This window comes from Mucilaginibacter gilvus, assembly GCF_004054195.1.
Classification (GTDB): domain Bacteria; phylum Bacteroidota; class Bacteroidia; order Sphingobacteriales; family Sphingobacteriaceae; genus Mucilaginibacter; species Mucilaginibacter gilvus.
The window spans coordinates 115,343-230,685 of record NZ_SBIW01000001.1; the positions used below are offsets into that span (position 1 = coordinate 115,343).

General features: G+C 44.7%; 103 protein-coding genes and 1 tRNA gene (2 of these 104 running past the window's edge). 46 read left to right on the forward strand and 58 right to left on the reverse strand.

What is annotated here, in order from left to right:
- Together pssA and purS are read left to right on the forward strand one after the other, a co-directional pair.
- On the forward strand, positions 1-249 hold the final stretch of the coding sequence (pssA, locus tag EPL05_RS00545) for a CDP-diacylglycerol--serine O-phosphatidyltransferase (protein ID WP_128531563.1). The gene continues 492 nt to the left of window position 1, outside the view; the window shows 249 of its 741 coding nt (coding positions 493-741); its start codon lies off the left edge, out of view; it ends in the stop codon at positions 247-249.
- A gap of 31 nt (positions 250-280) precedes the next feature.
- Complete coding sequence (gene purS, locus EPL05_RS00550) at positions 281-538, forward strand: phosphoribosylformylglycinamidine synthase subunit PurS (protein ID WP_128531564.1); 258 nt, start codon at positions 281-283, stop codon at positions 536-538.
- Positions 539-682: 144 nt separating this feature from the next.
- Here the strand turns inward: purS and EPL05_RS00555 are convergent, their stop codons facing one another.
- Both EPL05_RS00555 and folK read right to left on the reverse strand, forming a co-directional pair.
- Positions 683-1,060: an Hpt domain-containing protein gene (locus EPL05_RS00555; RefSeq protein WP_128531565.1), complete on the reverse strand. Its 378-nt coding sequence runs from the start codon at positions 1,058-1,060 to the stop codon at positions 683-685.
- Positions 1,061-1,076: 16 nt separating this feature from the next.
- Entirely contained in the window at positions 1,077-1,562 is a 486-nt protein-coding gene (gene folK / locus EPL05_RS00560; RefSeq protein WP_128531566.1) for a 2-amino-4-hydroxy-6-hydroxymethyldihydropteridine diphosphokinase, read from the reverse strand.
- A gap of 90 nt (positions 1,563-1,652) precedes the next feature.
- On the opposite strand from folK, the gene sppA reads away from it, so the two are divergent.
- From sppA to EPL05_RS00590, 6 genes are all read left to right on the forward strand, one after another.
- Positions 1,653-3,449, forward strand: a complete 1,797-nt coding sequence (sppA, locus tag EPL05_RS00565) for a signal peptide peptidase SppA (RefSeq protein ID WP_128531567.1) — start codon at positions 1,653-1,655, stop codon at positions 3,447-3,449.
- A 637-nt stretch (positions 3,450-4,086) separates the two neighbouring features.
- Entirely contained in the window at positions 4,087-5,763 is a 1,677-nt protein-coding gene (locus EPL05_RS00570) for a DNA polymerase/3'-5' exonuclease PolX (protein WP_128531568.1), read from the forward strand.
- Positions 5,764-6,001: 238 nt separating this feature from the next.
- The gene (gene rfaE2, locus EPL05_RS00575) at positions 6,002-6,589 is read left to right on the forward strand and encodes a D-glycero-beta-D-manno-heptose 1-phosphate adenylyltransferase (RefSeq protein ID WP_243837179.1); all 588 of its coding nucleotides are present in this window, start codon (positions 6,002-6,004) and stop codon (positions 6,587-6,589) included.
- Positions 6,590-6,605: 16 nt separating this feature from the next.
- Complete coding sequence (locus EPL05_RS00580; RefSeq protein ID WP_128531569.1) at positions 6,606-7,571, forward strand: glycosyltransferase family 9 protein; 966 nt, start codon at positions 6,606-6,608, stop codon at positions 7,569-7,571.
- A 66-nt stretch (positions 7,572-7,637) separates the two neighbouring features.
- On the forward strand, positions 7,638-8,267 hold the full coding sequence (locus tag EPL05_RS00585; protein WP_128531570.1) for a porin family protein: 630 nt from the start codon (positions 7,638-7,640) through the stop codon (positions 8,265-8,267).
- A gap of 69 nt (positions 8,268-8,336) precedes the next feature.
- Complete coding sequence (locus tag EPL05_RS00590) at positions 8,337-8,813, forward strand: SixA phosphatase family protein (protein ID WP_128531571.1); 477 nt, start codon at positions 8,337-8,339, stop codon at positions 8,811-8,813.
- On the opposite strand, the gene dprA is transcribed toward EPL05_RS00590, so the two are convergent.
- Entirely contained in the window at positions 8,810-9,910 is a 1,101-nt protein-coding gene (gene dprA, locus EPL05_RS00595) for a DNA-processing protein DprA (protein WP_128531572.1), read from the reverse strand. The two genes, EPL05_RS00590 and dprA, sit on opposite strands and share 4 nt — an antisense overlap.
- A 231-nt stretch (positions 9,911-10,141) precedes the next feature.
- Between dprA and EPL05_RS00600 the strand changes: the two genes are divergently transcribed.
- The gene (locus EPL05_RS00600) at positions 10,142-10,519 is read left to right on the forward strand and encodes a BlaI/MecI/CopY family transcriptional regulator (protein WP_128531573.1); all 378 of its coding nucleotides are present in this window, start codon (positions 10,142-10,144) and stop codon (positions 10,517-10,519) included.
- Positions 10,516-12,810 carry a M56 family metallopeptidase gene (locus tag EPL05_RS00605; protein WP_128531574.1) on the forward strand — a complete coding sequence of 765 codons (2,295 nt, stop codon included), beginning with the start codon at positions 10,516-10,518 and terminating at the stop codon, positions 12,808-12,810. The genes EPL05_RS00600 and EPL05_RS00605 overlap by 4 nt, the downstream gene beginning before the upstream one ends.
- A gap of 4 nt (positions 12,811-12,814) precedes the next feature.
- Here the strand turns inward: EPL05_RS00605 and rsmG are convergent, their stop codons facing one another.
- The 3 genes from rsmG to EPL05_RS00620 are packed head-to-tail and all read right to left on the reverse strand — an operon-like array spanning position 12,815 to position 15,148.
- The gene (gene rsmG, locus EPL05_RS00610; RefSeq protein WP_128531575.1) at positions 12,815-13,441 is read right to left on the reverse strand and encodes a 16S rRNA (guanine(527)-N(7))-methyltransferase RsmG; all 627 of its coding nucleotides are present in this window, start codon (positions 13,439-13,441) and stop codon (positions 12,815-12,817) included.
- Complete coding sequence (locus tag EPL05_RS00615; protein WP_128531576.1) at positions 13,431-14,036, reverse strand: RNA polymerase sigma factor; 606 nt, start codon at positions 14,034-14,036, stop codon at positions 13,431-13,433. The genes rsmG and EPL05_RS00615 overlap by 11 nt, the downstream gene beginning before the upstream one ends.
- Positions 14,027-15,148 (reverse strand): glycosyltransferase, encoded by a 1,122-nt coding sequence (locus EPL05_RS00620; RefSeq protein WP_128531577.1) that lies wholly within the window; start codon positions 15,146-15,148, stop codon positions 14,027-14,029. The genes EPL05_RS00615 and EPL05_RS00620 overlap by 10 nt, the downstream gene beginning before the upstream one ends.
- A gap of 282 nt (positions 15,149-15,430) precedes the next feature.
- Between EPL05_RS00620 and tgt the strand changes: the two genes are divergently transcribed.
- The 4 genes from tgt to EPL05_RS00640 all read left to right on the forward strand — a co-directional run bounded on the left by tgt (position 15,431) and on the right by EPL05_RS00640 (position 19,748).
- Entirely contained in the window at positions 15,431-16,561 is a 1,131-nt protein-coding gene (gene tgt / locus EPL05_RS00625; RefSeq protein WP_128531578.1) for a tRNA guanosine(34) transglycosylase Tgt, read from the forward strand.
- Complete coding sequence (locus EPL05_RS00630; RefSeq protein WP_128531579.1) at positions 16,562-17,680, forward strand: LptF/LptG family permease; 1,119 nt, start codon at positions 16,562-16,564, stop codon at positions 17,678-17,680. It abuts the gene before it with no gap.
- Positions 17,680-18,582: a DMT family transporter gene (locus EPL05_RS00635; protein ID WP_128531580.1), complete on the forward strand. Its 903-nt coding sequence runs from the start codon at positions 17,680-17,682 to the stop codon at positions 18,580-18,582. The genes EPL05_RS00630 and EPL05_RS00635 overlap by 1 nt, the downstream gene beginning before the upstream one ends.
- Before the next feature lie 893 nt (positions 18,583-19,475).
- A complete protein-coding gene (locus tag EPL05_RS00640) occupies positions 19,476-19,748 on the forward strand; it encodes a hypothetical protein (RefSeq protein WP_128531581.1) in 273 nt (90 codons plus the stop codon).
- Between the two features lie 77 nt (positions 19,749-19,825).
- Here EPL05_RS00640 and ispE read toward each other — a convergent pair whose 3' ends face one another.
- On the reverse strand, positions 19,826-20,632 hold the full coding sequence (gene ispE / locus EPL05_RS00645; protein ID WP_128531582.1) for a 4-(cytidine 5'-diphospho)-2-C-methyl-D-erythritol kinase: 807 nt from the start codon (positions 20,630-20,632) through the stop codon (positions 19,826-19,828).
- A gap of 170 nt (positions 20,633-20,802) precedes the next feature.
- Between ispE and EPL05_RS00650 the strand changes: the two genes are divergently transcribed.
- The 7 genes from EPL05_RS00650 to EPL05_RS00680 all read left to right on the forward strand — a co-directional run bounded on the left by EPL05_RS00650 (position 20,803) and on the right by EPL05_RS00680 (position 28,058).
- The gene (locus EPL05_RS00650; RefSeq protein WP_128531583.1) at positions 20,803-21,624 is read left to right on the forward strand and encodes a thymidylate synthase; all 822 of its coding nucleotides are present in this window, start codon (positions 20,803-20,805) and stop codon (positions 21,622-21,624) included.
- A 25-nt stretch (positions 21,625-21,649) separates the two neighbouring features.
- Positions 21,650-21,850: a hypothetical protein gene (locus tag EPL05_RS00655; protein ID WP_128531584.1), complete on the forward strand. Its 201-nt coding sequence runs from the start codon at positions 21,650-21,652 to the stop codon at positions 21,848-21,850.
- Positions 21,847-22,227, forward strand: a complete 381-nt coding sequence (locus EPL05_RS00660) for a type II toxin-antitoxin system death-on-curing family toxin (protein WP_128531585.1) — start codon at positions 21,847-21,849, stop codon at positions 22,225-22,227. Before EPL05_RS00655 ends, EPL05_RS00660 begins: the two co-directional genes overlap by 4 nt.
- Entirely contained in the window at positions 22,224-22,706 is a 483-nt protein-coding gene (locus EPL05_RS00665; RefSeq protein WP_128531586.1) for a dihydrofolate reductase, read from the forward strand. The genes EPL05_RS00660 and EPL05_RS00665 overlap by 4 nt, the downstream gene beginning before the upstream one ends.
- Before the next feature lie 114 nt (positions 22,707-22,820).
- Positions 22,821-25,790 (forward strand): protein translocase subunit SecDF, encoded by a 2,970-nt coding sequence (secDF, locus tag EPL05_RS00670; RefSeq protein ID WP_128531587.1) that lies wholly within the window; start codon positions 22,821-22,823, stop codon positions 25,788-25,790.
- Between the two features lie 93 nt (positions 25,791-25,883).
- A complete protein-coding gene (locus tag EPL05_RS00675; protein ID WP_128531588.1) occupies positions 25,884-27,197 on the forward strand; it encodes an NAD(P)/FAD-dependent oxidoreductase in 1,314 nt (437 codons plus the stop codon).
- Positions 27,198-28,058: a hydroxymethylglutaryl-CoA lyase gene (locus tag EPL05_RS00680; protein ID WP_128531589.1), complete on the forward strand. Its 861-nt coding sequence runs from the start codon at positions 27,198-27,200 to the stop codon at positions 28,056-28,058. It abuts the gene before it with no gap.
- Positions 28,059-28,394: 336 nt separating this feature from the next.
- Here the strand turns inward: EPL05_RS00680 and EPL05_RS00685 are convergent, their stop codons facing one another.
- The 4 genes from EPL05_RS00685 to fbaA form a co-directional block, all read right to left on the reverse strand.
- Complete coding sequence (locus tag EPL05_RS00685; protein ID WP_128531590.1) at positions 28,395-28,607, reverse strand: type II toxin-antitoxin system HicB family antitoxin; 213 nt, start codon at positions 28,605-28,607, stop codon at positions 28,395-28,397.
- The gene (locus EPL05_RS00690) at positions 28,597-29,085 is read right to left on the reverse strand and encodes a GNAT family N-acetyltransferase (RefSeq protein ID WP_128531591.1); all 489 of its coding nucleotides are present in this window, start codon (positions 29,083-29,085) and stop codon (positions 28,597-28,599) included. Before EPL05_RS00690 ends, EPL05_RS00685 begins: the two co-directional genes overlap by 11 nt.
- A complete protein-coding gene (locus tag EPL05_RS00695) occupies positions 29,045-29,548 on the reverse strand; it encodes a low affinity iron permease family protein (RefSeq protein WP_128531592.1) in 504 nt (167 codons plus the stop codon). Before EPL05_RS00695 ends, EPL05_RS00690 begins: the two co-directional genes overlap by 41 nt.
- Before the next feature lie 85 nt (positions 29,549-29,633).
- Complete coding sequence (gene fbaA / locus EPL05_RS00700; RefSeq protein ID WP_128531593.1) at positions 29,634-30,713, reverse strand: class II fructose-bisphosphate aldolase; 1,080 nt, start codon at positions 30,711-30,713, stop codon at positions 29,634-29,636.
- 232 nt (positions 30,714-30,945) lie between these two features.
- Between fbaA and accD the strand changes: the two genes are divergently transcribed.
- Positions 30,946-31,806, forward strand: a complete 861-nt coding sequence (accD, locus tag EPL05_RS00705; protein WP_128532053.1) for an acetyl-CoA carboxylase, carboxyltransferase subunit beta — start codon at positions 30,946-30,948, stop codon at positions 31,804-31,806.
- Positions 31,807-31,927: 121 nt separating this feature from the next.
- Here accD and EPL05_RS00710 read toward each other — a convergent pair whose 3' ends face one another.
- The 3 genes from EPL05_RS00710 to glmM all read right to left on the reverse strand — a co-directional run bounded on the left by EPL05_RS00710 (position 31,928) and on the right by glmM (position 35,006).
- A complete protein-coding gene (locus EPL05_RS00710; RefSeq protein ID WP_128531594.1) occupies positions 31,928-32,215 on the reverse strand; it encodes a hypothetical protein in 288 nt (95 codons plus the stop codon).
- A 170-nt stretch (positions 32,216-32,385) separates the two neighbouring features.
- Positions 32,386-33,522: a cysteine desulfurase family protein gene (locus EPL05_RS00715; RefSeq protein ID WP_128531595.1), complete on the reverse strand. Its 1,137-nt coding sequence runs from the start codon at positions 33,520-33,522 to the stop codon at positions 32,386-32,388.
- 98 nt (positions 33,523-33,620) lie between these two features.
- Positions 33,621-35,006, reverse strand: coding sequence for a phosphoglucosamine mutase (glmM, locus tag EPL05_RS00720; protein ID WP_128531596.1), 1,386 nt, complete (start codon positions 35,004-35,006; stop codon positions 33,621-33,623).
- Positions 35,007-35,134: 128 nt separating this feature from the next.
- Here glmM and EPL05_RS00725 point away from each other — a divergent pair, with 128 nt between their 5' ends.
- The gene (locus tag EPL05_RS00725; RefSeq protein ID WP_128531597.1) at positions 35,135-35,704 is read left to right on the forward strand and encodes a phosphatase PAP2 family protein; all 570 of its coding nucleotides are present in this window, start codon (positions 35,135-35,137) and stop codon (positions 35,702-35,704) included.
- 404 nt (positions 35,705-36,108) lie between these two features.
- On the opposite strand, the gene EPL05_RS00730 is transcribed toward EPL05_RS00725, so the two are convergent.
- From EPL05_RS00730 to EPL05_RS00765, 9 genes are all read right to left on the reverse strand, one after another.
- Positions 36,109-36,561 (reverse strand): MarR family winged helix-turn-helix transcriptional regulator, encoded by a 453-nt coding sequence (locus EPL05_RS00730; protein WP_128531598.1) that lies wholly within the window; start codon positions 36,559-36,561, stop codon positions 36,109-36,111.
- A 36-nt stretch (positions 36,562-36,597) separates the two neighbouring features.
- On the reverse strand, positions 36,598-36,759 hold the full coding sequence (locus tag EPL05_RS23840) for a DUF5522 domain-containing protein (RefSeq protein ID WP_166727598.1): 162 nt from the start codon (positions 36,757-36,759) through the stop codon (positions 36,598-36,600).
- Complete coding sequence (locus EPL05_RS00735) at positions 36,759-37,697, reverse strand: MBL fold metallo-hydrolase (protein ID WP_128531599.1); 939 nt, start codon at positions 37,695-37,697, stop codon at positions 36,759-36,761. Before EPL05_RS00735 ends, EPL05_RS23840 begins: the two co-directional genes overlap by 1 nt.
- Positions 37,694-38,302 (reverse strand): dephospho-CoA kinase, encoded by a 609-nt coding sequence (gene coaE / locus EPL05_RS00740; RefSeq protein ID WP_128531600.1) that lies wholly within the window; start codon positions 38,300-38,302, stop codon positions 37,694-37,696. The genes EPL05_RS00735 and coaE overlap by 4 nt, the downstream gene beginning before the upstream one ends.
- Entirely contained in the window at positions 38,302-39,246 is a 945-nt protein-coding gene (locus tag EPL05_RS00745; protein ID WP_128531601.1) for a CdaR family protein, read from the reverse strand. Before EPL05_RS00745 ends, coaE begins: the two co-directional genes overlap by 1 nt.
- Positions 39,247-39,383: 137 nt before the next feature.
- On the reverse strand, positions 39,384-39,713 hold the full coding sequence (yajC, locus tag EPL05_RS00750) for a preprotein translocase subunit YajC (protein WP_128531602.1): 330 nt from the start codon (positions 39,711-39,713) through the stop codon (positions 39,384-39,386).
- Between the two features lie 19 nt (positions 39,714-39,732).
- Positions 39,733-40,155, reverse strand: a complete 423-nt coding sequence (locus EPL05_RS00755) for a DUF1573 domain-containing protein (protein ID WP_128531603.1) — start codon at positions 40,153-40,155, stop codon at positions 39,733-39,735.
- A gap of 6 nt (positions 40,156-40,161) precedes the next feature.
- Entirely contained in the window at positions 40,162-41,109 is a 948-nt protein-coding gene (locus EPL05_RS00760) for a transcription antitermination protein NusB (RefSeq protein WP_128531604.1), read from the reverse strand.
- A 48-nt stretch (positions 41,110-41,157) separates the two neighbouring features.
- A complete protein-coding gene (locus tag EPL05_RS00765) occupies positions 41,158-42,243 on the reverse strand; it encodes a Glu/Leu/Phe/Val family dehydrogenase (RefSeq protein ID WP_128531605.1) in 1,086 nt (361 codons plus the stop codon).
- Positions 42,244-42,469: 226 nt separating this feature from the next.
- On the opposite strand from EPL05_RS00765, the gene EPL05_RS00770 reads away from it, so the two are divergent.
- Positions 42,470-44,269, forward strand: coding sequence for an ABC transporter ATP-binding protein (locus tag EPL05_RS00770; RefSeq protein WP_128531606.1), 1,800 nt, complete (start codon positions 42,470-42,472; stop codon positions 44,267-44,269).
- On the opposite strand, the gene EPL05_RS00775 is transcribed toward EPL05_RS00770, so the two are convergent.
- Positions 44,266-44,469 carry a cold-shock protein gene (locus EPL05_RS00775; RefSeq protein ID WP_128531607.1) on the reverse strand — a complete coding sequence of 68 codons (204 nt, stop codon included), beginning with the start codon at positions 44,467-44,469 and terminating at the stop codon, positions 44,266-44,268. The two genes, EPL05_RS00770 and EPL05_RS00775, sit on opposite strands and share 4 nt — an antisense overlap.
- Before the next feature lie 208 nt (positions 44,470-44,677).
- Here EPL05_RS00775 and EPL05_RS00780 point away from each other — a divergent pair, with 208 nt between their 5' ends.
- The gene (locus tag EPL05_RS00780; RefSeq protein ID WP_128531608.1) at positions 44,678-44,998 is read left to right on the forward strand and encodes a DUF3276 family protein; all 321 of its coding nucleotides are present in this window, start codon (positions 44,678-44,680) and stop codon (positions 44,996-44,998) included.
- Between the two features lie 87 nt (positions 44,999-45,085).
- Here EPL05_RS00780 and mgtE read toward each other — a convergent pair whose 3' ends face one another.
- Positions 45,086-46,456, reverse strand: a complete 1,371-nt coding sequence (gene mgtE, locus EPL05_RS00785) for a magnesium transporter (protein WP_128531609.1) — start codon at positions 46,454-46,456, stop codon at positions 45,086-45,088.
- Between the two features lie 199 nt (positions 46,457-46,655).
- On the opposite strand from mgtE, the gene ychF reads away from it, so the two are divergent.
- From ychF to EPL05_RS00805, 5 genes are all read left to right on the forward strand, one after another.
- Complete coding sequence (gene ychF / locus EPL05_RS00790; protein ID WP_128531610.1) at positions 46,656-47,759, forward strand: redox-regulated ATPase YchF; 1,104 nt, start codon at positions 46,656-46,658, stop codon at positions 47,757-47,759.
- Between the two features lie 208 nt (positions 47,760-47,967).
- Positions 47,968-49,986, forward strand: coding sequence for a M13 family metallopeptidase (locus EPL05_RS00795; RefSeq protein ID WP_128531611.1), 2,019 nt, complete (start codon positions 47,968-47,970; stop codon positions 49,984-49,986).
- 123 nt (positions 49,987-50,109) lie between these two features.
- Entirely contained in the window at positions 50,110-50,277 is a 168-nt protein-coding gene (locus EPL05_RS23845) for a hypothetical protein (RefSeq protein ID WP_166727599.1), read from the forward strand.
- Between the two features lie 151 nt (positions 50,278-50,428).
- Positions 50,429-50,500 (forward strand) — tRNA-Arg (locus EPL05_RS00800).
- A gap of 116 nt (positions 50,501-50,616) precedes the next feature.
- Positions 50,617-50,967: a hypothetical protein gene (locus EPL05_RS00805; RefSeq protein ID WP_128531612.1), complete on the forward strand. Its 351-nt coding sequence runs from the start codon at positions 50,617-50,619 to the stop codon at positions 50,965-50,967.
- 11 nt (positions 50,968-50,978) lie between these two features.
- On the opposite strand, the gene EPL05_RS00810 is transcribed toward EPL05_RS00805, so the two are convergent.
- Both EPL05_RS00810 and EPL05_RS00815 read right to left on the reverse strand, forming a co-directional pair.
- The gene (locus EPL05_RS00810; protein WP_128531613.1) at positions 50,979-51,230 is read right to left on the reverse strand and encodes a hypothetical protein; all 252 of its coding nucleotides are present in this window, start codon (positions 51,228-51,230) and stop codon (positions 50,979-50,981) included.
- Between the two features lie 28 nt (positions 51,231-51,258).
- On the reverse strand, positions 51,259-51,708 hold the full coding sequence (locus EPL05_RS00815) for a KTSC domain-containing protein (RefSeq protein ID WP_128531614.1): 450 nt from the start codon (positions 51,706-51,708) through the stop codon (positions 51,259-51,261).
- A 214-nt stretch (positions 51,709-51,922) separates the two neighbouring features.
- Here EPL05_RS00815 and EPL05_RS00820 point away from each other — a divergent pair, with 214 nt between their 5' ends.
- Positions 51,923-52,453, forward strand: a complete 531-nt coding sequence (locus tag EPL05_RS00820; RefSeq protein ID WP_128531615.1) for an OmpA family protein — start codon at positions 51,923-51,925, stop codon at positions 52,451-52,453.
- A gap of 64 nt (positions 52,454-52,517) precedes the next feature.
- On the opposite strand, the gene EPL05_RS00825 is transcribed toward EPL05_RS00820, so the two are convergent.
- The gene (locus tag EPL05_RS00825) at positions 52,518-53,486 is read right to left on the reverse strand and encodes a sugar phosphate isomerase/epimerase family protein (protein ID WP_128531616.1); all 969 of its coding nucleotides are present in this window, start codon (positions 53,484-53,486) and stop codon (positions 52,518-52,520) included.
- Between the two features lie 351 nt (positions 53,487-53,837).
- Between EPL05_RS00825 and EPL05_RS00830 the strand changes: the two genes are divergently transcribed.
- Both EPL05_RS00830 and EPL05_RS00835 read left to right on the forward strand, forming a co-directional pair.
- Positions 53,838-54,197 (forward strand): hypothetical protein, encoded by a 360-nt coding sequence (locus tag EPL05_RS00830; RefSeq protein WP_128531617.1) that lies wholly within the window; start codon positions 53,838-53,840, stop codon positions 54,195-54,197.
- 95 nt (positions 54,198-54,292) lie between these two features.
- Entirely contained in the window at positions 54,293-56,317 is a 2,025-nt protein-coding gene (locus tag EPL05_RS00835; RefSeq protein ID WP_128531618.1) for a sensor histidine kinase, read from the forward strand.
- Between the two features lie 17 nt (positions 56,318-56,334).
- On the opposite strand, the gene EPL05_RS00840 is transcribed toward EPL05_RS00835, so the two are convergent.
- The 9 genes from EPL05_RS00840 to eat all read right to left on the reverse strand — a co-directional run bounded on the left by EPL05_RS00840 (position 56,335) and on the right by eat (position 63,762).
- Positions 56,335-57,540: a GAF domain-containing sensor histidine kinase gene (locus tag EPL05_RS00840; RefSeq protein ID WP_128531619.1), complete on the reverse strand. Its 1,206-nt coding sequence runs from the start codon at positions 57,538-57,540 to the stop codon at positions 56,335-56,337.
- A 202-nt stretch (positions 57,541-57,742) separates the two neighbouring features.
- The gene (locus EPL05_RS00845) at positions 57,743-58,186 is read right to left on the reverse strand and encodes a carboxymuconolactone decarboxylase family protein (RefSeq protein ID WP_128531620.1); all 444 of its coding nucleotides are present in this window, start codon (positions 58,184-58,186) and stop codon (positions 57,743-57,745) included.
- 244 nt (positions 58,187-58,430) lie between these two features.
- A complete protein-coding gene (locus tag EPL05_RS00850; RefSeq protein WP_128531621.1) occupies positions 58,431-59,009 on the reverse strand; it encodes a Crp/Fnr family transcriptional regulator in 579 nt (192 codons plus the stop codon).
- A 19-nt stretch (positions 59,010-59,028) separates the two neighbouring features.
- Positions 59,029-59,241, reverse strand: a complete 213-nt coding sequence (locus EPL05_RS00855; RefSeq protein WP_128531622.1) for a hypothetical protein — start codon at positions 59,239-59,241, stop codon at positions 59,029-59,031.
- Positions 59,242-59,251: 10 nt separating this feature from the next.
- Positions 59,252-59,422, reverse strand: coding sequence for a hypothetical protein (locus EPL05_RS23850; RefSeq protein ID WP_166727600.1), 171 nt, complete (start codon positions 59,420-59,422; stop codon positions 59,252-59,254).
- 185 nt (positions 59,423-59,607) lie between these two features.
- Positions 59,608-60,111, reverse strand: a complete 504-nt coding sequence (locus EPL05_RS00860; protein ID WP_128531623.1) for a hypothetical protein — start codon at positions 60,109-60,111, stop codon at positions 59,608-59,610.
- Between the two features lie 60 nt (positions 60,112-60,171).
- Positions 60,172-60,939, reverse strand: coding sequence for an ethanolamine ammonia-lyase subunit EutC (gene eutC, locus EPL05_RS00865; protein WP_128531624.1), 768 nt, complete (start codon positions 60,937-60,939; stop codon positions 60,172-60,174).
- Positions 60,927-62,312 (reverse strand): ethanolamine ammonia-lyase subunit EutB, encoded by a 1,386-nt coding sequence (locus tag EPL05_RS00870; RefSeq protein WP_128531625.1) that lies wholly within the window; start codon positions 62,310-62,312, stop codon positions 60,927-60,929. The genes eutC and EPL05_RS00870 overlap by 13 nt, the downstream gene beginning before the upstream one ends.
- 103 nt (positions 62,313-62,415) lie before the next feature.
- On the reverse strand, positions 62,416-63,762 hold the full coding sequence (eat, locus tag EPL05_RS00875) for an ethanolamine permease (RefSeq protein ID WP_243837180.1): 1,347 nt from the start codon (positions 63,760-63,762) through the stop codon (positions 62,416-62,418).
- A 175-nt stretch (positions 63,763-63,937) separates the two neighbouring features.
- Between eat and EPL05_RS00880 the strand changes: the two genes are divergently transcribed.
- Both EPL05_RS00880 and treA read left to right on the forward strand, forming a co-directional pair.
- A complete protein-coding gene (locus EPL05_RS00880; protein WP_128531627.1) occupies positions 63,938-64,606 on the forward strand; it encodes a phosphatase PAP2-related protein in 669 nt (222 codons plus the stop codon).
- Between the two features lie 69 nt (positions 64,607-64,675).
- Complete coding sequence (gene treA, locus EPL05_RS00885) at positions 64,676-66,250, forward strand: alpha,alpha-trehalase TreA (protein ID WP_128531628.1); 1,575 nt, start codon at positions 64,676-64,678, stop codon at positions 66,248-66,250.
- A gap of 353 nt (positions 66,251-66,603) precedes the next feature.
- On the opposite strand, the gene EPL05_RS00890 is transcribed toward treA, so the two are convergent.
- Positions 66,604-67,083 (reverse strand): Lrp/AsnC family transcriptional regulator, encoded by a 480-nt coding sequence (locus EPL05_RS00890; RefSeq protein WP_128531629.1) that lies wholly within the window; start codon positions 67,081-67,083, stop codon positions 66,604-66,606.
- 165 nt (positions 67,084-67,248) lie between these two features.
- Here EPL05_RS00890 and EPL05_RS00895 point away from each other — a divergent pair, with 165 nt between their 5' ends.
- The gene (locus EPL05_RS00895) at positions 67,249-67,734 is read left to right on the forward strand and encodes a DUF3291 domain-containing protein (protein ID WP_128531630.1); all 486 of its coding nucleotides are present in this window, start codon (positions 67,249-67,251) and stop codon (positions 67,732-67,734) included.
- Between the two features lie 45 nt (positions 67,735-67,779).
- Here the strand turns inward: EPL05_RS00895 and EPL05_RS00900 are convergent, their stop codons facing one another.
- On the reverse strand, positions 67,780-69,813 hold the full coding sequence (locus tag EPL05_RS00900) for a glycoside hydrolase family 65 protein (RefSeq protein WP_166727601.1): 2,034 nt from the start codon (positions 69,811-69,813) through the stop codon (positions 67,780-67,782).
- Between the two features lie 10 nt (positions 69,814-69,823).
- Positions 69,824-71,152: a vanadium-dependent haloperoxidase gene (locus EPL05_RS00905; protein WP_128531631.1), complete on the reverse strand. Its 1,329-nt coding sequence runs from the start codon at positions 71,150-71,152 to the stop codon at positions 69,824-69,826.
- A gap of 204 nt (positions 71,153-71,356) precedes the next feature.
- Between EPL05_RS00905 and EPL05_RS00910 the strand changes: the two genes are divergently transcribed.
- On the forward strand, positions 71,357-72,295 hold the full coding sequence (locus EPL05_RS00910; RefSeq protein ID WP_128531632.1) for a GyrI-like domain-containing protein: 939 nt from the start codon (positions 71,357-71,359) through the stop codon (positions 72,293-72,295).
- On the opposite strand, the gene EPL05_RS00915 is transcribed toward EPL05_RS00910, so the two are convergent.
- The 9 genes from EPL05_RS00915 to EPL05_RS00955 all read right to left on the reverse strand — a co-directional run bounded on the left by EPL05_RS00915 (position 72,296) and on the right by EPL05_RS00955 (position 90,402).
- Positions 72,296-75,667 carry an FG-GAP repeat domain-containing protein gene (locus tag EPL05_RS00915; RefSeq protein ID WP_128531633.1) on the reverse strand — a complete coding sequence of 1,124 codons (3,372 nt, stop codon included), beginning with the start codon at positions 75,665-75,667 and terminating at the stop codon, positions 72,296-72,298.
- Position 75,668: 1 nt separating this feature from the next.
- Entirely contained in the window at positions 75,669-75,851 is a 183-nt protein-coding gene (locus EPL05_RS24155) for a cupin domain-containing protein (RefSeq protein ID WP_208394645.1), read from the reverse strand.
- A gap of 198 nt (positions 75,852-76,049) precedes the next feature.
- Positions 76,050-79,232: a VCBS repeat-containing protein gene (locus tag EPL05_RS00925; RefSeq protein WP_166727602.1), complete on the reverse strand. Its 3,183-nt coding sequence runs from the start codon at positions 79,230-79,232 to the stop codon at positions 76,050-76,052.
- A 198-nt stretch (positions 79,233-79,430) separates the two neighbouring features.
- Positions 79,431-80,969 (reverse strand): RagB/SusD family nutrient uptake outer membrane protein, encoded by a 1,539-nt coding sequence (locus tag EPL05_RS00930; protein WP_128531635.1) that lies wholly within the window; start codon positions 80,967-80,969, stop codon positions 79,431-79,433.
- Positions 80,970-80,982: 13 nt separating this feature from the next.
- Positions 80,983-84,000 (reverse strand): SusC/RagA family TonB-linked outer membrane protein, encoded by a 3,018-nt coding sequence (locus tag EPL05_RS00935; RefSeq protein WP_128531636.1) that lies wholly within the window; start codon positions 83,998-84,000, stop codon positions 80,983-80,985.
- A 455-nt stretch (positions 84,001-84,455) separates the two neighbouring features.
- Complete coding sequence (locus EPL05_RS00940; RefSeq protein ID WP_128531637.1) at positions 84,456-86,069, reverse strand: DUF6377 domain-containing protein; 1,614 nt, start codon at positions 86,067-86,069, stop codon at positions 84,456-84,458.
- Between the two features lie 243 nt (positions 86,070-86,312).
- Entirely contained in the window at positions 86,313-88,775 is a 2,463-nt protein-coding gene (locus EPL05_RS00945) for a glycoside hydrolase family 31 protein (protein ID WP_128531638.1), read from the reverse strand.
- 254 nt (positions 88,776-89,029) lie between these two features.
- On the reverse strand, positions 89,030-89,557 hold the full coding sequence (locus tag EPL05_RS00950; RefSeq protein WP_128531639.1) for an adenine phosphoribosyltransferase: 528 nt from the start codon (positions 89,555-89,557) through the stop codon (positions 89,030-89,032).
- A complete protein-coding gene (locus tag EPL05_RS00955) occupies positions 89,554-90,402 on the reverse strand; it encodes a ComEA family DNA-binding protein (RefSeq protein WP_128531640.1) in 849 nt (282 codons plus the stop codon). The genes EPL05_RS00950 and EPL05_RS00955 overlap by 4 nt, the downstream gene beginning before the upstream one ends.
- 60 nt (positions 90,403-90,462) lie before the next feature.
- Between EPL05_RS00955 and EPL05_RS00960 the strand changes: the two genes are divergently transcribed.
- Entirely contained in the window at positions 90,463-92,217 is a 1,755-nt protein-coding gene (locus EPL05_RS00960; RefSeq protein ID WP_128531641.1) for a lysophospholipid acyltransferase family protein, read from the forward strand.
- Between the two features lie 148 nt (positions 92,218-92,365).
- Here EPL05_RS00960 and EPL05_RS00965 read toward each other — a convergent pair whose 3' ends face one another.
- The 8 genes from EPL05_RS00965 to rpsT all read right to left on the reverse strand — a co-directional run bounded on the left by EPL05_RS00965 (position 92,366) and on the right by rpsT (position 100,208).
- The gene (locus tag EPL05_RS00965) at positions 92,366-92,902 is read right to left on the reverse strand and encodes an Mpo1 family 2-hydroxy fatty acid dioxygenase (protein ID WP_128531642.1); all 537 of its coding nucleotides are present in this window, start codon (positions 92,900-92,902) and stop codon (positions 92,366-92,368) included.
- A gap of 50 nt (positions 92,903-92,952) precedes the next feature.
- Positions 92,953-94,518: a ribonuclease Y gene (gene rny, locus EPL05_RS00970; protein WP_128531643.1), complete on the reverse strand. Its 1,566-nt coding sequence runs from the start codon at positions 94,516-94,518 to the stop codon at positions 92,953-92,955.
- Between the two features lie 296 nt (positions 94,519-94,814).
- Complete coding sequence (locus EPL05_RS00975; protein ID WP_128531644.1) at positions 94,815-95,108, reverse strand: cell division protein ZapA; 294 nt, start codon at positions 95,106-95,108, stop codon at positions 94,815-94,817.
- Between the two features lie 21 nt (positions 95,109-95,129).
- A complete protein-coding gene (locus tag EPL05_RS00980) occupies positions 95,130-95,420 on the reverse strand; it encodes a hypothetical protein (protein WP_128531645.1) in 291 nt (96 codons plus the stop codon).
- 113 nt (positions 95,421-95,533) lie between these two features.
- Entirely contained in the window at positions 95,534-97,933 is a 2,400-nt protein-coding gene (gene pheT, locus EPL05_RS00985) for a phenylalanine--tRNA ligase subunit beta (protein ID WP_128531646.1), read from the reverse strand.
- A gap of 180 nt (positions 97,934-98,113) precedes the next feature.
- Entirely contained in the window at positions 98,114-98,341 is a 228-nt protein-coding gene (locus tag EPL05_RS00990) for a hypothetical protein (RefSeq protein ID WP_128531647.1), read from the reverse strand.
- A gap of 668 nt (positions 98,342-99,009) precedes the next feature.
- Positions 99,010-99,708 (reverse strand): RadC family protein, encoded by a 699-nt coding sequence (gene radC, locus EPL05_RS00995; protein WP_128531648.1) that lies wholly within the window; start codon positions 99,706-99,708, stop codon positions 99,010-99,012.
- Between the two features lie 245 nt (positions 99,709-99,953).
- A complete protein-coding gene (rpsT, locus tag EPL05_RS01000) occupies positions 99,954-100,208 on the reverse strand; it encodes a 30S ribosomal protein S20 (RefSeq protein WP_128531649.1) in 255 nt (84 codons plus the stop codon).
- A gap of 399 nt (positions 100,209-100,607) precedes the next feature.
- Between rpsT and EPL05_RS01005 the strand changes: the two genes are divergently transcribed.
- From EPL05_RS01005 to EPL05_RS01015, 3 genes are all read left to right on the forward strand, one after another.
- Positions 100,608-101,570: a zinc dependent phospholipase C family protein gene (locus tag EPL05_RS01005; protein ID WP_128531650.1), complete on the forward strand. Its 963-nt coding sequence runs from the start codon at positions 100,608-100,610 to the stop codon at positions 101,568-101,570.
- A gap of 9 nt (positions 101,571-101,579) precedes the next feature.
- The gene (locus EPL05_RS01010) at positions 101,580-102,020 is read left to right on the forward strand and encodes a hypothetical protein (RefSeq protein ID WP_128531651.1); all 441 of its coding nucleotides are present in this window, start codon (positions 101,580-101,582) and stop codon (positions 102,018-102,020) included.
- A 109-nt stretch (positions 102,021-102,129) separates the two neighbouring features.
- Positions 102,130-108,612, forward strand: a complete 6,483-nt coding sequence (locus tag EPL05_RS01015; protein ID WP_128531652.1) for an alpha-2-macroglobulin family protein — start codon at positions 102,130-102,132, stop codon at positions 108,610-108,612.
- A gap of 61 nt (positions 108,613-108,673) precedes the next feature.
- Here EPL05_RS01015 and EPL05_RS01020 read toward each other — a convergent pair whose 3' ends face one another.
- Positions 108,674-110,155 carry a glycine--tRNA ligase gene (locus EPL05_RS01020; RefSeq protein ID WP_128531653.1) on the reverse strand — a complete coding sequence of 494 codons (1,482 nt, stop codon included), beginning with the start codon at positions 110,153-110,155 and terminating at the stop codon, positions 108,674-108,676.
- Positions 110,156-110,657: 502 nt separating this feature from the next.
- On the opposite strand from EPL05_RS01020, the gene EPL05_RS01025 reads away from it, so the two are divergent.
- The 5 genes from EPL05_RS01025 to gldG all read left to right on the forward strand — a co-directional run.
- Complete coding sequence (locus tag EPL05_RS01025; RefSeq protein WP_128531654.1) at positions 110,658-111,365, forward strand: ATP-binding cassette domain-containing protein; 708 nt, start codon at positions 110,658-110,660, stop codon at positions 111,363-111,365.
- A gap of 168 nt (positions 111,366-111,533) precedes the next feature.
- A complete protein-coding gene (locus EPL05_RS01030; protein ID WP_128531655.1) occupies positions 111,534-112,025 on the forward strand; it encodes an outer membrane beta-barrel protein in 492 nt (163 codons plus the stop codon).
- Between the two features lie 170 nt (positions 112,026-112,195).
- The gene (locus EPL05_RS01035; protein WP_128531656.1) at positions 112,196-112,714 is read left to right on the forward strand and encodes an outer membrane beta-barrel protein; all 519 of its coding nucleotides are present in this window, start codon (positions 112,196-112,198) and stop codon (positions 112,712-112,714) included.
- A 146-nt stretch (positions 112,715-112,860) separates the two neighbouring features.
- On the forward strand, positions 112,861-113,364 hold the full coding sequence (locus tag EPL05_RS01040) for a hypothetical protein (protein ID WP_128531657.1): 504 nt from the start codon (positions 112,861-112,863) through the stop codon (positions 113,362-113,364).
- Positions 113,365-113,390: 26 nt separating this feature from the next.
- On the forward strand, positions 113,391-115,343 hold the 5' portion of the coding sequence (gene gldG / locus EPL05_RS01045; protein WP_128531658.1) for a gliding motility-associated ABC transporter substrate-binding protein GldG. The gene runs 450 nt beyond the window's last position; 1,953 of the gene's 2,403 nt are visible here — the first part of the coding sequence; its start codon is at positions 113,391-113,393; its stop codon lies beyond the right edge, outside the window.

The following is a 115,343-nucleotide window of genomic DNA, read 5'->3' on the forward strand; positions in this document are numbered from 1 at the left end:
AGCTTTATTATAGTGATGTGCATCCTGCTGGTGGCCGAAATACCGCTTATGTCGCTCAAATTCAAGAACCGCGATTTCAACAAAAACTTTTACCGTTATTTATTGCTGCTGTTTTCGGCAATACTCATACTATTTTTTAAATTTGCGGCAGTTCCGGTGGTCATTGTAATGTATATCACCTTATCGTTAATTCAACTAAAATTTGCCGACGATACCATCATGAGCGGTTCGCACAGAAAATCAGCTTAAGGTAGTATCCTCCTAACACACAATCACACAGATGAAAAAGTTCCTGGCCGAAATTGATGTAATGCCGAAAAAAGAAATTCTTGACCCGCAAGGCAAAGCCGTAACCGGCAGTATGAAGAATTTAGGTTTATCCGAAATTCAAAACGTACGCATAGGCAAGCACATTTCCCTCGAAATTGAAGCCGATAGCACCGAAACCGCCAACGCCAAAGTTGACGAGGCCTGCAAAAACCTCCTGGCTAACCTTATTATGGAAAGCTATAGCTTTAAGCTGGAAGAAGTAGCTTAGGTAAGTTTAAAGTCGAAAGTATAAAGTTAAAAGTCTGAAGAGGGCTAATTTTAAATACGTAATAAAAGAGGAAGGCAAACACATGTGTTTGCCTTCCTCTTTTATTACCGAACTTTCGACTTTATACTTTCGACTTTGAACTTCTTAAAGGTTCGCTTCTTTCTCTATCTTAATTTTATTCAGCTCTATCAGGTTTTTGTTCACCATGGTTTTTACCATGTTAAATGTAGCGATGATCTCGGGTGGGTTAGCGGCACCGGTCTTGCAGGCTATTTCTACCTCTTGTATGGTAGCCTGGCACCAGGGCATACCAAAAAAGCCCAAATTTGGTTTCAGTTTATGCGACGCCTGAGCGGCAACTACCCAATCCTGCGCATTAATGGCATCGGTAATGGCGGCCAGCAACTGCGGGGTTTGGTCTAAAAACATGGCTATCGAATCAACAATAAAGTCGTCGGCACCATCGGCTATTTCGTATAAAAAAGCAAGATCAAGGTCTTGGTCTGGTATGTTATCGGCCATCGTACAGGTTTATATTTCAAAAGTATACTTTTTTTACAATCAAGCTGTCTTTTAGCTCATTTTTGAGTGCTAAAATGTTTTTATTTAACCGGGGGTGCAAAAACTCCGGGGCTATCTCGGCTAAGGGTTCCAGCGTAAAGCGGCGGTTATGCAGTTCGGGATGCGGTACTATCAGGCCCGGCTCGTTGACAACCGCGTCGCCATAAAATAAAATATCGATATCGATAATGCGCGAGCCCCATTTTTCCTCGCGCTTACGTCCCATCAGTAACTCTATAGCCAGTATTTTTTCTAACACGTGCCGTGCGGTAAGATTGGTTTGCAGCGTAATAACCCGGTTAAGATAATCGGGCTGGTCGGTTTTACCCCACGATTGCGTTTCGTAAACGGCGGAGGCTTTGGTTACAGGCGCAACAAGCTGCTCGATATACATAATAGCCTCTTGCAAAAACAATTCCCGGTTGCCAAGGTTAGTCCCCAATAGTAAAAAAACAGTAACCATGTTGTAACAAATAGTATATATCGGGCTCTTAATAACATTAAACAGGCCCTATTTAGTAAGTTTGCATATATAAATGATTTATAACAGTTAATGAAACAATTCTTCAAATTTGTATTGGCCTCGTTTGTAGGTGTTATTCTCTCAGTCTTCGTTCTATTTGTTTTGTTTGCTATTTTAATAGGTGGAATAATAGCCTCTTCGAGCTCCAGCAAAACATCCGATGTTGATTCGAATTCTATTCTGCATATTAAGATAGATTACCCTGTAAACGAACGTACTCCACACAATCCGCTCGCCGAAATTCCCTTTCTGGGGCTCGATTCGAAAAAAGAGCCAGGGCTGAACGATATTTTGGCCAGCATTAAAAAAGGCAAGAACGACGAAAACATTAAAGGTATTTTTCTGGACGAAAGCTATATGATGCAGGGCCAGGCCACTACCGAAGAAATTCGTAACGCGCTTATCGACTTTAAAAAGTCGGGCAAGTTTGTGGTGGCATATTCGGAAATTTACACCCAAGGCTTTTACTACCTGGCTTCTGTTGCTGATAAAGTTTACATGAACCCAAAAGGCATCATCGAATTTAAAGGTTTCAGTTCGGAAGTTACCTTCCTGAAAGGTGCGATGGATAAACTGGGCATCGAAGCACAGATCATCAAGGTAGGTACTTACAAAAGCGCTGTAGAGCCCTTCTTTTTAACAAAAATGAGCGATGCCAACCGCGAGCAGGTTACCTCCTACTTAGGGTCGATGTATAACCATTTTTTGACCGGGATAAGCACCAGCCGCCATATTAATAAAGATTCGCTTTTCAATTACGCCAATAACGGTACCATACAGGAGCCGGAAGACGCGTTGAAATACAAACTGGTTGACGGATTGAAATACAAGGACGAGATCTTAAGCGACCTGAAAAAGCGAACCAGTATCTCTGAAAAAGACGACCTGCACAGCGTTGAACTTGGCGACTACGTAAAAAGCGAAGCGAAGGAAGACGATGATAAAAACGACGAGAAAAAAACCTCTTCAAAAAACCGCATAGCGGTGATATACGCGTCGGGCGAAATTAACGGCGGCGATGGCGATGATAATAGCATTGGTTCCGAAAAGATCTCCAAAGCTATCCGCAAGGCACGTACCGACGATAAAGTAAAAGCTATTGTACTGAGGGTAAACTCACCGGGCGGAAGTTCGCTGGCCTCTGATGTGATCTGGCGCGAGGTGATGCTTACCAAAAAGGTAAAACCTATCATTGTTTCCATGGGTGATGTGGCTGCTTCTGGTGGTTATTATATCGCCTGCGCGGCAGACTCTATTTATGCCGAGCCAAATACCATTACCGGCTCTATCGGCATCTTTGCCGTGCTGCCCAACATGCAGAAATTTTTTAATGATAAACTGGGGATTACTTTCGATGGTGTAAAAACCGGTAAGTACGCCGATCTGGGGGATGTAAGTCGCCCGTTAACGCCGGAGGAAAAAGCAATCCTGCAAAAAAGCGTGAACCGCGGTTACGATACTTTCACCAAAGCCGTTGCTGCGGGTCGTAAAAAATCACAGGCATATATCAATTCCATTGGCCAGGGCCGTGTGTGGACGGGCGAACAAGCTTTGAAAAATGGCTTGGTTGATAAACTTGGTAACATCAACGATGCGGTAGCATCTGCCGCCAAAAAAGCGAACCTGAAAGAATACCAATTGGTAAACTACCCTGAGCAAAAAAGCGTTTTCAGCAAATTAGGGCAAGGTTTTTCCGCACAGGTGAAAGCTCATTTTGTAAAGGCCGAACTTGGCGAAAACTACAAATACTACGAGCAAATAAAAGGCGTAACCCAAATGATGCGCACCCCGCAGGCACGTATGCCTTACGATGTGGTTATAAAATAATTTTGTGTCTAAATATTTTATGGAGAAGCTGCCTGGGAGGGCGGCTTTTTTTGTTTTATTAATTTTTAGCTACTTAATGCAAGTGGCTCATTTGCGCCAACGTATGTGTTCACTAAGTTTGTATATTTATATTCAATTATGATTAAAATATTCAGAATAGGCACTTATATTTTTCTTTTGCTTTTAATGACGTTATACATTTATTTAAACTATTTCGCTCCGATTAAGGACAGGTTAGACCCGTTTGTATTTGGCATTTGGAGTTATTGGCTTTTCCTTGCTTTTCTTGTAGCTGTCGTTTTATATATGCTGGTGATTAACATTAAATCGCGTACAGCAAAAATGCCCTTGGTGATTATTGCCTATTTATTTTATTTTTACACAACATATATAATGACAGGTAATATACTCTATCCAAAATTGCTCTTCTTTTAATCGACTAATCTTTCCTGCACGTTATCGTTACATAATCTCTGCGCTCTCTACCATATAAATCCAAAACATATTGCATCTCTGTGTTCCTTAATGCCACTTCAGGGTTTTTTGGAGCTAAAAACACTTCCTCCATCCCGTTGTTCAATTATAAATAAAGCCGCAAATTACCACTGCCTTTTGTATTTTTACCGCAAACCAATTTATGGAAAACAAGCCCATAGCCCGTACGCTTCGCCTGCTCTCGCAATTGATGGAATTGCACGAGGTTAACCCCTTCAAAATTAAATCCATAGCCAACGCTGCTTTTAAGGTGGATAAGCTGCCCTTCCCCATTGCCGGTAAAACTATTGCCGAACTGGAGAAGATAGACGGTATTGGCAAAAGCCTTGCCGCCAAAATAGCCGAACTGCTGGAAACCGGCACAATGGCCGAACTACAGGAAATGCTGGAGAAAACCCCGGAGGGCATTGTGGAAATGATGGGCATTAAAGGCATCGGCGCTAAAAAAGTGGCTACGATATGGCACGAACTGGGCATCGAAAACGTGGGCGAGCTATACTACGCCTGCAACGAAAACCGGTTAATAGAAGCCAAAGGCTTCGGTTTGAAAACGCAGGACGAGATCCGCAGGCTGATCGAATTCAGGATGGCGGGCAATGGCAAATTCCTATACGCGCAGGTAGAGGAAGAGGCAAAACTGCTGATGGACGAGATAAAGAGCATCTTCCCGGAAGCTTTAAAACATTTTGCGGGTGAATTTCGCCGCTTAAATGAAGTTATTACCGAACTGGTAATTGTGATAGGCAGCCTTAACCAGCATATCGCGTTCAATGCGCTGGCCAATTCGCAGATCCTTGGTAATGTTAGTTTGAATGGCGATCACATTAGCGGCGAACTAAAAAACGGACTACTGGTGGATATTGTTTGTGTGGATAAGGCTGAATATTATAAAGAACTGTTTATAAATACCGGCACCGATGAACACGTCCATGCTGTGATGAATTTGATGACCCAAGAGCTGGAAGAACCATCGAGCGAGGAATTTATATACAAGAAAGCAGGGCTCGCCTGGATGCAGCCGGAACTACGCGAGGGTGATACCTTTATAGAACGGGCCGGTAACAACACGTTGCCTACCCTCATCACCTATCACGACCTGAAAGGCACCCTGCACAATCACAGCAACTGGAGCGATGGCGTAAACACCATTGAAGAAATGGCCCTGTGCTGCCGCGATGAATTAAAGCTGGGGTATTTAGGCATGTGCGATCATAGCAAGAGCGCTTTCTACGCCAAGGGTTTAAGCATCGAACGGGTGTTGCAGCAACACGAGGAGATAGATCATCTGAATAAGAAACTTACAGACTTCCATATATTTAAAGGGATCGAATCGGACATTCTGAACGATGGTTCGCTGGATTACCCAGACGAGCTATTGCAGCGCTTCGATTTTATCGTGGCGTCGGTTCACTCCAATTTAAAAATGGCGGAAGATAAAGCTACCGCGAGGTTGATAAAAGCCATAGAAAACCCATACACCACCATATTGGGGCACCCTACCGGCAGGCTGTTACTGAGCCGCAAAGGGTATGATATCGACTATAAAAAAGTGATAGATGCCTGCGCCGCCAACAAGGTGATCATCGAAATAAATGCCAACCCGGTACGTTTAGACCTCGATTGGCGCTGGCACCAATATGCCCTGGATAAAGGTGTGATGCTATCCATAAACCCCGATGCGCACCGTAACAGCGGTTTCCTGGATATGGAATACGGCGTAAATGTTGCCCGCAAGGGTGGCCTAACCAAAGAAATGTGCCTGAATGCGCTATCTTTGGACGGGATAAAAAAGGTTTTTGAATTGAAGAAGCCGAAGTAGAGTTGCATCGCTTTATCAGTTGACTCACCCCGACTACACTACGTTGGTCAACCCTCTCTACCTGCGGTAAAGAGGGTGAAGAAAATAAAATCCCTCCGTCGGGAGGGATTGGAAAATGCCACCTACCCGCGTTAGGGATTGCAGCGGATACCGGCCTGTGAATAAGGCCAGTGCAGTATGAGCGGAAAGCCCGCCCGAAGGGAACGCCAAGAATCCCGTTGGTTAAAACCCAACGACAGTGAATATAAAACAACATTATTGCCGCCCCTTTAGGGCACGGATGGATAAACAAAATAGTGGCTTTAGCCCAAAAACAGTCATTATGCGCCACAACCTCGAACAAACCCTTATAGATAAAATAACCGATACCCCTACCCTTGCCACCCGTATACAAGCATGGAAAGCCGAGGGCAAAAAGATAGTGTTCACCAATGGCGTGTTCGATCTGCTGCATTTGGGGCATATTACCTATATGGCCAAGGCTGCAGAACTGGGCGATAAACTGGTGATAGGCCTAAACGCTGATGCATCGGTTAAAAGGCTTAAGGGCGATAGCCGCCCCTTGAACGATCAAAGCACCCGCGCCGCACTACTGGCCGCCTTATTTTTTGTAGACGGGATAGTACTTTTCGAAGAAGATACCCCTCGCGACCTTATCGTTACCCTAATGCCGGACATATTAGTAAAGGGTGCCGATTATACCATCGAAAACATTGCGGGTGCCAAAGAGGTGCTGGCCAACGGTGGCGAAGTAAAAACCATTAGCCTGGTGGAGGGTTACTCTTCAACCTCCATTATCAACAAAATACGCGGACAAATAGCTTGACCCACAATTTATAAAGATGAAAATACTGGTTATCCGCTTCAGTTCAATGGGTGATGTAATTTACACCACACCCGTTGTGCGCTGTTTAAAAAAGCAGGTTCCCAACGCCGAAGTACATTTCCTTACCAAACCAGCCTTTCAATACATCTACAATAACAACCCCTACCTTGATAAGCTGCTGTTGCTGAAACCAACACTGGCAGAAACCATTGCCGATATTAAGGCGGAAAAGTACGATTGCATTATAGACTTGCACAACAACCTGCGCACGGCTATTATTAAACTTCGCGCAGGCATTAAATCGTCTACCTATAAAAAATATACTGCACGCAAGTGGCTGAGTTTAAAGCTTAACCTAAAATTAGTGCCCAGTACGCATTTGGTAGACCGATATTTAAAAACCATTGAATTTTTAGGTGTTACCAACGATGGTAAAACGATAGATTATTATGTAGGGCAATACGAGTTAAACAAGCTTCTCCCCTCATCGCACCAAAACGGGTTTGTGGCTTTTATTATAGGCGCTACCCACTTTACTAAACGGCTGCCAAACTACAAGATCATTAATATTTGTAAAGACCTGAAACTGCCCGTAGTACTTTTAGGCGGAAAAGATGTTAAAGCAAATGGAGACGAAATTACTGCGGCTTTAGGCGAAAAGGCCTACAATGCTTGCGGTGTAACCTCGCTGGATGAGTCGGTTTTTTTGGTGTCTAAAGCGCAAAGTATTATAGGGTTTGATACTGGGCTCACCCATATTGCCGAGGCATTTAACAGGCCAATTGTATCCGTTTGGGGGGGCACCGTACCCTATCTGCTGGGCGTGCAACCTTATATGGTGAAGGATATTTTAGTAGCAGGTATAGATCTCAGCTGCCGCCCCTGCTCTAAATTCGGGCTGGAAAAATGTCCGCTGGGCCATTTTAAGTGTATGAATGATATGCCCGAAGAGCCAATAACTTCCTTTGTAAATAGCCGGTAATTTAAATATCTGCGGGGAATTTATTTTTTATTATTTACTTTTAGGCAAAATTTAACCCTTATTCACATGAAAAAATTATTACTCTCCATCCTATTTGTGGCTGTTGTATCAATGGGTGCATTTGCACAGATCCCTAAATTTGGTATCAAAGGCGGCGTCAACTTTGCAAACGTTACCGCTTCAAGCGGAAGTGTTTCTGCATCGCTTGGAACATTAACTACTTACTCAGTTGGTGTATTTGCCGACTTGAAAGCGGGCGCAATTTCTATACAGCCAGGTTTATTTTATACCGGAAAAGGTTTTAAAGCTACAAGTGATAATAGCGGTGATGGCTCTGCCGAATATAACTTACATTACCTGCAGGTGCCGGTAAATTTTGTATACCACGTACCAATTGTTGTGGGTAATATATATTTGGGTGCTGGTCCATTCGCGGCAATAGGTATATCTGGTAAAGCAAAAGGCGATGATGGAAATGGTACAACTATTTCGCAAGATGTAACCTTTGGAGACGGAGCAGATGAAATTAAAAAAATGGAATATGGCCTGCAAGGCATTGCTGGCTTACAACTTAAAGGCGGCTTTTTGGTGGGCTTAAGCTACGATCTTGGCTTATCAAACATTGGTAACAACCTGGATGGCGAAGGTTCGATAAAAAATAAAGTATTCGGCGTTTCTGTTGGTTTTACCTTTTAACAAAGAATTATTTAATACCCCAGAAAAGAGGAGCAATTTTTGCTCCTCTTTTTTTATACTTTTAAACCGATGAAGAAACTGCTGCTGATACGCCACGCCAAAGCCACCCACGAAAGCGGCTATACCGATTTTGAACGCCCCCTTACCGAAAAAGGCATAAAAGGCGCCGAAGCTATGGCACAGCACCTGCTGGAGCAGGGCATTATACCCCAATTATTTGTTACCAGCCCGGCATTGCGCACCCATGCTACGGCTAATATTTTTACCGATAACTTAAAGCTGGCTCCATCAACCATCATCAAAGCTATTTATGAAGCCGGCGAGCCCACCCTGCTGCGCATCATTAATGAACTCCCTGCCGACCAGGACTTTATCGCCCTTGTTGGGCATAACCCCGCGGTAGAGCAAATACTGTACACACTAAGCGGCGCCATAAAAGAGGTTCCACCCGGAACAGTTGCCCTGATTGAGTTTAACCTGGATGCCTGGGAAGAAATTTATGAAGATTCGGGCAAGCTCACTTATTACGACAACCCTAAAATTTAGTTGATGCTATAGGTTTTGCCCGGTAACGACCGGATGAAGCCCTGCAGCTCCATATCCAGCAGCGCCATGGCCAGTTGGCTAATGGGCATATTTGCTTTAATGCTCAGGTCATCTATAGCAAGTGGCGATCTGTTCTCGCGGATGATATCATAGATGGCACGTTCGCCCGTGGATAGGTCTATAGGTAATATCAGTTGTTCCGGCGTGTTTTTCAACTCGCTATTCTTTTCCCAGCCGAGGCTGTAAGCCAAGTCGGCCACGCAGGTAAGCAGCTGGGCTTTATGGTTGCGGATGAGGAAGTTACATCCTTCAGAATATTCATCACCCAACCTGCCGGGGAAGGCAAACACATCGCGGTTGTAGCTATTGGCAATTTCGGCGGTGATGAGCGCGCCGCCTTTTAGTCCGGCTTCTACCACCACTGTAGCATCGGCCATGCCGGCCACAATGCGGTTCCGCTGCGGAAAGTTCTCCCTATCTGGCCTGGTGCCAGAGGGATACTCGGACAGTAATCCGCCGTTTTCCAGCATCTTCTCAGCCGTACCGCGATTTTGCGAGGGGTACATCCTATCGTAGCCATGCCCCAAAACGCCAACGGTTGGCACACCCATACGCAAACATTCTTTGTGCGCAGCCACATCTATACCCAGGGCCAGTCCGCTGGCAATTAATATGTTATACTCCTGCAGTTCTTCTACCAATTGTTTACAAAGCTGCCTGCCATAATCGGTAGCGTTACGGGTACCTACTATGCTAATTACCCGCTGCATATTTAGGTTAGCATTCCCGCGTGAGAATAGTAGCAAAGGCGAATCGTGGCAGTTTTTTAAGCGCTTGGGGTATCGCGGATCGGTATAAAAAAGCACATCAATATTATTCCTTTCGATGAATTTCAACTCCAGCTCCGCGCGGCGCAGGGCCTCGTCAAAATCGGCAAGTTCCAGGGTTTTTGCACCTATGCCGCGCGCTTTGGTAAGCGCCGTTTTTGATAGCCGGAAGATCTGCTCGGCATCGCCAAACTTGCTTATCATTGATTTTGCCAGTACGGGGCCTATCTTTTTTACAAATGTTAAAGCTATTTGGTGATGTAACGACATAGTTTTTGCTGCACCTAAAATAGTAATATTCCTAATATTATTAGCAATTGTGCGTGATTTTTATTTTGATATGGTCCCCGTTCCCTACATCGTCATTTTTTCGTTCCCCACAAGACGATGTACCAGGCGCCTCGCTTCCCACCCTTCAAAATAAAATTTAAAAAACTACAAAAATAGTTTGCAAACTATAAAAATAGTTCTACTTTAGCCTAACTACAAAAATAGTTTACTATGAAAGTAAAAGAACTCACCAAAGCCGAAGAACAGATCATGCAGATACTTTGGCAATTAAAAGAAGCGATAGTAAAAGACATCATTGAGAAAATACCCGAGCCTAAGCCCGCTTACAACACTGTATCAACAGTAGTAAGGGTGCTGGAGGGGAAAGGTTTTATCGATCATAAAGCGTACGGCAACTCGCACGTGTACTTTCCGCTCATTAGCGAGGACGATTATAAAAAATTCACTTTTGATAAGTTGATGAAAAACTACTTCAGCGATTCGTACAAAAGCCTGGTATCTTTTATTGCTGATGAGAAGAACCTCGGCCTGAAAGAACTGGATGAGCTAACCGAACTATTAAACAACCTAAAAAACAAAAAACAATGAACTGGCTGCACTACCTTGTTGAAGCAAATATTTACCTGGGGGTATTTTATTTGTGCTATTGCTTGTTTTTAAATAACGAAACCCACTACTTGTTGGGCCGGGCATACCTCCTGTTTAGCTGCGTGATATCGTTTATTTTACCGGTTACTCAGTTTAGCGCGCTAAAACCGGTTGAGCAGCTCACCCTGCAACCCTTAGTGTATACGCAGCCGTTAAATTATGGTCCCTTGCCCGAGATAACCATTGATGAGCCGGTTGCGCAAATAACTATGGGGGATGTATTGTTTTATGCCTACATCGCCGGCGCTGTAGTTACCCTGGCGGTGCTGTTTTACCGCCTGTACCGCCTATCCTTACTCACCCGCAACAGCAAGGCGTTATATGGTAATAAATACAAGCTTATTCAGCTTAACGGAGATAATACGGCCTTTTCTTTCTTCAACTACCTGTTTATTGGTACCGAAGTGCCCCAGGCAGAAACCATTATAGCGCACGAACTGGTACACATACGCCAAAGGCACTCGGCAGATATTATTTTTGTGGAACTGCTTAAAGTGGTTAGCTGGTTTAGCCCGTTTATTTACCTAGTACAAAGGAGTTTGCGCAGTATACACGAGTACATTGCCGATGAGCAAACCGCCGCGCAGGAACGCGATGCCCTCACCTACTCTTCGTTTTTACTCAACAACGCATACGGCCTGCAGGGCTCGCCCATAGCACATTCTTTCTTCAATTATAACCTTCTAAAAAAGAGAATCATCATGTTAAACCAAAAACGATCAGGCAGGTTAGCAAGGCTAAAATACCTGACGGCGGTACCCCTTTGTATGGGGATGCTGTGCGCATCAACCCTCGTGTTCAGTAAGGATTATGCGTTTATCGATCTCGCGCCTGCTACACCCACGCAAGCCGAAATCAGCATAGACGAGCCCATAACTAAAACCATCAAATATTTTAAAATAATAGATAAGGTAAAGGATATCACCGCCTACTCCGACAACCTTTCTTTTACCGATAAGGGCATTAAAAGGGAATTTTTTGCCAAAAGTGTTACCACTGCCGATATCGATTATATCCAAAAATCCATGAAGCTTACAGTGGTGGTGATTGACGTAGACAGCCAAACAAAATTGCCGGTTGCTACAGCTAACAATGCTAAAAGCGATACCGCCTTTGCTATGCGCCCACCGGCAAAATTCGGCGATGGCTACACGCTCCAGGAAAACGGTTACTTGATAGACAAAAAAACACCTTACATCACTGTAACCATAACCGAAAAAAGTGGCACCGAAAAAACCTATAACAGTACGGATGCTACCGCGGCCGAGCGCACAATGCTAAAAGACAAATATGGTTTCGAGTTTAAAAAAGAGGAGATGATGAGTTTTATAAAAATGGCTTCACAATCAAACAAAGCGTTTAGTAACAACCCTAATTTGCCACCGCCCCCTCCGCCGGTTCCTGTAAAAACTCCTTACTTAAAACTTGCGCAATTTATTGGCCAGGCGATAGAATATCCTAAAGCAGCTATCAGCAAAAAAACAAAGGTGGCATTAGTTGCAACATTTACATTGGGCAGCGATGGCCGCATCAGTAATGTTTCGGTAACCGGGAGCGATGATGCCAGGTTTGTGAATGTGTTAAAGCAAGGCCTTCCAAAATTTTCTTACCCTATTAAAGATAAACCCGGCAACAAAAAAATAGGTGTTACATTTTTCATGCTCGGCGATAAATCGCCTGCTATTGCAGCATCTGTAAAAAACAGCCCGGAATTTGTTGGTGAATCTGGCGTAGTGGGTATGACCGCCGAGCAAAGAAAGGAATACTTGAGAGGGTTGCCACCTCCCCCTCCTCCACGTGCACCTAAAAAAATGGGCGCAGTGCCGCCAAAAGCAAAGCTGGCCCCACCCGTGGTAATGGCTGATGTGAACCCAAAAGCGGCTCCCCAAATTGAAATAGTTACACCACCGCCGCCACCTGCTATTGCCCCGGCGCCGTCCACTAAAGGCATTAGGGCAAAAAAGGCGAGGCCAGCTGTTACGCCCAAACCTGCTATTGCGCCGGTGATAAAAACAGATGCAAAAATCGTAGATATTATAATTGATTCGCCGATAGTTAAACTAAACACCCAGGTTAATTTAATTAAAAATGTAAGGGCGGTTACCAAACTAAACGTGCAGAGCACTGTAAAAAACAACATCAACTTGAAGCTAAAACCGATAATTGATAATGTAAAACCTATCAAGGCAGAGCTTAAACCAATTGAAATAGAGCCTATTAGTAAGCCCTGATAGCTTATCCCTTTACATAGATTACCTGCTTGGTATCAAAAAACTCCTCCTCAAAATAATCCTTGAGGTAGAATTGCTGAACGGCTAAACCCGATTCGGCAATTTCTTGTGTAAGGTCTCCCCCTTTTAAATAGAGGATTCCATTGGCCAGCTTATTGGTGGTAGCCTTATTAAACTTCCCCCTCACCCATGGGTAAAAATCCTTTAGCTGCGTAACCGCGCGCGATACCACAAAATCAAATTTCTCTTTTATTTCTTCGGCGCGTGCGTGCGTCCCTTTAACATTGGTTAAGCCAAGCGCAGCGGCAACCTCGTTAACCACCTTTATTTTTTTGCCGATGGAATCTACCAGGTGGAAGCTTGTTTCGGGGAAAAGGATAGCCAGGGGAATGCCGGGGAACCCACCGCCTGTGCCTACATCAAGCACGTTTTCGCCGGGCAGGAAAGGCATTACTTTAGCAATTCCGAGGGAATGGAGCACATGGCGCTCATAAAGCAGGTCGATATCCTTACGCGATATTACGTTGATCTGGTTGTTCCAAAAAGTGTAAAGCTCCTGCAGGCGGGCGAATTGTTCTTGCTGTGCCGGGGTAATATCCGGGAAATATTGCAGGATCAGATCAGATGTCATCCTTATTATGTCTGTTAATAATGTTGCCTAAAAGGAACCTCGCTCTAAATAACTGTGCCTTTACGGTGCCCAAAGGCAAGTCCAGCTGCTGGGCAATTTCCTCATAAGATAGCTCGTCGAAATAGCGCAGGGTTATTAAATTACGATAGCGAGTGGGCAGGCTTTCTATCAGTAATTTAAGCTCCTCGGTTTGTTGTTTCTTGATGGAGGTTTCCTCCGGGTTCAACACATCCGCTTTTATTTGCAGCGGTTTTTCGTCCCCGTCCTCGTCCAGCATACCGTGGATAGACTGTGTGTTGAGCTTTTTCTTGCGGATAAAATCGATACAGTTGTTGGTAGCCACGCGGAAAAGCCAGGTACTAAAAGCGTACTCGGGCTGGTATTTTTCCAGTTTTTCGAAGGCTTTGGCAAAGGTTTCTACGGTGAGGTCCATCGCGTCTTCTTTGTTGTTTACCATCTTCAGCACCATAAAGTATATAGAATCTTTATAGCGGTGCATCAGGTCGGCATAGGCCTTTTGGTTGCCTTCCCTGGCCTTCACCACAAGGTAAAAATCATTCTTGGCGTTCTCGGTAAAATTGGCGTTTACTTCCATCGGGTCGGTTTTATAAAAGTCCCTATCAATCCAAACACGTTTAAGTAAAGGTAGTATATCAAATCAAAAAAAGGCAGTGCCCAAAGCATATCGCCGGCATCCAGCTTCTTGTAAACCTTAAAATATATTGGTACCTGCAATATAAGCCTAAAAGCCACAATACCTATGGCAAGCAACGGTTCAAACTTAAACACAATGCACAATATAAATAAAACATAAAACATAAAGCCACTAACCGCATCAAAGCTCAGCATACGGCGATGCTTGTTCTTATACTCTTTGCCCACCCCCATGTGGCGCTTTTTTTGCCTGAACCAACTGCCCAGCGTTGTTTTTGCGGGCGTATAAGTAAAGGTATCGGGGTGTATCTCAATTACAGAATTTTCGGTGGTAGCGTTTTGGTTTACAAACAAATCGTCGTCGCCACTCATTAAATGCATGTGCGCGGCAAACCCTTTCGACCCAAAAAACAGCGTTTTGGTATAACCCAGGTTGCGCCCTATGCCCATATAAGGGTCGCCGTTTAGAGCAGCGGAAAGGTAATTGATAGCCGTTTTCACAGTCTCAAACCTCACGAACGAATTTAAGAAATTACTGCTGCGGTAATACGGCGAGTAACCTAAAACGATCTCTGCTCCCGGCGTGGTAAAGTTGTTGGCCATGCGGGTGATCCAATTTAAGGTAGCAGGCTTGCAATCGGCATCGGTAAACAACAGATGCTCGTTTTTGGCTGCTTTTATGCCGAGGGTAAGCGCGAATTTTTTGCCGGTTTTATAGCGGTCGTGCTCGGTAATGGTTACAATTTTAAGGTGCGGAAACTCACGCTGGATGTCCTGCAACACCTCATGGGAGTTGTCGTGCGAACAATCGTTCACCACCACTACTTCGTAATCGGGATAAGTTTGCTGTAATATATAAGGTAAGTTTTCGGTAAGGTTGCGGCTCTCGTTGCGCGCGCTGATGATCACCGAAATGGGAATATTAACCTGCGGCAGCTCTTCTAAAGGCCTATAACTGTATAGCCTGCTGTGGTTACCAACTAAATAGTACAGCTGAACGATGAAACAAAGCTGAAATAAAACAAATAACGCCTCTTGAATATAACCTTCCAAAACCCTAAATAAAATGAATGCAAATTTGATAAAAAAGGTTGACAAAGTGTTGGAAAAATTGGGAGAAGTTATAAAGGTTGAAAGGTTGTAGAGGTTAGAAAAGTTGGAATTATTGCAGAATGTGCTACGCCAAGCAAAAGTGGGTTTGCTAATGCTTATTATATAAGAACATATTCCTTTTTAACTCACAAAGTCTTCAACTTCTACAACTTCATTTTCCTTTCTAACCTCTTCAACATCTCACAACCTTTCTCAACCTAAATCATTAATTTTGCGGCATTAATGGAATTTACTTTAACAGCACAAGACCCCCTATCCAAAGCCCGCGCTGGCGAACTTGTTACCGACCATGGCGTAATACAAACGCCCATTTTTATGCCGGTTGGCACAGCGGGCACCGTAAAAGCAGTGCATCAGCGCGAACTTAAGGACGATATTCAAGCTCAAATTATATTAGGCAACACCTACCATTTATACCTGCGGCCGGGATTAGATACCATTGAAGGCGCCGGCGGGCTGCATAAATTTAACGGTTGGGATGGCCCTATTTTAACTGATAGTGGCGGTTACCAGGTGTATTCGCTTACCGATGTACGCAAGATAAAGGAGGAAGGTGTTACCTTCCGCTCGCATGTGGATGGCTCAAAACACCTGTTTACGCCCGAAAATGTGATGGATATTCAGCGCGTAATTGGTGCTGATATTATCATGGCTTTTGACGAATGCACCCCTTATCCATGTGATTATAACTACGCCAAACGCTCTATTGAAATGACCCATCGCTGGCTGAAACGCTGCTGTGACAGGTTTGATACAACGCAGCCAAAATACGGTTACAACCAAACTTTGTTCCCTATTGTGCAGGGCTCGGTGTATAAAGATCTGCGTGTGCGGTCGGCCGAAGTGATTGCTTCTTTCGAGCGCGAGGGCAACGCCATTGGCGGTTTATCTGTTGGCGAACCTGCTGAAGAGATGTACGCCATGACCGAAGTTGTATGTGATATTCTGCCGCAAAGCAAGCCCCGTTACCTGATGGGCGTAGGCACACCGGTGAATATTTTAGAGAACATAGCGCTGGGAATTGACATGTTCGACTGCGTAATGCCTACCCGTAACGCCCGCAACGGGATGCTTTTTACCAAGAATGGCATCATCAATATGCGTAACGAAAAGTGGAAAAACGACTTCTCGCCCATTGAAGCAGAAAGCGACCTTTTTGCCGATACGCAGTATACCAAGGCCTATTTAAGGCACCTTATTCACTCGGGCGAGATGCTGGGAGCACAGATAGCAACGCTGCATAACCTGCACTTTTACTTGTGGCTGGTGAAAGAAGCACGCAATAAAATCATCAGTGGGGAGTTTTACGACTGGAAGAAAATTATGGTGAACCGCCTGGGGCAACGTTTGTAAATGAGGAAGCTTTTAGACCCGTATTTAAAAACCATTGATTGGTATATTATTAAAAAGTACCTGGGTACCTTTATATTTACCCTCGGGCTCTTTATGGCTATATCTGTTGTGTTTGATATCTCCGAACACCTGGATAACTTTCTGAGCAAACACGCATCGCTAAACGATATCATCTTTAAATATTACGCTGGTTTTATCCCGTTTTATATGATGATGCTGTCGCCGCTTATCAACTTTTTGTCGGTAATTTTCTTCACCGCCAAGATGGCCAACCAAACAGAGATCGTTCCTATACTCACCAGTAAGGCGAGTTTTTACCGGTTTTTAAGGCCGTATATAGTATCGGCTTCCGTAATTTTTACCGTGTCTATACTGGCTAATATCTTCATTATCCCATTCACCAACAAATTAAAGGTAGACTTCGAAACCGCCAATTCCTTTATCAGCGGCGACGACCCAACCAAGAGCGAGGTACACATCCAACTGGATAAAAACACCTTTATTTTCCTGCAATCGTACGACCCACAGGTACATACCGGTTACCAATTTATGCTCGAAAAATTCGACGGAACGGAGCTAAAAATGAGGCTTACCGCGCCCAGCATTCAGTTTGATACGGTTAAAACAAGGTGGAAAATCATTAGCCCTTCTATCCGTTATGTGAACGGTTTAAAGGAGAAATTCATCTCTAACGGCCCCATGATTGATACCGTTTTAGACATGCGCCCAATAGATTTTGAGGTACACGATAACGTGAATAGCAACGTATACGGAGGTATGAGTTTAAAGGTTTTAAACACCCTTATAGAGAAAGAAAAAATGCACGGAACTGGTGCTTTAATGGATATGGAGTTTGAAAAATACCGCCGTTTTGTGGAGCCATTATCTTCATTTGTACTCTGCTTTATCGCGGTTGCCATCTCATCCAGAAAGGTGCGCGGAGGGGTTGGCCTGCCTTTAGGGATAGGTATTTTTATCTGTTTTGTATACATCGTAGTGAACCGTTTCGCCTTGGTTTTTGCGGTAAAAGGCCACTTCGAACCGCTACTTTCTGTGCTTATACCTAACATAGTTTTTGGTATATTAGGCTGCGTATTGATAGCCAAAGCCCCCAAATAATGCCCGAAAACAGCAGCAGCCCAACCTTAAATAAGAACCTCGTTATCCTCCATTTCACTGTTTTTGTGTGGGGTTTTACAGGCATATTGGGCCAGCTCATCACCATATCGGCGGTAACGTTGGTTTGGTACAGGGTTGCAATCGCCGTTATTTCGCTGTTTTTATACTTCACTTTCAGCAAAAAAGCTTACAGAATTGAGCCGAAAACACTGCTAAAAATGGCGCTTACCGGCGCTTTAGTTGGCGGCCATTGGATCCTTTTCTTCGCTTCCATCAAACTTTCCACCGTTCCGGTAACGCTGGTTTGCCTCTCGTCCATCACGCTTTTTACGGCAATTTTTGAGCCGCTCATCAATAAAACGCGCATCTCAAAAATGGAGATCGTGGCCGGAATTTTTATAATCACCGGCATCGTCCTCATCTTTAAATTCGAAACACGATACACTAAGGGTATCATCGCAGGGCTTATCAGCGCGGTGCTGGCGGCGCTCTTTGCCATCATCAATTCGCGTTTTGTGAAGAAGCACCAGGCTCCTGTCATCGCTTTTTATGAGCTCTCGGGTGCCTTTGTATGGATCACCATTTACCTCGCGGTAACCGGTGGCTTCGAAAATTTCAGCTTCCCAAAGCCTACCGATATTGGCTACCTGGTACTGCTTGGCACTGTTTGTACATCGCTGGCTTACGTGGCCGGCGTATCTGTAATGCGCGAACTTTCTGCCTTCCGGGTAGCCCTCATCACCAACCTCGAGCCGGTGTACGGTATCATTATGGCCTTCCTTTTTTTGGGCGACAGGAACCGTGTAACCCCTGGTTTTTGGATAGGCGCGGTTATCATTCTCTCCACCATCTTCCTGTACCCCGTGGCGCAGAAGCAGGTTGCCAAGCGTAGAAACAAATAATTTCGTTCGCTTAAATCTTCATCAAATTCATTAACATTTGGCCAACCCTTTACCAGGGTAGGGGTAAAGTGCGCCTCAAAAACAAACCCGTTTTAAGCCATTTTAAGGCATCCAAATTTTCGGAGGGGAAATAGTACACCTTATACAATTCCGCGCGGGCAGGTGCAAAATCACAATTTTTGATAGTGTATTGAATTAAAACTTCAGCAAAAGGCAGCCCTGGTATTGTCACGAGCTTTTATAACGATTTCATTGGACAAAACATTTTGAATTATCGATTTTTTTAATAAACATATTTAACTTAAAATCAATATATTACATCACCTATATAACTCATTAATTCAAATAAATAAAACTTCAAAATTTTTAAAATACTAAACATATTAGTAATCATTGACGCGATGTTTAAAATACCTATTTAAAAACATAATAATGAGTAAGATACAAGTTGTTATATAACGCGATTATCCAAGCGGCAAAATGCAATTTTACACGTCAGAAAGTGTACCGAACTAAAAATGGAGAGTTACTAAAAAATCTCATGAGTACTCCCTGCGTATACAAACTGAAAAAAATGGAGAGAAAATCTGGCTTAAAAATTGGCTCTGCAATTTCACATAAACTCAAAAACCGCGAGAAAAAACTATAAAATGCGGGCACAAGCAATTGTGAGATTTTGGTACGCCTGAAAATTTCAAGCCGGGAAATGCATGGTAAATTTTCAACTCCCCGAAAAAAATGGTCTGGTGAATTTTGTTGCCGGAATTTTTGACCTGTCAGCCTTCCTCCTTCACGTCCATGTGAATTTTAACCGTGGGCAATTTGTGAAACCGGGCCGCATAAAAAATTGATTTTAAAATTGCATATTAGGGTAACCATAAGCGGAGAATTTTATGCGCATCAAAACCATCATCATCGTAGCCATTGTTATTTTGTTAGCCATCATCTTTTTTCAAAACCAGCACACGGGCACGTTCGCTATTTTATTTTTTAGCATTTCCAAAACCAGTACGATGCTTGTTGTAGCGGTTGTAGCGTTCATTGCTGGTTACCTCGCGGGCAAGCCCGGCAGATCAAAATACAATCACCTCGGCTACGACGAAGACGCTCCCAACAATACCGATAAAAATACACTAAGCGACGAGGACAAGGATTACCTCAGTTAAATAAAGGAACGGGTACAAATGAAAAAGGACAGGCGTTAAGCCTGTCCTTTTTGTTCTTATTTTTTGCGGACGATTTTCTAAACGTTATAAAAAATCTGGTTATATTCTTCCATCGCGCTCAGGTCTGGCGTACTCTCAAAGATCCCAAAAACGGATGCTCCACTCCCGCTCATACTGGCGTATAACGCACCGTGTTCGTACAGCTCTGCTTTTACGCCACGGATAATGGGGTTGTCGCGGAAGATGTGCCCCTCAAAATCGTTCTTAATATGGCGTTTCCAATTCGCTATGGGGGTTTTTATGAGGTCGTATAACGATTCTTTAACTGGCGCTGGTTTTACACCTCTGTACGCCTCCGCGGTGGATACATGGGCATCTGGCATCACCAAAACAATTTGGTAGGCTGTGAGGTCTAATTTTATGGCTTCAAACTCGTCGCCTTTGTCAAAAGCAAAAACAGGTTTGCTTTCGATGAAAAAAGCGCAGTCGGCACCCAGCACACGGGCGTAGTCCATCATAGCATCAACCGACAAACCAAGCCCGAATTTTTCGTTCATCAGTTTGATAAAAAAAGCAGCATCGGAGGAGCCTCCGCCAAGCCCCGCGCCTATCGGGATATTTTTGTGAAGATGAATTTTTACCGCTGGTAATTTTGGGAAATCCTTCTTCAGCAAATGGTAGCCTTTGATGCAAAGATTATCGGCATCGTCGCCCGGAATATCCAGTCCCGAATAATCGAAGATCAGCTCATCGGCTTCTATCACTTCTAGCACGTCGTTAATTTTGATGGGGTAAAAAACCGTCTCCAAATTATGGTAGCCGTCGGGCCGGCGTTCGGTAATATTGAGGCCTATATTTATCTTTGCGTTTGGGAATACGATCATCCTTAAAATTTGATTAACAACCCATGTATTTATAAACATCGGTAGGATACCAAAATTAGATTATTTTTCTTTGTCTTTTAAAAACGTTCATTGGTTCACTGGTTCATTAGTTCATTGGTGTCTACTTGCCGACAACTAATCAACGCCAACCAACTCAATTAGCCAACAACATGAAACAATACCTCGACCTGATGCAGCACGTGATGGATACCGGCGCGCAAAAGCATGACCGAACCGGCACCGGCACCCTCAGCGTATTTGGCTACCAGATGCGTTTTAACCTGCAGGATGGTTTCCCGATGGTGACCACCAAAAAGCTGCACCTGAAATCGATCATCCACGAGCTGATCTGGTTTTTAACCGGCGATACCAATATTCAATATTTAAAAGATAACGGCGTGCGCATTTGGGATGAGTGGGCCGATGCCGACGGAAACCTCGGCCCGGTGTATGGATATCAGTGGCGCTCCTGGCCAAAACCCGATGGCGGACACATTGACCAGATCACCCAGGTGGTAAACCAGCTCAAGAGCAATCCCGATTCGCGCCGCATTATGGTGTCGGCCTGGAACGTTGCCGATGTTAACCAAATGGCGCTCCCGCCCTGCCATAGCCTGTTCCAGCTTTATGTGCAGCCCCCTAACCCCCTGAAGGGGGAACTAAGAGGAAAGTTGTCGTGCCAACTTTATCAACGTAGTGCCGACATATTTTTGGGTGTACCCTTCAACATTGCGTCCTACGCCCTGCTCACCATGATGATAGCGCAAGTATGCGACCTGGAGTATGGCGATTTTGTACACACCTTTGGCGATGCCCATATTTACAACAACCACCTGGACCAAGCCCGCCTGCAATTGAGCCGCGAGCCGAAGCCGTTGCCAACAATGAAGATCAATCCGGATGTGAAAGATATTTTTGGCTTTAAGTTTGAGGATTTCACTTTGGAGAATTACGAGCCACATCCGCATATAAAGGGAGTTGTTGCGGTTTAAAATTGGAATTTGTAAATTTGTTATTATGAGTACCGCAGAATTAAAAGAAGAAATAGAAAAAGCTGTGAAGCAAATTCCGGAAAATGCTCCAGAGAGTGTACTACAGGAAGCCTTGGGATATATACAAGATATCAGCGCGAAAATTGCTGAGAGAGCAAAACGGGCTGAAAATTTTAAAAGAATCATCGAGGAGGATCGAGAGTTATTGCAAAAGCTTGCAGAATGATAACTATTGACGAAGCCTTAGTTTACCATAATGAAGTAATAGATGAATTTGGTGGAAGTAAAGGAATAAGAGACCAGGCAGGACTTGAGGCAGCGTTAGCGCGCCCTTACATGACATTCGATACCCACAACTTATATCCTACAGCAATTGATAAAGCGACGGCAATCTTCGAAAGCTTAATAATTAATCATCCATTTATCGACGGAAATAAGCGCACGGCACACGTTCTACTTAGATTAACGTTGATGGATGGAAATTTTGACCTCGACGCAAGTTTACAAGAAAAATATGCCATGTCGATATCAGCAAGTATGGGCGAAATCCATTTTGATCAAATAAAAGATTGGATTATTACCCATTCAATACAAATTTCATGATCATCTCCATCATAGTAGCCATTGGCGAAAACCACGCCATCGGTAAAAACAACCAGTTGCTTTGGCACATGCCAAACGATTTGAAGCATTTTAAAGAAATAACACTGGGGCGCACCATTATCATGGGGCGCAAAACTTTCGATTCGGTTGGCAAGCCGTTGCCCAGGCGCCGCAATATTGTGGTAACAAGGCAGGATATCGAGATCGCCGGATGCGAGGTGGTGAAGTCGATTGATGAGGGCCTGGCGCTTTGTGCGCACGATGATGAGGTGTTTATTGGTGGCGGTGCCGAAATTTACCGCCAGGCGATGGATAAAACCGACAGGATATATCTTACCATTATCCATAAAGCGTTTGACGCGGATACCTTTTTCCCAGAGATAGACTACCTGCAATGGCAGGAAGTGAGCCGCGAAGATTTTGAGCCCGACGAAAAAAACCCGCTTCCTTATTCATTTATACAGCTAAACCGTCGCTAACAAAACCTGCTATTATTTTGTTTCAATTAAAAATTTCATGCTTGTGAAATTTTATTAGATTTGCCGTCTATTTTTAAAAAGCTTATAAACTAATTTTTTACATATAAATTCGCGATGCAAGGTAAAGGGGTTATTAAATTTTTCGCCATTCTGCTGGCTGTTGTGTGCATATACCAGCTTTCTTTTACATGGGTGGCCCATAAAGTTGAGAAGGATGCCAAGGAATATGCTAAAGGCAATACTGAAAAGGAAACTGCCTATTTAGATTCTATTTCTACTCAACCGGTATATCCGTTGTTAGGCCACACCTACCAGTACTGTTTAGACAGGGAACTGGCTTTAGGTTTGGATTTAAAAGGTGGCATGAGTGTTACCATGCAGATCTCGTTACGCGAGCTGGTTCAAACCTTATCAAACAACAACCAGGACCCGGCTTTTAAACAAGCCATGGCCGATGCTGAAAAAGATATTGTAACCACTCAGAAAGATTACATCACCCTTTTTGTTGATGCTTACGAAAAACGCGTGCCCAACGGAAAATTGGCTGCCATATTTGCAAACAGCAACAATCAGGACAAAGTAAAGTTCAACTCTACCAACAGCCAGGTTGAAGCTTACCTGAAAGACCAGGCCACCGCCGCCGTGCAGCAATCATACACTGTACTGCACCGTCGTGTGGATCAGTTTGGTGTTACGCAGCCAAACATTCAGTTGCAAAAAAGCACCAACCGTATTTTGATCGAGCTACCAGGTGTTAAAGAACCTGATCGTGTTCGTAAACTTTTATCGGGTACTGCAAAACTGGAGTTTTACCAAACTTACGATAACACCGAAGTGTACTCGTTGCTAAACAACGTAAACAGCATACTGGGTGCAAAAAGCAAAGCTGCAACTAAAACAGATACTACTAAAGTAACGGCTGCTGTTAAAACGCCAACAAGCTTAAAAGATTCTGCAAACACATTATTGAACAAGCTTAAAAACGCAAACGGCAAAGATTCATCCGCGCTGAACAACAAATCGCAGCTTGCTGCGCAAAACCCGTTATTCTCGGTAATGAGCCTCGTTACTTACCCGGATGCTAACAACCAGCAGCAATTGGCCCCTGGCCCTATTGTTGGTTACTCGCAGGTAAAAGATACTGCTAAAGTAAATTCATACCTGCGCAGCGCCGATGTAGCTTCGGTATTGCCACGTAATATCAAATTCCTTTGGGGCGTAAAACCGCTCGATAAAACAAAAGTGTTCCAGTTATATGCTATTAAATTAGCCGGTGCCGAAAATGGACCGGTACTTAACGGCGATGTGATCACTGATGCCCATAAAGATGTTAACCAGCTAAACGGCGGTTACGAGGTTATCATGAACATGAACTCGCAAGGTGCCCAGAAATGGAAAAGCATAACAGCAGAAGCTTCTGCCGGTGCAAATAAAAGGTATATAGCCATTGTGCTTGACGATAACGTGTACTCTGCCCCCGCTGTTCAAAACGAAATTTCGGGTGGTGTATCATCAATCTCTGGTAACTTCAAAATGGAAGATACCGAAGATTTGGCCAACGTATTAAAAGCAGGCCGCCTGCTTGCCCCTGCCCGTATTGTTGGCGGTGAAGTTGTAGGTCCGTCACTAGGCCAGCAAGCTATCAGCGCAGGTTTACTGTCTTGTATCCTTGGTTTGGTGGTTATCCTTATTTTCATGGTTGCTTACTACAACCGTGCAGGTACCGTTGCCGTAGTTGCGGTATTGGTTAACGTATTCTTTCTGTTGGGTGTGTTGGTGAGTATCCGTGCGGTACTAACCCTGCCGGGTATTGCCGGTATCATCCTCATATTGGGTGTGGCAGTTGATGCCAACGTATTGGTTTATGAACGTGTGCGCGAAGAGCTTGGCTTAGGCAAATCTATCCGTATTGCTGTTGCCGATGGTTTTAAACATGCTTTACCTTCTATCCTTGATGCCAACATCAGTACTTTCTTAACAGGTATTATCTTATTCGTATTCGGTTCGGGCCCAATACAAGGTTTCGCAACCACATTAATGATCGGTATCGTTACTACCTTGTTCTGCTCGTTATTAATATCAAGGCTGATATTTGAATTTATGCTTGAAAAAGAGTGGGATATTAAATTTTCAAACCCTTGGAGCTCGCATACCTTCAAAAACGCTAACTACGGCTTTGTGAAAAACCGCTTTAAGTTTTATATCTTCTCTGGTATATTTATTGCTGCCGGTTTAGTATCAATGGCAACCCGTGGTTTTGACTACGGTGTAGATTTTGGCGGTGGCCGTACATACCTTGTACAGTTCCCTAACAAAGCAGCTACGCCAGAACAAGTTCACCAGGAACTGGATAAATCCTTAGGCTTTGGTTCGGAAGTAAAAACCTATGGTGCCGATAAGATCGCCATCACTACCAACTATTTAATTGGCGACATCGCTACAGATGCTGATGACAGAGTAGAGGCCGCCTTAATTAACGCTTTAAAAGTAAACCCGGTTACTACAATTACTACAAATGATATTTTAAGCCATTCTAAAGTGGAGGCCACTGTTGCAAATGAGCTAAAGGCTTCGGCAAAATGGACCATCATCATTGCTATCTTAGCAATATCTGCTTATATATTCATCAGGTTCCGCAAATGGCAGTTTAGCCTCGGAGCGATGGTTGCAACCGCACACGATGCGCTGATGGTATTATCGTTCTTTTCATTATTTAAAGGCTTGTTACCGTTCTCCTTAGATATCGACCAAGCATTTGTGGCTGCCCTGCTTACTGTTATTGGTTATTCTATTAACGATACCGTGGTAGTGTTTGACCGTATCCGCGAGTTCCTGAACTTGCACCATGCTAAAACCGATGATCCTAAAGAGGTTATTAACCACGCTATCAACAACACGTTGAGCCGTACCATTATTACTGCTTTAACCGTGGTATTGATACTGATCATATTGTTCCTGTTTGGTGGCGATGTGTTACGCGGTTTCTCATTCGCATTATTGATCGGTGTGCTTTTCGGAACATACTCGTCTATCTGTATTGCCACACCAGTTATCATCGACTTTGGAAAGAAAGACCTGAGATAATAAATTATGACATTATAATTAAGGCTCCAAAGAACATTTGGAGCCTTTTTTGTTTTAAAAGCTGAGGATTTAGTACACAAAAATCTACGTATCATGAACCCTAACGAACTGTCAAAATTCCCAACAGTAGTTATCATAGGCGGCGGCTTCGGTGGCATACAGGTTGCCAAACAGCTTGCCAATAAGCCTGTAGAAGTTATACTGCTTGATAAACATAATTACCATACTTTTCAACCGCTGCTTTACCAGGTAGCCACCGGCGGCCTGGAGGCCGAGTCGATAGGCTTCTCCCTCCGCAAGAACTTCGAGGGGCAAAAAAACCTGCGTTTCCGCATTGCCGAAGTGAGCAAAATAGATACAGAAAGCAACGTTGTGCAAACCGATATAGGCCCTATCCCCTACGATTACCTGGTGATAGCCACCGGCTCCACCACCAATTTCTTCGGCAATAAGGATATCGAAAAGCACGCCATGCCGATGAAATCGATCCCTGAAGCACTCAACCTGCGCTATATGGTGCTGCAAAACCTGGAGGAAGCCATTTTAAAGCCTTCTAAGGAAGAACGCGCGCCATATCTATCATTCGTACTGGTTGGTGCCGGCCCTACCGGCGTGGAGCTTGCAGGCGCCTTGGCCGAACTGCGCAACCACGTGCTAAATAAAGATTACCCCGAACTGGCTAAAGAGGAAATGAAGGTTTACCTCGTTGATTTTCTGCCGAAGGTATTAGGCCCTTTTTCTGATGAAGGCTCCAATGCAGCAAAAGGTTTCCTCACCAAAATGGGCGTAGAAGTATTGCTGAACGTTAAAGTAGAAAGCTACGACGGCAACGAGATAAAATTCGAGGGCGGTAAAAGTATCCGCACCAAAAATGTGATCTGGTCGGCAGGGGTGGCTGGCGTTGTGCCCGATGGTGTTTCTAAAGAAGCCATTGAACGCGGCAACAGGGTTAAAGTGGATAACGTTTGCCGCATGGTAGGCAGCAGCAACATCTTCGCTATTGGCGATGTGGCTGCCATGATTACTGATGATACGCCAAAAGGGCACCCCGGAGTGGCACAGGTAGCCATACAAATGGGGCAGCTTACCGGCAAAAACATCAACCGCATTATTCGCGGCGAACAGCCCGAGCCGTTTAAATATTTTGACAAGGGCTCGCTTGCCACCATAGGCCGTAACAAAGCCATTGCCGATTTGGGCAAGATCAAATTCCAGGGATTTTTTGCCTGGCTGATATGGATGTTCGTTCACTTGATCTCGCTGATGGGCGGGCTTAACAGGGTAATTGTATTTATTAACTGGGTAGCCAGTTATGTAAATAACAATGGCGGCAGCAGGCTGATTATACGTAAGTTTGAGCGTGAAGAACTGGTGCAGAAGGACGTACAGGTTTCAAAAGTTGACTAAATGGCTAAGCAGATAAGAATAACCGAATGCCCCCGCGATGCCATGCAGGGCCTTACCGAATTTGTACCTACGGATGTAAAGGCCGCATACATCAACCTGCTTTTACAAGTAGGTTTTGATACGATAGATTTCGGCAGCTTTGTATCGCCGAAGGCTATCCCCCAACTGCGCGATACCGCGGAAGTGCTAAGCAAGCTCGATCTGAGCAGCACGCGATCCAAACTATTGGCCATCATAGCCAACTATCGTGGTGCGGAAGAAGCCGCAGCACACGAGGAGATCACTTTTTTAGGCTATCCATTTTCTATCTCAGAAACTTTTCAACTTAGAAATACCAATACTACTATTGAGCAGGCCTTTGACAACGTAAAGCGAATAAACGAACTTTGCCTTACTAAAGACAAATCGCTGCTGATATACCTTTCTATGGGTTTTGGTAACCCATACGGAGACGCTTGGAACGCGGAAATTGTTCAGCACTGGGCAAAAAAGATGATTGATGAAGGTATTGGTTACATTGCCTTATCTGATACTATTGGCATAGCCGCGCCGGAGCAGATCAGCGCTTTATATCCGGCGTTGACCAAAATTTCGGAAATAACAAGTTTTGGACTGCACCTGCACTCTACCCCCGATACCTGGCAGGAAAAAGTAGCGGCAGCCTACGAGGCCGGCTGCACCCGTTTTGATGCTGCCCTGAAAGGCTACGGCGGCTGCCCAATGGCCAAAGACGACCTCACAGGCAATATCGCTACCGAAAACCTGATAGCTTATCTCCTGCACCAAAACAACGACCTTGGCCTTAATCTGGATAAATTAAGCGAAGCAATGGAATATTCGGGGAAAGTGTTTGGGGGATAGAGAAAGAGGCAAACGAAAAGTCGAAACCAAAGCCTAAGAAATGAAGTAGATTTTAAAGAATGAAAAAGATAATTGTTATCCATCTTTTGCTCTTGGTATTATCGTCAGTTGTATTTTTCTATTTTTCGGAAACTATTACAAAGCGATTGTTTCGGGGGTTTCACGATGTCTCTACTTGGTTAAGTGTTCTGATTGTCGGGAACGTTGCAATATTGCTGATATTAATTTTCTCATTGATTGTAATATCTATTAGACGAAAGAGAATTAAAGCCGTGATCTAACAGGTATATGGTCTTCTGACAACACAACAACGGCTTAACCTTTAAAGTATGAACGTTAAGCGTACATCAATTCGCCCTTGGGTTGGGGAATTGTCCTTTTTAGTTCCGTTGCCGTATCTATACATTGTGCAATAACAACTTCCACGTTTGCAAGAGCTTCAGTATAGTTTGCACCATCGGCCACACACCCGGCAAGTTCTGGCACCTCGGCGATAACGGCATTATCTTCATTACTCCAATAAAGAATTATTTCATATCTATTTTCCATCAGATAGTTTGAATATCATAACTTCTACTCCCCCTTCAGGGGGCTGTGGGGACTTCACCATCTTATAATGCCTTATCCCTGCCTCTTCAAACTCCGGGCCTGTTTTTTCAAAGCCGAAACGCTCGTATAAGGTAACGGCATCAAGTTGGGCATGCAGGTAAATATATTCCGCATCGGCAGGTAAAGAGGCTAATACGGCCCCTATCATTTCCTGCCCTACTCCAAATCCACGAAACTTCTTTAATACAGCAAAACGCTCTAATTTATAGCCTTTATCAGTTTTCCTCCAGCGGCAGGCGCCACCGGGTTCGCCGTTAACGGTAGCCAGAAAATGGGTAGCCTCGTCATCAAATTCAATTTCCAGTTCGGGCGGGCAACCTTGTTCAACAACAAACACCTCGTGCCTTATGCCAAATGCTTTTTCCAGTTCAATTGGGTCACTTACCTGGTGCACTTCTATTTTTGAGGGCTCGGGCATAATGCGGTTTAGTTTTATAGCCAGTTTGCTTGCTGGAATGGTTTTCCTCCGCCGCGTCTATCGAATGCGTACAGGTAAGGTCATCCTCTTTCTCGGCAAGATCGGATAATTTTACATAAAATTTATGTAATTGGTCAAGGTCTATTTCGCTCAGGTCCTCAATATCCACCATCCGGTTGCTGGCGCCCTGGTGCGATGCAAGCAATTCGTTCAGCTTCAAATGGATGGCTTTTGAATCTTTATTCTGCGATTTCTGGATCAAAAACACCATTAAAAAGGTGATGATGGTGGTGCCTGTATTGATGATGAGTTGCCAGGTGTCCGAGTAATTAAATATCGGCCCGGTTACCAGCCATACCACAATAGTGGATATGGCTATAATAAACGCAGCCGAACTGCCCGTAGCCATAGTTGCCCAATTGGAAAACCGTTCAAATAAATTCTTTTGTTTCTTTTTGGCCATAGCGCTTAATATTTAACTATACAACCTAAAAAAACCGCCAATGTTCTTACACAAGGGCGGTTTTTATTCTTATTTGCTATGTAGCTTAGATCTTGCTGTTGGCGTCGATACAATTCAGATCGCTGAAGGCAACAGTTAAGCGTTTTACAAAAGTTTCTTCGGCTTTGCGTAACCATACGCGTGGGTCGTAGTATTTTTTGTTTGGCGAATCATCACCATCAGGGCTGCCAATTTGTGTTTGCAAATAGCCTTCTTTTGCCTGGTAGTAATCTTTTATACCTTCCCAAAATGCAAACTGCATATCGGTATCAATGTTCATTTTTATAGCACCGTAAGATATCGCCTCGCGAATTTCTTCCTGGCTCGAACCCGAACCACCGTGGAATACGAAGTTGATAGGTTTATCGGCAGTAAGGTTGTGCTTTGTTTTTAAAAACTCCTGTGAGTTGTGCAAGATAACCGGTTGCAATTTAACGTTACCCGGTTTGTACACACCGTGTACGTTACCAAACGCGGCAGCAATGGTAAATTTATCACTCACTTTAGACAGTTCTTCGTAAGCGTAAGCAACCTCTTCTGGTTGAGTGTATAGGCGTGAGCTATCTACATCAGAGTTATCAACGCCGTCTTCTTCGCCGCCGGTTACACCAAGCTCAATTTCAACGGTCATGCCCATTTTAGCCATACGGGCTAAGTATTTGGCAGATATTTCGATGTTTTCTTCGATAGGTTCTTCAGAAAGATCGAGCATGTGTGAAGAGAACAAAGGTTTGCCGGTTTCAGCAAAAAATTTCTCGCCATGCTCTAACAAACCGTCTATCCATGGCAATAATTTTTTTGCAGCATGGTCGGTATGTAAAATTACGGCAACACCGTAATGCTCAGCTAATAAATGCACGTGCTTTGCAGCAGATACACCGCCTAAGATACAGGCCTGTAGTTTTGAATTATCCAGCGATTTACCCGCGTAAAACTGCGCGCCGCCATTTGATAATTGAATAATAACAGGGGAATTAACAGCCTTTGCTGTTTCCATTACTGCATTTATAGTGTTTGTGCCTATAACGTTTACTGCCGGCAAAGCAAACTGATGCTCTTTAGCTGCTTCAAATAGCTCCTGCACCTGGTCTCCGGTCAGTACGCCCTTGTAATCTTTTAAACTCATTAACTTTTTGTTTGGGCCCCGAAGTTATAAAAATTGTTGAAAAGTTGGAATGTTTGAAGGTTAAAAGTTAAATAATATACAAAGACGCCCGTTTATATAGACTTTATTGATATAGGGAAGATTTGATAGCTTTTTTAACCCCGGGTTCAAAAAACATTTCAACATTAAAACATTATAACCTTACAACCTTTTTTTCGTTTCTTTGCATTACTTGAAAGACTTAGAAATAGATATGGCGTGGTTTAAGCGAGAACTTAAAGGGATAATTACGACTACTGAGGAAAAGAAGGAAGCCCCCGATGGCATCTGGAACAAATGCCCCAACTGTAAAAAACCTTTGCATTACTCTGAGCAGGTTGAAAACCAATACGTTTGCCACTATTGTGGTTTCCACATACGCATTGGCTCTAAAGAGTATTTTTCTATTCTGTTTGATGATAACCAATTTACCGAACTGTTTGGCGGCCTTACCTCCGGCGACCCGCTGCACTTTACGGATACTAAAAAATACACCGACCGCCTTGTAGAAACCAAAAAGAAAACCGGTTTACAGGATGCTATCCGCGCAGGCGTTGGCAAAATGAACGGGCAGAATGTGGTTATTGCCTGTATGGACTTTAACTTTATAGGTGGCTCTATGGGTTCGGTAGTGGGCGAAAAGATAGCACGCTCTATCGATTACAGTATCGCTAACAAGATCCCTTTCCTGATGATATCCAAATCGGGCGGTGCCCGTATGATGGAAGCTGCTTTCTCGCTGATGCAGATGGCCAAAACATCGGCTAAACTTGCGCTACTAAGCCAGGCAAAAGTGCCATATATCTCTTTACTAACCGACCCAACAACAGGTGGTGTAACCGCATCATACGCTATGCTGGGCGACATCAACATTGCCGAGCCGGGGTCACTAATTGGCTTTGCCGGCCCGAGGGTTATTAAAGAGACCATTAAAAAAGACTTACCAAAAGGATTCCAAACCGCCGAATTTGTGCAGGAACACGGTTTCCTTGATTTTATAGTAGACCGCAGGGAAATGAAAGAAAAATTAGCGAGCTTTTTAAAGATGCTGGCTCCCGTAGCCCCCGCCCCCTGAAGAGGGAGCCTTTGATGGGCGTGGCTGCTAACATGAAACTAAAATGGCGTTCCGATATACTCGGAACGCCATTTTTTTTAAGCTTTTCAAAAGCTCCCCCTTCAGGGGGCTGGGGGCTTGGTTAAATCCCTTCCGTACCCGGCTCGTGCCCTACCATGCGGCCAGTTGTACGTCCATGCGGGCGGCTTTCAAAATCTGCACGTGCGGGGCCTTCAGACGGGAACTCCTTTCTATCCGGCTGGGATACATCATTTTGTTCGCTGTATGATGCATCATTGCCTTCCTGCTGTTGTTCCTGTTCGTTCTGCTGGCGGTAACCTGTACCCTCCTGTTCGCTTTGGCGTTCTTCAGGTGTTTCGTTCGGGTTATGGCTTGGATTGTATTCCGGGTTTCTTTCGTTGCTTTCCATGATATTTAGTTTTTAATTGTTCATTAACAATCAACCAAAAACAGTACCAAAATTAACAGGTAAGAAATTTATTTTCAATACAACTACTCCCCCCGTCCGGTGTCTTCACCGGAACATCCAAGAATGCAGTGGTGGGGACACCACCTTTGGGAAGAAAGTTTGTTTAGTACTTACGCACTCACCATGCACAGCTCTTTCAACTTAGCAACCGTAAAATCTACTTCATCTTTAGTATTATACTTAGAGAAGGAGAACCTTACCGATGGCCTGTCAGCGCTGGCGCCGATGGCGGTTAACACGTGCGAGCCGATATCGGAGCCGGAACTGCAAGCACTGCCACCCGAAGCCGAAATGCCGGCAATATCCAGGTTAAATAGCAGCATATCTGCCATGTCCATTTCCGGGAAGGAGGTGTTCAGTACAGTATACAGACTCTTCGCCGGGTCGGTTTCGCCGTTGAAGGCAACACCAGGTATTTCATGTATCATTTTGGCCATCATGTAGCTTTTCAGATCCTGTATGTATGTTTGGTGGGTGCCCATTTCGGTGTAGGCCAGTTCCAATGCTTTGGCAAGGCCGGCTATGCCGTATACGTTTTCGGTACCGCCGCGCATGTTACGTTCCTGTGCCCCCCCGTATATCATCGGGTTAATTTTCACTTTGTGGTTCACGTGCAAAAAGCCAACGCCTTTTGGGCCGTGCAGCTTATGGGCCGCGCATACCATAAAGTGTACTTTCAGCTTCTGCAGATCGTGTGGGTAGTGGCCAACAGTTTGTACGGTATCGCTATGGAAAATAGCGTTGTAAGCCTCGCAGAGGTCGCCTACGCGTTCTATATCGGTAATGGTACCCAACTCGTTATTGGCGTGCATCAGGGATACTAAACTGCGTTCGTTATCCTTCAGTAAGGTTTCGAGGTGGTTATAATCTACGTTGCCTTTACAATCAACATCCACATAGCTTAGTTTGATGGTGCCCGATTTCTCCATCGACTGCAACGTATGGATCACCGCGTGGTGCTCCAGCTTGGTGGTGATAGCGTGGGTAAGCTTATGATCGATAATGCCACAACGGATGGCAGTGTTATCGGCCTCGGTACCACCGCTGGTGAAAAAGATCTCCGCAGGCGATGTATGCAGCAAATTAGCAACCGTTTTGCGCGAACGCTCTATCAGCGTGCGTACTTCGCGGCCATGGGAATGAATGGATGATGGGTTGCCAAACTGGCCTTCCATCACTTTGTACATTTCCTTTAAAACTTCAGGATCGAGGGCGGTAGTGGCTGCATTATCGAAGTAAACGCGCATAGTAGTAAGTGGTGAATGGTGAGTGATGAGTGGTTATTGCTCCGAATTTCCCGGTTTTCAGACTTACCGTCTTCCGGAGTTCGGACTCATACCAACCGTTATAAATTTAATATTTCTTTTATGTCTGCTATGATCTTTTCGGCCAGGTTATTCGCTACCGTTTCCGAATTTGCTTCAGAATAGATGCGGATAATAGGCTCGGTATTCGATCTCCGCAAATGTACCCATTCTTTGTCGAATTCTATTTTCAGGCCATCAATTGTTGAGTGCGGCTGCTTTTGGTATTTCTCCTCAACTTTCAGCAGCAGCGCGTCTATATCCATCTCCGGCGTAAGCGTTATTTTGTTTTTTGAAATGAAGTAACCGGGGTATGAAGCCCTCAGAACGGATACCGGTTTGCCAAATTTAGCCAAATGGGTTAAAAACAAAGCAATACCTACCAACGCGTCGCGGCCGTAATGCAGTTCGGGATAGATGACCCCGCCATTGCCTTCGCCGCCTATAACCGCGCCAACTTCTTTCATTTTATTTACCACGTTCACTTCGCCAACGGCAGCGGCATGGTATTCGCCGCCTTCCTTTTCGGTAACATCGCGCAGGGCCCGGGTGGACGACAGGTTGGATACCGTATTACCTTTATTGTTCTTCAGCACATAATCTGCAACGGCAACCAGCGTATACTCCTCGCCAAACACATTACCATCTTCGCACACAAAGCAAAGGCGGTCCACATCCGGGTCCACAGCTATACCCAGGTCGGCATTTTTCTTGGTTACTTCCTGCGCTAAGGCTACCAAATTCTCAGGCAGCGGCTCGGGGTTATGCGGAAAATTACCATCAGGCTCGCAATACAATTCGTGCACAGTATTTACACCCAGTGCTGTTAACAAGGCCGGCACAAAAATGCCGCCGGTAGAGTTTACGCAATCAATCACTACCTTAAAATCGGCAGCTTTGATGGCTTCTACATCCACTAAAGGCAGGGCCAGTATTTTATCGATATGTTTTTGCAGGTAGCTATCGTCCTTGGTCACTTTACCAAGGACATCTACACCGGCGTATATAAAATCGCTGTTTTCGGCAATTTCTAAAACTTCTTTTCCATCGGCATCGCTGATGAATTCGCCATCGGCGTTCAGCAGTTTCAGGGCGTTCCAATGTTTGGGGTTGTGGCTGGCCGTGAGGATGATACCTCCCGCAGCCTGCTCATCGGGCACGGCAACTTCTACGGTTGGGGTGGTAGATAGGCCGAGGTCTATCACATCAATACCCAAACCCTGTAAAGTGCCTATAACGAGGTTGTTCACCATATCGCCGGAAAGGCGCGCGTCGCGGCCGATAACGATCTTTTTAATGCCCGAACGCTTAACCGCCCAGCTACCGTAAGCCGATGTAAACTTTACAATATCCAAAGGCGTTAAGCCGTCGCCTGCCGCCCCGCCAATGGTACCCCTGATGCCCGAAATTGATTTTATGAGTGTCAAAATGTGCTTTTATTTAAGGTGCAAAAATAAGTTATTTAACCCATAGCATTGTAAACATACCGTAGTTTTAAGGCTCAATTTATTGGCTATATTTGCCCGGTAAACATATTTTATCCGCCAGAAAGCCAATGCCCGATTTCCTTTTACAGCTCGACCGGCATTTATTTTACTTCGTCAATCACGATCTCTCCAACGCGTTTTTCGATTGGATAATGCCTCTGATGCGCAACCCCAGGTTTTGGATCCCGCTGTATATCTTCATTATCGCTTTCTGCATTTACCGCTATAAAAAGCAGGGTGCCATATTGGTACTGATGCTCGCCTTAGCTGCCGGCTTCGCCGATTTTACCAGCGCAACTCTTATTAAAAAACAGGCACAACGCGACAGACCCTGCCGGGATGTAGTAACCGCCCAAACCGTCATTAGCCGGGTGCCCTGCGGAACGGGCTATAGCTTCCCCTCCACCCATGCGACAGACCATTTTGCTCTCGCTATATTTTTATGCCTCGCCTTTTTCAGAAAATGGAAATGGGTTGGCATCGCCGTTATTTTTTGGGCGGTCCTAATTTGTTTTGCGCAGGTTTATGTTGGGGTACACTTCCCAGTAGACGTTACCGCGGGTGCAATTTATGGTGGATTGGTGGGTTGGTTATTTTTCTTCGGATTTAAAAAATGGCAGCCGGACTTTGTGGCGTAGATCCAAACCGACAAACCCCTCCCAAAGGTTATAGACTATCAAAAAACAACATAATTCAATCCTATCAGCCCGCTAAGATTCGCTTCAATTTGGTCATCTTTTTACCCATCGAACATTTTTTTATGGCAAAACAGGGTTAACATAACTTAACACAATTTCAATAATTATTTTTTAATTATTTGATAATCAATAAATAAAAAAAATAAAGGGTTAACATTTTTGGAGGAATAGTCGTGTCACCATAAATGCTAAAACTTCTACTATGAAATCGTAAAGAAACTTAATAAATAAATCTTCTGATGGGCTATTATTCTCTGAGGGGAATTAAAAAAAGAAAAAGGCGCAGTTTGCACATGCGCCCTTCTATATCTTGTTTCCTGATTTAAAAAATCTTGTTTCTAAACTTACGCGCCGCGCATTTTGTCAAGCAGTTCGCTTAACTGGCCGGCCTCTTCTTCGGTAAGGTTTTCACCGAGGATATCGCGGGTTTTAAATTCTTTATCCATTTTGGACAGGATCTCCAACCCTTCATCGCTGATGCGGATATCTACAGCGCGGCGGTCCTTATTGTTAGTGCAGCGCGACACCAATTCCTTTTGTACCAGCCTGTCTACAATGCGGGATGCATCAGACATTTTATCTATCATACGCTCTTTCAGCAGGTTAACGGTTGCCGGCTTTGGGTATTGGCCACGCAGGATGCGCAGTATATTAAACTGTTGCTGGGTTAAATTGTACTGTTCGAACTTTGGGCGCGATATATTGGACATCCAGCCGTAAGTGTACGACAGGTTGATGGCCGCTTTGTGGTAATTATCCTCAAAATTCGTGCTTTTGATATCTTCCTCTATTCCCATTTTAACGCAATACCTTGATTTTGATGCAAATATAACTTATTTATTGTCTTTTTGTTTATCCTCCTCTTCCCGGCCGTAGTTCCAGGGGCAGTGCAGGCATTTGTTTTTGCAGCAGGAGCCGCGTTTTAAATGATATGCTTTTGTGAAAACAAAGTTACCATCCTCGTTGATGTAGTAGTCTACGTTTTCCTGCAGCATTAGTTCAGCAATTTTACAAAAATATCATTTTTAAAATGATCCCGAAGGTGTTTCCCCTCCCCGTGCAAAGTCCAAACCTGTTTTGGTTGGGTTTGTTCTATGGTGTGGAGAATATCGGCCCAGTCGGCATGGTCGGATATAAACAACGTATCCTGTGCGTTTACCTGTAAATTCTTCCATCCCGAAGCAAATAAGCGCTTCACGCCAGTTGCCCGCAAATAACTATCAAACGTAAAAGGCGGCACAATGTATACCCACTCTTCCTGAGTTTTCATCAGCTTGCGCCCATACATCTGGTGTTTGCCCAGGGCGAAACCCAGCTTCTCGTAAATAGCGTTAATGGGCATGATGCGGTGATGCACAAGCACTTTCTTTTGCGGAGCATATTCATTTATCATCCTGATCAAGCGCTGGCTCTTGCCGAGGCTGTAAGCTCCTAACAAGATGTTCACCTTAATATCATTCAGCTTTTTTATTTCCTCAACGGGATCCGGGTGGGCAGTGTTGGGTTCGGCAAAGGTGCTTTCGGTGATCAGTACATCTGCCTTTACAAATTGCATAGGCTCGCAGGTACTGTCGGGTTGCAGTTTATAATCACCTGTATATAAATATCTTGTATCCTTGTATTCCATCAGCACCTGGGCAGAGCCGGGCATGTGGCCGGCGGGAATAAAAGTTATTTGTACTTCTCCAATTTCAAAAGGTGCATTATACGTCGCGGTATAAATTACCTTCCCGGCATTTTTGCCGTAGCGCAGCTGCATAAACGCTACGGTAGCGGCAGTGGCGTACACGCTGGTGTTTCCGCTTACGGCATGGTCTGCATGGGCGTGGGTTATTACGGCTTTAGCTACGGGTTGTTTGGGGTCGAGATAAAAATCGCCATAACCGCAGTAGAGCCCGTCGGCGTCGAAAGAAAGAAAATCGTCTAATATCATTCGTTTTGAGCAAGAGACAGGTATAATTTGTGCAGCTGCAGCACCTGTGGTATTACCAATTTGGTATCGTCGTTAATAATTATATCGTTGGCCAAATCCAGTTTTTGCTCTTCGCTCATCTGGCGGCTGTTGCGTTTTTGCACCTCTTCTTCGCTTACCTTATCGCGCAGCACTACACGCTGCATGCGGATTTTTTCGGGGGCGGAGATCATGAGCGAGCGGTGGCACATTTTGTAGGAATCGCTCTCGAACAGTAATGCAGCCTCCTTTAATACATAAGGCACATCTTTTCGCCCTTTAAATTGCTGTACCCACACCTCAAACGCCCGAAACACAGCCGGATGTACCAACCTGTTCAGCTTTACCAGCTCTTCTTCGTTATTAAAAACAATGCCAGCGATATGCTTGCGGTTAAGCGTTCCGTCGGCCAGGTAAGATTCGGCACCGAAGGCTTCTTTAATACCCTCCACCAAAACAACATCTTTCACCATCAGCTTTTTGGCCTCGTCATCCGCATAAAAAACGGGGATGCCCAGTACCTCAAATATTTTGCAAACCGTAGTTTTGCCACTGCCTATATTGCCGGTGATGCCTACTTTAAACATTACTTTTTAACGATGAAATCCACATTTTGTGGTTCTATTTTCACTATTTTACTGTACGATGGCAGGTGGTTAAGCCTTACCGTTAACACTCGGTAGCCCTGCTTCCACTGGTCCAGATCGGCCACGGCCTCAAAATCATCCTCGTTCATATCGGGATAATCCTTTAGCGAAGTAGTGAACGTAACCCGTACTTTTTGCGGAAATATCTTAACATCATAAAAGTTATGATTGTTGATGATCTTAACGGGGATCTGCATGGTTTTCTCGGTAAATTCGTCTACCGGGATACTCACAAAAACGCTTTTAGGCAGCACATTGAGGTTACCCTCGCCGGAAGGCACCAGGTTTACCCGCGACCTGAAACTTTCGCTAACGTCGTTTAAATTAACCGAATCGGTTCGCCAGTATTGGATCTTAGCCAGCACTTCGGCAGGGCCACTAATGGTAACGTATGCAGGCTTCATGCGTATAGCACCAGACTGTGCAAACTGCCGCTGGTAATGCAACGCCGTTACAAGTTTTACCGGTACACGCTTGATGAGCCGGTTTGAGAAATCGAAATAAAGCGTATCGGGGTTAAGGGCAACAATTTGGTGGTCGAGGTCCTTCTTATCGTTTATTTGGTTTAGCTGCGCGCTTAAAACTACATAGTTTTTATTTTCGAGGGTGCTAAGATCTACCGTAACAGCCTTGTTCTCGCCGATCATCTGCGAAAACAGCATCTTCCAGCCGGTACCCTGCACTGTTGCGTTTATGGTATCAGGCTGAAGTGAATGAAATGCACGCCGCTGCGGGGTATTCTTAAAACTGAGGACACGCTTAACAGTGTACTTATATGGATTTGATAGCACTGTAAATAACCAGGCAACTAAAGCAACCACCAGGCAGGTAACAAACGCGGATAACCGCCTGCGCTCAATTGCCGATAATTTGATTATTGCCATTACTTTGAGGTAAAGGGTTAAAGGTGAAAGGGCAAAGGTAAACCCAATAGCTTAAAATAATAAAAAAGAAAGGCGAAAGGCTGGCTATATCTTGTTAAGCCAACTTTTCGCCTTTTACCTTTATGCCTGTTATCTGCTTATTTAACTACTGCAGGGGTATTTAAAGCTTTAGATTCTTCTAAAGAGATAGCCGATTTGCTGAAACGGATGCGGCCACCGTTCTCTACTTCAATTAAAAAAGTAGTATCGGCAACTTCGTATATTTTACCGTGGATACCGGAGGTGGTAATCACCTTATCACCTTTTTTAAGCTCTTCAACGTATTTCTTCTGATCTTTCGCTTTTTTCATTTGCGGGCGTATCATGAAAAAATAAAATACTACCGCAATTAACCCGAACATGATGAACTGTGGGTTTATGCCTAAAATACTTGGGGCTGCTGCCTGTAAAAAAATAGTTGCTGTCATTTTTAAGTTTATATATTAATTAGTTTGTTACCTCGCCAATAAGATGCACCATGCTTTGTGCAGGGTTGGTATTGGCGGTAACGGTTATCTGTTTATCCTGCAGGCCCATTTTACCTATACTGCTAAAAGTAACTTTTACAGCACCATCGGCACCCGGCTGTATAGGTGTTTTTGGCCACTCGGGTTTTGTACAACCGCACGTGGCTATAGCATCCTTAATAATTAAGGGCGATTTGCCGGTGTTGGTAAATTTAAACTCGTAAGTTACTTTATCGCCCGTTTTAATTTTACCAAAATCGTGCGATTCTTTTTCAAACTTCATCACCGGCGCGTTGGTAGCGCTTACATTATCGGCAGTTGCAGCACCTCCTGTTTTGGTAGATGAGTTACATGCCGAAAACAACATCGCGGCAACCATGGTACATAAGATCAGTTTTTTCATTATATGTTATTCTATTAATCCTCTGCCTATTTTCTTTACCTTATTCTCTGCTTTCAGCTCAAACAAAATCTTGTCTAATATACCGTTTATAAACGAATTACTTTTAGGTGTACTAAACTCTTTGGAGATCTCCAGGTACTCGTTAATGGTAACCTTAACCGGGATGGACGTAAAATTAATAAATTCTGTAATAGCCATCTTCATTAATAAGGTATCCATCATCGCGATACGGTCGGGCTCCCAATTCTGCGTTTTCTGGGCGATAAGTTCCTGGTATGGCGTATCAAACCTAATGGTTTGCTCAAACAGGTTTACTACAAAATCCCTGTCCTCAACCCAATTGCCGCTAATTTCGGCCAGGTGGTTTTCCTTAGGATCATCGTAGGCAAAGTTTTTAAATGTTTTGGCAATAAGCGCCTGCAATACCTCTCTATCTACCGGCCAGTAAATAAACTTATCTTCAAAAACCTGCTCGGCAAGTGATGATTTAAGGATAACTTTTTTGAAGATGAATTTGATAATGTCTTTATCGCTACCGATGGTGTCGTCGGTTTTCGCCAGGTATTCGGCGTAATCTGTAGAGTTTTTCAAGGTAGTGAACAACGATTTCGCTAATTCGGGATCAAACGACCAGTCTACTTTGTATTTTTTTAGCGAGACCAGGTATTCTTTATTATCGCCAAGTGAAGTAAAAAACCTGTTGCTTAATATTTTAAGATTGGGGTTTAAGTCATCGGCCGTTGGTAAGTGCTTATTGGATCTTTCTTCCGCGTCGCGCTCGGTGTAGGATATTACTTCGCTGATCAGCGACAGCATCCAGATGTACATTTCAAATACCTGGTCTATACTGCTTAAAAGCTGTTTCTCGTGATGTTTAATGTCGCGTGAGTCCGATTGGTGGTACGCATACAACGATTGTAATACTTTTACCCTAAGGTGCCTTCTGTTTAACATTTGTAAGAACGATTATGCCGCCCGGTGGCTGGCTGTTTATGATAATTATTAATAGGTTGACTTTACTTTTTTAATATCTGAAATACGTTTTTCGGCAATTTTGTTTGCAGCATTTATAGTAGAAATATTTTCGGCTTTCGATAGTTTTAAAACATTGCGCGTTGCCTCGTAAATATTCTCAGTAAGCTGCATCGTTCGCTTTTTGCTAAAACCCATCAGTTCAGAATAGCAGTTGATGATGCCGCCCGCGTTTATAACGTAATCTGGCGCAAACAGGATGCCTTTATCCAGCAGCATCTGACCGTGCAGTGCCTCATCCTGTAACTGGTTATTGGCCGAACCTGCTATAATAGGGCATTGCAGCTTGGCAATTGTTTGGGTGTTAATGGTGGAGCCTAAGGCGCAGGGCGCGTAGATATCGGCACTGATATCAAATATCGAATTGTTTGATACCGCTTCGGCACCGTATTTTTTTGATACCTGGCGGGTACGCTCATCGTTAATATCGCTCACGTAAACCTTGGCGTTCTCCTCGCGCAGCAATTTTACCAAATGCTCGCCTACGTGGCCAATCCCTTGCACAATAACAGATTTGCCGGTTACGCTATCGTGGCCATAAAGCTCTTTAATGCAGGCTTTAATCCCCATATAAACGCCCAACGCGGCAATAGGCGCAGGGTCGCCGCTGCCACCCATGGTTTCGGGCACGCCGGTAACATGCTGGGTTTCCATGCGGATGTACTCCATATCGCGCGGATTGGTACCTACATCCTCGGCGGTAATAAATTCGCCATTAAGGTTTTTAATGAACCTGCCGAACTTGCGCAATAAAGCTTCTGTTTTATCCTTACGGGAATCGCCTATGATAACCGCTTTACCCCCACCGAGGTTTAAACCCGCGATAGCCGATTTATACGTCATGCTTTTGGATAAGCGTAATACATCCTGTAAGGCCTCCTGCTCGGTTTTGTAGGCCCAAAAGCGGGTTCCACCCAAAGCAGGGCCCAATGTGGTATCATGAATAGCGATGATGGCCCTCAACCCGGTATCCGGATCGCTGCAAAACACAACTTTTTTGTGGCCGAGAGCGTCGAGCTGGTTAAAAATACTATCGGTTGGTTGTTGCAAAGACATTACAGAACGGCAAAAAATTATTCGTTTTTCAGTTATGCAAAAGTAGAGGTTTTTTTTAGGTTGGCAAAGTTTAGTTGTTTGTTAACACAGGAAGTCAGGTTATCGGGACGTTCGAAAATGGATTTCACTAAAATCCTGCCTTTTTTATGACAAAGGTTGCTCGCCAAAATGAGACAACGTCATCGCTTTTTAATACTTTTGGTCTCCGTCTTTCGGACTCATACCAATGAAAGCACTCGCGTACCTCAATAAATTCTTTTATAAATACCGCTGGCGATTGGTACCGGGCGTGCTGTTTGTTATTATATCAAATATATTTGCCGTGCTGCCTGCGCAGGTGGTTCGGGTTGCGTTCGATCTGGTTACCGAAAACATTAGCACTTACCAGCTTTTCAGCGGCTTTAACCGGCAGGAGATGATCTATGATATCTTTGGCTCCAGCCTGCTGCTTTTTGGTTTGCTGGTTCTCATACTGGCTTTACTGCGTGGCCTGTTCCTGTTTTTTATGCGACAAACGATCATACTAATGTCGCGCCATATCGAATATGATATGAAGAACGAGATCTACAGCCATTACCAGCGCTTATCGCTTGCCTTTTACCGCCGCCACAACACCGGCGACCTAATGAACCGCGTTACCGAGGATGTTAGCCGGGTGCGCATGTATCTGGGGCCGGGCATTATGTACAGTATTAATACGGTGATCCTTTTCATACTGGTTATTTACGCCATGCTTACCGTGAACGTTCGGCTAACGGTATTTTCGATAATGCCGTTGCCTGTTTTAGCGGTTATTATTTTTTATGTAAACACCATTATAGAGCATCGCAGCGAAAAGATCCAACAGCGTCTTTCTGGCTTATCCAGCTTTGTGCAGGAGAACTTTTCGGGCATCAGGGTGATCAAATCTTACGTTCGCGAAAGTTTTGTGCGCGAAAAATTCGCTGCCGAAAGCGAGGATTATAAAACCCAAAGCATGGCCATGGCCAAGGTACAGGCCATGTTCTTCCCATCCATGCTGCTGCTTATCGGTCTCAGTAATGTGATCACCATGTACATTGGCGGCGTGGAGGTAATGAAGGGCAACATCACCGCCGGTAACATAGCCGAATTTATTGTATACCTTAATATGCTTGCCTTTCCGGTGATATCGCTGGGCTGGGTAACCTCGCTGATACAGCGTGCCGCGGCATCACAAAAGCGGATAAACGAATTTTTGCATGAGGAGCCGGAGATACGGTCGCCCGATGCTTTACCGCATACACTGGCGGGCAAAATTGAGTTCAGGGAGGTATCGTTCACCTACCCGGATACCGGCATACAGGCCCTAAAAAGTGTATCGTTTGTAGCAAACCCGGGCGAAATGGTGGCCATCATTGGCCGTACCGGCTCGGGGAAATCTACCATCGGCAACATCATCATGCGGATGTACGATACCACCAGCGGGCAGGTTTTGATAGATGATAAGCCACTTACCCAACTCCGTCTGGATAACTACCGCTCGCAAATCGGCTTTGTACCACAGGAGGTTTTCCTGTTTTCGGATATCATATCGCACAACATCGCTTTCAGTGCCGATGTGCTGGATATGCCCCGTGTAGAACAGGCCGCTAAAGATGCCGCCGTTTACCAGAATATTATGGAGCTGGAAAAAGGTTTTGAAACGCTGATAGGCGAACGTGGCGTTACGCTTAGCGGTGGGCAAAAACAGCGCGTAAGCATTGCAAGGGCCATTGTAAAGCAACCACAGGTATTAATTTTTGATGATTGCCTTTCCGCTGTTGATACCCGCACCGAAGAAGAGATATTGAGCAACCTTGGGCGCATTATGCAGGATAAAACCAGCATCATCATATCGCACCGCATCTCTACCATCAAAAATGCCGACAAGATATTGGTAATAGATAATGGCGAAATTATTGAGCAAGGCACCCACCATGAGCTGATGGAACTGAGGACAGCTTACTTTGAGCTGTACGAAAAGCAATTGCTGGAGGAAGAAGAAAAGCCTGCGATTGATAATTAAATTGACGCTACGTTAGCAGCGAAGGCACCCTTTGGGCCAACAGTACGCTCGTAACTAACCCTGTCGCCTTCTTTTAAAATTTTGGCGTAATTAGTTTCAATCGCGCTGAAATGCGTAAAAATATCTTCGCCGCCATCATCAGGCGTAATAAAGCCAAAGCCTTTGGTATTGTTAAACCACTTTAATGTTCCGGTTGCCATATTTATAGATATTTGTTTCAGTATTACTGATGCATGTTGGCAATATAGCTATTAAGAATTAAAGCCCAATTTGTTTTAAATTTAACAATCGCCGTACATATACGTCCGATAATAGTTTTATTAAATATTCAATATTGTTACAATTAATAGTTGCGCTTTAAAAATTTAATTATATTTATCCCAACCAAAACTATTACGATTACGATTTATGGGAGATTTTGACAACAGAGAGCGTGAAGAGGTGCACTCGAAAAAGGTGAGAGCCGGGAAGAGAACTTATTTTTTTGACGTAAAGGCAACCCGGTCTAACGATTATTATGTTACGATCACTGAAAGCAAAAAGCGTTTGGAAGACGGGGTTTTTATAAAGCACAAAATATTTTTATACAAAGAAGATTTTGAAAAATTTGCCGAAGGACTGAAAGAAACGGTAGATTATATAAAAGACCACCAGGAAGTTACAGAGAAACGATACGAGTTTAGCGAAAGCCCCGAAGTGGCCAAAGCTGACGAAGATTTCTCATTTTAAGAACAGGCCCTAATTTAAACCTGAATATTACAAGCAAAAGTACCCCGCCCAAAAGGCAGGGTATTTTTGTTTAAGGTTAAGCCGTATTTACAACAAAACACCATTCATAAATGCCACAGCAACGCTGAAATAGATAATGAGTCCGGTAACATCTACCAGGGTGGCCACAAAGGGCGCCGAAGAAGTTGCAGGGTCGGCGCCGAGTTTCTTTAAAAGCAAGGGCAGCATGGAGCCGGCCAGCGAGCCCCAAAGCACCACCCCTATCAGTGAAAAACCGATGGTAAGGCCAACCAGCATCCAGTGCGGGCCATAAAGCGTGCTAAACATGCTGAAAGCCGCTATTCTTAAAAAACCGATAATACCCAGGGTGATCCCGAGCATTAGCCCGGAGATGATCTCGCGGCGCATTACGCGCCACCAATCGGCAATGGTTACTTCGCCCAGGGCCATAGCCTGTATAATTAATGTTGATGCCTGCGAGCCGCTGTTGCCCCCGCTGGAAATGATCAATGGAATAAATAATGCCAGCACCACTGCTTTTTCGATAGCGTGCTCAAAAAAGCCCATGGCGGTAGCGGTAAGCATTTCGCCTAAAAATAGTATCACCAACCAGCCTACGCGTTTTTTCACCAGGCGGAAGAGGTTGATATCCAGGTAAGGCTCGTCCAATGCTTCGGTACCACCAATCTTCTGGATATCTTCGGTATATTCTTCGTTGGCTATCCACAGGATATCATCAACGGTAACAATGCCTAACAATATATCTTCTTTATCGGTTACCGGCAAAGCGGTACGGTTATTCATCCTGAATACGTTGATAGCATCCTGTTGCGGGTCGCTGGCGCTGAGGGCTATCAGGCGTCCGTCCATCAGGTCGCTTACCTTTGTTTCAGGTTTCACCAGCAAGATCTCGCGGATACGGATATCATCCAGCAGTACGCCGTTCTCGTCTATCACATAAATAACATCAATGGTTTCGGAGTTTTTACCGTACCGGCGGATGTGTGACAGCACACGCGTTACATCCCATGTTTTTTTAACAGCGATATAATCGGGTGTCATCAAACGGCCAACGCTGTCTTCCTCATATCCTAAAAGTGATAGGGCTTCTTTACGGTCGGCGGGACTGAGGTGAAGAATGAGGTTTTTTACGGCATCGCCATGCAATTCGGCAAAAAAAGCGGTACGGTCATCCGGTGGCAGCGCGTTAACTATTTCGCCAACTTTTTGCCCGGTTAATTTTTTGATGATGCGCTCCTGTGTGGGGAAATCGAGGATGCGGAAAACATTTACCGCCCGGTTGAGCGATAAGATAGCGATGAATTTAGGGCCGTGCTCGGGAAGTTCGCCTATAAGTTCTTCTACGTCAGATATATTGAGATTATTCAAATATTCCTGTAGCTGCGTTGTATCTTTCTGCTCCAGTAACAATTCTATCCGCTCAACCATCTCTTCCATAAAAAACCCTCTTGCTTACATCTTTTAACCTGATTTATGCCTTGTATTAGCGCTGGCAAAAGTCGTTTATTTTTTCAAATTACAAGCCTTTTTTTCTGTTATCTTTGCAGCCGATTTGAGTTGGCAGTTTACAGTTTCCGGTATGCAGTCAAAATTCAATTTTTGAGTTTAGGAATTAGAATTTAGAATTTTAAAATACATGGGTTTACAATGTGGTATAGTAGGTTTGCCAAATGTGGGTAAGTCGACACTTTTTAACTGTTTATCAAATGCAAAGGCGCAAGCGGCCAATTTCCCGTTCTGTACCATAGAACCAAATGTGGGTGTAATAACCGTACCTGATGAGCGCTTAACTAAGCTCACCGAGATAGTGAACCCAAAAAGCGTGGTGCCAAACGTTATTGAGATAGTAGATATTGCCGGCCTTGTAAAAGGTGCCAGCAAAGGCGAAGGTTTGGGTAACCAGTTTTTGGCCAACATCCGTTCTACCAACGCCATCATCCATGTGTTGCGTTGTTTTGATAATGATAATGTAATACACGTGGACGGCTCGGTTGATCCTATCCGCGATAAAGAGATCATTGATACCGAACTGCAGTTGAAGGACCTTGATTCGATAGAAAAAAAGATCTCTAAAATAGAGAAAATGGCCAAAACGGGTGGCGATAAAGAAGCTAAAAAGGCTTACGATGTGCTTACCATTTACCGCAACCACCTGCTGGAAGGTAAAAGCGCCCGTACCGCCCCTGTTGCAGAAGAGGACCAAGAATATATTGCCGATATATGGCTGCTTACCGCAAAACCGGTAATGTACGTTTGTAACGTTGACGAAGGTTCTGTTGTGAGCGGTAATGCGTATGTGGAACGTGTAAAAGCTGTTGCAAAGCAAGAGAACGCCGAAGTATTGATCATCTCGGCCCAAATTGAAGCAGAGATTGCAGAAATGGAATCTTACGACGATCGCCAGATGTTTTTATCAGACTTAGGCTTAACCGAATCTGGCGTAACGCAGCTGATAAAAGCGGCTTACCGCTTGCTAAACCTGGCCACTTACTTTACTGCCGGTGTGCAGGAAGTACGCGCCTGGACCATCACCAAAGGCTTTACCGCACCGCAGGCGGCAGGTGTTATCCATACCGATTTTGAAAAAGGTTTTATCCGTGCCGAGGTTATTAAATACGAGGATTTTGTAAAATACAACGGCTCTGAAGCTGCTATTAAAGAAGCCGGTAAAATGGGCGTAGAAGGTAAAACCTATATAGTTGCAGACGGCGACGTGATGCACTTTAGGTTTAACGTTTAGTCCCCTAACTCCCTGAAGGGGGAATAATATAATATCGAACACCGAATTTTGAATGACGAATGATGAAGGGTTTTTACTTCGGAGTTTGGGGTTCAGCATTCGGTGTTCGGCGTTTAAAGGCTGCATCAAACGGGTGTAAAAAAAATCTGGAACAGGATTTAGACTGCACAGTTAAAAAAAATATTACCTTTAAAAAAACTGCATTGTTATGAAGAAAGTACTTTACCTATGTTCGGCTTTATTTATTTTGAGCGCATGGAACATTTTGGATACCCCGAAGAGACGCTTCGTTGACGTAGCCGGAATAGACTCCACCATAAAACCCGGCGATAACTTCTTTCGTTTTGTAAACGGCAGATGGTACGATACCGTAAAAATTGCTGATGATCAATCTGGTGTAGGTTCTTACTCGTTCCTAAATATCCCGCAAAAGCAACTGCTGCAAACCATATTGGATAGCGTTTCAAAAACTAAAAATACGATGGGAAGTATAGACCAAAAGGTAGGCGATTTTTACGCCTCCGGAATGGACACCATCACCATCAACAAACGCGGATACCAGCCTGTTGCGCCAATACTTGCACGTATTAATGCAATCAACAGCGTTCCGTCGCTCATGAAATTTGTTGCAGATGAAGCAAAAACAGGCAACTCCTCCATCATCGGCTTTAGTATTTCGCCGGATAATAAGAACAGCGGCATCAACATAGCCCATGCTTACCAAAGCGGCACCGGCTTGCCTGAAAAGGGTTATTATTTTAAAATAGATTCATCTACGCTGCACGCTCAGCAGGCTTATAAAAAATACATCAGCACCCTGTTTCAGTTAACGGGCAGTATCCCTGCCGCTTCAACCAGGAATGCAGCTATTTGTTATAACCTCGAAAAACAAATTGCCGAATCACACAAATCAAATATCGAGTTAAGGGATATCAAAGCCAATTACAATAAAATAGCTATTTCATCCCTCCGCAAAACCCAGGCTAATATAGGCTGGGCAGCATTGCTTGCCAACTTAGGCGCAAAAACCGATTATATTGATATGGCGCAACCTGCTTATTACAATAAGTTAAATGCGCTGCTAAGATCCGTTCCTATAAATGATTGGAAAACTTATTTAAAAGCCAACACCCTTATCAATTACGCGGCAACATTGAGTAAACCATTTGTGAATGCCTCTTTTGAGTTTCGTAAGGTGCTATCCGGCCAGGCCACTCAAAAATCGCGCAGGCAAATCATCACTGATGATGTAGATAACTACTTAGGGCAGGCATTAGGTCAGCTGTATGTAAAACGATATTTTAATGAGGATGCCAAAAAACGTGTGCTTGTGCTGGTAAACAACCTGCAAAAATCGTTCGAGAACAGGATAAACCATCTCGACTGGATGAGTGACAGCACCAAACAAAAAGCAAAAGAAAAACTATACTCCATCACCAAAAAACTCGGCTACCCGGACAAATGGCGTAATTACGACAGGGTACAGATCAACAGGAACAGGTACTTTGAAAACGTACTCTCTCTCAACCAAAACGATTACCAGGTTCAACTGGCAAAACTGAATAAGCCGGTTGATAAAACGGAATGGGGCACAACGCCTTCTACGGTTACAGCTTACTATAATCCATCTTTCAATGAGGTCGTTTTCCCGGCAGGGATCCTGCAGTTCCCTTATTTTGATTTTTCGGCAGATGATGCCATTAACTATGGCGGCATTGGGATGGTAATTGGCCACGAAATGACCCACGCATTTGACGACCAGGGCGCACAATTTGATAAGGACGGCAACGTAAAAAACTGGTGGACAAAAGAGGATTACGAAAAGTTCAAAGCGAAAACAAGCCAGGTAGTTAATTTATATAGCTCGTTTACCGTTTTAGATACGGTGCATGTAAAAGGGCCTTTAACCCTGGGTGAGAACACAGCGGATAATGGCGGTATTGCTATAGCATACGACGCTTTTAAGATGACAGAACAAGGAAAGGGTTCTGTTAAAATTGATGGTTTTACGCCCGACCAACGTTTTTTTCTGTCGATAGCCCGGATATGGCGGGTGAAAACAAGGGACGCGTTCCTTCGCACCTATGTAAATACCAACCCGCATTCACCGGCTATGTGGCGTGTAAATGGCCCGTTGATGAATTTCGACCCATTTTATAAGGCGTTTAACGTAAACGAAGGTGATAAAAACTATAAACGCGAAGATCAAAGGATTAAGATATGGTAGCAAGTACAAGGCCCTGAACTGCTGTACCCAACCGGACAAGTATCCGTAGGCGTTTCCCGGCCGGTATTTGGTAAAAAAAGCGTCTTAAAATTCAGCGCCCGCGATGTATTCTACACCAACGCCGTGGAAGGCTTTACCACCTTCCCCAATGCTACCGAGTATTTTTTACTGCGGAGAGATAGCCGGGTGTACAGCTTATCGTTCACGTACCGCTTTGGGAAGCAATATAAAACCGTAAAACGCTCCCGCGGCAGCGCAGGCGACGAGATAGACAGAGTTGGGAACGGGTAAACGAAATTTTGTCTGAACTCGAATTAAACGAAATTTAAGAATTTATAGAATTTTGATAGTTAACGGAATAAATTCTGTCCATTAGTTAATTCCACAAAATTCGAGTTCAGACATTCAGGATGCAGAATTATCCTATATTTGCGCAGATTTTGTTTCCGTAGTTCAATGGATAGAATTATGGCCTCCGAAGCCGTCGATATGAGTTCGAATCTCATCGGAAACACAAAAACGCCCTGCTGAATTTTCAGCCGGGCGTTTTGCTTTAATATTGGATCGATTTAAAATTTGCGGAAACTTTTATAGTTACCGTTTGTACTTATAAGTATAAAACGCTCAGCTATGGATAACGCAACCGTCAACCACCTCAACATCCCATCCTTAGGTATTACAACCGATAACGGCCAAACCCTTAATGTATATTTTGAGCCGATGAACGCAACTCTCGCCGATTGCGAAAACTGCCCGGTGTATGCTATTTACCGCGCGAAGAATAAAAACGACAGTATTTTTAACCACCTCAGCATTCCCGGCGAAATTGGCGATAACATCCCCGGTTTGGATAACATCAACCAAAAAGATTACCTCGGAGAAATTAACTTCAACGCGAACGGCGAGTGGGAATATGATGGCGAAAAATTATCTGCGGCAGAGCAACTGCAAGTTGCAGAACATATACAAGCGCAGCTATAAAATTACCGGGGCTATAAAACATCAGTGACTTTTTTTGTCGCAGGTGATTGATTCAAACTTTTTCTGAAACCGAAAATAACGGCCACAATAAGCCCAAGGTTAAAAGCAATGCTGAAATTCAACATGCCTAACCCTATAGATGCACCAATGATGAAGCCAACCAAGGCTCCCTTGTAAGAAAAGTTTTTTGCAAGAAATATCATGGCTACATTGGTTAAGGTTAAATGGTGGGTTAATTTAGCTTTAAAAATAACGCCAACCAAACCTTAGCAATGTAATATGCCGCTGTAATTATGCGCTTGCCACCAACCTGCTTACGCTGCGGTAAACATAGTTATTGAAAATATGCCTGCGGGCAAATCTTCCCGGCGAATCGGCGTTGATGAGCTTCACATAAACCGCTTTAGGTACATCAAAGTACTCATATTCGCTGCCATCTAAAAAACTCACTTTAAGCACCTGCGATTTGTATTCAAAATCGGCTATGTTAGATGAGGAAGTAGTAAGGGTGTAATCGGCAATAGTTTGGTCACGGGTTTCAGGCGCAATGCTTACCAAAAAGTGGTACGCTTCTATGATGGTTTTGCTTTTTTCTTCCGCAGCTTCCTTTTCCTCAGCACTATGCTGAAATTTATCAGGGTGCCAGGTTTTCATCATACCGCGGTAAATGGTTTTTAATTCCTGCAGTTCCGCAGCCTCGTTAACGCCCAAAAGCTTCCTGTAATCTACTATTTTTTTCATGCTTATTTTTATTCGTATGCTTATTAACGTTGAAAATGAAGCAGATATAGCTTATCACCTTCGCAGAAAATACGCCGCAAAGGTACGGTTTTTAAATTTGCTGTGCAATGCATTTTAAGATATTGGCGCTCAACCATTACCCGCTCAACAAAAAGTAAATTACAATATGCAACCTTAGCAAACGTTTTATATTTGTACGAAAACCCTTATTCATATGAAGTTATTAAGATCAACTATCCTCGCGGCTGCTATTTTATCAGCGGTTGTTTTGTTCCCGGCCTGTAAAGCCAAAAAAGCGGTAGTTGCCCAGGCACCTGCTCCTGTAGCCGAACCTGCAAAACCCGCACCGGTAGAAACGCCGAAACCTACCCCACCTATGGCCGAAACACCGGCACCTGCCCCTGCTCCACCGAATTACAGTTTCAGCAATATTCAGTTTGAGTTTAACTCGGGGATCCTGAAAACAGATTCGTACCCGGTGCTTGACAAAGCTGTTTCAGAAATGAAGAAAGACCTTTCGGTTAAGTTTATACTGAATGGAAATTCATCTGCCGAAGGCAGCGATGCGCATAATATGGAACTTTCTGTTGAACGTGCTACTGCAGTTAAACTATATTTAACAAACAGCGGTATCAGCAGCGATAATTTAACCGTAAAAGGCTGGGGCGAAAGCAAACCCGTTGCCGATAACAAAACAGAAGAAGGCCGCGTGCTGAACCGCCGTGTAGAGATCAAAAAACAATAATATTACTCAAACCGGTAATATGAGCATAAAAAAGGGAGCCAGATCGGCTCCCTTTTTTTATGGTTTAACTTAAGGCGCTTACCAGGTATTCGCGGCAAACTTTTACTTCCCTTACCGCGTCCGAGCCGGCGGGGATGTTATACTCCAGCTCAATAGTGGCGGGAAATTTATATTTATTGGTTTTCATTAAAGCCATTACCTCTTTTATAGCGGTATCACCAGTTCCCCAAGGTGCATTGGGTCCGTTGTTAAATTTGCGGTCCTTAATGTGCATACTGGTTATCCTGTCGTGGTATTTCTCGATGAACGGAACAGGGCTGCTGCTGGTCCCCGAAGCATAATGACCAATATCCAGGTTAATACCGTTATATTCCGACTGGCTAAGCGCGGTATCCCAAAGCGTTGGGGTAGCCTGAGTGTGCGCATGGTAGCCCACTATCATTTTATGCTTAGTTGCCAAATCGCCAAGGCGCTTGGTTTGCTCATCATCCGGCAGTTCTACCGTAACATGGTTTACCCCCAAGGCCTTACCGGCTTTGAAAGCGTATTCTATTTCCGCGTCGGTATTTTTCTTACCCAAGGCGTTTGGTTTCCAGGCGTAGATCTTAACGCCTGCATTTTTATACATTTTGCGCAGCTCAACAAACTTATCCATCGGCGCGTTGGCACGCCACTCTGCCAAACGCATAGGGAAATCAGCATTGACGGCTGTTTCTTCGGCTGTTGGCGATCTGCCATACACCCCGGCCCTTTTTGGCGCACCGGCATAAGCTTCCGCCGCATCGCCCATCAGTTCTATGGCGTTGATGTTACAGTCTATACAGTATTTCAACAAATCCTCTGCCGTACCCGGCATACTGCGAAACGAATAGGTAATAACGCCTATCTGCACGCCATTTACCATGGAATTCGGCTTATCGGCACTGTTTAATAAAGCGCCTGCGAATGAGGACTTCGACAAAAATAAAAGGCCTGTTGCAGCAATAGCGCCGCTGCCAATAAACCTGCGCCTGCTTAGGTGATGCTTTTCCATAAAATTTAAACTTGTTTGGGTAATAATGTTGGTTAACCAAAGTTATTAATTTAATGATACCGGCAAACTTTGTATTAAAGTGTTACCATGACACATTGAGTTTTGGTGAGTGGAGAATAGAGAATGTTTTTAATACGGTGCAAGAAAAAGCAAATTTCGGGGAGATTTTGAGCAATATATGTACAATTTGATAACGCTGATGATGAACGTCCAGCTGCGTCCAATGCGTCCAGGCGTGTCTAACTTTTAAAAACTGGACGCTCAAACACCTATAAAAAATTGATTGCCTGTTTAATTGCCTAAACTAAATAGCTGCGCACCATTTAATTATTATACCTTTACGGCTTACGCATGGAAGAAAGAAAATATTTAACAACCTGGAAGCGGTACATTCCGGTTATCCGTCTGCATCTTAAAAAGAGCCTTAACGAAGAACAAAGCTTCAAATTGAATATAACCGATTTTGAATCGGCGGGCGACCGCGGCAAATCCGGCTATACCTTTAATTTAAGCATGGAAAACGGTAAGGTGATCAACAACATCAGCGGATCGGCCGTAGCGCGCGACCTTTATGAAGCCCTTAAGGCAGATGAAGCCATTAAAGCTTTTCTGCAAGACAGGAGCATCAAAATATCTGTAGGGAAATCTTTCCTGCTGACCATAAAAACCACCCACGTTTCGAGCTATAAAACAGAAACATCCCAGGAATAAGGGGCGCTGGCTGCGGGCAACAACACCACTTCGAAAATTGTTTTAAAAAAATAATAATTTTAAAAACAACCTATAGGAGTACGTGTTTTACTACTATGTCTCCAATTTTCCCAGCCGGTAATGTAATTACATTGCCGGGCAATGTTGCACCAGAAGGCGATAACTTATTTGCTGCCCGGGTGTTAGATAATTTGCCTGTTGCCGTTTACAATTGCAATGCACATGGTTTTATTACCTCTTATAACCTCGCGGCTGTTAAACTCTGGGGGCGTACCCCTCAAATTGGGAGAGATCTTTGGTGCGGATCGTGGAAAATATACAATCCGGATGGTAGCCCCATGCCGCTTGATAATTGCCCCATGGCCAAAACGCTTGCCACTGGCATTGCGGTAGAGGGAGAAGAAATTTTAATTGAGCGCCCCGATGGAAGCACCAGGTATGTGCTCCCCCACCCGGTTCCTATTTATGCCGGTAATAAACTCATTGGCGCCACAAACACGCTTATTGATATTACCGAACACAAAGCCGATGAAACCAAGCAGGCCGTGCTTGCCGCGATAATTGAGTCGTCAGACGATGCTATTATCAGCAAAACGCTCGATGGCATTATTACCAGCTGGAACAGGGGTGCAGAAAAGCTATTTGGTTATAGTGAGGCAGAGGTAATTGGCAAACACATCAGCATCCTGATCCCGCACGATCGCTTACAGGAAGAGGCGGTTATCATCGAAAAAGTGCGCAATAGCGAAAAGGTTGACCATTTTGAAACCATACGCCTAAACAGTAAGGGTGCCGAGATTCCCATTTCTCTTACCGTTTCGCCTATTAAAAACAAAAAAGGCTTAATTATTGGCGGTTCGAAGATAGCGAGGGACATTAGCAAGCAAAAGCAGGCCGAAACAGACTTGCAACGCTATGCCGATAACCTGGAGATTCTAAACTCGGTTGGCCGTTTAATATCGGCAGAGTTGGATATCCAAAGCATCCTGCAAAAAGTTACTGATGCTACAACTCAACTTACGGGTGCTGCATTTGGCGCGTTTTTTCACAACCTGGTAGATAAAAAAGGCGAATCGTACATGCTGTATACCTTATCGGGGGCGCCGAGAGAAGCATTTGAAAAGTTTGGAATGCCGCGTAATACGCAAATTTTTCATCAAACCTTTAGCGGAGCTGGCATTGTTAGGGTAGACGATATTACCAAAGACCCCCGCTACGGCCATAATCACCCACATAAGGGTATGCCCGAGGGGCACTTGCCTGTGGTGAGTTACCTGGCCGTACCTGTAACTTCCAAATCGGGAGCGGTATTAGGAGGGCTATTCTTTGGCCATCCACAGCCGGGAAAATTCACAAGTGAACACGAAAAATTGATCAGCGCAGTGGCGGCACATGCTTCGGTTGCGCTTGATAATGCGAAACTATATGAAGAGATAACGTTGCTCAACTCCAAAAAAGATGATTTTATTGGGATGGCCAGCCACGAACTGAAGACACCAGTTACCAGCATACAGGGATACCTGCAAATAGTTGAACGGAGCTTAGCCAACGAAGACAAGAACAAATTATTTGTTACTAAGGCCCGCAACCAGGTGGGTAAACTGGCCGCCCTTATTGCCGATTTGCTTGATGTATCTAAAATACAAACCGGTAAGCTTCCGTTTTCATATAGCCAGTTTAACGCGGAAGCGTTGATAGCCGAAGTGATAGAAATGATGCGGAACAGTCAGCACTCGCACCAGATACTGTTGGAACAAGAGCTGAACAACCTTGTAATAAATGCTGATCAGCAGCGCTTAGAACAGGTTATTATCAACCTCGTATCAAACGCTATAAAGTATTCGCCTAATGCGAAGGAAATTATAGTAAGGGCTAACGCTACTCCAACTTCATTGCATGTATCGGTGCAGGATTTTGGCATTGGCATTGATAAAAGCCAGCAGGGACGCGTTTTCACCAGGTTTTACCGTGTGGAGAATCTGGCAGCTCACATGTCGGGCCTGGGCATTGGCTTATACATCAGCCACGAAATAGTAAACCGCCACAACGGAAAAATATGGCTACAGAGCAGCCCCGGCGCCGGTACTACCTTCCATTTTGAGGTCCCGATAAATCATTAACCAATTTGCACGACTAATTATGCTACCTGTGGTAACACCACCTCAAAGTTAGCGCCCTGGTTGGGCTGTGAGTAGATCCGCATATCTCCTTTAAGGGAATCCACCAGGTGTTTAACCAGCGCCAGCCCGAAACCATAGCCCTGTTCGCCACTTGTGCCATCTGTTGAGGTGGCTTTGCCTTCTAAAATGGTATTGATAGCATCCTGGCTCAGCCCTACGCCGGTATCGGTTACGTTTATCTGGAGAAGGTTTTGTGTCTCCTCAATTTTAAGGCCCAGGTCTACCGTTATTTTGCCATCAACCGGCGTAAACTTCATAGCGTTGGAAATAAGGTTCCCCGTTATTTGCAATAGTTTATTTTTACTGAATGGAATTGTATCGGAATTTACCGATGTGTTTATTACAAAGTCGATATTCTTGTTTTTGGCTTGCGGGGTGTAAAGTTTTTCCAGCTTATCCTTAAAAACCAGCAGATTAAATTCATCGGCTTTAAGGTCTTTGCCCCTTGGTAAGTCGGTGCCTAATATCTCGTCAGCGAGTTCAAGCAAAGATCGTCCGCTGCGTTGTATCAGGTTTATAAATTCCAGCACCTCGTCTATCTCATTCTCTTGCCCTTGCTCACTTATTACCTGCGCCAGCCCGATGATACCGCCCAGCGGACCGCGGATATCATGCGCTACCTTCTTTTTGGTTTCGTTGGCTTCGTGCAGTTTAGTTTTAAGCCCGGTAATGGTCTTGTGCGCGGTTAAACGGTTTACTATTTCGCCGGCAATTATTTTCAGCAATTCTATCTTCTCTGGTGAAAGCGTTTTTAGGTCTTTATCGAGTACGCAGAGCGCGCCCAGGTTATGGCCGTCATTTGTTTTTAGGGGGATGCCGAAATAGTACTTCAGCTTAGGCCCGTCAACTACGTAAAACTTATCCTTAAAGCGATTGTCGTCGGTGAGGTCTTTTACTTCAAATTGTGATTCGGGTACGGATATAGTATACTGGCAAACCGAATCTTCGCGGGGCATCTGGTCTATGTCCAGCCCATGGTTAGTAACGGTCCATTGCGTGAAAGAATCTATAAGATTAACAAGCGAAATGGAAGTACCTGCAACCGTGGCGGCTAACTTGGCCAGGTCTTTAAAAGTATCCTGGAAGCTGGTGTAATCGAGGTCGTAATCAGACAGGCTGATGATTCTGCCCATTTCATTTTCGGGAATAGGGTTGGTATGCATATAATAGTTAATTGGGGTCTGCTACTAATTACGGATTTTTATTTTTTGCAGATTTATTTCCATCCCTAAAATCAAAAAATATGCCCGAATTTATTTTGAGGCCCTTAAAGCACTCTATAAATAAAAGAAGAGACGCGAAGTATCGCGCCTCTACCTACATCATAATTCTAAAACCGCACGGTTTTGCGTGTCCCTTAATGTTTTATTTCTGCAACTCAGGCATCAGTTCGGTGGTGATCCCAATCCTGTTCCATGCGTTGATGGTAATGATAGCCATCATTACCTGTGCCAAATAAGTCTCATCAAACAGGGCTGCTGCACGGTTGTACGTTTCGTTTGAAACATGATTCCCGGCTATCAGTGTAACTTCTTCTGTAAGAGCAAGGATGGCTTGCTCCTGCTCATCAAAAAAATTGGTATCCCTCCAGGCGTTTAGGGCGTAAATACGCTGCTCAGTTTCGCCGGCCTTGCGGGCATCGCGGGTGTGCATATCTATGCAATAGGCACAGCCGTTTATTTGCGACGCGCGAATCTTGATCAGGTCTTTATGTTTGTGGGATACGCCTGTACCTTCCATGTATCTTTCTAATGCATACATGGCCCGCCATGCGGCGGGTTCGGCCGTGTTTAATTTTAATCTGCTCATTGTCTTATTGTTTTTGTTAAGACAAAGTTGCGCATTAGAAAGGCCCGGAAAAATGAACTGAGTTTAAGAAAACAAGGAATTGTGCTTTTCACAGTGGTTATTTAACCACAGAGGACGCAGAGTTTTCCGCAGAGGTTCACAGAGAGAAAAAATAGAAATTTATGAGTTAACAAATTTCAATAGTAAGGCCCTGTACCTCTCTGTGTAAAAAGCTGTTAACGCTGTGGTTAAATAGCGAATTATACTAATCAATCTCCTTCTTCCCTCTCAACCTGCTCAAAAACTGAGGCGTAAAGCCCAGGTACGATGCCAACATATACTGCGGTACACGCTGCACAAACCCGGGGAAAAGTTTGGTAAAAAAACGGTACCGCTCCTCATCATTTTGATTGAAGATATAGCCCACCCGGCGCTGTGCCGCTATAAATGATTTTTGCATCATAATGCGAAAGTAACCTTCCAAAGCGGGGATCATCTTAAATAACTCCAGGCGGTCGCGCTCGTGCAAAAGCAGTACCTCCGTTTCTTCGATGGTTTGGATGTAGGTAGTTGCAGGGCTCTTGTTCAGCAGACTGTCCTGATCGGCTATCCACCAGCTTTCCAGCGCAAACTGGATGATCTGTTCGTTCAATTTTTTATTTACGATGTACTGCCTCAAAAGACCTTTCAGCACAAAATAATTACCTGGGCAATGGTAGCCGGGCTCCAGTATCATCGCCTTCTTTTTAAACTTTTTCAGCTCCATTCTGCCGCATAGCAATTCCTCTTCTGCGGCAGTTAAGGTTACATAGCGTTTAATATGGGCGAGCAATTCGGGATACATGATGAACGAAGATACAAGATTACGGCAGCTTATAGCAAAACCTGTATATCACCTTTTTGCCGGTTTGTACCTTCTCGTCCATTACCACGCCATCAATGGTTTGCACAGTGCTTAGCTGACTGGCCGGGTTGGTTTGCGGTAGCTTTACATATATCTTCAGCATCACCTTCTGCCCGGATGGCAGATCAACCGCTTTTTCCCATTTGCCGGTAGCGCCTTTTACGGTTTGCACGGTATTGCCTTTATCGGTAACTTATTTCTGCGGTGGTGCCGGCCGGAATCTCAGTCGTGTATTTCACAACATACACTTCTTTTTTAGAGATCTTTAATAGTCCCTTGTTCATGTCATAAACGGTGTAGTTGCAGCCTGCAATCAAAAAAGCAAGCACACACAGATAGATGGTGTTTTTCATATCAACTAAGATAAACGCTCATCCCCTGCTGTCAAAACTTATCGTAAACATTACATCATTGATGGAGCCACGCCGAAAGCCTTTTTAAAGCTGTGCGCAGCGGCCATAAAACAAATGTCGTGGTAATTTAAGGGCGGCGTTTTGGCAAGAAGCTCAATTTTACTTTGGTATAAAGCTCAGTTATTTTATTGCAGATATTCGTCGCGCCGGTTAAAGGTCTCTTTTTCGGCGTAAGTAAGTTCCAGCGTCTCTTCAATATTATCTTTTGTGGGCCTGATATAGATGAAGTACCCTATCAGCACCAGCGATATGAGCAAGAAAAAGAGTGAGCCGGTGAGAAAAAAGGCCACAATACCAAATAAGGAGGGCCCTTCAAGCAAGGCTAACCTTATAATCAGCGCGGTTTGATACATCATTAATTTTCCCTTTAAAGTACTATCGGGCCGTATGCCGCCACTCAATACTTTTTTATATAAAAAACCGCTGAGTACAAAGCAAATGATAGCAAGCGCGGGTACAGCATATACCAACGGGTCGCGCGTATCGCGGACATTGATGATGATTCGCTTGTTTAATGACAGTACCACAATACCAAAAAGCACTTGCCCGGCAGCTAATGCGAGGTGTATTATAGTAATTGTGCGTAAAAAAGTAGTGGGCGTTTGGGGCAAATTATAATTAGAGGACATGATAAGGTTATTGAAGCTGTAATATACAAATATTTATTCCCGATGAGAGTGATATAATTGCTATTTATCCGAAAGCAACCCCTCGTTATCTTTTAAGGCTACGCCCGATATTTTCCTGCTCAAGGCCTCCTGAATCAGGTAAAATAATTTATCCGCTGCAACAGTAACGGGTAGCCCTTCGGGGCGGATGTTAGAAATGCAATTACGGGAATCGTCCCGGAGGCCTGGCTTTGGGGCATAAGTAAGGTAAGCGCCCATACTATCCGCGGCGCTAAGACCGGGGCGTTCGCCGATAAGTATAACCGATAAACTTGCCCCTAATTCGGCGGCTATGCCATCGCCAATGGCTACCCTACCCTGTACTACGAGGCAAAGTGGTGCCAGTTTTACTTTGGCGGCAATTAGTTTGGGAATAAGCAGCTTTAATAACTCCACAGCATTTTGATTGATAGCGGTTGCCGAAAGTCCGTCTGCTAAGATCAGCACAATACCCTTGTTCTCTATCTGGTCGGCAAGGCGGTTTACGGATAGCTCGTCCAGCAGGCGGCCCAGATCAGGTCGTTGCAGGTATTGCTCGCGGCTGATTGCCTGGCTGTGCAGGTGCAACACGGGCAGGTTAAACTGCATCAGCTCGTCTGCCAGCAATTCGGTATCCATAACCGAGTACACGGCATCGCGCGCATGGGCATGGGCCAGTTTAAATGCTAACGATTGTGTTGTAGGGATGCTGGTGCCGGTAGCTCCAATGGCTATTCTCGCCTGCGTAAACTCTTTTAAAAAGCTTAAAGGCTCACCAGGACTTGGTTTATGCTTTATTATTTTAGCCATAGCGAATTGGTTTTGTTTAACAATGCTTCGGGGCCACCTTTGGCGGGGTTGCCGTTCTCATCCATTATTCCCTGCCGCAGCAACCAGGCTTCAAATTCGGGAGCCGGTTTTAAACCCAACACCTTCCGTAGGTACAAAGCATCATGGAACGAGGTGGACTGATAATTCAGCATAATATCATCCGACCCGGGAATCCCCATAATAAAATTACAGCCGGCTACTCCTAAAAGGGTGAGCAGGTTGTCCATATCGTCCTGATCGGCTTCGGCGTGGTTGGTGTAGCAAATATCTACACCCATGGGCAGGCCAAGCAGTTTTCCGCAAAAGTGATCCTCCAAAGCGGCCCGGGTTATCTGCTTGCCATCGTACAAATATTCGGGACCGATGAAGCCTACCACCGAGTTTACCAGCAGTGGTTTAAACTTTTTAGCCACGGCATAAGCCCTTGCTTCGCAGGTTTGCTGGTCTACCCCATAATGTGCATTAGCCGATAAGCAGCTGCCCTGCCCGGTCTCAAAGTACATTACATTATTACCCATAGTACCACGGTTGAGGGATAATGTAGCCTGGTAAGCCTCGTCCAATAACGATAAACTGATGCCGAAACTGGCGTTTGCCTTCTGTGTGCCGGCGATGGATTGAAAGCAAAGGTCGATAGGCGCGCCTTTGTTCACCAGCTCTAAAGTAGTGGTAATATGGCTCAGCACGCAGGATTGCGTGGGAATTTCAAATTGTTCGCGCAGCTGATCAATCAGCATTACGATTTTAAGCACAGCCGCCGGGCTATCCGTAGCCGGGTTGATTCCGATGCAGGCATCGCCGCTGCCATACAGCAAGCCCTCAATTAAACTGGCGGCAATTCCGCGTGGATCGTCTGTTGGATGATTGGGTTGCAAGCGGGTGGCAAAATGCCCTTTCAGGCCTATCGTGTTGCGGAATTTGGTAACCACTTCACATTTTTTTGCTACCGCGATAAGATCCTGGTTACGCATTATTTTGGATACTGCAGCGGCCATCTCGGGCGTTAGGGCATTTTCGATGCTCTTAAGAATAAGGGTATCCGTTTCATCTAATAACAGCCAATCGCGCAGGCCACCAACGGTGAGCGAACTGATGAGTTTAAAGGCTTCGGCATCGTGGGTATCTATGATGAGGCGCGTAACCTCGTCCTCTTCGTAGGGGATAACCGCTTCGTTCAAAAAATCTGTCAGCAAAACATCGGCTAAGGTAATCTGCGCAGCAACGCGTTCCTCGTAACTCCCGGCACTTAACCCGGCCAACACATCACCCGTGCGGTGGGGCGAAGCCTTCGCAAGCAGTTCCCGCAGGCTATCAAACCTGTAAACTTTGCCGAGGATGGTGTGCTGATACATTTTTATTGAGTGAAGGACTGAATTAGTGAATGAGTGATTTTTTTAGTAACAACTTTCGATTTTGGTGACGGCAAACCGCGCACTGCCAATTGTAAACTGCTAACTAAATAACAATTGCCTGCGGTGCATTCAACATTTCATCGTCCATAATTTTGGTTTTGTGTTTGCCCATCAGCACAAAAATGCCAAGGGCAATGGCCAGCCCGGCATAAAATATGAGGCTCACCCAAAAATTGTAATACATAATGGTCAACAGGCAGACCGCCGATATTACCAGCGCTATTGCAGGGAAAACCGGGTAAAGTACAGCGGCAAAAGGGCGCTCTAAGTTTGGTTCCTTCTTGCGGAGCCTGAACAAACTGATCATGCTCATCATATACATTACCACCGCCCCCATTACCGACAGGATGAGGATCTGGCTGGTGGTGCCCGTAAACAACGCGACAAAGCTAATAACCCCGCCAACAATAATTGCCCAATGGGGCGTTTTAAACCTGGTGCTAACTTCTGCCAACCCTTTTGGCAAATAGCCGCTGCGTGCCATGGCGAATACCTGCCGCGATGATGCCAGGATAGTGCCATGTATAGAAGCTATCAACCCAAACAAACCAATACTGGCAAACAGTTGCGTAAGTCCGCTACCCTTGCCTAATACTACGCTGATAGCTTCGGGCAAGGGGTAATCCAGTTTGCTGAGTTTACGCCAGTCGGTAACCCCGCCGGTTAAGATCATTACCCCCAGGGCTAAAAAAACCAGCGTTGCCAAAGCATAAATATAGCCGCGGGGGATGTTGCGTTTGGGATCTTTCACCTCTTCGGCAACCATGGCAACACCTTCTATAGCCAAATAAAACCATACGGCGAAAGGCAGCGCCGCGAAAACGCCGCTCCAGCCAAAAGGCATGGGGTTGCTTAAATAATTATCCATTTTAAAATGCGGGCCAACCACACCCATAAACAGCAGCAGTTCGCCAACGGCTAAAATAGTGATGAATACCGAGAACGTTGCCGACTCCTTCACCCCGTAGATATTCAACAGGATAAACACCACATTAAACGTCAGCGCCGAGGGCAATACCCCAATAGCCGGGTGTAAAAAATGGACATAACTCCCCAATGAAAAAGCGATGGCCGGTGTGGCAAACAGGAAATCTATTAATGTAGCGTATCCGGCTATCAGCCCCCCTATAGGGCCTATGGCGCGGTAGGCATACGCAAATGCACCGCCCGCGTGGGGTATAGAAGTGGTTAGCTCGGTGTAGCTAAAGATGAAGGTAATGTACATTAACGTTACGATAAGCGTAGCTATCAGGAAACCGATAGTGCCCGATACTTCCCAACCTAAATTCCACCCAAAATACTCGCCGCTGATAACCAAACCCACGGCTATCGCCCATAGATGCACGGGTTTTAGCACTCTTTTTAGTTGTGTTGAATCGATATTTTCCAAGGCGATAAGTTAATATACCTTTAAGGTACAGATTAAAAACGTGAGCTGAAAATTTTGTGATTCAAATAGCCGAAACTGGCGCATCTGTTATCTTAATCTAATATTAAAATAACCATTATTTAATATTGAGCCGATTTTTTTAACTTTGCACCCCTAATTAATGTGATAAAAAACAGTGGCGCAAAATAATACCCGTACGATAAAGGAAATTTGGGTGGAAGCCCTACAATCGCCCAAAACACGCTCAAAAATTTTGCCGGGTTCTGTTGTTACCATCATTATGCTCTCTGGTATGCCATTCTTTTTTGGCCACATCGAAAAAAGGAACGGTATTGTATTAAACGATTGGGTGCTGGATTGTCTGCCTGCCTACAACGTATCCTTGCTTATTTTCGCGCTTATCTGGGGGATGGCAATACTTACTGTATACCGTGCTCTTTATAACCCCAACATTTATATCAAATACGTGTGGACACTGTTTTTTGTGAACCTAACCCGCATGATGACTATTATGGCATTCGCGCTTGACCCTCCGCATGGCATGGTGCATTTGATCGACCCCATAACGGGCATCTTTTACGGCAACGCGGTGATCACCAAAGATCTTTTTTATAGCGGCCATACCTCTACCATGGTGCTCATTTTTCTCTGTCTGCAAAACCGTACCGATAAAATAATAAGTTTTATTGCCATCATAGCTGTAATGGTGCTGTTACTGATCCAGCATATTCACTATACTATTGATGTGTTGGCCGCGCCGGTTTTTGTATGCACTATCTATCTTATTACCAGTTATTTTCTAAAGCTGGACATCCCCGACAAAATTACCGGCGACGAGGCCTAAAAAAGCTTGCTGTTAGCGCATAATATCTTAAATTTATAGTTCGTTATTACCACTATAAACGGCTATCCTATGCTCAAAAAACTCATCCTTATTGCTTTGGTATTTACTGCCACCTATACTAATGCCCAACAAAAAACACCACGCCAATTGTTCCCAGGCCTGTTCGAAGCGGTACAGTCTTCAGATATATTCCCTGATAATAAAACCTTTGTGGATTGTACGCCCAGGTATGAGCCGAGCCAGATCATGAAGTCGTTTAACGAGCAAAAAGGCAAAACCGGTTTCAACCTAAAAGAGTTTGTGCTTTTTAACTTTACGCCGCCAGCCTCGCCTACCCATGCCTTCCAAACCAATATAGAGGAGGGCATCCGCAAGCATATCGATACCCTTTGGCAAGTGCTGCAGCGCAAGCCCGATGCGGGTTCAAAACTTTCCTCCCTCGCCGCTTTGCCCAACCCATACATTGTGCCGGGTGGGCGTTTCCGCGAGATCTATTACTGGGACAGCTACTTTACCATGCTGGGCCTGCAGCAAAGTCACCAGGAAAAAGTGATAGGAAACATGATAGATAATTTTGCTTACCTGATAGATACTTACGGCTTTATCCCTAATGGTAACCGGGCTTATTACCTCACCCGCTCGCAGCCGCCTTTCTTCGCCATGATGGTGAACCTATTGGCTAAAAGCAAGGGCAATGCCATTCTTACCAAATATCAACCACAACTGATTAAAGAATACAACTACTGGATGCTTGGCGCCACCACACTTGCCAAAGGTAAAGCAACGCACCGCGCCGTACGCATGGCTGACGGTACGCTACTTAACCGCTACTGGGACGAAAGCGACGAGCCGCGCGAGGAATCGTACATCAAAGATGTGGATGCCGCTAAAACCACCAGCGAGCCGTTACCTGTATTTTACCACCATATCCGCGCAGCAGCAGCCTCGGGATGGGATTTTAGCAGCCGCTGGTTTACCGACCCGGCTAAAATAGGCACCATCCAAACTACCGACCTGGTACCTGTAGACCTCAACTGCCTGATGTATAATATGGAACTCACCATCGCCCGCAGCTACCAGGTAAAAGGCAATGCCGCGCAATACAACCTGTACACTGCCAAGGCCGCCGCCCGCAAAAAGGCTATCCTGAAGTATTTTTGGGATGAAAAAAACGCCTGGTTTAACGATTATAACTGGACGAACAACCAGCGCAACACCATACCAACCCTCGCAGCTGTTTTTCCACTGGAGTTTAAAATTGCTACTACTGCGCAGGCAAAAAAGGTTGCAGACGGCCTGAAAGCCAACTTCCTGAAACCGGGCGGTCTGGTTACCACCTTAAACTTCAGCGGCCAGCAATGGGACGCCCCAAACGGATGGGCGCCCCTGCAATATATGGCTATAGACGGACTGGAAAACTACAACCACCACGAACTGGCCAAAGAAATAGCCACCCGTTGGATGAACCTCAACATCCGCGTTTTTAAACAAACCGGCAAACTACTGGAGAAATACAACGTGGTTGATACCAGCCTCACCGCCGGCGGCGGCGAATACCCCCTCCAAGACGGTTTCGGCTGGACGAACGGGGTGTTATTAAAACTGATGAACAAGTACAATTTTGAGGAGAAGAAGGGGGAGTAGTTAGAGGTTAGAGTCTATGCACCTTTGATCGCTTGTTTTAACATTCTGAAAAATTCTTTTAATTCAAAAAATTCGAGTTTCAGACAATTTTGGCGATGCTTTCAGCCCGGGCTATCCACTCCAACTCCTCATTCCGTCCCCACTGATAGAAGTGGGGACTCCATTCCGGGGTTTCCGCTCCTATCCCTATCGCGGTTTTTTTTTCATTGGTTGTAGAGACGCAATATTTTGGATCTGCTAATCTGCTAACAAGAACCCATAAAAAAGACGCGAAGTATCACGTCTCTACGCAATTCAAACGATGCATTTCGGATGCAGGCCTGAAATATGCCTAATAATCTTGTCTCTGGTTATTATGATTTCTCAGGCAACTTAAGGTTCAATTGCGTAGTATGTTTAATCTCTTGTAACACAATGGAACTTTGCATTTTAACAATGTCTTGTATTCGTGTTAGTTTTTCAAAAACGAATTTGTTGTATGCGTCCAGATCTTCCAGCACAAATTTCAATAAGAAATCGAATACACCGCCCAGTGAGTAACATTCAGTTACTTCATCCAGCTTTAAAATTTCGTTGGTAAAGCGTTCAATATGCTCCGCATTATGCACATTTAAGGATACGTTGCAAAATATAACCAACGGCAGCCCAACTTTTTTATGATCTACCAGTGCTACGTATTGTTTAATAAAACCATCTTCCTCCAGCCGCTTTATCCGCTCGTAAACCGGTGTTTTCGACATATTCACCTCTTCGCATAGCTCGGTAATATTAAATTTCGAGTTTTTTTGTAAGGACTTCAATATCAGCAAGTCCGTTCTGTCTAATTTTGCCATAGGAATTTTTACTGCGGTACCGGTTAAAATACAATCAAAATAGTAATTATTACCGATAAAGATAATTTTTCAGGATAAGTTACCCATTTGAAAATAATAATAGTTTATAATACCAATTTTACCTAAAATTAAGGAATGTATACTTATTCATATCATTTAAATATCATGGCAAATAATTTAGCCCAAATAAACATTGGTAAAATAAAAGGAGCAGACATCAACGACCCGGTAATGATTGATTTTGTTAACCAGCTCGACGAGATAAACTCACTCGCGGAACATAGCAAAGGCTTCGTTTGGAGATTAAAGGGCGATTATAATAACGCCACTGATGCGAATGCGTTCGATGATGTGCAGATAATCATTAACATGTCGGTATGGGAGAAAGTGGACGACCTGAAAGATTATGTTTACAATACCAAGCACAGGGAACTACTCAAAAACAAGCGCCAATGGTTCGAAAAACTTGATCGCGTTTTTATGGTGTTATGGTACATCCCCCAGGGCCATATTCCAACAATAGATGAAGCGAAAGCGCGCCTTGACTATCTGCAAAAACATGGGCCTACACCTTTTGCATTTGATTTTAAGTCCATGGCGATTGCCGGCGTTGAGAGCGCCGCCAACGACGAGAAAACAATGGGGAAATAAAATTACTTGGTAAAGTTGCGGTGAGGCACCGCAACTTTACCAAGTCTACTTCACTGTATAAGTTATCTTGCTCACGCCTACACCGGTTATTTTAAGCGATTTCCAATTAGCAGGCAGCTTGCTTTTTACCTGCACAATGCCGGTTGTTGTAATATCCAAACCACCGAAACCCATTAGCATGGCCTGGATAATACCGCCTGCGCCGGTGGCAAAGTATGGGTTGGTGCCGCCTTTTGTTTCTGCTATCACGCGGAATGGCGGGTTAAGGTTTGGTTCGTAGGCATCTTTAAACCAATGGTAGGCCTTTTCGCCGTTGCCGAGGCGGGCGTAGATGAGTGCGAACACGCCTTGTGTCATGGCTGGGGTACCTTCGTTCGGTACGCGGGTTTCGTAATATTCCAGATCTTTTTTTATCTGAGCCGGGTCGGTGATGGTTTTTAGCGGGTATGCTAAAAGGTTTACGTCGGCTTGTTTAATGCCTTCGCCTTTATATTGCGCATGTTCCTGGGTTACACCATTGTCCATTTTGAGGATGGGGATGTTATTAGCCACGTTCATCCAATCGGGATTGGCAGTTATACCCAATATTTTAGCGGCAGCAGTGGCATTTTCTAAGTTAACCTGCGCTGCAGCGTTAGTGAAAGCGTTGTTATCGATATTCTCGGCCCATTCATCAGCGGCAACCACGTTTTTAATATCATAGTGCCCGGAGCCGTTGCGTTCTACACGGCTCGCCCAAAAATCGGCAGTGGCAGAGAGCACCGGCCAGCCTTTTTCGCGCAGCCATTCTTTATCCTGCGTTACGCAGTAGTAATTCCAGGCGGCGTTGGCCACATCGGCGGTTATATGGTGCTCAAAAGGACCACTCAATGCCCAAACAGGTGTTTCCTCTACCCCGCTGTCGGCACTTTCCCAGGGGAACATGGCACCTTTATAACCATGCGAGAAGGCATTCTTACGGGCATTCTCCAAACGTTCATAACGGTACTCTACCATCGACTTCGCTATTTCGGGGTGCAGCACCAGCATGGCCGGGAACATCCAAAGGTCGGTATCCCAAAATACGTGGCCATTATAACCCAAGCCAGACAGACCCATTGGTGATGGCGATAAAGCTGTTCCTTCACGAGAGAAGGAATATAAATGGTACAACATGCTGTGCACATCCTGTTGTGCCTGCGCATCACCTTCTATCTGGATATCGCTTTTCCAAAGCTCGTCCCACGCTTTGTTGTGGAACTGGATCAGTCTGTCCTTGCCTTCCAGCAGGGCAAAAATGGTTAAGCGCTCGGCCTCATTCAATGGATCGGCGTGATGGGCGGAAGTGATAGATGAACCCGTTACCCCATAAGAATAGGTTTGCCCTGCTGCAATTGGATGGCTAAACTTCATCAGGTGCATGTTGTTATCCCACATCTCGTGGATCACACGTGGTTCTTTGCCATGCTCCTCGTTAAACAAAAACGAAGTGGAAGCACAAAGTTGCAGCTTGCCGGTCGGGCTTTTGGCGGTAGAGGTTAACAGGCTGATGGTTACATGCGGCCTGTCTATCTCGTTATAATAATTCTCTACCTGTTTTAAGGCATCGGGTGCTTCCATCACGCTGGCAGCGGTAATACTGATAGGTTTTTTTGCGGTTACAGCCACATCCATCAACACGGTGTACGGAAGTTGTCTCAGCGAATAGTAAGTGTATTTGATACTGGCTTTATCGCCATAATCAAACGTAGTGGTCATGGCGGCGTGTTGCATATCCAACTCCTGCTTAAAATTGCTCACCATTTTGGCGTCCAGGCGTTTGCCATCCACCTCAAGGTACATATTTAGCAGATTAAAGCTGTTTAAAAAATTACTTACCCGGCCACGGCCATAAAGATCGTAAGCACCCGCGAGCACTACGTTTTTTACTTTAAATGGCTCTGGCGAGGATACAATACCGATCATCCCGTTGGCAACGGTGATGCCGTAATAATTTGCAGGGTCAATTTTATCTGCCTTGATTACCCAGGGATTTTGTGCAAATGCCCCAACCGATGCCGAGAGGCATATCAACAAGCTAAACAGCGTAACTTTTCTCATAAAATGCGGACTATTTTATCTTTAACTGCAGTTTTTTGTTCACCAACTCGCCAATTTTGCGGCCCTGTTGATTACCTACATCGCAGGCAATTTTATAGTGGATGCCGCCATAAACGCGCGACATAGCAGCCTCCATAGCCGCAGCGCGGAACGATGTGAATTTACGCGGCGCTATCCCAAATTCCGACTCCGAGGAATCCGTGTACGCAATATTGTCGCCAAAATCGTGCGTTAATACTTCGGCGGCTGCTGCAGATATAACTGCGTGACCACTAATATATTCGGGGAATGGCGGGGTTTGTATATACGTCTTCCAGTCCGGGTTTAACAGTTTAGTTATCACCGTTTCGGGGCGAACGCTATTGGCCTTATATTTTACATACCAGCAATTAATAAAGGCATCAAACAGTGCAATAGATGTTTCGGCATAAGCCGCCACAGTAGTGCCAAAATCTGCCTTTTTAATACTTGAACCATAGCCGGCAATGTTCATCCAGTGGCCGCCAGGCGAGAATTTCTTAGTGCCAAACATGGCATGGCCAACCACGGTTAGCTTAAAAGCATTGTCGTCCCAAAAATCGGCCATGTGCTTTTGTTCGGCGGTCAGGCTATCTACCAGCGTTTTAACTTCTATTACGCTTTTGTAAAAAACACTGTTCTTATCCGTCATGTTATAAGGCGGAGGCTCTGGGGCAGCTATCTGCGAAGCAGAATCTAAAACCATCGGGCGAATCTCCCCCCAATGCGGCTCGAGTGCCTGGGCGTACATGGGCGGGGTGGGGATCCAGCGGCCATCTTTACGCGTAACAGTATATTTACTTGCAGAGCGGGTTTGCGCATAGTGATCTGTCTTGCTCCAATTCATAATGTATTTGGCAACCGTATCCGAGTAGGCAACGGTATTTTCAAATACGTCAGATGGCATACCGGCATCTTTGGCCTTTTGCTTCAGCTCATCTACATAGGTTGACATGCTGCCTTCAGGAAAAGTAACAGCATTGCCCACGAAGCAGAATGATAATAGAGACGCGAATTGAAAATCTATCACCTTGTCTTTAGGCGGGGCAGGCGTAGCGGGTAAGTGTTTTATCTGGCCGGATAAAGAGCGGAAATGCGTGGAGTCGCCTGCGGCAATTACCTGGTAGGCTGCAATATTGGCATAGACGTAATTGCGTGAACCAATAACAGGCGGAAAATTATTTTCGAGCACAATATCGTTCAGTTTTTTCACCGTGGTGCGGTACAGTTCGGGGTCGTGGGTAACCTTTTGATAGTCAGCTTTCTTACAGGATGTAAAAGTTAAAATTGCACCGGCAAGCAATAACAGGAAACGGTTCATAATAGTGTATTGGTTTAAGAAAAATACCCGGCAAGCATGTAACGGATGTAATTGGTTTTTCTATGTTTACAAGCTAATATAGCGTTTTTATAACAATTGGCAGGCATAAAAACTGTTTGATTTTAACTCCCCTAATTACTTACTTTTGCATCACAAAAAAGCGCTTCCGCTTGTTGAATTTTATCTTTTGTTATTGATCTTTTTATGAAGAAACCGGCTCTGTTAGTACTCGGCATATTGTTGTTAGCCTTTATCAGTATCTATTTTATTATCCCGCAAAATATTACTGCGACAAGTACGGTTACGGTTGATGCTACCGACGGGAACGTTTTTAAGTTCCTGGTGAAAAAAGAGGCTTGGTATAAATGGTGGCCCGGCGAACACGACCCGAAAGACAGCAACCTATTTGCATACAATGGCATGATGTACACCATCAAGAAGGATGCAAACAGCTATATAGAAGTAATTATCAATACCACCAAATTAGAATTGGATAGCAAAATAAACTACCTGGCGGCAGATGACGGGGCCACAACAATAAGCTGGGAAGCCATAAAACAAAGCAGCCTTAACCCATTTGAAAGAATATCAGAATTTGTACGGATAAAAGCCGAACAGACCGATATGGATAGCATCCTATCCCGCTTTAAACTATTCATACAAAAAGACTCGAATGTTTACGGATTGGGTATAAAAATAATCAAGGTAAAAAACGGCATTATGCTGGCTACAAACATGGTAACCAAAACCCCTCCTTCTGTAGAAGTGGTGAATGGCATGGTAGCAGATCTGCGGAAACAAATAGCAGCCCAAAATGCCACTGAAACTAATAAGCCGATGCTGAATATCAACAAGGTTGATGATGGCGAATACCATGTTATGGTTGCAGTGCCTATTAATAAAGAGATAAAACCGGGTGCAAATTCGGTAGTCAACAAGATGGTTGTAGGAGGTAATATTCTTACCACAGAAGTAAAAGGCGGCAGGAATACCATAGACAATGCCATGGGGCAACTGCAAAACTTCCGCAAGGACTACAAGCTTACGGGTGTTGCCATGCCATTTGAATTGATGATCACCGATAGAACCATGGAAAAAGACACCAGCAAATGGGTAACTCAATTATACTGGCCTATACTTTAGTTACCTGGTTACCAGCAGCATTTTTCCTTCGTAAGTAACTACAACATAACCTGCGCCCGTGGCGGTTTTAACCGGTTGTGGGGCACTCATTTCCTGGAAGTTGAATAACGGGTTCACCCAGTACTCAGGCAGCGAGAGTTGTTTGCGCTGCTTATCGTAATGCATGGTTACTATTCCCAAGGCATCATACTTGCCCTCGTAAGGCACCACACCCCAAAAGTTTCCGTTCAGCAAAACATCACCCTGTTTATTATTAAGCGGCAAGATAGAACGGACTGGCGCTTGTTGGTACAGGTACGGCAGCTCGGTTACGGCTTTAGCATGTAACACATCGCTAATAAAAACACTATTGAACTGGTTGGCAACCAAGCGCTTGTCGTTATTTATTTTGTCCTTGAAAATCTCGTCGGTTGTTTTATCGGCCATTTTCTGAAAGCTTAAAAACTCCTTCTTCAAATAAGGCAGTTCCTGTTCAAGGTCGTTCTTTGGCCGGAAGGGATAGTATTTGCCTTTATAAAAATAAGATAATACAAGATCGTTCTTGCCATCGTTATCCAGGTCCTGGTTGTAACCGTAAAGGGGCTGCGTGGCGGATACATTGTACTTGCTGTTTTCGCCCCAGTTACCCGCTATCAGGTCGGCTTTGCCATCACCATCCAAATCGGTAATGGCGGCAGATTGCCACCAGCCTTTTGCATCATCTAATAAAGGCAGGGAGAATTTTTCCAGCTTTTTATTCTTGTTAAGGAAAATCTGTACCGGGCTCCATTCCGATGAAACGATGATATCATCAACACCATTGTGGTCGACATCGCTTGCCGAAATACCGGTGATATACGGAATGCCGGTAAGTTGGGCGAAACTATTTTGGGGTGCTATCGCGAAGTTCCCGCTACCCTTATTCAGCAGCACGCCGCCCTTTGCCGTTGTGGTATAATCTGTAAATGATACAGCCGCTGTAAAGAACAGGTCCTTTAGGCCGTCGCCATTAAAATCATACACAAATATTTTTGCCGCCGCATCTTCAAGCTTTGGCAAGGCCTTGGATTCAAACTTAAAGCTTCCCTTATTGATGTAGAGACGAGGTTGCACCCTTTTACTCGGATCGGCAAGCGGATGGTTGGCGCTCATCACCAGCAGATCGGGCAGGCCATCATTATTTACATCGGCCCAATGCGCTTCGGTATCGCCATAATCTTTAAACGCGGCAAAGGCGTCAACCGTAATTTTGGTAAAACCTCCCGCTTTATTGCCGGCCAAAATATATTTTTCGTCGCCCGCTATGCCGCCTATGTAAATATCATCCAGTCCGTCTTTGTCTATATCAGCAACCTCAACCGTCGGCGTATGTGGCAAATAAGTATGTGGCAGCAGGTTGTAATAGTTAAAATCGGGAGTATCGTATTGTTGCAGGGTAGCCAGCACACTTGCTTTTACGGGCACGCTTGTAAATTGAGCGTCTCCTTTTATGTAGCCGGTGATCAAAGCGACCATATCTGTAGTGGATTTTACTTGTGCTTTATTATAAGTGATCAGCGTTTTTTTGTTGGGACTGAAGTTTTTGATGAGCTGGTGCGAATTATCCGGCCAAACCACCATCAGCTCCACGGGCTTATCGCCCGGTAAAAAGGTAAAGGTGAGGTTGTTATTTTGTGTGCTTTCATAAGCGGTGCTGGTTTGAATTTCCTGGTGGTCGAGTTCTTTTGTGGAACGCATAAAGAATTTTGTACCAATACCATCCGGATTTAAACCCGTGTATTTTACGCTGAAGTTGAGGTATATGGGCTTAGCTTCTCCGTCCTTTACGTTCTCCATCGTCATGTTTTGATAAATGAAAGCTGGTGCATCCATATTATTAGTCACCATATCCAAATCGCCGTCGTTATCCAGGTCGATAGCCACCGCTCCGGCAGATACCGAAGTATCGCGCATATCGTTCCCTTCGGATATATCGGTAAACTTCAGTTTATCGCCGCCGTGGTACAGATAGTTATGCACCTGCCCGTCTGGCATCAGGTTGATTTTTTCCTTATCAAAAAAACGACTGGTTTTAAAATCCTTGATCACGTTAGGGTCGCCCAAATATTTCAGGTAATCCATATCGTTAAGGCGCTTTTTGATGCCGTTGCTAAAGAACATGTCCTTACGGCCATCCATATCAAAATCCTGCACCAGGGGCGACCAGGTCCAGTCCGTTGCAGACATGCCCGCATACAGGCTCACATCCACAAACTTATTGCCGTTCCCTACATTTAATTGCAAGCTATTTTTTGAGTACTGGTAATAATACCCCGCGTTCACTTCCTGATTGTAAATATCCAGCGGTTCATCATTAATGGTAGATTTCAGCACTTTCATCTCCTCGGGCAGCATATCCGTACTGATCACATCCAAATGCCCGTCCTTATTTACATCACTAATGGCGTTCCCCATGGAAAATAAGCTGGTGTGCCCAAACGCGCTTTTCAGCTCTTCTTTAAAAGTACCGTTTCGCTGGTTTACGTAATAGTAATCCTGCTCAAAAAAATCGTTGCTTACGTAAATATCATCCCAACCATCGTTGTTAAGGTCGCCAATGCTGAGGCCAAGCCCGTACCCTATAGGTGCCGAATAGATGCCCGAACCCTGAGTTGCATCCACAAACTTCCCATTATCATTCCTGAATAAGTGGTCGCCGGCATCGTGGCTGTATTTAAAACGCTGGGTAGAATCGCCGTAGGTATCGTTGCTGTGTACCGATGAGGTGAGCAGGAACATATCCAGATCGCCATCTTTATCGTAGTCAAAAAAGCTCGCCTGAGTGGAGAAAGCCGAAAAATCGAGCCCGTATTTGGCTGCCGATTCGGTAAACGTTAGGTTCCCATTATTGATATATAGCTGATTTTTACCTTTAAAGCCTTTGAAATTGGCTACTACGCAAACGTAGATATCTTTGAGGCCATCGCCGTTGATATCTACTACGGTTACACCGGTTTTCCAGTTGCCGGTTCCTTTTAGCGCCGCTTTTTGGGTAATGTCTTCAAATTTAAGCCCCCCTTTGTTAAGGTATAGTTTGTTTTCGCCCTGGTTGCTGGTAAAGTACAGGTCTTCCAGGCCATCGTTGTTAAAATCGGCAGAGGCCACGCCGGCCCCGTTGTAGAAGTACAGGTAATCCAGTATGTTAACCGAATCGCTCACGATGTTGTGGTTGATGAAATCGAGGTGGCTATCTTCGGTGGCTACCAGTTTAAAAATACCGTCACCTGCTTGTTTTTTCTCGCAGGAATTAAAAAAAGCGATGCAGGCAACTATAGCGCAGCAAACCGCCACGGTAGACTTTAATGCAATGCCCGAAGTATAAGGTAAGCGTTTCTTGCGCTTTGCTTTTTTCATTTTATAAATATTCCGGGGTTTCCACCGTTAGTTCACTCACTTTATCGCCTGTATTGAGCGTACTCGCCGACTCAAACAACATTACATGTACCTCTTCTGCAGCTACTGGTTTATGCTCCGTACCCTTTGGTATGATAATAAAATCGCCTTGCTTTAGCTCTACAACTTTATCGCGCAGGTGCATTTCAAACGCCCGTTCACCACCAAAAACATTTCATCTTCGTTATCGTGCTTATGCCAAACAAACTCACCGGCAAATTTCACCAGCTTAACGTGCTGGCCATTTAGCTCCCCTACAATTTTGGGGCTCCAATGTGCAGAAAATTGCGAAAGCTCATGGTTGATGTTTACTTTTTGTACGCTCTTAATATTCCGCTCACACTTAATGCAATTTATATGCTTTTAGCTTATCATCATTCAATCCAAATAAAAAGTATTTTTCGCCCCTACTGTTTTTTATCATCAGCGATGAGCGTATTTGCCCGGTTAGGTTTATACCGCTTTGTGCTGGCGAAATATACACAAATCCGCTTTTAGTATACTTATAAATTTGCCCGTGGCTGGCATCTAACCGCCCTACCTCGGGTTTAAAGCCATAAAAGTTACCGCCTAAGATGATAGAGGGCACACCGCTATTGTCCAGATCATCGCATAAGATTGTATTTACATTCGATAGCTGCGCATTATAAGGCAAGTTCTGCACCATAAACTTGCCACCATTATTGATAAATACTGCCGAAGCAAGGTAATTCATCTCATGCGTCTCGGCTCCTTCCAATTGGTCGTTGGGGAAGATCTCGTTAAATGGTTTTCCGGCGTAGTCGGTATATTTGAGGTATTTCTTTTTCAGTATTGGCATTTGCCCAACCAGATCGGGCTTCATGTGGAATACATAAGGTACGTGGTCACTTTTGTACATGGAAGTAACACATTCTTTAGTGCCGTTCTTGTCAAAATCTTTAATATATATTTTCATTGGCTCCTCAAAAGATGCTTTGAATTTCACGTTCAGGCCAATATTGCCTGCAATAATATCTGGTTTGCCGTCGCCGTTAATATCTGCAATTTGCAGGCTGCTCCACCAACCCTCGTATTTATCGAGCTGCTTATCTTCGGTGAACTTGCCTTTATCGTTCTTAAATATTTTTATGCCCATCCAGTTACCAGCTACTACAAGGTCCGCATAGCCGTTGCCATCAATATCCGCCCATTGTGCAGCGGTAACCATACCAAGTTTGGTATCGGTACCCAAAACCTGCGCCGATACATCGTTAAAATGCCCATCTCCATTATTATGAAACACGTACGACTTTGGCGATACGCCGTAGGTACCCGGCACACTTCTGCCACCTATAAACAGATCGGGATGACCATCTTTATCATAATCGCAGGCCATCACTACCGATGCGTTTACCGGGGCAGTGAGCGACTTTTGTGCGTTGCGATGCAGATTACCCTTGCCATCATTTTCGTAGAACCTTGGGAAGTAAACGGGCGTTTCAGCCTCATCTTCGTTACCGCCTACGCCTATAACAAGGTCCTCGTCGCCATCTCCATCGAAATCGCCAAAGGCCGCACCCGCGTTTTCCAGGTAGCTTTGTTTACCCAGATCCTCTGGCACATAAATATGGAAGCGGCCATTTTTTTGCTGGATGTAGATAGACGCCGGGTTATCTTTTGAACTGCCGAAGTAAAAATCTTCCAGCCCATCTTTATTAAGGTCGCCCTTGGCCATGTAAGGGTTATCGGTAGAGAGCATTTGCAGCATCAGGCGCTCGTTATCAAAATCGATAAAGCCATTTTCGATGTGTGTTGGTACCGAATCGAAAAGCGTTTTAGCTACGTCGGTAAACATGGGTTTCGCCACCTTTTTGGTGAAATCATACTTTAATTTGGCATCCGCAAATTTATAGGTGTAAACCTTATTGGTCTGCAGGTTTTTAGCAACCTGGTATTTACCACCCGGCCAAATAACCTGTACAGAATCTACCCTGCTTCTTATCCCTAATCCGATGGTGATCAAATTGGGCGATGTGCTGCTTTGAAACCCCCGGGTTGGCTGCTGGTAATAAGTCAGCGCCTCGCCTTTGGCAAATACTTTTATAGTGCTGCCAACGCCAAAACGATTTTGCCCTTCGCCTTGCAGCTTAAATTGTATAAAGTTATTCTTTAACGTTTCCGCGTTGTTTTTGTAGATGAAGAGCGGCGAGTTTACGTTATTTACAATAAGGTCGTTATCGCCATCCCCGTCCAGGTCGCCATAGGCGGCGCCGTTGCTGAATGATGGATCATCCAATCCAAACTCCTTTGCCTTGTTGGTAAAAGTAAGGTTATGATTGTTGGAGAAGGCGTAGTTGGTAAGTGGTGTAGACACCATCTTGTCGGTAAAATCTTTATAATCGAAGCTTTTCTTCTGGGCTATCTTATCCATATTTTCGCGATTGCCCAAAAATTCGATGTAGTCCTGGTCTGTAAGGTCTTTATATATGCCGTTGGATACGAAGATATCCTTCCAGCCGTCGTTATCCATATCAAAAAACAGGGCACCCCAACTCCAGTCGGTTGCGCTTACGCCTGCATTAAACGCTACTTCAGAAAAAGTGCCATCGCCATTATTTAGCTGCAAGCAATTTTGCATGTACTGGTTAAAGTAACCATCGTGCTGTTTTAGTTTAATTACATCGAAGGATTCGAACGAGGTCATCTTTTTCAAACGCCTGTCGCCCTCGGGCAGCATCTCGGTAGTAAAAATATCCGTATAACCATCGTTGTTAATATCAGCAATATCCGAGCCCATTGATGCTACGCTCAGATGGCCTGTTTCCGCTTGTATGTCTTCTTTAAAATTGCCGTCTTTTTGGTTGATGTAAAGGTAATCGCGTTCAAAAAAATCGTTAGATACGTAGATATCCGGGTAGCCATCATTATTTACATCGGCAACGGATACGCCAAGCCCAAAGCCAATATCGCTGCTGAAGATGCCTGCGCTTTTTGTTACATTGGTAAAATGGCCGGCATCATTGCGGTACAGGCGTGCACCGCCCAGTTCGTTCACCACCGCACGCAGGTTTTTGCTAAAATCAAACGAGCCTATTGGCCTGAAGGAGTTGTTTAGGACAAAACAATCCAGGTCGCCATCGTTATCATAATCAAAAAATATGGCCTGGGTAGATAATCCGTTATCCACCAGGCCATATTTAGCGGCCTCTTCTTTAAAAGTGCCGTTGTGTTGGTTTATAAAAAGTTCGTTGCCTTTCCTATCTATAATATTGCCACTGTGGCAAACGTAAATATCCAGCCAGCCATCGCCGTTAATATCAACCATGGTAACACCAGTGCTCCAGTATTTGGTACCCTTTACGCCTGCCCTGGCTGTAATATCTTCAAATTTCCAGTTGCCTTTGTTAAGGTATAACTGATTGCCGCCCTGGTTTGACGTAAGGTACACATCATTCAGCCCATCATTATTAATATCGCCAATGGCCACGCCGCCGCCATTATAATAGTTGCGAAACGTAAATACGTTGGTACGATCCTGCTCGTTTAGTTGATTTACAAAATTCACGCCTAAACTGCTGTTATCCTGCAGTGAAAACAGCGGATTATTGACGCTACTTTTACGGCACGACAATAAGGATACAGTAATGAAAACTAACAGTATTAGGGGTGTTTTTTTAACCATTGCGGGGCGCAGAAAAAACAAACGTAGCGAATTTCTTCGCTACGTTCAAAATCAAATATAAAACCAAAAATCTGTTTTTTATTAATAACCCGCGTTCTGTTTCAGGTTAGGGTTGGTATCAACCGCACGCTGAGGAATTGGGTAAAGTGTACGAGTTTTAGCTGTTGCCAAAGGACGCTGATCTACCGGATCGTTAAATTTCTCGAAACGGATCAGGTCATTCCTTCTCCAGCCTTCGTAATATAACTCACGGCCGCGTTCTGCTAACATTACAGTTGCATCAACTGAACCCAGAGCAGTTGCACCACGAGGGGTACGCACCGCGTTAACAATGCTTAATGTAGTTTGACCAAGAGGATCGGTACCACCACGCATAATAGCTTCTGCTTTTTCTAACAAAACATCGCCGTAACGTAAGAACACGTAATCATTATCTTCGCTGTTATCTGGCACGGTTCCATCTGCGTTTGGATGAGGGAAATATTTAAATACCCTGATACCCTGTGCTTCTGTAGAGAAGTTAAGGTTAACGTTCTCTGTAAAAATAAGTGGTTTACCACCACGTTGTTTTAAAGCAACACCACCCGGGCCAAATTGCTGGCCTACAGCAAAACCTGCCCTTAAACCAACTTTATCAGTTAAGCCTGGGTAAGCAACGCCGCGGCGCTCATCAGATGCTTCAAATGATTTGTAGAAATCGGCAAGTGTGGTAAAGCCGTTCCATCCATCTGGTGTTTGGTTGTAGTGCAAGCCCATTTTCCAACGGTTTTTTGCAGAACCCGGTACCCTTGATGGTATGTTATAAATACCGAAGATATTACCGTGAGATTGCTCTGAGTTATCCCATGCAAAATCCTGGAAGTACTTACCGGCCGGTTCTAATGTAAAACCAGCGGCAGTTATTTTGTTTGCGTACTCAATAACCTTATCCATATCCGCTTTAGCAAATGTGTATGGGCCACCTACTGCAGCTGCGTTATATACCGCTCTGTTTAAGTAAATTTTTGCTAACAATGCCTGTGCAGCAGCTTTGCTGGCAATACCAATGTTTGGCGCGGTACCCAATTTAGATTCGGCAAACTCAAGATCTTTTATCATGTAGTCTGTTGCTTCTGTACGGCTCATAACAATTGGGATAGAAGAGTTTGGCGCATCCGGATCGCGGAATGGCTGTTGCCCATATAAATCTACCACCTGGAACATAAAGTAAGCGCGCAAAAAGCTTGCTTCGGCTTTGATCTGATCGGTAGTAGCCCTTGTAATAACTTGTGTGGCACGGAACACACCAATGTTTAACTGATCCCAAGTGTCATTAATCTGGCCGTGTGATGCTGTCCAGGTGTGGGTGTGTAATTTACGCCATGCGCCAAAATCTCCCCAGTCAGTACCGCGGGTTGGGCCCATCATCTCATCAGTTGGGTGCTCTTGTAATGCGTAAGTGTTTGCCTGGTCGGTTTGCCCGTTCAATTGTGAATAAACACCGTTAAGGTCCGCTGCGCTGGCCACCCCTCCTGCGTCTACGGATCTTGAGCCGTAGACCTTCTCATCTAATTTTGCACAACCTGTGGCAGCTAAGAATGCCATGCCACAAATTGTTGCTTTCAATGTTATATTTTTCATGCTCATATTTTTTTTAGAAACTTGCGTTTAAACCGAATGTGAATGTACGTGCGCTTGGATATGAAGTATAATCAATACCTCTTGAAGGCACACCGTTTCTTTCTTTGTTAGTGTTTATTTCAGGATCAAGGCCGCTATAGCCAGTGATCAATATCAGGTTTTGGCCGGTTACTGATACACGCAGTGTTTTAAACACATTTCCTTTTACCGGGAAGGTATAGCCTACAACAGCATTTGATAACCTGATGAAATCACCTTTTTCAACAAAACGGCTTGATACCTCACCAGAGTTAAGCGCATTTTCGTTTGTAGCGGCAATATCTTTAGTTACGTTACGGCCGCTTACAAGGTTGCCTTTGTAAAAGAACGCGTTGGCAGTGTTGTTATAAATATAGAAACCAGATGCTCCGTTTATGAAGAAGCTTGCGTTCCAGTTACCATAAGTAAAGCTGTTGCTGATACCTGCTAAGAAGGTTGGAAGCGGGCTGCCATGGGGTGTTGCAGCATCAATACCCTCAGGGTAGATACCAAAACCATCAGCATCTAAGCCATTGTACTGAGATACGTTGAATGTGTAAAGCGGGTAGCCGTTACCAATAAACTGTGAGTAAGCACCAGATAAGCCCTGGCCATCAATGTTACCGGTAATTACGTTACGGTTACCAAAATTCTCAACACGGTTTTTTACAAAAGTCATGTTGTAGTTGATGTCCCATGTAAAGCCGCTTGCAACTGATGATTTTATTGCTGAGAAGTTTAAACCAACTTCCACACCGGTGTTTCTAACATTACCAGGCAAATTAACCCAGTACCGTGTGTCGGCAGCAGGTTGTGCCAGATCCTGTAAGAACAGCAGGTCTCTTTGCGATTTATTAAAGTAATCAACAGTACCGCTTAAACGCCCTTTAAGTATGGTGAAATCTAAACCCGCACCGTAAGCAGTTTGTGTTTCCCATTTCAGATCTGGGTTAGCTGCGTTTAGCGGAGAACTTGAGGTACCGTAGTAGTTAATTTGTTTTAACCTTAACGAAGCATAAGAAGGATAATCCTGGTTACCTGTTTGGCCGTAGTTTAAACGTAAGCTCAAATCATCAAATATACTTTTTGGAGCCCAGCTCTCGCTGCTGATACGCCATTTTGCTGCAGCTGCAGGGAAGGTTGCGTATTGATGGTTGGCACCAAAACGAGAAGAACCATCTCTACGTACAGTACCTGTTAAGATGTAACGGTCTTTATAAGAGTAGTTAACACGTGCAAAATATGATTGCAGCTTGTAGCTGCTACTGTCGCCTACAGGGTAAGCTAAACGGTTAAGATACTCTTCGTAGTTTTTAAGGATTTCCTTTTTGGTGGCAGTTCCCCATCCAAAATCATTCCGGTTAAAGCTCTTGTAAGAAGAGTAAGAGTAACCAACCAAAGCAGTAACAGTACTGTTGTTAGCAAACTTTTTATCATAATTTAAAGTATGCTCCGTAGTGGTGCTCCTTAATTCATTATGTTGTAAAATACCACGGCCATTGCCTGTTGCAGATGGTACGTTAAAATCCCTTATGCCGGTTTGGTCAGTGAAACCAACGATAGTAGGATCGTAAAACGTTTTTCTAAGACCGTCAGACCTGTCTACGCCGATGTTGCCTTTGTAAGATAAGCCTTCAATCAACCTCAAAGTAAGGCTTAAGTTGTTCAGGTAACGGTTAATGTTATCTGTGTCGTCAATCTGGTTTAATAACGAAACCGGGTTACGGAAGCTGTTACCATTTGGAAAACCTTTAGCATCGTAACCGTTTAAATTGTAGTAACGGCCTTGTGCATCGTAAACCGGGATAGTAGGATTGGTTTGCAACGCAGCACCAATTAAGCTACCATTGAAACCGGCGTTGTTGGTAATAGGTGCAAACCTGTCTTTAAGGTTTGAAAACAACGACGTAAGGTCAAATTTAACCCTATCGCCAAAGAACGATTGAGAAGCATTGATACGTGCATTAAAACGACGAAGGTCTGTATTCTTAACAATACCTTCCTGTCTGTCGTAACCGGCAGATGCACGGTAGTTACCTGTATTGCTGGCACCACCAAAGGCCAAGTTATAATTTTGAGATACAGCTGTCCTCAAAATTTCTTTTTGCCAATCGGTATTGCCGCCGTAATCAACAGCAGCCGGATCAGCGCCAACGCTTGCTACACCTTTTAAGAAATCTTCGCGGCCAAGCAGGTCGTAAGTTTTAGCTGCTTTAGAAACGCTCGTGCTTGCACCAAACTGGATGCCTTGGCCTTTGCGGCCTTTACGTGTAGTAATTAAAATTACACCGTTAGCACCACGCGAACCGTAAATAGCTGAAGCTGATGCATCTTTTAATACTGAAATATTCTCGATATCGGCAGGGTTAATAAACGCCAATGGGTTACGGGCAGACGCGCTACCTGCACCGCTATCATAACCACCTGCGGTACCGCCATTATCCAATGGCACACCATCCACTACATACAGCGGGCTGCTACCAGAACGGATAGAACTTGCACCACGGATGTTGATAGTAGCACCGGCACCGGGCTCACCGCTTGCCGGAGTTACCTGCACACCTGCTATACGGCCCTGTAATAGCTGCTCGGGCGTTGCAATAACGCCTTTGTTGAAATCTTTAGGGCTTAAGGATGCTACCGAACCGGTTGCATCTTTAATGCGTGTGCTACCGTAACCAATTACAACAACCTCGTTTAATGCCGTGTTAGTAGACTCAAGGATTACTGCCACGAATGTTTTACCATCCAGGCTTACTGTTGTTGATTTGTAGCCAATGTAGTTGAATACCAAAGAAGTAGTGTTTGCCGGTACAGACAACCTGAAAGTACCATCAACATTTGTTTGGGTACCGATACCGCCACCGGCGCCTACGGTTACGCCTATGAGAGACGACCCGTCTTTTTTGTCGGTTACTTTACCTGTTATTACCTTATTTTGAGCAAACGCAGGCTCAAAAAAGAAGCAGGTTAAAGCAAGAAAACATAATGTGAGTAAGTGTTTAAATTGCATAGTTTGTGGTTTAATTAAAATTGGTTATATAAAAATTCTTGTACATGGTTCCCTTAAATTAAAAAACGCGCCATTGAAAATATAGGCAGTTCCGCTTTAAAACAATTTGTGCTTAACGCACGGCAATCAAAAAAATTTAATACTAATGGTTTTTATGTTGGTCTATATCGGCCAAAATTGGGCCGGCGATAAATAAATCTTTTAAGCATTTAACTTATTAAAACTTTATTCATCTATACAAAGATGTGTGTCCTGAGCCTCAATCCCTACTCATTTGGGGTGCTTAGAAAAAAATATAGACTAATTTTTCGTTAAAAAATTGATTATAAGCATATTAACTATAAAAAACAGGCAAAAAATATAAGTGTTTTGTAGACTTTTTATAGCTACCAGGGTTAAAATAGTACATTAAATAGTTTTTAAAGTGCCAGATAAGGCTTTAAACACGTGTTTAATTATTCAACCGAATCAACAGCTTTTATATCCATAATACGATGTTCAAATTGTTCGGGGTTTTTTGATTTTGCTTTTATGCGCATTTTGTACACATAAATGGTATTAACCGAATATTCAAGTATTTTGGCGATTGTTTCGTTATCGTTTATACCCATCCGTATCAATGCAAATATCCGGAGATCGGTGTTCAGCACCTCATGCTCCTGGGGCCATATCTGGTCTTTCTCGTCAAATTGCGAATTAAATACCGATATGAAATTGGGGAAGATCTTTAAAAAGATATGGTCGAAGCTGTGATAAAGCACCTCGCGCTCTTTTTTTATATTTATATTATTGATTATCAATCTAATATCATCATATTTTTTGATTGACAGCTTGGTATCTACAGACATCTTCAACTTTTCGAGTTTTAATATATAACCCGATATGATCTTAAAAAACTGCCCGATGTATTCTTCCTTAATGTGCGCGTCCTCTATCAGTTTGTAGTTCACCTGCTTTAGCTGCACATTTTTATCTTCAATTATGCGCTCCTTATGCTTAAGCTTGCCCAACTGCTTGTATATCATTATTAAAAATAATATTACCAGCGAAGCCAGGGCGGTTATGGCCAGCAGAAATACCAGGATCCTGTTCTTTTCGCTTTCAGAGTGGTTAAGCTCTTCGGCAGCTACCAGCGGCAAAATGGCACCTATTTGAATTTTTCGCTGGCGTGCGCCGTAAAAATCGGCGTCGGCCTTGGCCAATTGCACAAAACTGTAGGCATCTTTTATATTGCCGGTTTTGTAAAGCTGCTCTGCCAGGGTAAAAAGCGCCACGGTTTCTTTGGTAGACGACTTGAGATCGGCAATAGCCGATTGAATTAACAGGTTTATCCCCTCGCTCTTCCTATCAGAATTAATATAGATCTGCCCCAGCGAGCAACTTATCATAGCGCGCAAATGCATAGAAATGGGCACCCCCGGCCTTATCAACTTGCTTAATTCCTGCGAACCATTATAATTATCATTGACACCCACATGCCTCATCCCCGAATAGTAGATACGATCCACCGAGCCCACCTTACTTAGTTTAATGGCCGAATCTATATATGCGTTACTGGCAGTAAGATAATCTGGCGAAAAGTACTTGTCGCTATTGTATTTTGCCAGGTCGCTGTTGCAGCGGTACATAATAAAATAGTACTCCACCTTCATGCTGTCATTAAGCAACCTGGGGTTTACCCTTTTCATGCAATCAAAGGTTTCTTTAAACATCCCCGATGACAATAGTATAAACCCAAGCTTTATTTGGCTGTAATACGCGCGCGACATATCATTCATGCCTATGCTAAGGTTTTTAAGCTTATTTACATATACGTAAGCAGAATCGTACTGGTACGATTTATACTCATCGTACAGTTTAAGGCAAATGTCATACTGCGTTGAGTAGTCGAATGGGGATGTGTTTTTATGAAGCCGGCTAAGCTTTTTTATGCGGGCTTGTTTGGCGCTATCGTATGCATCCTTCTTGGCTATCTCTGCTTTCAGTTCGGTTAGTAAACTATCTTTATCGGCCGAAAAAGCAGGTACTACGCAAAACAACATGAAGAAGAATAGTAGAAATAGCCTCATAAATTAGTTTCAACAGCGGATTAAAGTTAATAACTAAAAATTAAACCCTAAACAGTTCAAAGCCATTCTGGCTTTTTTACTATAATGGTGGCAAATTTTAATTTTTGTTAGCGACTCCTTAACGCACCGTTGTTTAGAGTTAGGAATTTTACAATTAACTACAACTGTTTTGGGGACGGTAAACACAAAAAGCCCACAGTTTTTTAAACTGCAGGCTGGGTTTTTATAAGATCAGTATATTTCTTAGTAGCTAATGGCAAACTGTCCGTCGCTATTTTTAATTAAAAGGCTTTTTACGTTTTCACCTTCAACCGGGTTTGAAAGGCCGGTTGGGTCAAAACGTGAGATAGGCGTCATCAGTGCGCTAAAATCGTCGGCAGCTTTAAATTGCCTACCATTTAACTTAATGGCCGTTGCATTAAAACCATGCAGCACCACTTTTATGTTGTTGAACTTAGATTTTGCAGACCCCTCCGCCTTGCCAAAAGTGATCGCTTTTTTTGCCGCGTCGTAAGTAATGGTCCGTTTGTAAAAATCACCTTTTTCGTAATCGTAGCTCTCGCCATCATCCTCGTAATAAACAAATTTGTTGTTGATATCGCCTTTGTAAACGTGTACGGTTAAGGTATCGGTTGGTTTTTCGGCGGTGGTTTGTATCAGCGATTGCATTGGGATAATGCTGCTTTCTTTTACATACACCGGCAGTTTGCTCATGCCCAACTCCATGCTAAGTTTTGTGTTGCCCTGCTGTACCGCGCCGGTATACATATCGTACCATTTACCTGCCGGGAAGTATACCCTGCCAATAGCCGTCTGGCTATCAAACGGAAGCACTAAAAATGCCTGGCCAAACATGTACTGGTTTTCGTAAGCGCCGCTATACACATTTTCATCATGCGTATAATCAATAGCCAATGAACGCATCACCGGTTTGCCATTCTCTTTTGCTTCGTAGAAAGATGAATAAAGGTATGGCAATAGTTTATAACGCAGGTTGATGTAATTACGGGTTATCTCCAGCACTTCCTCACCATAGGCCCATGGCTCTGATGATTTGGTGTTGATTTGGGTGTGGTTACGCATGTACGGGTTAAACGCGCCTATCTGCATCCAGCGAGCATACAACTGGGGCGATGCGCCGCCTGTGAAACCGCCAACATCCATACCGGTATAAGGTACGCCGCTCAGCCCCAAGCTGTTCATCAGGCGAACGCCAGCCATCATGTGGCTGTCTTCGGCGCGGTTATCACCTGTCCACATCGCCGCAAAGCGCTGTAAACCTGCAAAACCCGAGCGTGTTAGCACAAATGGGCGTTTGTTACCGCCCAACGCCGCGCGGTAACCTTCGTAACTGCTGCGGATCATCTCTAACCCATACACATTATGAATTTGCAGGTGCGACGCGCCCTTGCCTTCGTAGTTAAAGAAGATATTATCCGGCGCTTTCTGGCCCCAGGTACTAAACTCGTTCATATCGTTCCAGATGCCGCTTACGCCATCTGCTGCATACGCCTTTAGTTCCCTGGCCCAAAACTCGCGCCCTTTAGGGTTTGTAAAATCGGGAAAGTTGCACCATCCCGGCCATACCTGCCCCGTATAATTGGTACTGTCGGGATACTTGGCAAAAATATCTGCTGCAATACCGCGGTCGTAAACGCCGTAGCCTTTTTCTTCTTTAACACCCGGGTCTACAATCAGGGTAACCTTAAAGCCCATATCCTTTAGCTTTTTGGTAAGGCCCTGTGGATCGGGGAAACGGCTTTTATCCCAAGTAAATACTTTGTATTTATCCATGTAATGGATATCTAAAGTAATACCATCAGCTGGGATTTTCTTTTCGCGCAGGGTGTTGGCTACACGGTACACTTCGGTATCCGGATAATAACTATAACGGTTTTGCTGATAACCAAGGCTCCACAACGGTGGCATTTTTATACGGCCGGTAAGCCAGGTGTACGAGGCGATAACATCCGCCAGGTGCGAACTGTACATAAAGTAATAGTTCATTTCGCCACCTTTTGCAGCGAATGACGAGAAACGGTTATTGCTGGCACCAAAGTTAAAATCAGACTGCCAGGTGTTATCCATAAATATGCCGTATTGCACATTGTGGTGAACGCCTATATAGAATGGAATGGTAGAATATAAAGGATCCTGCCCTGCAGAATAAGCGAATACATCGCTGTTCCAGTTGGTGTAGGCATTGCCGCGGCGATCCAGAGGGCCGGTTTTTTCGCCAAGGCCAATGAAGTGCTCGCCATCCTGCATGTGTTTGTAGGTGGTAACGTTTTCGCTCACCCATGAAGTGCTTAGGCCGGTCTCATCCTGGTTTATCACTTCGCCTGCCAGCGTAGTAAAAGTGATGGCGTATGGGTTTTTCCTGACGTTTACTTTAAGCGAATCGGTTGCGAGGTTGATCTCGTTATCGTTTTGGGTAACGGTTACTTTGGTGGTTTGCGGTTTGGCAATAACGGCGTAGGAAAAATCTTCGGCCAGTTGTTGCTTATCCATACGCACCCGGATAACGTTGGGGCTGTATACGGCAACTTTTATAAAAGCATTCTCTGTTTTAATATCAACTTCCTGGTTATTTACGGTTACCCCGGTAACCTTTCCTACTCTTTTTAACAGAGTTTGGGCGGAGGCAACCTGCGTACAGGCGGCAAAAACAACGGCAAGGGCAACGTAACGATTCGCGATCTTCATTCTTTTCGGGAAATAATTTATTATGTAATTGGATCCGGCAGGGTTTATTGCCGTTTTAAATGTATCGCAAGCAAACCGGCGGCAGCATTTATTGGATGAAATTATAATACATTTATGGTACGGCGCACCGATATCAATTTTTACTTTTTTTTTATAACCTAAAAACCCCCTAATTATTAAAATTAGGGGGTTTTTAGCGTCTAAATAGCTTGAAAATATAAGATTAAATATAGACGGGTTTTGTTAAAAAAATATCAATAATTAGCCAGCACCATAATATTATCACTAATGGGGCTTATCTTTTCCAATCCGTTTAAAAAGCCGAGGCCTACCACAAAGGTAAAACCGGCCACTATACCGCCCATATCATGGATCAGTTCGCTGGCAGCGGTTACTGTACCACCAGTAGCCAAAAGATCGTCGTGAATAAGGATACGGTCGCCAGGTTTAAAGGCATCAATGTGTACTTCTATGGTTGCAGTACCATATTCCAGCTCGTATACTTTTTGCTTAACGGTATGGGGGAGTTTACCTGCTTTGCGCACGGGTATAAAGGGTACGCCAAGCCTGGTTGCCAGCGTTAACCCGAATAAAAATCCACGGCTCTCTACACCTGCAATGGCATCTATCTTGGTATCTTTCAGGCCGGCTACAAAGGCATCAACAATGCTATCGCACAAACCCGGGTCTTTCAAAATGGGGGTAATATCCTTAAAAATAATCCCGGGTTTAGGGAAGTCAGGGATATCGCGGATGGCCGCCTTAATGTTTTGCTGTATCATTTATAGCTTAAATATGGTTCAATTTTACGTAAAATTCCTTCATCTATAATAGCAATGTGCTGCAAATCGGCAAGAGAACTGTAATCACCATGCTGGTTACGATATTCGATGATGGCATTCACCTGTTTGTAATCGAGGTAGGGCATTAATCGTAGTTTGTCGAAAGTTATATTATTGATGTCTATCTTCCTGATCTTCGAGGCATCAACTTTTAGCTGGCCTTTTATCTCCGCGTACTTCAATTCATCCAGCCCATACACCTCTTTCAGTTGCTCCTTGTTTACAAATCCACCCAAACGCTCCCGGTAATAAATAATACGCTTGGCAAAACCCGGGCCGATACCATTAAGCGTAGTAAGCTTTGCAGAATCTGCCGAATTAAGCTCGATAACCAAATCCTTAGCATCCATTCCGGGTATCTCGATGTATGGAGCCAGCGCCTTATAATCTGCCTCCGTAATACCGTATATTTTCTTCAAGTCGGCAACCTGGTAAAACCGCCCTCCTTTTGCCTCGTAGTTTTTCAGGATGGCAATTTGCTTATCGCTTAGTCCCAGCCTCTTCCACTTATCTGCCGGCAGGCTGTTAGGATTGAATTTAAAAAGTGTGCGGGTTAGCTGTTTTTGCGTAGCCGGGCTATTATATGCTTGTATGCCGCCCGGGTTGGCTTTATTGAGCTGCGCCAGCGCGGCATCAAATTCTTTAGCATTAATTGTATTATCTTTGCGACACCATTGATAAACGTAGGGCACAGCCAAAACTGCAATTATCAAAATAACCAGCACAAGCATACCGTTCCATTCTTTTTTGGTAAGGGATAGGTAATTTTTTAACTGCGCTTTCATAACAATGCTTTACAGCCGTTAAAGTAATAATTTTACAATCATTTAATCCGTTTAAAAAGGATGAAAGTTATAACCACCGAGGAATTTGCCAAAGCAACTAAACTGGACAAACTAAAAATGCCCGGCTTGGCCTCCCTGCTGATGGAACTGATGAAAATTAACCAGGTGAACGACCTGTTTGCCCAGGCACAGCCCAAACAAGGCCCCGAGTTTGTAGATGCCATATTAAAAGGCTGTGGCATAGAAATAGATTTTGACGAACGCGAACTGCGCCACATCCCCAAAAACGGTGCGTTCATTGCCATCGCTAACCACCCTTACGGCGGTATTGAGGGCATGGTACTATTGAAAATACTTTGCATGGTAAGGCCCGATTCTAAGCTGATGGCCAACTTCCTGCTGAAAAAGATCCCTAACCTGGCCGACTACTTTGTAGCCGTTAATCCATTTGAAAACGTGGAACACTCCTCCAGCATCAGTGGGTTAAAAAACACACTGGAATTGCTGAATAACGGCACGCCTATAGGCATCTTCCCCGCCGGCGAGGTATCTACCTTTAAGATGGAGAAAAAAGAGGTTACAGACCGCCTTTGGCACCCTGTGGTGGGTAAGATCATTGCCAAAGCTAAAGTACCCGTGGTGCCCATCTACTTCCATGGCAATAACGGGCTTTTATTTAACCTGCTTAGCCTTATACATCCTGCCCTGCGCACCGCCAAGCTGCCATCCGAACTATTTAACAAGCAGGGCCATACTATTAAATTACGCATTGGCAAGCCTATTAAAGTTGCCGATATCCCCGACAGTAATAACGGCGCTAAAGTATTAAATTACTTGAGGGCTAAAACCTATGCGCTTGGTGCGGGTTTGGACGAGGAGAAAAAGATTTTCAACCCCCGAAACCTTTTCAAGATAAAAAAACTGCCCGAGGCTATCGTGCCCGAAACCCTGGCCGATAAACTGGAAACTGAAATAGGCCTTTTGCGCGAGCATTACAAGGTATGGACCGAGAAGAACTATGAGGTGTTCATCGCCCCCACTTCCGAAATTCCATGCACTATCCGCGAGATAGGCCGCTTACGCGAAGTTACCTTCCGCGAGGTTGGCGAGGGTACCAATAAGGCTACCGACCTGGACGAATACGATATTTACTACCACCACCTGTTCATTTGGGACATGGAGGCCAGGATGATCGTGGGTGCCTACCGTATTGGTTTGGGCGATGAGATATTTTACAGCGTTGGTAAAAAGGGATTTTACATCCACGAGCTGTTTAAGTTAAGGGAACAGTTTACCCCCGTATTAAAGAAGAGTCTGGAACTGGGCCGCTCATGGATCCGTAAGGAATACCAGCTAAAGCCCCTACCCCTCTTCCTGCTTTGGAAAGGTATCTTGAAATACCTGATGGATAACCCGCGCTATCGTTACCTTATTGGGCCGGTAAGCATCAGTAATTCCTTCTCGCAGTTCTCCAAATCGCTTATTGTGGATTACATCAACCGCAACCATTTCGACCATGAACTGGCACAGTATGTAAAACCCCGGAAAAAATTCAAGGTGAACTTTGAGAACATAGATACCGACCTGCTGATGAGCGGCGGCGACAGCTTTAAAGGCTTGGATAACCTGATCTCGGAAGTGGAAACGCACAACATGAAGGTGCCCGTATTGCTGCGCCAGTACATTCAGCTCAACGCCAAGATCATCAGCTTCAACATCGACCCTAAATTCTCTGATTGTTTGGATGGGTTTTTGGTGTTAGATCTGGAAAAAGTGCCGCAGGATATATTGGAGAAATTGGGGAAGAACCTGTAACCGGGATTTAACCGATTTTTAGGATTTAGGGATTTTGATTTGAGGGGGGCATATGTACTGTCCGTCCGTCCAACTGCGCGCGTTTTTCACGCGTCATTGCGGACATGAAGCAATGACGCACGGGGAGGAACTGTCCAGGAAGAGTCCCCTAATACTTCCATCCAAACCGTTTAAACAAACTATACAGCACCCATATTGGCGTGATCAGCACCAATTGTGTATCATCCTTAAATGATGCTTCATTACCTTCTTTTTTACCGCCTATGTACTGGCCAAGCCAGGCAAGGGCCAGGAACAAGGTTTCCATCCAAATCAATGGAATGCCGCCGGCCTGTTCCCATACGGCAAGCTGCGATACGCCGTAGCTTAACGCAAATAATACCAGCAACATGGTGTAAGATAGTATTGGCGAAAGTTTAAGCGTGTAATAAACGCAAAAGGCTATTAAAAACGATGCCCAGTTGAACATACCTTCATAACTTTTTAAAAAAGCAAGGTGCGGAAACGGGATTGCCCAGGCTATACCCAGCGCACCGAACAACATCAGCGGCACGCATATAAAATGCAGCAGCCTGTTGGTTGGCTGTTGGTGACTTGCATTAAGCCGGTTAAAATAAACATCTACGGGGCGCTCATCCTTTTTGGGGAGTACGGGTTTAATGGTATTGGGTTTTGGTTTCGCCATAAAATAAAAAAGCCCTCCCCGGTTAGGAGAGGGCTCAAATTTAAGCTTTATTATTTTGCAAATGCTACCGCGCGGGTTTCCCTTATTACGGTAACTTTTATCTGACCAGGGTAGGTCATTTCTGTTTGGATACGGTTAGATATGTCTGCCGCCAGTATTTCGCTTTGGGCATCGCTTATCTTTTCGCTCTCTACCACAACGCGCAATTCGCGGCCTGCCTGTATAGCGAAGGTTTTCTCTACACCAGGGTATGATAATGCAAGCTCCTCAAGCTCTTTTAAACGCTTAATATAACTTTCTACCACTTCGCGGCGAGCGCCCGGCCTTGCGCCTGAAATAGCGTCACACACCTGTATTATCGGCGATAGCATCGAGGTCATTTCCACTTCATCGTGGTGGGCTCCAATGGCGTTACAAACTTCCGGGTGTTCCTTATATTTTTCGGCTAACTGCATACCCAAAATAGCGTGTGGCAGTTCCGGGTTATCATCTGGTACTTTACCAATATCGTGCAGTAAGCCCGCGCGTTTGGCCAGTTTTACGTTCAGGCCAAGTTCTGCCGCCATGGTAGCGCAGAAGTTGGCCACCTCGCGAGAGTGCTGCAACAGGTTTTGCCCGTACGATGAACGGTAACGCATCCTGCCTACCATCCTTATCAGTTCCGGATGCAGGCCGGTGATACCTAAATCAATTACGGTACGCTCGCCTATCTCCACAATTTCTTCTTCTATCTGCTTGCGGGTTTTGGCAACTACTTCTTCAATACGTGCCGGGTGGATACGTCCGTCCGTCACCAGGCGGTGCATTGCCAAACGGGCAATCTCCCTGCGGACAGGGTCGAAGCCTGAAAGGATAATCGCTTCCGGGGTATCATCCACAATAATTTCTATACCGGTTGCTGCTTCCAGCGCCCGGATGTTGCGGCCTTCGCGGCCAATTATACGGCCTTTAATTTCGTCGTTCTCTATGTTGAAGATAGATACCGTGTTCTCTATAGCGCTTTCGGTAGCGGTACGCTGAATAGTTTGAATTACTATCTTTTTAGCCTCTTTGGTAGCGGTAAGCTTGGCTTCGTCTACAATATCCTTTATCTGCGCCATCGCTTTGCTGCGGGCCTCTTCGCGCATGTTATCTATCAGCTGGTTTTTGGCATCTTCGGCACTCAGGCCTGCAATGGTTTCCAACTGTGACACGTGCTGGTTTTTCAGGTGCTCAACTTCTTCCTGTTTCTTAGAGAGCACATCGGATTGGGCATCTATTTTTTTACGCGCGTTATCCAGCTCACTCTCCTTGCGGTTCATGTTCTCCAGCTTCTGATTAAAAGATTGCTCTTTTTGTTTGATACCGTTCTCGCGCTGGTTAAGCACGTTGTTTTTGGTATTTACCTCCTGCTCGTGCTCGGCTTTTAACTGAAGAAATTTCTCTTTGGCCTCTAACTGGCGGTTCTTTTTAAGGATCTCGGCGTTATTCTCAGCGTCCTTTAATATCTTCTTTACTTTATTCTGGGCGTTTACTTCCTGGTCTTTAAACAGCTTCCTTAGCAGGAAGCGGCCTATGACGATGCCCGTCGGTACCCCTACAAGGAGCCCGATGATCAGGTACAAAAATGTGTTCATTTCTTAGGTTATATAAATAAAAAAAACCGCAACTAAACTTCTAAGTGTTCATGTATTGTTAAAACTTCTGGTCGGATGGCTCGGGATCACGGGTTACCGTAAATTACACGATCAACGCATGCCTCTTTGATCCGTAGATATTGAAGCGTTAAGTTTTTAATAGTGAAAACTTAAAATTTAACTGCGGTTAAATCTTAAATGGCTCGGGTAGAGTTTAAAGTCGAAAGTTTAGAGTAGAAAGTCTTGTTTAACTTCTTACTTTGCACTCAGGGCTTCTTCTACTTATTTAAAGAACGTTATTGTTTAGAAAAAAAATCGGTCAGCAGGTGATCTAAATGATAAACCTTTTCCGTCACTTCAGAATCATCCGACGTAACTTTCTTATCCGCTTTTAACGAGGATGTTGCGTAATGCAACACACACATCGAAAGCAGATCCTGTTTATCGCGAACCGCATAGTTCTCCTGGTACTCTTTTATGCGATCGTTGATCAGCTTAGCTGCCCTTCTTATTATCTCTTCTTCTTCCATGTTCACCTTTAAGGGGTAAACGCGGTCGGCAATATTTATTTTTATTGAGATTTCTCCCATTTGAGCTTTTCACTTTTCGTATTACTTTTTCAGCAATACAATACACTTATCTATTTCCTGCACAAAGTCGTTAATTTTTTGCTTAATGTCAACACTTTTTTCATTTGTTTCTGAAAAAGATTTTGCCAGTTTCAATACACGAAGCTTTTCTTCCAGGTCTTTCGTCTTGTTTTTACTGGCATCAAGCGCGGCGTTTAAGGCATCGCTTTCCAGTTTAAGCAGGTCGTTTTCTTCCTGTAGCGCAGCACAAAGCTCTATTAACCGCTCGGTTTTATATACAACTTTTGTTAATTGTTCTGCTACTGAAGGCATTCTTTTTAGTTAGTGAATTATTAAACAATTAGTGAGTTAGCGAATGAGTGAATGAGTGAGTTATTGATTGCGACTTTTTAAATCACTAATTCACTAATTCAGTCCTTCACTAATTACTTTCTTATCTCCGCTCCTGCTTCTTTGTCTAAATTATAAATTAATTTCTGCATCGTGGCATCAATTGCCTTATCAGTTAAAGTTTTTTCGGTGTCCTGCAAAATAAAGCTGAGGGCGTACGATTTTTTACCCGCCGGCAGCTTATCGCCCACGTACACGTCAAACACGTTCACCTCTTTCAACAGTTTCTTGTCCGTCCGTCCGGCTATGCCCTTTAACTGTCCAAAGGTAACGCTCTTATCTACCAGCATACTCAGATCGCGCCTTACGGCAGGGAACTTGCTTACTTCCTGGTATACAATTACATTCTTACGAACCAGTTTCAACAACACGTCGAAATCAAAATCGGCGTAGAAAACCTCCTTATCCACATCGGCCCTTTTAAGCGCCGCTGCCGCTACCGAGCCAAAGCTCACCAGCACTTTATTACCACGCAGGTATTGCAGCCCGTACACCAGGCCGCTGGCTGTAGCCTCTTCGGTAGTATAATCGGTAATGCTTAGTTTTTTGAGGATACTATCAACAACAGCCTTTAAATTATAAAACGATGTAGCTACCGCCTTACCGTTCCATTGCTCGCTTTTGTAAGCGCCGGTGAGGAAGATAGAGAAGCGCTGGGCCTCTACGTACTTCTCATCCACAAAGCTGTAGATCTTGCCAAACTCGTACAGTTTAAGGTCCGCAGCGCGGTGATTTTGGTTATAGGCGACAGATTCCAACCCCGAGTATAACATGCTCTGGCGCATAACGTCCAGATCGCTGCTGAGCGGGTTCAAGATCTTTACGGCGTGCTCCAGGTCATCAGAATAAGCCGATTTGGTAAGCGAGTTGTTCATGATCTCGTTGAAGCCATTGGCGCTCAGCAGATCAGATATAGCGTTCTGCACGGTATCTTTCTCCGGGCGGATGGGGTTGTTTAACGATGCGCGGATCTGCGTTGGGATCTCGATGTTGTTGTACCCGTAAATACGCAGTATCTCTTCTACAATATCCACATCGCGCGTTACATCCACACGGTAAGGGGCAACTTTTAAGCTTAAACCCTCTTCGGTTTCCGTTACAATGGTAATATCCAGCCCGGTCAAAATAGTCTTAATGGTATCATGGCCGATGGCTTTACCGATGAGCCTGTCGATAGTCTTATAAGTTACTTCAATCCCGAATGGTGCTACCGGGTTAGGGTAGTTATCAAATATTTCCGACGATACCACACCGCCTGCTACCTGCTGGATGAGCAAGGCAGCACGCTTCAGGGCAAATACTGGCATATCCGGATCTGTACCGCGCTCGAAACGGAAGGATGCATCGGTTTTTAGCCCATGCCGTTTTGCCGTTTTACGTACCGATACGGCGTTGAAATAAGCGCTCTCTAAAAAGATGCTGGTGGTAGATGCACTAACGCCCGATTTTATTCCGCCAAACACACCGGCAATACACATCGCCTCATCGGCGTTGCATATCATCAGGTCATCGGCAGATAGTTTCCTATCCACATCATCCAGTGTTTTAAATACGGTGCCTTCGGCTACGGTTTTTACAATCACCTTGTTGCCGGTAATGGCAGCGGCATCAAAGGCGTGCAGGGGCTGGCCAAGTTCGTGCAGTACATAGTTGGTAACATCTACCACGTTGTTTATGCTACGCACACCAATCACCGCCAAACGCTCTTTAAGCCATTGTGGCGACTCTTTAACCGCTATGCCCGAGATGGTTACGCCGGCGTACCTTGGTGCAGCCTGTTCGTTCTCTACCACCACCTCAATAGCGCTATCGGTGTTATCCACCTTAAAGGCGCTAACATCGGGTTTGGTGATGCCTATCTTCAGAAACGCGGCGATATCACGGGCAGTGCCCAGGTGCGATACCGCATCCGCACGGTTTGGCGTAAGGCCAATCTCGTACATGTAATCGTCGTTCAGTTTAAAGTACGCTTTTGCCGGCGTGCCTACAGGGGCATCGGCATCAAGCACCATAATACCGGCATGATCGCTGCCCAGGCCTATCTCATCTTCGGCGCAGATCATCCCTTCGGATACCTCGCCGCGTATTTTAGATTTGTTTATTTTAAATGGCTCGCCCACGGTTGGGTACACGGTGGTACCAACAGTAGCCACCACCACCTTTTGTCCCGCCGCTACGTTAGCAGCACCGCAAACAATGTTAAGCAGCTCTGCGCCATCAACATCAACCCTGGTAACATGCAGGTGATCGCTGTTGGCGTGAGCTACGCACTCCAGCACGTAACCAATAACCAACCCTTCCAGCCCGCCGGGTACAGCCTGTACCTTCTCGAGGCTCTCTACCTCCAAACCAGTACCGGTGAGTATCGTAGAGATCTCTTCGGGGGTTTTATCTGTATCAATAAATTCTTTAAGCCAGTTGTACGATATCTTCATTATAGCAGAATGATAATCGGCAAAGATACGAAGTGGAGAAGTGAAAAGTCAAAAGTAAAAAGTCAAAAGTAAAAATAGTTGCGCTGGGGAGTTGCGGTAGCAATAATATGCGTAGAGATGGTGAATAAGATTTGACAACTTTTTAAAAGTTGTCAAATCTGGTAGTAATGCTTTTAAATATTATTTATCATCGCCAGCAGGTGGGTCATCATCCAGGTTAAGGGTGTAGGCAGATTCGGCAGCATCATAAGCACGTTGCAGGGGCGCGCTTTCGTTTATTTCGCCGGCAGGTTCGTTAGTTTCGTCGAAGCCGTTGGAATGGATATCCTGCTGGCTTATCTGGTCTTCGTTCTCGGTTTGGCCAAGTTGGTCGTCTTGTGCTAATTGGTCGTCTTCGGGCTGTATCATGGTGTTGGGTTTTAAAATTTGTTTAAAGGTAACGAGGGAGGGCTTGTGTTGTTTGCGGGAATTTAGGATTTCGAAATTCGAATGTTCAATTTCGAATTTATGGGTGAAATACAGAGCCCGACGAACCTAACGAAAGTCCTTCTAAATCGGCCTTGCCCTGTTCGGCAACCACAGGCACTGCCAAAGTACAACCTTTAATAGAACAGGGCGCAGCCGGAGTTTTTTCACTATGGTTTGTTTTTTAAGGTGTTCAAGAGCCGCTTCGCTATGTTTTTCTTTGGTTACTTTCTACTATATAACTTAAAAGTTAAGCGACTTGTTGTTTAAGCCTATCTAATGCCTTTTGGAGCGATGCAATCTTTGCCAGTAGTTAGTGCTCACTTTGAAAGGCGGCTCAATTATTTCAGTGCTCCGTTAGGTATGGCAGTAACTTCCGATAAACCTGTGGATGTTCATTTCTTTTGACACCAAAAGAAACGAACCAAAGAAAAGTGCCGGCTTGGTTCCGCTCTATGTAAGTTAGTGCTATTTCAGTGCCGGTGCCACCCGTGCGTAACGCTATGCCGGTTTATGAGGTTATAGTTCCGTTCGTCGGGCTCTTTGTTGGGTGAAATTATTTCGAATGTTCAAATCCGAAATCGAACATCCCAAATCCGAAATCAGCGCCCTTACAGCATCTCCTCATCGGCAAAGCTAAAGTACCCCTGATCGGAGATGATGAGGTGATCCAGCACGGTTATATCCAGCAGCCTGCCTGCTTCCACCATCTTTTTGGTGAGGAAAATATCTTCGCGGCTCGGCTTCAGGTTGCCCGATGGATGGTTGTGGATGAGCACTATACTACTGGCCTGGTGTTGTATGGCTACGTGGTAAATAATCCGCGGATCGGCAACGGTGCCGTTTAAGCCTCCTTTGCTAATCAGTTCCTTGCCTATCACCTTTGTTGCACGGCTCACCAGTACTATCCAAAACTCCTCGTGGTTAAGGTCCATCAGGTGGCGGCGCATTACGTTATAAATATCGCGGCTGCAGGTTAGGATTTCTGGGGCTTTTGATTCTGTTTCGCCACGGCGGCGGCCAATTTCCAATGCCGCTATAATGCTGATCGCCTTTGCTTCGCCGATGCCTTTGAATTTAGACAGCTCACTGATGCCGGCTTTACCCAACTTGTTCAGGTCGTTATCGTAATGATGCAGAATGCGTTTGCTTAGTTCTACGGCGGTTTCGTTACGACTGCCGCTACCAATTAGTATGGCAATCAGTTCGGCATCTGTAAGGGCACGGCGGCCCTGCCCGCTTAGCTTTTCGCGCGGGCGGTCTTCCTCGGCCCAGCTTTTTATACTTAAATTATTACCGTATTCTTCCAAGGGTAGGTTTGGGTTTTGTGTGCCTAAAGTAGGAAATAAAAGGGAATGTATCTGAATCAGGATTTACAGAATTTTAAAATGAACAGAATTCAGGGCTTTACCTTGAAAGAATGGATAACTAACCCAACTCAGTATATTTATTCTGAAAATTCTTTAATCCTGTAAATCCTGATTCAGACAAAAAACCCACAACAAAAAGGGATAACACTTTCGTATTATCCCTTTCAATATATCGTATTAAGCGATTAGCTTAAAGCGTTTACAAATTTAGTAAGCTTAGATTTGTTGTTAGAAGCTTTGTTTTTGTGAATAACGTTCTTTTTAGCCAAACGATCTAACATAGAGATCACTTTTGATAATAAAGGAGCAGCATCAACCTTGGTTGTTGTACCTCTTAGTTTTTTAATAGCGTTCCTGGTGGTTTTTGCCTGGTACCTATTGCGCAGACGCTTCGCAGCGTTTGACCTGATTCTTTTTAAGGATGATTTATGATTTGCCATCGTACAGCTTGTTATTCTTTCTTTATTTTTAGAGGTGCAAATATAGGTTGATAAAATTTAATTTGCAATAGTGTTGATATTATTTTTTGATTAAGGATAAAAGAGTATGGGCAAACGGTTGTTTTGTCCACAACGTGCCCATGCAAATCCGCTCCTGTAAATGGACGGACATGAACAAATACCATGGGGTTGCCTGCGGCCCGTGCTTTGCAGGGCTGCGCTGCGCTCCGGCCCCACTTCGTTGGGGGCTAAACCCTTCCAATCACTAACCCGGGGGAAGCGTTCATTTTGTCTGAACTCGAATTGTTGAATTTTTAGAATTTGTCGAATTGATAGCCCTCCCTGCCTTCAATTCTGTAATTTCGTTAAATTCCTTAAAATTCGAGTTCAGACAATTTAATGAAGCGCTCCCTTCTCACCTTTGTAACCGCCTGCACGGTCCTCACCCTCTGCACTTCATGGGGTTTCTTTGCGCATTACCGCATTCACCGGCTGGCGGTTTTTACGCTTCCTAAGGGCATGGCAGGCTTTTACAGGGCCAACATCAGCTTCATTACCGGGCACGCTGTAAGCGCCGATAAAAAGCGCTACGTAGATTCACTGGAAGCACCGCACCATTTCTTCGATGCCGACCATTACGGCAAGCAGCCCTTTAAAGCCATGCCCCAGCACTGGATAGATGCCGCCGCCAAATACTCCTCAGATACCCTGAACAAATACGGCACCGTGCCCTGGATCATCAACGCCAATTATTACTGGCTGGTAAAGGCTTTTAAACGGCACGATACCACCGCCATCCTCACCATATCTGCCAACCTGGGGCACTACATCTCAGACGCCCACACGCCCCTGCACCTTACCGAAAATTATGACGGGCAGCTTACTAACCAAACCGGCATACACGGCCTTTGGGAAAGCCGCCTCCCCGAGCTTTACAGCAACCAATATAACTACTATGTGGGCAAGGCGCGGTATATCAGCAACCCGCTTGCCGAAGCATTCAGTATTTGCCGCGCAAGTTATAAAAGCGTGGATAGCGTGCTGCGGTTCGAAAGGATCTTGAACAAACAGTTTACCGATAGCACCAAATACGCCATGGAACAGCGCGGTACGCGGATGGTAAAGGTATACTCCGTAGCGTACAGCAAAGCCTACCATAAGATGCTGGCAGGGATGGTGCAGCGCAAAATGCGGCAATCCATATTAAGCGTGGGTAGCTTCTGGTTTTCGGCATGGGTAGATGCCGGGCAACCCGATCTGAATAAGCTGATTGAAACACCGCTTACTTTGGAGGAAGGACGAAAAATGAAGGAAGAAGAAGCGACGTACAGGGCCGGAAAAGTGTTAATTTTAGAGAAATAGTTTACTGTAATGAGACCTGCATTGTTATTCTTTTCCTTATGTTTTGCGCTTGCGGGAAATTCTGCGCACCAAATCAATGCTGCTCTTCAACAAAAGAAAACCAAGGCAGATGTGGCGATGGACCAAGTTGCTGCCGTACCCGAAGTAAAAGCATTTTTAAAAAAACATGCTTCAGAAAAGGCTATACTGCTGCTACAGGGTGAGCCGAAAAACGGTCGCAAATATTATTGGGTAAGCCTGGGAATTTCCAACTTTGAAAGATTTAGACCTACCGAGCACTTTTATGTAGACCCTAAAACCTGGGAGGTGTTTTATTTAGACATCTTTATTTCTGACGGGGGTGATAAGATTTTAACGCTTGAACAATGGCGGCACTGGCGCAAAACACCCGGATGGAAAAAGACCCACTACTATGAGCATGGGAAATTGATGGTGGAGCAGGGTAAATAATTAAAGCGACAGGATTTTAAACTGACGGTTTTATGGAAATAGTACTCAAACTGCATCATGCTACATATCTCACTAATCTGTTATCTTTAGCATATCAAAACACCTAAACATGCCATCCACATTTTCCAAAACGCTCCTGTATATATTCCTTACCTGTTTTTTGTTTGCCGGCGGCTCAGCATCGGCCCAAAAAAACTATCACAATATCCTGTTTAAGATAGATTCGCTGATAGATGTAGGATTGCCAAAATCGGCCCTTGCCGAAGTGAACGTACTGGATGCGCTCGCACGAAAAGAAGATAACACCCCTCAAACTATCCGTGCGGTATTATACAGATTAAAACTGCAAACATACCTGGAAGATGATGCGCTGGTAAATGTGATCAACACGTTAAAAGTGGATATTGAGGGTGCCGGCTATCCCGTAAAACCTATTTTACAATCTTTTCTGGCAGATATGTACTGGAGCTATTACCAACAGAACCGCTATAAATTTGCCAATCGCACCCGCCTGGAAAAACCTGACGTAGATTTCCGCAACTGGGACCTCGCTTCCCTTATCAACGAAACAACCCGTCTTTATAACTTATCCTTACAAGATGCAGAGCAAGAACAGCAAACACCCATAAGTATATTAGATAGCATCCTCGAAGGGAATAAAAACTTCCGGTATTTACGCCCCACGCTTTATGATATGCTGTTACACCGCGCGTTTGAGTACTTCCTGGCGGATGAGCCGGCCATAACCCGGCCTAAAATGCCTTTTACTTTAAATGATACCCGCTTTTTTGGCGACAGCAAAAAGTTTATACAATTGCCCGTTACCACTACAGATACCAACTCTACCTGGTACCGGGGTATTAAATTTTTACAGCAGGGCATCGCTTTTCATTTGAAAGCGAATAACACCAAAGCCCTTGCCAACCTCGACATGCAGCGGTTGAAGTTTATATACGATAATAGCAACATTAGCAATAAGGATACTTTATACATAACCGCCCTTAAAGGCATCGCTGCAGATTCATCGGCCGGTAACTTACGAGCCGATGCGCTGTACACTATAGCCAGCCATTATAATAGTGAGCTTGCAAACGGAACTATGGCCATGGTTTATCTTAAACAGGCTATCGCTAATTATCCAAAAAGCTTTGGTGCGATAAACTCGTCCAATCTTATGAAAGATATCCTTCAAAAAAAGCTTGAAGCTACTTTGGAAGATATCAATTCTCCCGATAAACCAATTCTCTCGTTGTTAGAATATTGCAACATTAAGGCCGCGCGCTACCGCATATATCGCTTAACATCCGCTCAGCTTGCCCTGCTCGGCAAAATGGATAAACATGATGGAGATATACTACCCGGCAAACAAACAGAAGCATACCTTAAAAAATTAAACCCCGTGCAGAATAAGGTGTTGGAACTACCCCGCACTAACGACTATAATACACACAAAACCGAGTTTAAGATAGATGCACTTGCTAAAGGCACTTACGTGTTACTACTGCAACAGGCCACTACCCGGGATAGTTTAATGCAGCTAACCAACTTTAGCGTAAGCGGGCTTGCATACCTGGTACGCACCTTGCCTGATGGCAGTAGGGAGATAAGGGTTGTTAACCGCGAAACAGGCATCCCTGTAAAGGGAGCTGCGGTAACTGCTGCCTACATCGGCGATCGTTATAGCCAGGCCAAAACAAAACCCATAATGGTAAAAGGGCTTACCGATGCCAGGGGCGCATTTATATTTAAGGTTCCCGGTAACTATATCGATATTGATGTGCATTATGGTGGCGACCAAATACACAGCAAAGAGAAAAGCATTTACAGCGCCACACTTAGCTACCGGGATACAATAACCCCGAAACTAAGAACGCTATTTTTTACCGACCGGCAAATTTATCGCCCGGGGCAAACCATCTATTTTAAAACACTTCAGGTGCAAACGCTAAACGGCAAAAGCAGCATTGTGCCCAATTCCAGCCTTGAGGTGGAAATGAAAGATATGAACTCAAGGCAATTAGCATCGGCAAAATTAATAACCAACGATTTTGGCTCTGCCGCATCGTCTTTTACTCTTCCTCAAAATATAATCAATGGTGCGGTTCACCTGTTTACAGAAACCGGCTCGATAACGGTTACCGTGAGCGAATACAAACGCCCAACCTTCAGCATTTTATTTGAGCCTTTTACAAAGAATTATAAGCTGAACGACAGCGTTACAGTTAAAGGGACAGTAACTGCATTTTCGGGATACGGGCTATCAGAGGCGCGCATAGCTTACCGTGTCACCAGATCGCGCGATATAGGCATACCATATAGCCATCGGGGTTTAAAAGAGAACTATTACAGCCGCGGCACTGATGAAATAGCCACAGACACCATAAAAACCGACGAGCATGGGAAATTCGAACTTACATTTTTAGCCGTACCGGGGGCAGAAAACGAGCCGGATATTTCGTACCTCTTTAAAATCGCCGCAGATGTTACCGATGCCAATGGCGAAACGCAAAACGCGGGCACAAGCTTATCATTAAGCAATAAACCCATTCAACTGGAGTTCGCCTTGCCAGACATGGCAAGGCCAAAAACAACTATAGATGCTACGCTGATGCTGTTTAACTCGGGCCGCCAGCGTAAAAACGGGCAAGCTACTGTAGTGGTGTACGCGCTAAAAAGCCCGGGCGAGTTTTTTAAAACCCGCCTTACCGCCAACCCCGATAAATGGCTGTTGAGCCGCAAAGATTATCACAAAAACTTCCCTTGTTTTGCTTACAAGGGCGAAGACGATTACAAAAACTGGGAGCGCCTGCAAAAAACACAAAGCTTTGAATTTGACTTGAAGGATTCCGATGCAGGAAGGCTTGACCTAAGCAAGTTGTTCAATTCACCGGCCGGGGTTTATGCTGTAGTGGTAAACGCCAAAAACGAAAGCGGCGACACTACCTCGGTGATTAAATACATCAATATTATTAAAGAGGAAGCGCCCATTCAAAAAAATGAGAACTGGGTGCTACCCATCAGCACCACCGTGCAGCCGGGACAGCCTGCCGAGTTTTTTGTAGGGATAAATAAAAGCTGCAGCGTATTGCTGGAAACTTACGATGAAGATAAATTGCTTAGTTCCCGATTGGTTGCTTTAAGCCCCGGGCCACCACAAAAAATAAGTATACCCGTACCTGCAACAAAACGCAACACGTTCACCGTGCAGTTTGTCATGATAAACGGTAACCGGATTTATAAGTATTACGAGCGTATTTTGGTTGCCGATACCGTTAAGCCGCTCAACATACGCTTTTTAACCATGCGTAATAAACTGCGACCCGGCGATAAGGAACAGTGGAAACTGGAAATTACCGGTAGCGAGGGCAAACAGGCTTCGGAGTTATTGGCTGGTATGTACGATGCCTCGTTAGATGATATTACCCCCGCTGCAAGTTGGCGATATCTGTTGGCCACCACTGGCGTAAATGGTTATTTTGAATGGAGGTCTGAACCAATCTCGGCCACTGTGAATACAATAAACGACAACGAGTATGAAAGCCACGAGTATGACCGCACCAACACCGATATTAAATATGAAGCAATAGACATGCTTGGTTTTAACGATTATGGTTATTATAACGATAACTACGAAAATTTCCGGCAGGCTGTGAGCGAATTACACCTTAGCACATTAAGCGATAAAAAAACTGTAGCAAAATACGCCCGGAACGCAACACTTGTAAAAAACGGCTATGATGTGGTTGGCAAAGTTTTGGGTTACCGCTCGGGCTTGGCCGGTGTTACCGTGCGCATAAATAATTCCAATATCAGCACGGTTTCAAATTCGCTGGGCTACTTTAAAATAAAAGTGCCGGTAAATGCGATACTGGTTTTTAGCGCAAAAGATTGGGCATCAAAAAGGCTTAATCCCCCAAAGGGAATAAAACTTATTGTACAAATGAAATCTTTGGCACAAGTACGATATGAACGAGAATTGATGTTAGCGGATCCGGGTGTTAAATCACAAAAAGGTGACCCCAACGCCGATATACGTATTAATGAACCTGTGGGCAATTCTGATGTAACGCAGGTGGTGGAAGAAAACTCTTTGGGATTTTTCAACAATGCGCAGGTAAGCGGATATCTCGCTTTCGCACCTCCGGTAATTAAAGCTGATAAAGAAGGGGAGATGATGTATGACGAGCTATACGATGACAAACTACGCAAAGGCGTAGTGAAGATGAAAGAGATACGCACAAACCCCAAACCAATAACCATCCGTAAAAACTTTAACGAAACAGCTTTCTTTTACCCGCAGTTGCGCACCGATGCAAAAGGACAGGTAACCATAAGCTTCACCATCCCGGGGGCTCTTACCAAATGGAAATTCCGGGGTGTAGCTTACAATCAAAAATTGCAAACGGGCTATATCGAGCAATTGGTTATCACCCAAAAGCAAGTGAGCATAAGCGCCAATATGCCGCGCTTTTTAAGGGAAGAGGATACGCTTGTAGTTTCGGCAAGGGTGGTAAACTTATCTCCGGGCAATTTAAAAGGCGAGGCGCAGCTGCTACTGTTTAACGCGCTTACCATGCAACCGGTAAACCTTTTTGCTAAAGGGGATAACGGTACGCAACGCTTTAGCGTGGATAGCGCAACAACCAAAGCTGTATCGTTTAAACTCATTATTCCCGCCGGGTTGGAAGCGCTTACTTATCGTTTAACCGCCAACGCAGGGGACTATACCGATGGTGAAGAAAACACCCTACCTGTATTACCAAACCGAATGCCGGTTACCGAAACCATGCCCTTAATGGTACGTGCCGGGCAAACCAAAACCTTCAGTTTTGATAAACTGATAAACCAAAGCAGCAATACCTTACAAAACAAAACCCTCACACTGGAATACACGCAAAACCCGGCATGGGCTGCCGTGCAGGCATTGCCTTATATGATGGAGTTCCCCTACGAATGTTCTGAACAGATCTTCAGCCGGTTTTATGCCAACAGTTTTGCTGCCTATATTGTAAACAGCAACCCTAAAATTAAGCAGGTATTGGAACGCTGGAAAGCAACAGATTCTAAAGAATTGCTTTCCAACCTGGAAAAAAACGCGGAGCTAAAATCTGTACTACTGGAAGAAACGCCATGGTTACAGGATGCAGCAAATGAAACTGAACAGAAAAAGCGTATAGCCCAATTATTCGACTTGAATAAAACGAGTTACGAACTGAACGAGAACCTGCTTAAACTGCAAAAGAAACAGTTATCAAACGGTGCTTTCCCCTGGTTTGGTGGAACATATGCCGACAGGTACATCACCCAGCACATAGTTGCCGGTATTGGCCAGCTTAATAAAACAGGTGTTACCGGTGAAGCCGCACCTACCCTGCAAGGCATTGGTAATCGGGCGCTGGCATACCTAACCAAACAATTGGTTGAAGACGAAGCCGAACGAAAGAAATATGATAAAAAATATCAGAGCAGAAATTTAGACAATATAGAGATCCACGCATGGTACGCCTATAGTTATTTTAAAGAGACTAAAGGAGCCGGAGAACTGAAGGAAGTGCGAAAGAACTATCTTGCCCGCGCCGCCGCCCAGTGGACCAGCCGCAGCGAGTACGAAAAAGCGATGATCGCCCTTACACTCTACCATATGGGTGATAAGGAAGCTACCGCGGCAATTGTCAAGTCGTTAAAAGAAACAGCCCGCCAGTCAGATGAGTTGGGGATGTATTGGGCGGCGAATACTAATGGCTATTTTTGGTACGAATCGCCTGTGGAGACGCAGTCGTTGATGATTGAATTGTTTACCGAAGCGACCAATGACCCTGCTGCGGTTGCCGAAATGAAAGTTTGGCTACTACGCAACAAACAAACCAATAACTGGCGTACTACTAAAGCTACGGCAGCCGCATGTTATGCTTTATTGATCAAAAGCGGCAACGCATTATCAGATACCGCCAACGTAAACATCAGCATAGGCGGCAAGCCATTAGCGAAACTGAGGCCCGAAATTAAAGCTGAAGCCGGCACCGGCTACTTAAAAACAACCTGGGTTGATGAACAGATAAAACCCGCGTTGGGCAACGTAGAGGTAGCTAACACCGGTAAAACCATCAATTGGGGTGCTATGTACTGGCAATACACCGAAAAGTTGGATAAGGTAACCCCATCAAACACCAATGTGCAAATGGAGCGCAAATACTTCATTAAAAAGCAAACCGATAGCGGGCCGATGCTGGTGGCAGTTGATGCAACTCATTTGCCAAAAACAGGGGACGTATTAAAAGTAGTTCTCCATTTAAAAGCTGATAGAGATTTTGATTACATACACCTGAAAGACATGCGCCCCGCAGGTACCGAACCAAGCAACAGCCTGTCGGAATACAAATATCAGGATGGCCTATATTACTATCAGGCAACAAAGGATGTAGCCACCAACTTCTTCATTAGCCGTCTAAACAAAGGAACCTATGTGTTCGAATATGAATTACGTGTGGTACAACCCGGCAACTATGCAACCGGCGTCACCAGCCTGCAAAGCATGTATGCACCGGAGTTTAATGCGCATAGCGATGGCGGAAGGATAACGTTTATGCCGTAGAAATCAATAAAAAAGCCCTCCTTTTTGGGGAGGGCTCAAGGTATATAGTAGGCTTACTATATTATCCTAACAAATTCTTCCAGCTTACCAGGTCGCCTATTATCTTTTCTAACTGGTCGGCAGGTACGCGTTCCTGGGCCATGCTATCGCGGTGGCGGATGGTAACGGTGTTGTCTTCCAGCGTTTGGTGGTCTACTGTGATGCAGAAAGGTGTGCCAATGGCATCCTGGCGGCGGTAACGTTTACCAATGGCATCCTTTTCCTCATATTGCAGGTTAAAGTTTAGCTTCAGGGCATCCATTATTTCGCGGGCTTTCTCCGGCAAACCGTCTTTTTTGGTCAGCGGGAAAATAGCTGCTTTAACCGGTGCCAAAGCAGGATGCAGGCGCAGCACGGTGCGACTATCCTGTTTCTCTTCGGTGCTCAGGTCTTCTTCCTCGTAAGCGTTTATCATCGTCAGCAGGAACATACGGTCCAAACCTATCGAAGTTTCAATCACGTACGGGATATAGTTACCAAAAGGCTTGCCGGTTTCCGGGTCAACCTCCGGGTCGAAGTACTGCATCTTCTTGCGCGAGAATTTCTCGTGCTGGCTCAAATCGTAGTTGGTACGGCTGTGGATGCCTTCTACTTCTTTAAAGCCGAACGGGAAATCAAATTCGATATCATAAGCGGCGTCGGCATAAAAAGCCAGCTTGGTATGCTCGTGGTAGCGGTATTTGGCTTCGTCGGTACCCAGGGCAAGGTGCCATTTTAAACGCGCAGCCTTCCATTTTTCAAACCATTCTTTTTGTGTGCCGGGGCGTACAAAATATTGCATCTCCATCTGCTCAAACTCGCGCATGCGGATGATGAACTGGCGGGCAATCACCTCGTTACGGAAAGCCTTACCTATCTGCGCTATGCCGAAAGGAATTTTCATCCTGCCCGATTTTTGCACGTTAAGGTAGTTCACAAAAATCCCCTGTGCAGTCTCCGGGCGCAGGTAAATGGTGTCAGACTCATCGGCAATAGCGCCAACCTGTGTACTAAACATCAGGTTAAACTGGCGTACATCGGTCCAGTTGGCAGTGCCGCTTACCGGGCATTTTATATTTTGTTCGATGATCAGCTCTTTCAAACGCGGCAGGTCTTCGGCCTTCAGGGCGTTATCCATCTCGAGCTGCAGTTCTTCAGCTTCGCTGGTTTTGCCTTCCTCATCAAGTTTAGCTATGCGGTCTTCCAGTAACTGATCTGCACGGTAGCGTTTGTTGCTGTCCTTATTATCAATCATCGGGTCGCTGAAGCCATCTACGTGGCCGCTTGCTTTCCAGATGGTGGGGTGCATAAATATGGCAGAATCGAGGCCCACAATGTTATCATGCATTTGCACCATGGCTTTCCACCAGTAGGTTTTTAGGTTGTTCTTTAGTTCAACACCGGCCTGGCCGTAATCGTAAACAGCGCTAAGTCCGTCATAAATTTCGCTGGATTGAAAAACAAAGCCATACTCCTTGGCGTGCGATATAACATTTTTAAAAAGTTCGTCGGTTGAATTGCTCATAATGGAGGCAAAGATACAATTTAGGCAGAAAGGTAAAAGTGGTGATTGGTGAATAGTAAGTTTGAGGGGTTTGAATGGTCGAATTTATCCGGGGTAGTGAGTGTCTATAAAGTAAATTGGAACATGAATTATAAATCCAGAATTTCTTCCGCACCAGGGATTGTAAGGGTTTAGCCCGAAGGGCCGTAGCGCAGCGAAGCCCTGCAAAGCCCGGCCCGGAGGGGGTGCCATAATTTATAGTTGGATATTTAATGAACGTCATTAATTAAGACCACCTCACTCCCCGCCCGCAACTTTAAAACCATTCGCTATTCACCAATCAACCACTCACCAATTATGGCGTTGCCTCCGGCCCGGGCTATCCGTTCCAACTCCTCATTCCGCCCCCACCGATAGAAGTGGGGACTCCATTCCGGGGTTTCCACTTCTATCCCTAACGTAGCTTAACGTTTTCTTCTTTCTCATATCTCAAATCTCAAATCTAACTTCTACTTTTACCGCCATGAGCATTTCGGTACAGGCTTTATCAAAAATTTACGGGCAGCAAAAGGCTGTGGATGGCATTACATTTAATGCAGAGCCGGGCGTATTGGGCTTTTTAGGGCCGAACGGCGCGGGCAAATCCACCACCATGAAAATGCTCACCTGCTTTATCCCGCAAACATCGGGCACGGCAACGATTTGCGGTTTCGATATCAGCAAAGACCCGCTGGAGGTAAAGCGCAACATCGGCTACCTGCCCGAAAGCAACCCGCTATACACCGAAATGTACGTAAAGGAAAGCATGGCCTTTGTTGCCGGCATCCACAAACTGCACAACGCGCAAAGCCGCATTACCGAAGTATTGGAGCAAACCGGCCTTGGCCCCGAGCAGCATAAAAAAATAAACCAGCTCTCTAAAGGTTACCGCCAACGCGTGGGCCTGGCACAGGCCATACTGCACGATCCGCAGGTACTGATACTGGACGAGCCCACCTCGGGCCTCGACCCCAACCAGCTCATTGGCATCCGCCAGTTGATCCTCGATCTGGGAAAAACAAAAACCATTGTACTCTCTACCCATATTATGCAGGAGGTAGAAGCTGTTTGCAATCGGGTTATCATCATCAACAAAGGCAAAATAGCCGCCGACGATACCCTGCAAAACCTCCGCAAAAAAAATGGCGACAAAACGCTGGAGAACATTTTCATAGGCTTAACCAATAAGTAGGCACAAAAAAATATCCCTACATTTCAATTACTTACATGCTATTGCATATTTTTCGCACACAATAGTTGTCACGTTGTGTTTTAACGAGCGTCTACAATTAAGACGGCAGCAACGCGGAAGGTACCCTGCAATGCTGTGATTAAATGTTCACCACAATTTAAAATTATCATGAAAAAAGTTCTATTAGTATTAACCGTTCTATGCGGTTTATCAATCAGCGCGTTCGCGCAATCAAGCGGAAAATGGAGTATAGGTTTAGAAGGCGGCTTCCCAACGGGCGACGCTAAACAAGCTTACAATGCAGTTGTTGGCGCTTCAATTAAATATGATCACAACATTGCCACAAACACATTCCTTACCGGTTCGGTAGGCTATAACGCGTTCCTTGTAAAATCTCAATACAAAAGCATTGCAGGTTCTACAGATGGTGCTATCCCGGTAAAAGCCGGCCTTAAATACTTCTTTGGAAGCGGCTTTTATGGCGAAGGCCAGTTAGGTGCAGCGTTTTCTACCGAAAGCGGTGGCGGTACTGCCTTTGTTTATGCGCCGGGTATTGGCTATGATTTTGGCAGCGGTGTTGATTTAGGCGTACGTTACGAAGCATGGTCTAAAGACGGAACCATCAGCCAGATCGGCCTGCGTTTAGGCTTCAGTTTCTAAGCAAACAAAACTTTATAGAAAAGGGCTCGGGGAATTTCTCCGGCCCTTTTTGGTTTTATCATTTCAACAACAAACAAGTATTATTTAAACTTTATTTAATAATATTTTGAAATAGGATATATTATTTTTTAAATTAGCTGAATTAATCCTTAAACCACATATCTCAAACAATGAAAAAAATCCTTTTAGCGATCCTATTCGTAGGAAGCATTTCAGCTACTTGCCTTGCACAGTCAGATAGTGATGCCGCAAAATTCAGTATTGGCGTTAACCTTGGCCTGCCAACAGGCGTCGCGCATGATATTTCGTCATTCGCTCCCGGCATCGATGTTAAATACGATTTACCAATTTCAACCGGCACCTTTTTTACTATTTCAGCCGGCTATACCAGATTTTTATACAATAGCGACACTAAAGACGCGCTAAAATCTCTCGGCGTAGATAAATCGGGCGCAGGTTTTGTACCCTTGAAAGCAGGTATTAAATATTATTTCAGCGATGGCTTCTATGGCGAAGGCCAGTTAGGCGCTACTTTCTCTACAGAAAGCGGTGGCGGTACCGCTTTTGCTTACGCGCCGGGTATAGGCTATACCTTTGCCGGTGGTTTCGATCTGGGTCTTCGTTACGAAGCCTGGTCTAAAAACGGCACTACAAGCCAGGTTGCAGCCCGCATTGCAATCAGCTTCTAAATAAAAAAAATATTTATAATGAAAAGTCCCGGGAGGTTTCCGGGACTTTTTTTGTTTTGTTTTATTTGCAGCGCGGCAGATTTATAAATGGCGCATTATAATTGTAATTTCGGCGTTATTAGCCACAAGCAATGCTGGCACATCAAATGAAGAGACTGTTACCCATATTATTTCTATTTTTATATACCGTTGCACAAGGGCAAAGCGCGCCTAAAAGTGCATTCAGCGCAGGGCTCGATCTTGCTATCCCTACCAATAGCATCTATAACGTTGGCCTGGGTGCTTCGGGCAAGGCAGAAATACCTGTTTCCAGTGCAGCCAGCTTAACAATTACCGCAGGCTATACCAGCCTTTATTATAAAAAATCGCTGATAGGCAGTAGCAGATCGCAGGATGCTGCGGGGTTTGTACCGCTAAAGGCTGGCGTAAAATATTACCTGAGCGAAGGCTTTTTTATAGAAGGAGAATTGGGTACATCTATCGAAACCAATTACTCGAAAAACAAACTCTTTGCATTTGCGCTTGGCCCGGGCTTTTTGCTGCCTATGAGCAAAAATACGGCTATCGAACTTGGCTTCCGGTACGAAAACTGGGGCAGCGGGCGCGTTAGGCAAACAGGTATTCGCGTAGCATACCATTTTACGTGGTAACTTTGTAACATACGAATCAAACAACGATGTTCCCGATCTTAAAAAAAGAAATAACAACTTACCTCAGCTCCTTGGTGGCTTACGTTACCATTGGCGTATTCTTATTGGTTTTAGGCCTATTTTTATGGGTGTTCCCCGATACCAGCATACTGGCTTACGGTTACGCCGGGCTGGACAGCCTGTTTAGCACAGCGCCATACCTGTTTATGTTTTTGGTGCCGGCCATCACCATGCGCTCACTGGCCGAAGAACGCCGCGAGGGTACGTTCGAGTTATTACTAACCCGCCCTTTAACCGATTTGCAAATAGTATTGGGCAAGTACTTTGCCGGGGTGGTTGTGGTACTTTTCGCGCTGGTGCCTACACTGGTTTATTATTACAGCGTTTATACCCTTGGCGCGCCGCAGGGCAATATAGATAGCGGCGCGGTTATTGGTTCTTACATAGGGTTATTCCTGTTGGGTTCGGCATTTACGGCTATTGGTTTGTTTGCCTCCTCGGTAAGTAAAAACCAGGTAATCGCTTTTACCATCGCGGTTTTCCTCTGCTTCTTTTTCTATAGCGGGTTCGATTCTCTTGGAGGTTTGTTCTCCCTTCAAACCCTCGGCATCCAAAGTTTGGGTATTACCGAGCATTATAACTCGGTAAGTCGAGGTGTATTGGATACCCGCGACTTGGTGTATTTTCTATTGCTGGATGCCCTGTTTATTTTGCTTACCCTTTTTGTGCTCCACCGCCAGCAGCAAAAAAAGTTCATCAACACAGTATTTCTGAGCACGCTGGGCATCTTATTTGCGTTAACGCTGTTTACCCAACGTTTTTTTACCCGGTTCGATTTCACCAAAGAGAAACGCTTTACCATATCTACCGTTAGCCGTAAGGTGCTGGATAGCCTCCCCGCCCCGGTAAACATTACCGTTTATTTGCAGGGAGATGGTTTCCCCGGCGGGATAAAACGCTTGCAAACCGCCACCAAAGATATGCTGAGCGACCTGCAGGCTTACAGCCACAGCAAGCTAACCTTTGTATTTATCGACCCTATAAAAGGCCTCTCGCAGGATCAGCAGAAACAGGCCTTTGAAAACCTGTCGGCCCAAGGCATAGAGGCGCAAAACCTCAGCGTAAAAACCGACGATGGCGTGCAATCTAAAGTGATGTTCCCGTTCGCGTTGGTTACTTACGGCGATAAAGCCATCCCGGTAAAACTGCTCGAAAATCAGAGTAACCTCAACACCTCGCCCGAAGAAAAGCTGAACAGCTCCATCCAAAACCTGGAGTATGCCTTTACATCGGCCATCAAAAAAATAACAACGGGTGGTAAGCAGCGCATCGGCTTTACCGAAGGGCACAAAGAGTTAACCGACCTGCAGCTGAACGATGCCATGCGTAACCTGTCTGACGGTTACTTGGTTGGCCGGATAAACCTCGCTACTATCCCTTTCGACAGCTTGCGTAAAGTTGGTTTACTGGTTATCGCCAAGCCCGACAAAGCCTTTACCGAACTGGAAAAATTCAAGATAGACCAATACCTGATGCGTGGTGGCCGTGTGCTTTGGGCCATAGACCAGGTGAGTGCCGAACTGGATAGCTTAAAAGGCAAAGGCAACCAAGCGCTGGCCTTTAATAAAGAATTGAATCTGGACGATCAGCTTTTTCGTTACGGTGTCCGCATTAACTATAACCTCATTGCAGATATCAACAGTTCGCAAATACCGGTTACCACCGGCGATGTTGGCGGGCAGCCGCAGATCCAGCTACTCAACTGGCTGTTTTACCCGGTGTACATCCCGCAATCTACCCACCCCATTGTAAAAAATCTGGATGGCATTACCAGCCAGTTTGCCAGCACAATTGATGTGCTGGATATTAAAAACGTAGAGAAAACGGTGCTGCTGAACACCTCGCCCTATAACAAAGAGATAAAAACGCCGCACCTGTTATCGCTGATGGCGCTGCGCGACGAGCCTAACCCAAAGGAT

Excerpts from the sequence above, each read along its gene's own strand:
- purS (WP_128531564.1), top strand. The coding sequence starts at position 281 with ATGAAAAAGTTCCTGGCCGAAATTGATGTAATGCCGAAAAAAGAAATT.
- EPL05_RS00555 (WP_128531565.1), bottom strand. The coding sequence starts at position 1,060 with ATGGCCGATAACATACCAGACCAAGACCTTGATCTTGCTTTTTTATAC.
- folK (WP_128531566.1), bottom strand. The coding sequence starts at position 1,562 with ATGGTTACTGTTTTTTTACTATTGGGGACTAACCTTGGCAACCGGGAA.
- sppA (WP_128531567.1), top strand. The coding sequence starts at position 1,653 with ATGAAACAATTCTTCAAATTTGTATTGGCCTCGTTTGTAGGTGTTATT.
- EPL05_RS00570 (WP_128531568.1), top strand. The coding sequence starts at position 4,087 with ATGGAAAACAAGCCCATAGCCCGTACGCTTCGCCTGCTCTCGCAATTG.
- EPL05_RS00580 (WP_128531569.1), top strand. The coding sequence starts at position 6,606 with ATGAAAATACTGGTTATCCGCTTCAGTTCAATGGGTGATGTAATTTAC.
- EPL05_RS00585 (WP_128531570.1), top strand. The coding sequence starts at position 7,638 with ATGAAAAAATTATTACTCTCCATCCTATTTGTGGCTGTTGTATCAATG.
- EPL05_RS00590 (WP_128531571.1), top strand. The coding sequence starts at position 8,337 with ATGAAGAAACTGCTGCTGATACGCCACGCCAAAGCCACCCACGAAAGC.
- dprA (WP_128531572.1), bottom strand. The coding sequence starts at position 9,910 with ATGTCGTTACATCACCAAATAGCTTTAACATTTGTAAAAAAGATAGGC.
- EPL05_RS00600 (WP_128531573.1), top strand. The coding sequence starts at position 10,142 with ATGAAAGTAAAAGAACTCACCAAAGCCGAAGAACAGATCATGCAGATA.
- EPL05_RS00605 (WP_128531574.1), top strand. The coding sequence starts at position 10,516 with ATGAACTGGCTGCACTACCTTGTTGAAGCAAATATTTACCTGGGGGTA.
- rsmG (WP_128531575.1), bottom strand. The coding sequence starts at position 13,441 with ATGACATCTGATCTGATCCTGCAATATTTCCCGGATATTACCCCGGCA.
- EPL05_RS00615 (WP_128531576.1), bottom strand. The coding sequence starts at position 14,036 with ATGGAAGTAAACGCCAATTTTACCGAGAACGCCAAGAATGATTTTTAC.
- tgt (WP_128531578.1), top strand. The coding sequence starts at position 15,431 with ATGGAATTTACTTTAACAGCACAAGACCCCCTATCCAAAGCCCGCGCT.
- EPL05_RS00630 (WP_128531579.1), top strand. The coding sequence starts at position 16,562 with ATGAGGAAGCTTTTAGACCCGTATTTAAAAACCATTGATTGGTATATT.
- EPL05_RS00635 (WP_128531580.1), top strand. The coding sequence starts at position 17,680 with ATGCCCGAAAACAGCAGCAGCCCAACCTTAAATAAGAACCTCGTTATC.
- EPL05_RS00640 (WP_128531581.1), top strand. The coding sequence starts at position 19,476 with ATGCGCATCAAAACCATCATCATCGTAGCCATTGTTATTTTGTTAGCC.
- ispE (WP_128531582.1), bottom strand. The coding sequence starts at position 20,632 with ATGATCGTATTCCCAAACGCAAAGATAAATATAGGCCTCAATATTACC.
- EPL05_RS00650 (WP_128531583.1), top strand. The coding sequence starts at position 20,803 with ATGAAACAATACCTCGACCTGATGCAGCACGTGATGGATACCGGCGCG.
- EPL05_RS00655 (WP_128531584.1), top strand. The coding sequence starts at position 21,650 with ATGAGTACCGCAGAATTAAAAGAAGAAATAGAAAAAGCTGTGAAGCAA.
- EPL05_RS00660 (WP_128531585.1), top strand. The coding sequence starts at position 21,847 with ATGATAACTATTGACGAAGCCTTAGTTTACCATAATGAAGTAATAGAT.
- EPL05_RS00665 (WP_128531586.1), top strand. The coding sequence starts at position 22,224 with ATGATCATCTCCATCATAGTAGCCATTGGCGAAAACCACGCCATCGGT.
- secDF (WP_128531587.1), top strand. The coding sequence starts at position 22,821 with ATGCAAGGTAAAGGGGTTATTAAATTTTTCGCCATTCTGCTGGCTGTT.
- EPL05_RS00675 (WP_128531588.1), top strand. The coding sequence starts at position 25,884 with ATGAACCCTAACGAACTGTCAAAATTCCCAACAGTAGTTATCATAGGC.
- EPL05_RS00680 (WP_128531589.1), top strand. The coding sequence starts at position 27,198 with ATGGCTAAGCAGATAAGAATAACCGAATGCCCCCGCGATGCCATGCAG.
- EPL05_RS00685 (WP_128531590.1), bottom strand. The coding sequence starts at position 28,607 with ATGGAAAATAGATATGAAATAATTCTTTATTGGAGTAATGAAGATAAT.
- EPL05_RS00690 (WP_128531591.1), bottom strand. The coding sequence starts at position 29,085 with ATGCCCGAGCCCTCAAAAATAGAAGTGCACCAGGTAAGTGACCCAATT.
- EPL05_RS00695 (WP_128531592.1), bottom strand. The coding sequence starts at position 29,548 with ATGGCCAAAAAGAAACAAAAGAATTTATTTGAACGGTTTTCCAATTGG.
- fbaA (WP_128531593.1), bottom strand. The coding sequence starts at position 30,713 with ATGAGTTTAAAAGATTACAAGGGCGTACTGACCGGAGACCAGGTGCAG.
- accD (WP_128532053.1), top strand. The coding sequence starts at position 30,946 with ATGGCGTGGTTTAAGCGAGAACTTAAAGGGATAATTACGACTACTGAG.
- EPL05_RS00710 (WP_128531594.1), bottom strand. The coding sequence starts at position 32,215 with ATGGAAAGCAACGAAAGAAACCCGGAATACAATCCAAGCCATAACCCG.
- EPL05_RS00715 (WP_128531595.1), bottom strand. The coding sequence starts at position 33,522 with ATGCGCGTTTACTTCGATAATGCAGCCACTACCGCCCTCGATCCTGAA.
- EPL05_RS00725 (WP_128531597.1), top strand. The coding sequence starts at position 35,135 with ATGCCCGATTTCCTTTTACAGCTCGACCGGCATTTATTTTACTTCGTC.
- EPL05_RS00730 (WP_128531598.1), bottom strand. The coding sequence starts at position 36,561 with ATGGGAATAGAGGAAGATATCAAAAGCACGAATTTTGAGGATAATTAC.
- EPL05_RS23840 (WP_166727598.1), bottom strand. The coding sequence starts at position 36,759 with ATGCTGCAGGAAAACGTAGACTACTACATCAACGAGGATGGTAACTTT.
- EPL05_RS00735 (WP_128531599.1), bottom strand. The coding sequence starts at position 37,697 with ATGATATTAGACGATTTTCTTTCTTTCGACGCCGACGGGCTCTACTGC.
- coaE (WP_128531600.1), bottom strand. The coding sequence starts at position 38,302 with ATGTTTAAAGTAGGCATCACCGGCAATATAGGCAGTGGCAAAACTACG.
- EPL05_RS00745 (WP_128531601.1), bottom strand. The coding sequence starts at position 39,246 with ATGGCAATAATCAAATTATCGGCAATTGAGCGCAGGCGGTTATCCGCG.
- yajC (WP_128531602.1), bottom strand. The coding sequence starts at position 39,713 with ATGACAGCAACTATTTTTTTACAGGCAGCAGCCCCAAGTATTTTAGGC.
- EPL05_RS00755 (WP_128531603.1), bottom strand. The coding sequence starts at position 40,155 with ATGAAAAAACTGATCTTATGTACCATGGTTGCCGCGATGTTGTTTTCG.
- EPL05_RS00760 (WP_128531604.1), bottom strand. The coding sequence starts at position 41,109 with ATGTTAAACAGAAGGCACCTTAGGGTAAAAGTATTACAATCGTTGTAT.
- EPL05_RS00765 (WP_128531605.1), bottom strand. The coding sequence starts at position 42,243 with ATGTCTTTGCAACAACCAACCGATAGTATTTTTAACCAGCTCGACGCT.
- EPL05_RS00770 (WP_128531606.1), top strand. The coding sequence starts at position 42,470 with ATGAAAGCACTCGCGTACCTCAATAAATTCTTTTATAAATACCGCTGG.
- EPL05_RS00775 (WP_128531607.1), bottom strand. The coding sequence starts at position 44,469 with ATGGCAACCGGAACATTAAAGTGGTTTAACAATACCAAAGGCTTTGGC.
- EPL05_RS00780 (WP_128531608.1), top strand. The coding sequence starts at position 44,678 with ATGGGAGATTTTGACAACAGAGAGCGTGAAGAGGTGCACTCGAAAAAG.
- mgtE (WP_128531609.1), bottom strand. The coding sequence starts at position 46,456 with ATGGAAGAGATGGTTGAGCGGATAGAATTGTTACTGGAGCAGAAAGAT.
- ychF (WP_128531610.1), top strand. The coding sequence starts at position 46,656 with ATGGGTTTACAATGTGGTATAGTAGGTTTGCCAAATGTGGGTAAGTCG.
- EPL05_RS00795 (WP_128531611.1), top strand. The coding sequence starts at position 47,968 with ATGAAGAAAGTACTTTACCTATGTTCGGCTTTATTTATTTTGAGCGCA.
- EPL05_RS00805 (WP_128531612.1), top strand. The coding sequence starts at position 50,617 with ATGGATAACGCAACCGTCAACCACCTCAACATCCCATCCTTAGGTATT.
- EPL05_RS00815 (WP_128531614.1), bottom strand. The coding sequence starts at position 51,708 with ATGAAAAAAATAGTAGATTACAGGAAGCTTTTGGGCGTTAACGAGGCT.
- EPL05_RS00820 (WP_128531615.1), top strand. The coding sequence starts at position 51,923 with ATGAAGTTATTAAGATCAACTATCCTCGCGGCTGCTATTTTATCAGCG.
- EPL05_RS00825 (WP_128531616.1), bottom strand. The coding sequence starts at position 53,486 with ATGGAAAAGCATCACCTAAGCAGGCGCAGGTTTATTGGCAGCGGCGCT.
- EPL05_RS00830 (WP_128531617.1), top strand. The coding sequence starts at position 53,838 with ATGGAAGAAAGAAAATATTTAACAACCTGGAAGCGGTACATTCCGGTT.
- EPL05_RS00835 (WP_128531618.1), top strand. The coding sequence starts at position 54,293 with ATGTCTCCAATTTTCCCAGCCGGTAATGTAATTACATTGCCGGGCAAT.
- EPL05_RS00840 (WP_128531619.1), bottom strand. The coding sequence starts at position 57,540 with ATGCATACCAACCCTATTCCCGAAAATGAAATGGGCAGAATCATCAGC.
- EPL05_RS00845 (WP_128531620.1), bottom strand. The coding sequence starts at position 58,186 with ATGAGCAGATTAAAATTAAACACGGCCGAACCCGCCGCATGGCGGGCC.
- EPL05_RS00850 (WP_128531621.1), bottom strand. The coding sequence starts at position 59,009 with ATGTATCCCGAATTGCTCGCCCATATTAAACGCTATGTAACCTTAACT.
- EPL05_RS23850 (WP_166727600.1), bottom strand. The coding sequence starts at position 59,422 with ATGAAAAACACCATCTATCTGTGTGTGCTTGCTTTTTTGATTGCAGGC.
- EPL05_RS00860 (WP_128531623.1), bottom strand. The coding sequence starts at position 60,111 with ATGTCCTCTAATTATAATTTGCCCCAAACGCCCACTACTTTTTTACGC.
- eutC (WP_128531624.1), bottom strand. The coding sequence starts at position 60,939 with ATGGCTAAAATAATAAAGCATAAACCAAGTCCTGGTGAGCCTTTAAGC.
- EPL05_RS00870 (WP_128531625.1), bottom strand. The coding sequence starts at position 62,312 with ATGTATCAGCACACCATCCTCGGCAAAGTTTACAGGTTTGATAGCCTG.
- treA (WP_128531628.1), top strand. The coding sequence starts at position 64,676 with ATGCTCAAAAAACTCATCCTTATTGCTTTGGTATTTACTGCCACCTAT.
- EPL05_RS00890 (WP_128531629.1), bottom strand. The coding sequence starts at position 67,083 with ATGGCAAAATTAGACAGAACGGACTTGCTGATATTGAAGTCCTTACAA.
- EPL05_RS00895 (WP_128531630.1), top strand. The coding sequence starts at position 67,249 with ATGGCAAATAATTTAGCCCAAATAAACATTGGTAAAATAAAAGGAGCA.
- EPL05_RS00900 (WP_166727601.1), bottom strand. The coding sequence starts at position 69,813 with ATGAGAAAAGTTACGCTGTTTAGCTTGTTGATATGCCTCTCGGCATCG.
- EPL05_RS00905 (WP_128531631.1), bottom strand. The coding sequence starts at position 71,152 with ATGAACCGTTTCCTGTTATTGCTTGCCGGTGCAATTTTAACTTTTACA.
- EPL05_RS00910 (WP_128531632.1), top strand. The coding sequence starts at position 71,357 with ATGAAGAAACCGGCTCTGTTAGTACTCGGCATATTGTTGTTAGCCTTT.
- EPL05_RS00915 (WP_128531633.1), bottom strand. The coding sequence starts at position 75,667 with ATGAAAAAAGCAAAGCGCAAGAAACGCTTACCTTATACTTCGGGCATT.
- EPL05_RS24155 (WP_208394645.1), bottom strand. The coding sequence starts at position 75,851 with ATGCACCTGCGCGATAAAGTTGTAGAGCTAAAGCAAGGCGATTTTATT.
- EPL05_RS00930 (WP_128531635.1), bottom strand. The coding sequence starts at position 80,969 with ATGAAAAATATAACATTGAAAGCAACAATTTGTGGCATGGCATTCTTA.
- EPL05_RS00935 (WP_128531636.1), bottom strand. The coding sequence starts at position 84,000 with ATGCAATTTAAACACTTACTCACATTATGTTTTCTTGCTTTAACCTGC.
- EPL05_RS00940 (WP_128531637.1), bottom strand. The coding sequence starts at position 86,069 with ATGAGGCTATTTCTACTATTCTTCTTCATGTTGTTTTGCGTAGTACCT.
- EPL05_RS00945 (WP_128531638.1), bottom strand. The coding sequence starts at position 88,775 with ATGAAGATCGCGAATCGTTACGTTGCCCTTGCCGTTGTTTTTGCCGCC.
- EPL05_RS00950 (WP_128531639.1), bottom strand. The coding sequence starts at position 89,557 with ATGATACAGCAAAACATTAAGGCGGCCATCCGCGATATCCCTGACTTC.
- EPL05_RS00955 (WP_128531640.1), bottom strand. The coding sequence starts at position 90,402 with ATGAAAGCGCAGTTAAAAAATTACCTATCCCTTACCAAAAAAGAATGG.
- EPL05_RS00960 (WP_128531641.1), top strand. The coding sequence starts at position 90,463 with ATGAAAGTTATAACCACCGAGGAATTTGCCAAAGCAACTAAACTGGAC.
- EPL05_RS00965 (WP_128531642.1), bottom strand. The coding sequence starts at position 92,902 with ATGGCGAAACCAAAACCCAATACCATTAAACCCGTACTCCCCAAAAAG.
- rny (WP_128531643.1), bottom strand. The coding sequence starts at position 94,518 with ATGAACACATTTTTGTACCTGATCATCGGGCTCCTTGTAGGGGTACCG.
- EPL05_RS00975 (WP_128531644.1), bottom strand. The coding sequence starts at position 95,108 with ATGGGAGAAATCTCAATAAAAATAAATATTGCCGACCGCGTTTACCCC.
- EPL05_RS00980 (WP_128531645.1), bottom strand. The coding sequence starts at position 95,420 with ATGCCTTCAGTAGCAGAACAATTAACAAAAGTTGTATATAAAACCGAG.
- pheT (WP_128531646.1), bottom strand. The coding sequence starts at position 97,933 with ATGAAGATATCGTACAACTGGCTTAAAGAATTTATTGATACAGATAAA.
- EPL05_RS00990 (WP_128531647.1), bottom strand. The coding sequence starts at position 98,341 with ATGATACAGCCCGAAGACGACCAATTAGCACAAGACGACCAACTTGGC.
- rpsT (WP_128531649.1), bottom strand. The coding sequence starts at position 100,208 with ATGGCAAATCATAAATCATCCTTAAAAAGAATCAGGTCAAACGCTGCG.
- EPL05_RS01005 (WP_128531650.1), top strand. The coding sequence starts at position 100,608 with ATGAAGCGCTCCCTTCTCACCTTTGTAACCGCCTGCACGGTCCTCACC.
- EPL05_RS01010 (WP_128531651.1), top strand. The coding sequence starts at position 101,580 with ATGAGACCTGCATTGTTATTCTTTTCCTTATGTTTTGCGCTTGCGGGA.
- EPL05_RS01015 (WP_128531652.1), top strand. The coding sequence starts at position 102,130 with ATGCCATCCACATTTTCCAAAACGCTCCTGTATATATTCCTTACCTGT.
- EPL05_RS01020 (WP_128531653.1), bottom strand. The coding sequence starts at position 110,155 with ATGAGCAATTCAACCGACGAACTTTTTAAAAATGTTATATCGCACGCC.
- EPL05_RS01025 (WP_128531654.1), top strand. The coding sequence starts at position 110,658 with ATGAGCATTTCGGTACAGGCTTTATCAAAAATTTACGGGCAGCAAAAG.
- EPL05_RS01030 (WP_128531655.1), top strand. The coding sequence starts at position 111,534 with ATGAAAAAAGTTCTATTAGTATTAACCGTTCTATGCGGTTTATCAATC.
- EPL05_RS01035 (WP_128531656.1), top strand. The coding sequence starts at position 112,196 with ATGAAAAAAATCCTTTTAGCGATCCTATTCGTAGGAAGCATTTCAGCT.
- EPL05_RS01040 (WP_128531657.1), top strand. The coding sequence starts at position 112,861 with ATGAAGAGACTGTTACCCATATTATTTCTATTTTTATATACCGTTGCA.